The sequence below is a fragment of the Streptomyces odontotermitis genome (genome assembly GCF_050510915.1).
In the GTDB taxonomy this organism is placed as follows: Bacteria; Actinomycetota; Actinomycetes; order Streptomycetales; family Streptomycetaceae; genus Streptomyces.
On sequence record NZ_JBNJLS010000007.1, the window covers coordinates 168,576 to 279,063 of the forward strand.

A 110,488-nucleotide genomic window follows, 5' to 3' on the forward strand; every position below is an offset into this window, starting at 1 on the left:
GGCCTCGCCCAGGCGTACGTGACCGGTGAGATCGACGTGGCCGGGGACCTCGCCGACGGCCTGCGCACCCTGTGGGCCGCCACCCGGGACCGGCGGCTGCACCCGCCCCGGCTCGGCCCCGCCGACCTGGCCCGCGCCGCCGCGACGGCCGCACGGCTCGGCGCCCTCGGCCCCCGACCCGCCGCGCCCGCGGCACAGGCGCGGCTCCGCGGCGGCCTGCACAGCAAGGCCCGGGACCGGGCCGCCATCAGCCACCACTACGACCTGTCCAACGCGTTCTACCAGCTGCTGCTCGACGAGACCATGGCGTACTCGTGCGGCTACTGGGCCGACGACGACCAGGGTGGCGGTGCCGAGACCGCGCTCACCCTGGCCGGTGCCCAGCGCGCCAAGCTGGAGCTGATCTGCCGCAAGCTCGGGCTGCGCGGCGGCGCCCGGCTGCTCGACATCGGCTGCGGCTGGGGCTCGCTGACCCTGTACGCGGCCGAACGGCACCAGGCGCGGGTCACCGCCGTCACCCTGGCCGCGGAGCAGGCGGCTTACGTCCGAGAACAGGTCGAACGGCGCGGGCTCGGGGACCGCGTGGAGGTGCTGTGCCGGGACTACCGCGACCTCTCCGGCGGCGGCTACGACGCCGTCGCCACGGTCGAGATGGGCGAGCACGTCGGGGACGCCGAGTACCCGGCGTTCACGGCGGCCCTGTACCGCCTGGCCGCCCCGCTCGGCCGGGTGCTGGTGCAGCAGATGTCGCGCGGCGCGCACGCGCCCGGCGGCGGCGCGTTCATCGAGGCGTACATCGCGCCCGACATGCACATGCGGCCGCTCGGCGAGACGGTCGGCCTGCTGGAGGCGGCGGGCCTGGAGGTGCGCTCCGCCGAGTCGCTGCGCGAGCACTACGTCCGCACGGTCGCGGCCTGGCAGCGCACCCTCGAAGAGCGGTGGCCGGAGGCCGTACGGCTCGTGGGGGAGGAGACCGCACGGGTGTGGCGGCTGTATCTGGCGGGCGGGGCCCTCGCGTTCGAGGAGCGGCGCATGGGGGTCGACCAGATCCTCTGCGTACGGCCGACGCCGGACGGGGCCGGCGGACTGACCGGCACACCGGCGTCCTGGTACGCGGGCGGAGGCGCGCGGTGAACGGCTTCGCCTGGAGCGCCTTCGCCGCCAACCTCGCCTGGGCGGCATCCACTTCACTCGCCGTCCTGCTCGCCACCTTCGCGATCGCCGTCCGCCGAGGCGTGCACCGCATCGTGGACATCGCCTGGGGGCTCGCCTTCACCGCCGTCGCCGTGGTGAGCTGCGCGGCATCGGCGGGCACCGGTGATCCGGGACGCCGTTACCTGGTCACCGCACTCACTGCGCTGTGGGGGCTGCGCCTTGCCGTGCACATCGCCCGGCGGGGCCGCGGGCACGGAGAGGACCCGCGCTACGAACGGCTGCTCGCCAAGGCGCCGGGCCACCGGAACCTGTACGCGCTGCGCATGGTCTACCTGGTGCAGGCGGCGCTGGTGTGGCTGGTGTCGCTGCCGGTGCAGACCGCGCAGTACGTGACGGGGCCCGCCACGGGGATCGCCGTGGCGGGCGCGGCCGTCGTGGTGGCCGGCGTGCTCTTCGAGGCGGTCGGGGACGCCCAGCTCGCCCGCTTCAAGGCGGACCCCGCCCACCGGGGCCGGATCATGGACCAGGGACTGTGGCGCTGGACCCGGCACCCCAACTACTTCGGGGACTTCTGCGTCTGGTGGGGCCTGTACCTGATCACCTGCGACTCCGGCCAGGCCGCCGCGGTCGCGGCCCTCTCGCCGCTCGTCATGAGCTACCTGCTCATCTGGGGCAGCGGAAAGCGGCTCCTGGAGCGGCACTTGGCCGAGCGCCCCGGGTACGCGGCGTACGCGGCCCGCACCAGCGGCTTCTTCCCGCTGCCTCCCCGGCGGGGCTGAGGGGGCGTGGGGTCACGAAGGGAAGTTCATCAGGGCCAGCGGGGCGGAGGTGGGCTCCTTGGAGCCGCCCGCGGGTTCGACCGTGATGCCCATGCCCGACGCGCCGTCGACGGCGCCCCGCAGAAGGACGCTCTGCTCCTTGCGGCCGGGGTCCATCAGACCGGCGGACCGCATCGTGCCGTCGTCGTTGAACCACAGCTGGTACACCTTCCCGGCGGGCGGACGCGCCATCCCGGAGGCGACGAACACGGCCTTGCCCTGGCTGCGCGAGACCACCACCGTGCCGGTGCCGCCGCCGCTGAGTGCCCCGGCGGCCGTCCTGGCGTCCGGCGCGGCCAGGACGGAGGAGATCTCCGCCGCCCGCTGCTGCGCCTGCCGGGACTGGTCCAGCGCGTCCTCGGCGCGCTGGTGCTGCCACACCGCGACGCCGCCGAGCCCCGCGGCCGCCGCGAGACAGGCGGCCAGCGCCCAGCGCGACAGCGACCGCGCGCGCCCGCGGATCCGGCCCTTGCGGACGGACGGCACGGGGGCGTCCGGGCCCTCCTGCCGGACCGTGGTGATCCTGCGCAGCACCTCGTGGCGCATCGCCGGACGGGGCGCCACGGAGACGGCGAGGCCCAGCAGGACCGCGGTGGCGCTCAGCTCGGCGGCCTCCTGCGTGCACGGCTCGCAGTCCGCGAGGTGCCGCTCGAACGCGTCGCGCTCCGCGTCGGACAGCGAGTGCAGGGCGTACGCCCCGGTCATCCGGTGCAGTTCGGCGGTGCTCACACCGTCACCCCCAGGCAGTCCCGCAGCCGGATGAGCCCGTCGCGCAGCCGCGTCTTGACCGTGCCCAGCGGCACCGTCAGGGCCTCGGCCACCTGACGGTAGGTCAGCCCGCGGTAGTAGGCGAGGTTCACGGCCTGGCGCTGGATCTCGGTGAGGGTGCGCAGACAGCGGCGCACCTGCTCGCGCTCCAGGCGCGCCTCGACCTGCTCGGTCACCTCGTCGTAGTCGGGCGTCCGGTCCAGCAGCGCGGCCTTGTGGTCGCGGGCGGTCGCGGCCTCCACCGAGCGCACCCGGTCCACCGCGCGGCGGTGGGCCAGCGTGAGGATCCAGTTGATGACCGTCCCGCGCTCGGCCCGGTACCGGGGAGCGGTGCGCCAGACCTCCACCAGCACCTCCTGCGCCACCTCCTCGGACTGGGCGTGGTCCCGCAGGACCGCGCGCACCACGCCGAGGACCGAGCCCGCGACGACGTCGTAGACCGAGGCGAACGCGTCCTCGTCGCCCAGGGCCACCCGGCCCACGAGCTCCTGAAGGTCGGGTTCCGCCGAGGGGTTTCTGCCGATGTGCACGGCTTCTCTCACAGGGTCCTCCGTGGTCGGGACATGTCCAGAGGTATTTCGTTCCCACGGTGATCGCGGATTGGTTCCGACCCGAGGAGATTTCGTGCTGATGAGGAACTGGCCCATACAGGTGAAGCACCAATCCGGCCAGGAGGCCAGGACGGATTCCCGAGTATGGACGACGACGCCACACACCGGCCGCTCCGCGGCATCGCACGACTGTTCCTGGGCGCCCTGAGCGGGCTCCTCGCCGGGTACGCGGCGCTCGCGGTCGCCGAGCTGGTCTCCGCCGCGGTGCGGCCGGAGTCCGGCCCCGTCATCGCGGTCGGCGGGGCGGCGATCGACCGTACGCCGCCCGGGGTGAAGGACTGGGCGATCCGTCAGTTCGGCACGAACGACAAGCTCGTGCTGCAGCTCGGCATCCTCGCCGTCCTCGGTGTCCTCGCGGTCCTCCTGGGCATGCTGGCCGCCCGGCACCGGCGCACCGGCTCGATCGGCGTGCTGGCCTTCGGAGTTGTCGGTGCACTGGCCGCGGTGAGCCGCCCCGACTCGACGAGCGCGGCCGACGCCCTGCCCTCCGTCGTCGGGGCCCTCGCGGGCGGCGGGCTGCTGTACTGGCTGACAGGGCGCCTTGGCCGGGGGGGCGCGCCCGAACGGGTCGTCGCGCCCCAGACGACGGACGCACCCGAACCTCCGGACGCCCCCGAGCCTGCCGACGCCCCCGAGCCTCCGGACGCACCCGCGCAACCCGGCTGGGACCGGCGCGCGTTCATCGTCGCGGCCACCGCCGCCGCGGCCGCGTCCACCGGCGCCGGGCTGGCAGGGCGGGCGATCAACCGTGCGCAGGGGCAGGACGCCGTCGCCTCACGCGAGAGCGTGTCGCTGCCCGCTCCGGCGTCCGAGGCCGCCCCGGTCCCGCGCGGCGCGGCCCTGCGGATCGACGGCATCAGCCCGTTCATGACGCCCAACGGCGACTTCTACCGCGTGGACACCGCCCTCAGGGTGCCCCGCGTCGACGCCACCACGTGGCGGCTGCGCATCCACGGCAAGGGCGTCGAACGCGAACTGACGCTCTCCTTCGACGACTTGCTGAAGATGCCGCTCATCGAACGGGACATCACACTGACCTGTGTCTCCAACGAGGTCGGCGGCCCCTACGTCGGCAACGCCCGCTGGCTCGGCGTCCGCCTGACCGACCTGCTGGCCCGCTGCGGGGTCCGGCCCCCCTCACAGGGCGGCCCCGCCGACCAGTTGGTGGCCCGCTCCGTGGACGGAATGACGCTCGGCAGCCCGGTGGAGGACGTGATGGACGGCCGGGACGCGCTGCTCGCCCTCGGCATGAACGGCTCGCCCCTGCCCTTCGAGCACGGCTTCCCGGTCCGCATGGTCGTCCCCGGCCTGTACGGCTACGTCTCCGCCTGCAAATGGATCCAGGACATCGAACTCACCACGTTCGACGACTTCGACTCCTACTGGGTCAAGCGGGACTGGGCCCGGCGCGCGCCGGTCAAGACCGAGTCGCGCATCGACACGCCCCGGCCGTTCGCCCGCCCGAAGGCCGGCCCGGTCATGGTCGCCGGTGTCGCCTGGGCACAGCACCGCGGCATCGACCGGGTCGAGATCCGCGTCGACGACGGTCCCTGGGAGGAGGCCCGCCTCGCCGCCGAGGACTCCCGGGACACCTGGCGCCAGTGGTCGTACGCGTGGCAGGCCACCCGAGGCGGTCACACCCTGACCGTACGGGCGACGGACCGCACCGGCGAGGTGCAGACGGCGCGGCGGACCGGGACCCTTCCCGACGGAGCGTCCGGCCGGCACTCCGTCGTGGTCACCGTCGACTGACGGCCCTGGCCCTCCGTCAGCTCTTGGGCATGAGCACGGTGTCGATGATGTAGACGTGGGCGTTCGCCGTCCTCACGTTGCCGCAGACCACGTTGGCCGAGTCGTTGACCTTGTACTTCTCCCCGCTCCCGGACGTGGTCAGGCTGCCGCCCGCCAGCGTCTTGAAGGTCCCGCCGGACAGCTTGTCCGGCGTGATCGTCTGCCCCACCACGTGGTAGGTGAGGATCTTGGTGAGCTGGGCCTTGTCGTTGAGGACCTTGTCCAGATCGGCCTTGGGGATCTTCGCGAACGCGTCGTTGGTGGGCGCGAAGACGGTGATGTCCTTCGCGTTGTTGAGGGTGTCGACGAGCCCGGCCTTCTTGACCGCGCTGACCAGGGTGGACAGGGCCGGGTTGTGCGACGCGGCGGTGGCCACGGGGTCCTTGGCCATGCCCGCGAACGAACCCGCACCGTCCTTCGGCACCGACGCACACGCCGAACCGAAGGGGCCGTCCATGTCCTTGGCGCCCTCGGCTGTCGCGACCGGGGCCATCGCCACCAGGGACAGCGGCAGAGCGAGTCCGGCGGCAGCCACCAGAATCCGGGTTCCTGCTCGATGAGTGGTCATGATCAACCCTCCTCAGGGGGTCGGCGCGTCTTGCGCGCGCTCCACATCGGGAATCCGTAGCCCCCGAGGAAGCGGATTGGCGATTTAAGCTCATTTGCGAGATTTGCCCCTGAGCTGTCCCGCACCGCCTGCGCCGCCCTCGCGGCGACGGGCCCCAGGAACTCGTTCGGGTGAGTCACCAATCCGCTTCCCGCCCCGCCCCGGATTCCCGGCGACAGAGGCAGCCCGCCTCCCCCCATCGATCGTCGAGGAACAGTCATGCAGACCAGAGTCCGTCGTGTCGCCGCCGCCGTCGCCACCGCCGCCTTCCTCCCGCTGGCGCTGACCGCCTGCTCCGACAGCGACTCCAAGGACAAGGCAGACACCACCCCGTCGGCCACGCCCTCCAAGCAGTCGGACAAGGCGTCCCCGCCGGATGACGCGGGGAACATGAGTGAGCCCTTCGGTTCGGCGTGTGCGTCGGTGCCGAAGGACGGTGCGGGTTCGTTCGCGGGCATGGCCAAGGACCCCGTGGCCACCGCCGCGTCGCACAACCCGGCCCTGTCCACCCTGGTCAGCGCGGTCAAGAAGGCCGGGCTCGTCGACACCCTCAACAACGCGAAGGACATCACCGTCTTCGCGCCCACCAACGACGCGTTCGCGAAGATCCCCAAGGCCGATCTGGACAAGGTCCTCAACGACAAGGCCCAGCTCACCAAGATCCTCACCTACCACGTCGTCGGCAAGAAGCTGGCGCCCGAGGACCTGGAGAGCGGATCGTTCGAGACGCTGGAGAAGTCCAAGGTCACCACCTCGGGCTCCGGGGAGTCGTACAAGGTCAACGAGATGGCCAACGTCGTCTGTGGCAACGTGAAGACGGCGAACGCCCACGTCTACATCATCGACACCGTGCTCATGCCCAAGAGCTGACGGAGGCACCATGAACAGCCAAGGCGCCCCCGAGGTGAGCGGCCGACCGTCCGGGCTGCGCTGCCTGGTCACCGGAGCCACCGGCTACATCGGGGGGCGCCTGGTGCCCGAACTCCTCGCCGCGGGCCACCGCGTCCGCTGTCTGGCCCGGAGCCCCGAGAAGCTGCGCGACTACCCCTGGGCGGACCGGGTCGAGTCCGTCCGGGGCGACGTCACGGCGGCCGGCGAGGTCGCCGAGGCGATGCGCGGGATCGACGTCGCGTACTACCTCGTGCACGCGCTGGGCACCGGGCCGGACTTCGAGGCGACCGACCGCAAGGCCGCCGAGATCTTCGGGCGGCAGGCCCGCGCCGCCGGAGTCCGCCGCATCGTCTACCTCGGCGGCCTGACCCCGGCCGACGTGCCCGAGCAGGACCTGTCGCCCCACCTCAGGTCGCGCGCCGAGGTGGGGCGGATCCTGCTCGGTTCCGGAGTGCCCACGACGGTGCTCCGGGCCGCCGTCATCCTCGGCTCCGGCTCCGCGTCGTTCGAGATGCTCCGCTATCTGACCGAGCGGCTGCCGGTCATGGTCACCCCGAGCTGGGTGCACACCCGCATCCAGCCCATCGCCGTACGGGACGTGCTGCGCATCCTCGTCGGCAGCGCCCGTATGCCGGCCGACGTCAACCGCACCTTCGACATCGGCGGACCGGACGTGCTCACGTACCGCGAGATGATGCTGCGGTACGCCAAGGCCGCCGACCTGCCGCGCCGGCTCATCCTCTCCGTGCCGATGCTGTCGCCCGGCCTCTCCAGCCACTGGGTCGGCCTCGTCACCCCGGTGCCGCGCTCCATCGCACGCCCGCTCACCGAGTCGCTGCGCCACGAAGTCGTCTGCCACGAACACGACATCACTCGCTACGTGCCCGATCCACCCGGCCACCCCTTCGGCTTCGAGAAGGCCGTACAACTGGCCCTGGAACGCGTCCGGGACGCCCAGGTCTCCACGCGCTGGTCCTCGGCCGCCGTGCCGGGCGCGCCCAGCGATCCGCTGCCCACCGACCCCGACTGGGCGGGCGGCAGCCTCTACTCCGACCGCCGGGAGCGGCTCGTGGACGCCACCCCGTCGGCCCTCTGGTCGGTGGTGGAGGGCATCGGAGGCGAGAACGGCTGGTACTCCTTCCCCCTCGCGTGGGGCATCCGCGGCTGGCTGGACCGGCTCGTCGGCGGCGTGGGCCTGCGCCGCGGACGCCGGGACGCCGCACGGCTGCGGACCGGCGACTCACTGGACTTCTGGCGGGTGGAGGCGATCGAACGCGGACGCCTGCTGCGGCTGCGCGCCGAAATGCGCCTGCCCGGCCTGGCCTGGCTGGAGCTCCACTGCGACACGGACGACGACGGCCGCACCCGCTACCGCCAGCGAGCCCTGTTCTGCCCGCACGGCCTCGCGGGCCATCTCTACTGGTGGAGCGTCGCCCCCTTCCACGCGATCGTCTTCGGCGGAATGGCCCGCAACATCGCGCATGCGGCGGCCCGCCAACAGGCCGCCGACCAGGCGTCGCGCGCCGGGTGACGCGCGCCGGGTGACGCGGCGTTCCACCCGGGCATGGAGTCGGCCACCATGAGCCGACCCACAACTGTGGTGCACCCGCACATGTGCCACTGACCTGCGGCTTCCTACGGTTTGGCGGCATCGAGTCGTCCCCGCCAACTGCCCGGAAGTGGTGCTCATGTCCGCCACCGAAACACCGCCGCGCCGCATCGCCCGCATCGTCGGCGCCAGCCTCATCGGTACCACCGTGGAGTGGTACGACTTCTTCCTCTACGGCTCCGCCGCCGCCCTCGTCTTCAACACCCTCTTCTTCCCCGCGAGCGACCCCCTCACGGGCACCCTGATCGCCTTCGTCACCTACGCCATCGGCTTCGCCGCCCGGCCGCTCGGCGGGCTGGTGTTCGGGCACTTCGGCGACCGGGTCGGGCGCAAGAAGCTGCTGGTGGTGAGCCTGTTGATGATGGGCGGCGCCACCTTCGCGATGGGGCTGCTGCCCACGTACGACTCGATCGGCGTCGGTGCGCCGGTCCTGCTGACCGTGCTCCGGCTGATCCAGGGCTTCGCCCTGGGCGGCGAGTGGGGCGGTGCCGTCCTCATCGTGTCCGAGCACGGGGGCGCCAAGCACCGTGGATTCTGGGCCTCTTGGCCGCAGGCCGGTGCCCCCGGCGGCAACCTGCTGGCCACCGGTGTGCTCGCGCTGCTCGCCGCCGTACAGAGCGACAAGACCTTCGAGGCGTGGGGGTGGCGCATTCCGTTCCTGCTGTCGGGGGTGCTCGTCGGCATCGGGCTGTGGATCCGCGTCTCCGTGTCCGAGTCGCCGGTCTTCCTGGAGGCGCAGGCGAAGGCCGAGCGGGAGGCGGAGGCCGGGGTGCGGCAGGAAGCGCCCGTCGTGCAGGTGTGGCGGCGCAGTTGGCGCGAGGTGCTCGCCGCCATCGGGACCCGGTTCGGGGAGAACATCTCCTACTACATCCTCACCTCCTTCCTCCTCGTGTACGTCACCACGCATCTGGATCTGCCGCGCGGCACCGCGCTCAACGCCGTACTCATCGGCTCCGCCGTGCACTTCGTGACCATCCCGCTGTGGGGCGCGCTCTCCGACCGGATCGGGCGCAGGCCCGTGTCGCTCATCGGCTCGGTGGGCATGGCCGGGTGGGCCTTCGCGTTCTTCGCGCTGCTCGACTCCAAGTCGTTCCCGGTGATCACGTTCTCGGTCACCGTGGGGCTGCTGCTGCACGGCGCCATGTACGGGCCGCAGGCCGCCTTCATCTCCGAGATGTTCGACACGAAGGTCCGCTACTCCGGGGCCTCGATGGGCTCCCAGCTCGCCTCGATCGTTGCCGGGGCGCTCGCGCCGATCATCGCCGTCGAACTCCTCAAGGACTACGACTCCTCGCTGCCCGTCGCCCTGTACGTGTCCCTGGCCGCGGTCGTCACCACCGTCACGGTCGTCGTCGCCAAGGAGACCCGGGGCCGCGACCTCGGCGACAGCGACAGCGATGGGGGCACGGACGTACCGGAGGCGGTCGCCGTTCCCGGGCAGGGCGCCGATCCCGTACGGAACTGACCGCCCCGCACCGGAGAAGATGTCCCCATGGCCCCCGCCGATGACAGACCCGCCCCCGCCGTCGCCGCCCTCCGCTCGCTGCTCGACCTGGTCGCGGCGGAGGCGCCCGCCGAGCGGTTCGCGCGCGTGGCCGCCGAGGCGCGGGCGGGCGGGGCGCCGCCCGCGGACCTCGCCGTCGTCGAGGAGGCGACCCGCGTCGCCCTGGAGCTCGGCCGCACGCTCGCCCAGCGGCGCCGCCGCGAGGCCGAGCTGTCCGCCCTGTTCGACACGGCGGGGGACCTGGCGGCGCTCAGCGATCTCGACGCCGTGCTGCGCGCCATCGTCCATCGCGCCCGCACGCTCCTGGGCACCGACGTCGCCTACCTCACCCTCAACGACCCGGTCGCCAAGGACACGTTCATGAGCGTCACCGACGGCTCGGTGTCCGCGCGCTTCCAGCAGCTGCGGCTCGGCATGGGCGAGGGGCTCGGCGGCCTCGTCGCACAGACCGCCCGGCCCTACGCCTCCGCCGACTACCGCACCGACACCCGCTTCAAGCACACCGGGACCATCGACGCGGGCGTGGGGGAGGAGGGGCTGCGGGCCATCCTCGGCGTGCCGCTGCGCGTGGGCACCCGCGTCATCGGGGTGCTGTTCGCCGCCGACCGCACCCACCGCGACTTCCCGCCCGACGCCATCGCCCTGCTCTCCTCGCTCGCCGACCACGCCGCCGTCGCCATCGACGGCGCCCGCCTCCTCGACGAGACCCGCGCCGCGCTCGTCGAGCGGGGCGCGGCCAACGACACGGCCCGCGCCCACAGTGAGGCCCTGCGCCGCGCCGCCGACGCCCACGACCGGCTCACCCAACTCGTGCTGCGCGGCGGGGGAGTCGAGGACGTGGCGCGCGAGATCGCCGCGCTGCTCGGCGGCGGCCTGGCCCTGCATGACGCCGACGGCACCGAACTCGCCCGTACCAGGAGCGACAGCAGTACGAGTACGGGTACCGCTGCCGCTCCTGGTACTGATGCTGCCGCCACCGGTACCGACACGGTGCCGCCCAGCGCCGAGGGCATCGCCGCCTCGCGCCGCAGCGGGCAGGCCGTGCAGGCCGGGGACACCTGGGTGTACGCGATCCTCGCGGGGCCCGAGCTCCTCGGCAGCCTCGTCCTGACCGGGCGGCCCGCACTCACCGCCGCCGACCGACGGCTCTTCGAACGGGCCGGTCTGGTCGCGGCGTTGCTCCTGCTGCTGCGCCGCTCCGTCGCCGAGGCCGAGGACCGGGTGCGGGGCGACCTCCTCGACGACCTGCTCACCCCCGCGCCGCCCGGCACCTCCCGCGACAGCGGCAGCCTCGCCCTGCGCGCCCGCCGGCTCGGCGTCCACCTCGGGCGGCCCCACCTCGTCCTCGCTCTCGACTGCGACCCCGACGTGCGGCCCCGACTCGCCGCCGAGACCGCCCGCCGCGCCCGCGCACTCGGCGGCCTGGCCGGCACCCGCGACAGCCGCGTCGTGCTGCTCGCCCCGGCCCCCGAGGACCCGGGTGCCCTCGCCCGCGAGCTCGCCCACGACCTGGGCCGCAGCGTCGGCTGCCCGGTGACCGTGGGTTCGGCGGGCCCCGCGACGGACGCCGCGGGGCTTTCGGCGACGCACCGCGAGGCCCACCGCTGTCTGGACGCCCTGCACGCACTAGGCCGCACCGGGGACGGCGCGGGCCCCGAGGACCTGGGCTTCCTCGGCGTGCTCCTGGGGGACCGCACCGACGTCACGAGCTATGTGCGGCGGGTGCTCGGCCCGGTCCTCGACTACGACAGCCGGCGCGGCACCGACCTCATCCGCACCCTGGACGCCTACTACGCGCACGGCGCCAGCCTCGCCCAGGCCAAGGACGTCCTGCACGTCCACGTGAACACGGTGGTGCAGCGCCTGGACCGGGTCGCGCAGCTCCTCGGCTGCGACTGGAACCGACCGGAGCGCGCCCTGGAGATCCAACTCGCCCTGCGCCTGCACCGGTTGGGCCGCTGGTGACCGTATGCGGCGACAGGCCGCTCACCGGGTCGCCCGCGAGGCGGCTCACGGGTCCGCTCAGACCGTGAAGCGGTCCGGGTCCGCCGCCGCCCAGTCCGCGGCCCACGACGCGGGCGGGTCGGCCAGCAGCTGCCCCGGCTCCAGCCACTCGTAGAGCTCCGCGTACGACAGGACCTGGCCGGCCGCGCCGGTGCGGCGCAGCAGCAGGTGCGGGCGCAGCCCCTGCGGCCCTTCGAGGCCCATGGCCGCCATGATCTGCTGCGCGCTGCGCACCGTCGCGGCCTGGTAGCGGCGCACGCGCAGCGACTTGTCGGCGACGTCGAGGGCGCGGGCGCGCCGCGGGTCCTGGGTGGCGACGCCCACGGGGCAGGTGTTGGTGTGGCAGGACTGGGCCTGCACACAGCCGACGGCGAACATCATCGCGCGGGCGGCGTTGGTGAAGTCCGCGCCCTGGGTGAGGCGTTTGACGATGTCGGAGCCGGTGGCGACCTTGCCGCTCGCGCCGATCCGGATCCGCCCGCGCAGTCCGGTGCCGACCAGCGCGTTGTGCACGGTCATGAGGCCCTCGGTGAGCGGCGTGCCCAGGATGTCGGCGAACTCGAGGGGCGCCGCCCCGGTGCCGCCCTCCGCGCCGTCCACCACGACGAAGTCGGGGGTGACACCCTCGTCGAGCATCGCCTTGCACAGCGCGAGGACCTGCAGGCGCGCGCCCACGCACAGCTTGATGCCGACCGGCCTGCCGCCCGCGAGCTCGCGCAGGCGGGCGAGGAACAGGACGAGTTCGCGCGGGGTGGAGAAGACCTGGTGGTACGGGGGTGAGATCACCGCGCGGCCCTCGGGCACCCCGCGGACGGCGGCGATCTCGGCGTTCACCTTCGGCCCCGGCAGGACCCCGCCGATGCCCGGCTTGGCGCCCTGTGACAGCTTCAGGGACACGCACTTGACCTGGGGGTGGGCGGCGACCTTCGCCTCGAACTGCGCGGCGTCGAAGCCGCCTTCGTCGGTGCGGCAGCCGAAGTAGCCCGTGCCGAGCTCCCAGATGAGGTCGCCGCCGTGGCGCAGGTGGTACTCGGAGAGCCCGCCCTCCCCGGTGTCGTGCGCGAAACCGCCGAGCGCCGCGCCCTTGTTGAGGGCCAGGATCGCGTGGGCGGACAGCGCGCCGAAGCTCATCGCGGAGACGTTCAGGAGCGCCATGTCGTAGGGGCGGTCGCAGTCGGGGCCACCGACCCGCACGGTGGGCGGGTCCTCGGGGACGGGTCGGGGCGCGATGGAGGGGACGAGGTACTCGTATCCCCGCTCGTACAGATCGCGCTCGCTGCCGAAGGGCTCCTCCGCCTCGATGCCCTTGGCCCGCTGGTAGACGGTGGAGCGGACGTCCCGGTCGTAGGGGCGGCCGTCGTGGTTGCGCTCGATGAAGTACTGCTGGAGCTCGGGGCGGATGTCCTCCAGGAGGAAGCGGGCGTGCCCCAGGAGCGGGTAGTTGCGCAGGATCGAGTGGCGGCGCTGGAGCACGTCCCAGCAGCCGAGCGCCGCCAGGGCCAGGGCGGGGGCGGCCGCGATCCACCACCACGGCGACACGGCCAGGGCGAGGACCAGGGCCGCCGCCGCGAGGGGCAGCACGGCGGCGAAGGCCGCGTACCGGGCGTAGCGCCCGACGGAGGCGCTGCTCAGGACTGGGGCCGCTTGCCGTGGTTGGCCGCGTGCTTGCGGCGGGCCTTCTTCTTGCGGCGACGCTTCGAGGACATGGACGCTTCTCCTCTCCCACCAGGACTTTCCGGGCGCTCTAAGGTTTCGACCGGATTTATCCCATTCATCCTGGCATGAGGTCGCGCGACCGGCATGGGGGAGCGGGCTCGCTCAGGGGCGTTCCGGCACCAGCAGGCTCGCCGCGAAGCCGATGAAGGCGACGCCGCAGACCTGCTCCATGCGGCGCCGGAACGCGGGGCGGCGGATCCGCTCGCCGAGCGCGGCCGCGGCGCCCGACACCACCCAGTACCAGAGGGCGAGTTCCGCCACGTCGATCACGGTCAGGAGCATGGTCGCGCCGAAGACCGGCTCGCCACGCGGGATGAACTGCGGGATCAGGCTCATGTAGAAGATGCCCGCCTTGGGGTTCAGCAGATTGGTGCCGAGCCCGGCCCGGAAGGCGGCCGCACGCCCCGGCGCCCCCTTGGCCGTCGCGGGCCCCTCCGCCGCCGGGGCAGCGGCCGTCGCCTTTGCCTCTGCCTGCGCGCTGTCGCCCATCGCCGCCGCGAACGCCTTCCGGCTCCGCGCCTGCCACAGGGCCGAGCCGCCCAGCCACAGCAGATACGCGGCCCCGGCGACGCGCAGCGCGTCGTACGCCAGGTGGGAGGCGGTGAGCAGCGCGGTGATGCCGACCGCGGCGGCCACGCCCCAGGCGAAGCAGCCCGCGATGATACCGAGCGCCGCCGCGTGCCCCGCGGCTCTGCCCTGAGCGATGGCCGTGCGCAGGACGAGCATCGTGTCGAGGCCCGGAGTGACGTTGATGAGCGCGGCGACTCCGGCGAAGGCGAGGGCTGAGGTGAGCATGCCGGGATGCTAATTCCGGGGACCGGCGGGCGACATCGAATAAGCGGCGCACAAAAGGGGGCGGAGCGGGAGCCACCGCCCGGGCGGTGGCGCAGATCACGAGGGTACGGAGGCGCTGTTCCGCATATCGTGCGAGCGGCGCGCGACGAACCGAACGAGGGGGACCTCAGCATGCGAACGACCGAGCCGAGAGACGGCGCGCTGACCACGGACGAACTGGTGGAGGGCTGGCGCAAGGCCGGGGTCGCCGAGGGCATGGACCTGATCGTGCACTCGTCCCTGTCGAGCCTCGGCCACGTCGAGGGCGGCGCCGCCGCGGTCGTCGACAGCCTGCGCACCGCGCTCGGCCCCACCGGCACCCTCGTCACGCCCGCCTTCACCTGGCAGGTCGCCGACCCCGACCCCGGGCACGCGGGCGTCCCGGACGCCGAAGTGCGCGAGCGGCGTGCGGCGGTGCCGCTGTTCCACCCGGACCTGGAGACCACCGGCATGGGCGCCGTGCCCGAGCTGGTGCGCGCCCTGCCGGAGAGCCTGCGCAGCTCCCACCCGCAGGCGTCCGTGGCCGCCGTGGGCGCCCGGGCCGCGGAGATCGTGGCCCGCCAGACCCTGGGCTTCGCCATCGGCCGCACCTCGCCCTTCGGCGCCCTGCACGACCTCGACGGCCACATCCTGCTGGTCGGCGTCGGCCACGACCGCAACACCTTCCTCCACTACGCCGAGACGCTCACGCCCCGCCCCCGCCTCAAGGTCCGCCGCTTCCCGCTGTCCGTGCACGGCGAGCGGGTCTGGACCGAGACCCTCGACGTCGGCAACGACAACGGCCGCCACTTCCCCGCGGTGGGCCGCGCCTTCGAGGAGTGGGCGGGGATCGCGGAGGTCATGGTCGGGGCCGCGTCGTGCCGGCTGCTCCCGGTGCGTCCCCTGGTGGAGTTCGCGGTGCGCCGCCTCACCGAACTCCTCGCGGCCGACGCGGAGTTGAGCTAGGACACCGGTCCCGCGCCGTCCTGGCGGACGGCGTCCAGTGACGGGGCGATGACCGTGAAGGCCCGGTCGAGGAGCTCGGCCGGATCCGCGTCGCCGTCGCTGCCGCTCCACCGCTGGAGCACGGCGTCGAAGGCGGACAGGGCCATTCCGGCGGCGAGTTGGGGGTAGAGGTCGGCCTCCGCGTCGAGGCCGAGGCGGCGTGCGAGCTCCGCCGTCAGGTCGTCGCGCCACTGTGCCTGGCGCTCCAGGAACCGGGCGCGCAGCGCGGGCGTGCGCAGGATCAGCTGGACCACGGGCAGTGCGCGCTCGGAGTGGTCGGCGGCGCAGGCGGCGAGCGGCACCTGGACGGCGTGGCGGAGCGCCGCCGAGGGCGGCTCGGCGGCGGGCCGTGCGGCCAGCTCGGCGGGGATCCCCGTGCCCAGTTCGGCCAGGAACTGGACGACCACCTCTTCCTTGGACGCGAAGTACCGGAAGAACGTCCGCTTGGAGACCCCGGCGGCGGCCACGATCTCGTCGACGGTGACGACGTCGAAGCCCTTGAGCGCCATCAACTGCAGGGCCGCTTCGGTCAGTTCGTCCGAGACGAGCTGGCGCTTGCGCTGGGCGAGACTGCTCTGGGAGCGGCCGGTTTCGGGTCGTGGGGTCACGCCGTCATCGTACACGTCATGCCGTCTTCGGCACTCGTGGCCCTTCTTGACACCAAGTGCCACCGAGGGCAATCTGTGCCGCATGACGCAGCAGCAGCGCTGGACAGCCGAACAGATCCCGGACCAGAGCGGCCGGACCTTCCTGGTCACCGGGGCGAGCAGTGGCCTCGGACTCGCCACCACCAGGGAGCTCGCCCGCGCGGGCGGACACGTGGTCCTCGCGGTGCGCGACGAGGCGAAGGGCCGCCGGGCCGTCGCGACCCTCGCCGCCGAGCAGCCGGAGGCGCGCCTCGACACCCGTCTCGACGTGCGCCGCCTGGACCTCGCCGACCTCGAATCGATACGTGACTTCGCCGCCCAACTCCACACCGAACACGGCACGTTGGACGTGCTCATCAACAACGCGGGCGTGCTGGCCCCGCCCCGCACGCTGAGCCCGCAGGGCCACGAGCTGCAGTTCGCGACCAACCACCTGGGCCACTTCGCGCTCACCGGGCTGCTGCTCGACCTGCTCGCCGCCGGGCGCGATCCGCGCGTGGTCACGATCAGTTCCGTCAACCACCGGCAGGCCGCCCTCCGCTTCGACGACCTCGACGGCGAGCGCCGCTACAAGCCCATGGCCGCGTACAACCAGTCCAAGCTCGCCAACGCCGTCTTCGGCCAGGAGCTGCACCGGCGTCTCACCGCCGCGGGCAGCCCCGTGCGCAGCGTGCTCGCCCACCCCGGCTACACCGCGAGCAACCTCCAGCTGAACGGCCCGACCGGCCCGTGGCGGGTGCTCCTCGGCCGCATCGGCAACCCCCTGTTCGCCCAGCGCCCGGAGCGCGGCGCCCTGCCCCAGCTCTACGCGGCGACCGAACCGGGCGTACAGGGCGGGGAGTTCATCGGGCCCGACGGCCCGGCGGAACTGCGCGGCGCCCCCACTCGGGTGCGCCTCGCCCCGGCGGCGGCCGACGCGGAGAACGGCCGCCGCCTGTGGGAGGTCTCGGAACGGCGCACCGGGGTGCGGTACGGGTTCCCGACCCCCGTGTGAGCCCGCGCGCGTGCGCGCTCTAGCCGAGCGGGGTGTCCTGCGGAGCCACGATCCCGAACGCGTCCGCGAGGACGCGGCGCACCTCGTCGCCGTCGGCCAGCTCCCGCTCCTTGCGCGCGCCGGTGTCCGTGTCGGTCTCCACCAGGCTCCGCCCGGCGAGCGCCAAGTGCCGGTCGGCGAGCAGCCGTTGGGCGTGGAGGGTGGTGGCGAAGGGGGAGCGGGGGTTGGTCGCGATGTGCCAGTTGATGACCTCGAAGTCGGGCGCGAGGAACGGCTCGACGGTGAAGGCGTACTGGTCCTGCCAGCCGGGCCCCTCGGCCTCGATCGCGTACGCCTGCAGCACCCACTGCGGCAACGGCCCGCCGTCCGGCCGCCGGACGAGCCGGTGGCGGCGCGCACCGACGCGCACCTCCGCGTCCGCGACCAGTGGCATGGCCTCCACGATCGAGCCGATCGAGCCGAAGCCCACATCGGCGACGTAGGGCTGCTCCTCCCCGGGCACGTCGACGAGGAGCAGCATGTGCGTGCGCGGCCGTACCACCCCGCGCGCCCCGACCAGGACGCGCGCGGTCAGCCGGGTCACGCCGAAGCCGAGGGCCTCAAGTGCCGTGGCGAACAAGGTGTTGTGCTCGTAGCAGTAGCCGCCGCGCGCGCTCCGTACGAGCTTGGCCGTCAGGTCCGGGACGCTCAGGGACGGCGCCCGGCCGCGGACCGGATCGAGGTTCTCGAACGGGATGGCGTGCAGGTGGGCGCCGTTGAGGTCGCGCAGGGCGGCGGCGTCCGCGCGGCGTCCGCCGGGGCGGCCGATCCTGGCCAGGTAGGAGTCCAGGGCGAACTCGGCGGTGCTGCTGGGGTCGTGAGGGGGCATGGGGACGACCGTACACAGGCGTAATGAGCCACTTTTTCGGGAACTTGGGAATGTACGCCGTGCGATATTGCGCACACCGTACGGCATCCGTACGGTGTTCGACACAGCACGCTCCGTGCACGCTCACCCCCGAGCGACAGCGCGCCCCCACGCCGCCGACCAAGGAGCAGCGATGACGACCTTCCGTGACCGCGACGCCGCCGACGCCCCGCGCCTGTCCGTCCTCAAGGGGGAGGGCCGCACGCCGGAGCGGGACGACGCCGCCCCGACCGCGCGCCCCTCGCGGTGGCTGCGCGCCGTGCCGGAGGGGAATGAGGAGCAGGTGGCGGCCCGTGAAGAGGTGCGAACCGGGCGCGTGTGCCTCACATTCGATTACTGAGGGGCCTGTGCAGGGCCGGGTGCTGACGGACCGCTGAAAGGAACTGAGACCGCCCTCCCGGTTGCCGGGTACGGTCCGGTTACCGCGCAGCCCCTGCCCGAAAGGAGCTCTCGATGAGTGCCCTCGCGCTGTCGGTGCTGCTCTCCCTCGTCTCCGCCGTGGCCTACGCGGCGGGCGCCCTCCTCCAGGAGCAGGTGGCCGCGGCCAGTGCCGACCACGCGTACGCCCCGGTCCGCCGCCCGCGCTGGTGGATCGCCGTGGCGCTCAACGGGATCGGCGCCCTGCTGCACGTGACCGCGCTCGCCTGCGGGCCCCTCAGCCTGGTCCAGCCGCTCGGCGCCCTCACCATCGTCTTCGCCCTGCCGCTCGCCGCGCTCTTCCTGCGCCGCCCGGCCGGGGCCACCGCCTGGCGCGGTGCCGTCATGGCCACGGTGGGCCTCGCCGGGCTGCTCGCGCTGACCGGCGCCGCCGACTCCTCCGCGCTGCGCGGCGCCGACCGGATCGTGGTCGCGCTGGCCGCCTTCGCCGTCGTCACGGCCCTCACGGTGTGCGCCCGCGCCGCGCACCATCACCCCGTGGTGCGCGCCGCGCTCCTCGCGAGCGGCGCCGGGGTCGCCTTCGGCATGGCCTCCGTCTTCACCAAGAGCGTGGCCCTGGACTGGAGTTCAGCGGCGCTGCTCGGCCGGCTGCCCAGCCTCGCCGTCATCGCGGTGCTCGCCACCTGCGGGCTGCTCCTTTCGCAGGCGTCCTACCGCGGCGCCGGGCTCGCCGCGCCGCTCGCCGTGGTGACCGTCGTGAACCCGGTGGTCGCGGCCGTCGTCGGCCTCACCCTCTTCGGCGAGAGCTTCCGGTACGGGACGACGGGCACCCTCCTCGCCCTGGGCTGCGGCGTCGTCGCGGCGGGCGGCCTGATCCTGTTGACCACGGAGCGCATCGGCCGCACCGAGCCCGTGCGCACCGAGCCGCGCCCGGCCGTACCCGTCGAGGGGCCGCACCTCTCCGCGCTGCCGCGCCAGTCGCCCGTCGTGCGCCGCCACCCCGGCGCGGCGAGGGTCCGCGAGGAGAGCGGCGGGGCCCGGCGCGGAGCCGCCGACAACCCCTTCGTGTCCCGCTGATCGCTCGCATAGGCTGCATGAATGAGCATTCTGGATGACGCCCGCGCGGGCATGAACCCCGAGATCCGACCCCAGGACGACCTGTTCGGTCATGTGAACGGCCACTGGCTGGACACCGCCGTGATCCCCGAGGACCGCTCCAGCTGGGGCCCCTTCGTGGAGCTCGCCGACACCGCCGAGCAGCAGGTCAAGGAGATCATCCAGGAGCTGGCCGCGGACGCCTCGGGCCCGGACTCCGAGGACGCGCGCAAGATCGCCGCCCTGTACGCCTCCTTCATGGACGAGGAGCGCATCGCCGACCTCGGCCTCGCCCCGGTGGCGCCGCTCATCGAGGAGGTCGCCGGGCTGCGCGACCTGAAGGACCTGGCCGCCTTCCTCGGCCGGTTCGAGCGCGTCGGCGGCTCCGGCCTCTTCGGTACGTACATCGACACCGACGACCGCGACTCCGACCGCTACCTCTTCAACATCCTCCAGGGCGGCCTCGGCCTGCCCGACGAGTCGTACTACCGGGACGAGAAGTTCGCCGAGATCCGCGAGGCGTACGTCGGCTACCTCACCCAGCTCCTCACCCTCGCCGAGCACGCGGAGCCCGAGGCGGCCGCCCGCACGGTCCTCGCCCTCGACACGAAGCTCGCGTCCGGGCACTGGGAGCGCGCCGAGACCCGCGACGTGCAGAAGACCTACAACCTCACCACGCTCGACGAACTCACCGCCCTCGCCCCCGAGTTCGACTGGCACGGCTACGTCGAGGGCCTCGGCGGCACGGACGCGACGATCGCCGAGACCTGCGTCCGCCAGCCCTCCTACCTCGCCCACCTCTCGACGGTCCTCGCCGAGACCCCCGTCGAGCAGTGGCGGGACTGGACGCTCACCCGCGTCCTGCGGGCCTGCGCGCCCTACCTCACCGACGCGTTCGTGCAGAACAACTTCGAGTTCTACGGGCGCACCCTGAACGGCACGCCGGAGCTGCGCGCCCGCTGGAAGCGCGGGGTCCAGTTCGTCGAGGGCGCCATCGGCGAGGCCGTCGGCAAGGTGTACGTGGCCCGGCACTTCCCGCCGAGCTCCAAGGCGCTGATGGACGACCTGGTCGCCAACCTCCTGGAGGCGTACCGCCAGTCCATCGCCCGGCTCGACTGGATGACCGACGAGACGAAGGAGCGGGCGTACGAGAAGCTCGCCACCTTCCGCCCCAAGATCGGCTACCCCGACACCTTCCGGGACTACTCGGCCCTCCAGGTCGGCGCCGACGACCTGCTCGGCAACGCCCAGGCCGCGGCCGCCTTCGAGTCCGACCGGCAGCTCGCCAAGATCGGCGCCCCGGTCGACCGCGACGAGTGGTTCATGCTGCCGCAGACCGTCAACGCCTACTACAACCCGGGCACCAACGAGATCTGCTTCCCCGCGGGCATCCTGCAGAAGCCGTTCTTCGCGCCCGACGCCGACGCGGCCGAGAACTACGGCGGCATCGGCGCCGTCATCGGCCACGAGATCGGCCACGGCTTCGACGACCAGGGCGCGCAGTACGACGGCGCGGGCAACCTCAACGACTGGTGGACCGCCGCCGACAAGACCGCCTTCGAGGCCAAGTCCAAGGCCCTGGTCAAGCAGTACGACGCCTTCTCGCCGCGCAACCTCCCCGGCGAGTTCGTCAACGGCTCCCTCACTGTCGGCGAGAACATCGGCGACCTCGGCGGCCTGACCATCGGCCACACCGCCTACCTGATCTCCCTCGACGGCGCCCCGCTGCCCGAGAGCGACGGACTCACCGGCTCCCAGCGGCTCTTCCTCAACTGGGCCTACGTCTGGCGCACCAAGCGCCGCAAGGAGCAGGAGCAGCAGTACCTGACCATCGACCCGCACTCGCCGCCGGAGTTCCGCGCCAACATCGTGCGCAACCTCGACGAGTTCCACGAGGCGTTCGGCACCGCCGAGGGCGACGGGCTGTGGCTCGACCCGACGGAGCGCGTCCGCATCTGGTGAAGACGTGAGGGCCAACGGCCCGGTGTGAAAACTGAGTTGGCCCGCGCGGCACCCACGGATACCGTGATCGCCGCGCGGGCCACCGCGCTTTTCCCTACGCGCGAGGGGGCGGGGTACGCGACGTGAAGACGCATCGGCTCGGTGACACCACCGTGGAGGTCACCGAACTCGGCTTCGGCGGCGGCCCCTTGGGCGGGCTCTTCGCACCCCTGGACGACGCCACGGCGGCCGGGGCGCTCGCCGCCGCCTGGGACAGCGGCATCCGCACGTACGACACCTCACCGCACTACGGCATCGGCCACTCCGAGCGCCGCACCGGCGAGCTCCTGCGCACCAAGCGGCGCGCGGAGTTCACCCTCTCCACCAAGGTGGGCCGCCTGCTCGTCCCGCAGGACCCGCGGGGCCGCACCGACGAGGGCTTCGAGGTGCCCGCCACGCACCGCCGCGTCTGGGACTTCACCCGGGACGGCATCCGGCGCAGCGTCGAGGACTCGCTCACACGCATGGGCGTGGACCGCATCGACGTGCTCTACCTGCACGACGCGGAGCGGCACTTCGACGCCGCCCTGCGCGAGGGCTACCCCGCCCTCGCCGAGCTGCGCGCCGAGGGCCTGGTCGGGGCGGTCGGCGCCGGGATGTACGACACGGCGATGCTGACCACGCTCGTCCGGGAGACCGACGCCGACGTCGTGATGCTCTCCGGCCACTACACGCTGCTCGAACACGACGCCCTGGACACGCTGTTGCCCGCCTGCGCGGAGCGGGGCGTCTCCCTCGTCGCCGCCTCCGTCTTCAACTCCGGCCTCCTCGCCACGCCCCGGCCCGCCGAGGGCGCCTACTTCGACTACGTGCCCGCCTCGGCACAGCGGCTGCGCCGCGCGCACCGCGTCGCGGACGTGTGCGAGGCGCACGGGGTGACGCTGCCGCAGGCCGCGATGGCCTTTCCGCTGCGGCACCCCGTGGTCGCGGGCATCGTCGTCGGCATGCGCTCGGCGGACGAAGTCCTCGCGAACGTCGCCGCGTTCGAGGCGCACATCCCGGAGGGGCTCTGGGGAGATCTGCTGAGCGAGGGCCTCATCGACGAGCGGGCGGCGGCGGTCGGAGCCTGAGACGGGGGTGTACGGGGTCCGGCCTCACCGGGTCCATGCCGTACGGGGCTACGCCTTCCTCAGTTCGCTCACGAGCTCGAACGACCGCACCCGGTCGGCGACTTCGTAGACCGGCGTGACCATCATCAGCTCGTCGGCGCCCGTCGCCTCCGCGATCCGGTGCAGCGCAGCCTCCACCGACTCCGGTGTGCCCTTGGCCTGTTGGGCCCCGTACGCGGCGAGCGCCGCCTCGTCCTCGGGGCTGAAGACGTGCTCGGCCGCCGCGGCCGGGCTGGGGAAGGGCAGCTCGCCCTGCCGCTTGAGCAGCCCTGCCTTCACCACCTCCATGGGCCGGGACAGCTCGACGGCCCGCTCCTCGGTGTCCGCGCACACCGTCTCGACGCAGACGAGGACGCGGGGCTCCGCACCCCACCGCGACGGACGGAACGCGTCGCGGTAACGCCCCACCACCTCAAGGGTGTTGTCGGGCCGGATGTGATGGGCCACCGCGACCGGCAGGCCGAGCTCGCCCGCCAGCGTGCCGCCCGCGGCGCTCGACGCGAGCAGCCAGGGCTCGGGCAGCTCGCCGAAGCCGACCTCGACGAGGAAGTCCAGCGTGGCCGCGACGTCGCGGCGGTACTCCTCGTCCGTGGCGGGATCCGCGCCCCGGCGCAGCGCCCGCACCGTCTCCGCGTGGAAGGTGCCGGGCCCGCGCCCGATGCCGAGGTCGACACGGCCCGGGTGGAGGGCGGCGAGCGTCGTGAACTGCTCGGCCACCATCAGCGGGGCGTGGTTGGGCGCGAGCACCCCGCCCGAGCCGACCCGCAGTCCGGTCGTGGCGGAGCCGATGTGCGCGCTCAGGACGGCGGGCGGGAAGGCCCCGATGGAGGGGGAGCGGTGGTGCTCGGCGAACCACAGGCGGTGATAGCCGAGCCGGTCGAGCGCGAGGGCGGTCTCCTCGGCGTTGCGGAGGGCGGCGGAGGTCGGTGTCCCGGCCTCGACCATGGCGACTTCCAGGGCGGAGAGAGGCAGTTCGATCACCTGTCCACCATAAGCGGCCGTGCAGGAGCGGCCGTGACATTTGTACGGGCGAGACGGAGACATGCGGATCTGCCGGACCCGGGCCCGCCCCCCGACGATGAAGGGAGCGGCGACAAGGCCGAGGCGGACAGCGGAACCCGGAGGTGCGAGGCTCATGGAGACAGTGGTCACGGGGGACAGGACGGTGCCGGAGAGCGGCACGTACGACATCGACGCTGCGGCGTCGACGGTGCGGTTCCGGATGAGCGCGTTCTTCGGACTCCTCCCCGTGCGGGGCGACTTCGCCGTCGCGGGCGGCCGGATCACGGTCTCCGACTCGCTCCCGGCCTCGACGGTGGACGTCTCGCTCCGCGCGGACACCTTCGCGTCGGGGGTGGCGCGCCGCGACGCACACGTGAAGTCCGCGGACTACCTGGACGCGGCGACGTACCCCGACATCACCTTCACCAGCGGCGGCCTGAGCGTGCCGCCGGCCGGACTGGCCACGCTGCCCGGCGAGTTGACGGTGCGCGGCGTGACCCGCCCCGTCACGGTGACCGTCGACGCGGTGGACGTGACGGACGGACGCCTGACGGTCCGCGCCTCGGCCACCGTCGACCGCTACGCGTTCGGCGTGACCGCGGCGAAGGGCATGACCGGCCGCCGCCTGAAGATGCTCATCGCGGTGCGGGCGGATCTGCGCCCGGCCGGACGCGACCGTGCGCACACGGTCTAGTCGTTCGGCACCTCGGGCTCGGGCAGCCCTTGCCATGCCTGGACCGCCAGCAGCGCCACCGTGTCCTGCGACGTCCCCGGCTCCACGGCGATCTGGACCACGAGTCCGTCCGGCATCAGCGCGATCCGCGATTCCGTCCACGGCTCCTCGCTCCACTCGTCCGGCATGGCGACCCCCTCTCCACGGCGTCCGCATCGCTGGCGCGGTCGGCCGGCAGGCATCGGGTTCCCCACGGGGGAGGGGGTCATGCGTGGGCTCAGGGTGCGGAGCACCCCCCTGTGTGCGCGAAGATGCCGGGATGGACTACGAGTACTGGACCGAGATCCACGCGCGCGGCGGCATTCCCGCCGTGAAGAGCGCCCTGGAGGAGCTGACCGAGGCGGACGGTGCCGATCCGCAGCGCGTGGACGCCGCCGTCGAGGCGGCCCTGCAGGTCATCGCGGACGACACCGCCCGCCTCCAGGCGCGGGCCGACCAGGCGGAGGAGCGCCTGCGGCAGCTGCGCGAGGAGGCGGCGGAGGTGGAGCGCCAGGTCGAGGCGGGCCCTTCGCGGGAGGGCTAACTGCCCGGCGTGGCCTGGTCGTTGGTCGTCACCCGGACGTAGTCGACGACGAGCTGCTGCGGGAAGCTCGTGCTGCCGTCCGGGTCGCCGGGCCAGTAGCCGCCCACGGCGAGGTTGAGGATCAGGAAGAACGGCTTGTTGAACACCCACTGCTTGCCGTTGACGTCGGCCGGGGTGCGGGTCTGGTAGACGTTCCCGTCCACGGACCACTTCACGGAGTCGGGGCTCCAGTCCACCGCGAAGGTGTGGAAGTCGTCGGCGAACTGCTGTCCGTTCGGGAGGGTGTAGGCGGCGCCGACGCCGCCTGAGCCGGAGTAGCCGGGGCCGTGCAGCGTGCCGTGCACCGTGCTCGGCTCGAAGCCGACGTTCTCCATGATGTCGACCTCGCCGCAGGCGGGCCAGCCCGCGCTGCCGATGTCGTCGCCGAGCATCCAGAAGGCGGGCCACATGCCCTGGCCGCGCGGTACCTTCATGCGCGCCTCGACATGGCCGTACGCGCGCGTGAACTTGCCCGCCGTGTTCAGGCGGGCCGAGGTGTACTCGCACCGCCCGTACCAGCACTGGTAGTTGCCCGGGTTCTCCTTGCGCGCCGTGATCACCAGGTTGCCCTGGCCGTCGAGGGCGGCGTTGTTGTTGCCCGGCGTGTAGTACTGCCGCTCGTGGTTGTTGACGTTGTCGCCGGTCTCGATCTGCCACTTGGAGCCGTCGACGGCGGCTCCGGCGGGCCCGTCGAAGTTGTCCGTGAAGGCGTCGGCCTTGGCGGCGGCGGGGACGGCGGCCGGGGCGGGGGCCGCGGTCGCGCCGCCGGGTATCGCGGTGAGGACGCCGGCGCAGGCGGCGAGGGCGAGCGCGCAGCGGGCCGCGCGGGAAGCGGAGGGCATGGTCATCACGTCACTTCGTGTGGGGGGCGTACGGTCGTGCGCATGACAATGTGGCGTCGAGACGTGAACGCTGAGAGCGCTCAACTCCCGCGCTTTCTTCAGTACTTGATTTAAGAGAGAGGGTGTGGCGCCGTCAAGGAGTTGGTGCGGACCAGGCGGGCCGCACGGCGATGTGACGGGAGAGCGGCCCGCGGACAAACGGGACATGAGCGGCTGTCGGCGCGACATCGCCGCAGGTGAGTGCGCCTTACATGCACCAGGGTCGTCTCCTCCCCCAGGAGGAGACGCCGCCTGTGGCCGTACATCAAACGCGGGCCCGGAGTCCAGCTTGGAGGCTGACTTTCTCCCCCGGAACAGTGGCGATTATGTAAGGGATTCTTGTTCGACCGCCCGCCGCGCACAGCCTGCGCCGGGCGGTCACGCCTGCCTGCCAATTCCCGACGGGGGTCCCTTTCGCCGTGGCTACGTTCCTCTACAAACTCGGCCGCCTCGCCTTCCGGCGACGCTGGTACGTCGCGCTGATATGGGTGGCGCTGCTCGTCGGGGTCGGCGCCGCCTCCTCGATGGCGCCCAAGCCGCCCGCCGACAGCTTCTCCATGCCCGGCACGGAGTCGCAGAAGGCGTTCGACCTGCTGGAGAAGAAGTTCCCCGCCGCCAGCGCCGACGGCGCCAGCGCGCGCGTCGTCATCCGCGCCCCCGAGGGCGAGAAGCTGACGGCCGCCGCCCAGAAGGCGGAGGTCGAGAAGCTGGTCGGCGCCCTCGGCAAGGGCCCGCAGGTCGCCTCGGTCGCGGACCCCTACAAGGCGGGCGCCGTCTCCAAGGACGGCTCCACGGCGTACGCGGCGGTGACCTACAAGGTCCCCGGCACGGAGCTGACCGACAAGGCGCACGACGCGCAGACCAAGGCCATCGGCGACACCCGCAAGGCGGGCTTCACCGTCGAGGCCGGTGGTGACGCCGTCGAGGCCGAGCAGGAGATGGGCGGCAGCGCCGAACTCATCGGCATCGCCGTCTCCGCGGTCGTCCTCCTCATCACCTTCGGCTCCCTGGTCGCCGCGGGCATGCCGCTGCTGACCGCCGTCATCGGCGTCGGCATCGGAGTCTCCGGCATCGCCGCCCTCGGCAGCACCTTGGAGCTCTCCAGCACGACCTCCACTCTCGCGACGATGATCGGCCTCGCCGTCGGCATCGACTACGCCCTCTTCATCGTCTCCCGCTACCGCGCGGAGATCGCCGAGGGCCGCGAACCGGAGGACGCCGCGGGCCGGGCCACCGGAACCGCGGGCTCCGCCGTGGTCTTCGCCGGTCTCACCGTGATCGTGGCCCTCTCCGGCCTCGCCATCGTCAACATCCCGATCCTCACCAAGATGGGCCTGGCCGCCGCCGGCACGGTCGCCGTCGCCGTCCTCATCGCGCTCACGATGATCCCCGCGCTGCTCGGCTTCGCGCGCCGCGTGGTGCTGCGCCGCAAGGACCGCAAGAAGACCGCGGCCGACTTCGCCGCGGCCGCGCAGGGCAAGCCCAAGCTCGGCACCCGCTGGGCCCGCTTCGTGCTGCGCCGCCCGCTGCCCGTCCTGCTCGTCGCGGTGTTCGGCCTCGGCGCCGTCGCCGTGCCCGCCACCAGCCTGGAGCTCGGCCTGCCCGACGAGGGCACCTCGGCGCCGGACAGCACGCAGCGCAAGGCGTACGACATGCTGTCCCAGTCGTTCGGCAAGGGCTTCAACGGCCCGCTCACCATCACAGTGGACGGCAAGGACGCCAAGGGCGCGGCCGACACCGTCGGCAAGGAGCTCAAGAAGGTCGACGGCGTCGTCGCCGTCGCCCCGCCGCAGACCAACAAGCCCGGCGACACCGCCATCTTCAGCGTCACCCCGAGCACTGGCCCGAGCGACCACAAGACCGAGGAACTGGTCAAGGAGATCCGCTCGACCGTCGGCGGCCTGGAGTCGAAGACCGGCGCCGAGATCCTGGTCACCGGCCAGACGGCCATGACCATCGACTTCTCGCAGACCCTGAACGACGCGCTCATCCCGTATCTGCTGCTCGTCGTGGGCCTGGCCTTCCTGCTCCTGATGCTGGTGTTCCGCTCGGTCCTGGTGCCCCTCAAGGCGGCGCTCGGCTTCCTGCTCTCGGTGGCCGCCGCGCTCGGCGCCGTCGTCGCGGTCTTCCAGTGGGGCTGGCTCGCCGACGTGTTCGGCGTGGAGCAGCCCGGCCCGATCATGAGCATGATGCCGATCTTCATGATCGGTGTGGTCTTCGGCCTGGCCATGGACTACGAGGTGTTCCTCGTGACGCGGATGCGCGAGGCGTACGTCCACGGGGCGCGCCCCGGCGAGGCCGTCGTCACCGGCTTCACGCACGGCGGCCGTGTCGTGGCCGCCGCCGCGATCATCATGACCAGCGTCTTCTCCGGCTTCATCATGGAGAACAACGACATGGTCAAGATGATGGGCTTCGGCCTCGCGATCGCCGTCCTCTTCGACGCCTTCGTGGTCCGCATGGCCATCGTCCCCGCGGTCCTCGCGCTGCTCGGCAAGAGCGCCTGGTGGCTGCCGCGCTGGCTGGACAAGGTCCTGCCGAACGTGGACGTCGAGGGCGAGAAGCTGCACCAGCAGCTCGGCGACAACGCGCGGCCCGGCAACGGCCCCGGCGAGGTGCCGGACGCCGACGGGGAGCGCGAGCTGCAGCCCGTCCGCTGACCCTGCATTGAATGAACGTCGGCCCGGTGACCTCAAGCTCAAGAGGTCACCGGGCCGACGTCGTTGCGGTCCGTTCATCCGTGGTTCTGTCCGCAATCGGTCAGCCCACGGATTTCGTACGCGCCGCGGGGCCAGACTGCCGCTGTCCGCCGGCCCCCGCGGCCACGCCTCGAGGCAGGGAGTTCCCCGTGATCACCGAAGTGAGTGCCGGGCTCGACCGGGACGTGTTCATGCCCGCCCGGTCCACCGCCGACGACGGCTTCGACCTCGAGGTGCAGCGTGCGGCGGGCCCGCTCGCGATGGCCGCCGTCACCGAGGTCTGCGACCGGTGCTGCGGCGCGCAGGGCCTCGAGGGCCACTGCTGCTGAGCGCCCCCGCGGGAAGCGGGCGGCTCCGCGCTACGCCTTCTGCGCGCCGTCGTAGACCTGCCAGGCCGCGTCCCGGAAGTACGCCCAGTACGCCGCGCCCCAGGAGCCGAAGTAGCTCGCGGTCTGCATCGCCTCGCCGTTGCTCTGGTAGTTCACGACGAACGGCCCGCCGCTCGCCCCGCCCGAGAGCCCGTTGCACGGGTTGATGCTGACCCCGCCCTGCTGTGCGTCGGACGGCATGCCCTCGCACCACACCGCGTAGTCCTTGTCGCCGGGGATGCCCAGGGCGTGCGCGTAGTTGTTGGTCGGCTGGTTGAAGCCGATGCCCGAGCTGCCGACCGTGTCCTGGACGTGCCCGCCGCCGTTGCCGCCCGTGCTCAGGACGATGAACGCGTTGTCGCCGCCGGGGCTCTTGTCGTCGACGCGCCAGCCCATGGAGCGCCAGTTCCACCAGCCCTGCGGGGCGTTGCCGCGGTCGTAGCCGGGCGCGAAGCGGAAGTTGGTGTACGTCTGGCCGGTGTCGATGTCCATGACGCAGTGCCGGGCCGTGGCGATGACGTCACGGTTGTTGCTGGTGACCACGTTGGCGGAGCAGATGTAGTCGCCCTTGCCGGGCACGGTGAACACCAGGCGGCCGAGGGTGCCCCACACGCTGGCCTGTGCGCCGACGGCGTTCTTCGGGGTGGTCGCCGGGAGGCGTCTGGGCTTGCCGGCCGGCTCCTTGGCGGCGGCGGAGGGGGCCGGTGCCGTGGCTAAGCCGGCCTTCGCGGACTTCGCCGCCTTCTTGGCCAGCTCGGTGGCGGGCTTGGCGTGCGCGAGGCGGCTCGGCGTCCAGTAGGCGTCGAGCTTCTCGGACGGGGTGTGGTTGGTGGCGGTGTCGACCACGTCGCTGCGCGGGGGCTGAACCGGACCGGGCTCGGCCGTCGCCTGGCCGACGGCGGCCAGGGCGAGCCCGGCCGCGCCCATGAGGGCAAGTGCTGTACGACGCACGGGAGTTCCCCTTCGTGGAGAGTGGGAGAAACAGGATCCCCGTGAGCATCAGGAGTGGCAATCAATGCGAGGTGAACGCCGGAGCGGCCAGACGTTGATCCCCGATCCCCCGATCCCCCGATCCCCCGATTCCCGGATTCCGCGATCCGCGATTCTCCGGCTTCCCCGATTCCGGGATTCTCCGACTTCGACGATTCCGGGATCCCGCGATGTCCCGTGCCGCTCACGCCTCCGGCAGCACCGCGTCCTTCGCCTTGTCCCCGGCGGGCAGCTGGTCCGCGTAGCCGCCCTCGGTCCACACCAGCTTCTTGAACTGCTCCGGCGTCAGCTGCCCCGGCCACGGCCGGCCGCCCGGACAGAACACGGTCGTGCAGCCGTAGCAGTAGCGCGCGGGCCGCCACACCCGCTCGGCGCGCTCCTCGCCCGCCCGCGCCGCCGCCCGGTCCCTGCCGCCGTCGCGCACCACCATGAGGGTCAGGGCGAAGGCGACGACGGCCAGGACGAGTCCGCCGACGATGTACAGCGGCTTGTCCTGCTCCTTGCCCATGTAGGCGAGGCCGCCGCCGATCATGAGGCTGATGACCGTGCCCTCGATGAAGTGCAGACAGCCGTCGCCGCCGGTGTCCGGAGCCATTTCCAGACGGGAGTTGAGCTTCTCGCGCAGCGCGCCCTTCCCGCCGCGCGCCTCCTCGACCGGCCGTGTCTCCTGACCCCCGCATCCGGGACATACGAGGTCAACCGGGCTGTCCGTCGCTTCCGTCGCCATGGTCGCGGACCCTATCGGACGCTTGTACGGGGCCAGTTGGGCACCCCCGCCCCACCCGGCCCGAATGGCCGATCCCTGAGGGCGTCCCTCCATATCGGTTGCGTGGCGCGGTCCGGGCCCGGAACTCTCGTGTCACGCTCGGCCCGTCCGCGCGACGCACCGCTGCGCACAACTCGTCCGTCCTGGAGGCACGTTGACCACGCCCGCCCCGTCCGGCCGTCCCGTCGAGTCCGATGATCCGTGTGCCGACACGTCCAGAGCCGGGCTCTCCCGGCGCCGGCTCCTCCAGGCCGGGGCCACGGTCGGCGCCGCGGCCGGGGTGACGGCCGCCACCGGCCCGCTCGCGGCCGCCGCGGCCGCCGCCGCGTCCGCGACTCCCGAGGCCCCCGCCCTGCCGCGCACCGCACAGGCGAGCGGCACGACCACCACCACGATCACGGTCACCGCCGCCACCAACGGCGCCGCCACCCTCGCGCCCACGCCCGACGGGCCCCTCGTCGCCGAGGTGCAGAACGTGCTGTGGTCCGTGCCCCGCGAGGGCGGCCGCGCCACCGCCCTCACCCCGCCCGGCCTCGAACCCACCCGCCCCGTGCTCTCCCGGGACGGGCGGCAACTCGCCGTCTGCGCCTACCGGGGCGGCGGCTTCCACCTCTGGACGCTCGCGCCCGACGGCACCGACCTCGTGCAGCGCACCGACGGGCCCTGGGACGACCGGGCTCCCGCCTGGTCACCGGACGGGCGCCGCCTCGCCTTCGCCTCCGAGCGCAGCGGGGATCCGGTCGGCGGCAGCCCGTACCGGATCTGGGTGCTCACCCTCGAAACCGGTCAACTCGCCCCGCTGACCGGCCTCGACGGGCAGGACGGGCCCCACCAGTCCGGCCCCTGGGAGGACTTCGACCCGGTGTGGTCCGCCGACGGGCGGCGCGTGCTCTTCGTGCGGGGCGCCGTCGTGAAGGGGCCGAACGGGCCCGCCCTCAAGGCCCGCACCCTCGCCTCCGTGGCCGCCGACGGCACCGGCCCGGTGCGCACCGAGTACCAGGAGAGCGCCGAGGCCGAGGTGATGACGCCCGCCGTCTCGCCGGACGGCCGCATCGCGCACCTGCGCACCACGCCGCAGCCCGCAGGGAGCTGCACGCTCGTCGTGGCCGGGAAGGCCGTCGCGGTCGGCGGCGACGTGGCGCCGGTGCCGCCGCGCTGGGTGGGGCGGGAGGAGCTTCTCCTCACCGTGGACGGCCAGTTCACCCTCGTACGGGCCGATGATCCCGGCGCCGCGCGGCGCATCCCCTTCAGCGCCGAGCTGCCCGTCACCCGGCCCCGGTACCGGATCAAGGAGTACGACCTCGACGGACACGCCGCGCGGCCGGTGCGCGGGGTGCACCTGCCCGCCCTCTCGCCGGACGGCCGCCGCGTCGCGTTCGCCGCCCTCAACTCCCTCTGGATCGCCGACGCCGACGGCAAGCGGCGGCCGCGCGCCCTCGTGCGCGCCCGCGCAAGCCGCTACCTCCTCGCGCCCGTCTGGACCCCCGACGGCACCGCCCTCCTGTACGCCGACGACCGCGACGGACTCCTCGCGATCCGCCGCCACGACCTCGACTCCGGCAAGGACACCGTGCTCGCGAGCGGCGGCCGGGTCTTCCCCGCGCTCTCCCCGGACGGGCGCCGCCTCGCCTGCCTCGACCTGGCCGGGAACCTCCTGGTGCGCGAGCTGGCCACCGGAGAGGAACGCACGCTCGCCGCGCCGCTGGGCGGCGGTGGCGTCCCGGGCCCGCCCAGCTGGTCGGCGGACGGCAGGCACCTCGCGCTCTGCGACCGCAACCGGCTCAACATGCGCTTCCGCGAGGGCTACAACCTCGTCCGCGTCGTCGACGCCGCCACCGGCACTGCGCGCCTGCACGCCCCCGCCCCGCACCTCTCGCTCGCCGACCGCTACGCCTCCGGTCCCGTATGGTCGCCCGACGGCCGCACCATGGCGTTCGTCTCCGAGTCGGCGCTGTGGCTGCTCCCCGTCCGCGCGGACGGCACCCCCGACGGCGAGCCGCGGATGCTCGCCGACGAGCCCGCCGACCACCCCTCCTGGTCGGGCGACTCCCGCACACTGCTCTACCAGTCGGCGGGCCGCCTGCGCCGCGTCGACGCCGAGGGCGGCGCACCCCGCACCGTCCCCGTGCGCCTCAGCTACCGCAGGCCCCGCACCGAGGAGACGGTCGTGCACGCGGGGCGGCTGTGGGACGGGACCGGGGAGCGGGTCCGCGAGGACGTGGACGTCGTCGTGCGGGACGGGCGCATCGCCGAGGTGGCCCCGCACCGCGCGGGACGCCCGGCGGCCCGCCGCGTCGACGCCTCCGGGCTGACCGTCCTGCCGGGCCTGTGGGACGCCCACACCCACCCCTGGCAGACCACCTACGGAGGGCGCCAGACCGCGACCCAGCTCGCCTACGGCATCACCACCGCCGTCTCGCTCGGCGGCTTCTCCTACGAACAGGCGCGCCTGCGCGAGGCGATCACCGCCGGAGCGCTCGCGGGCCCGCGCCTGCTGTCCACCGGCGAACTCCTCGACGGCGCCCGCGTCGCGTACAGCATGGGCCGCGCCCACCGCACCGAGGAGGGACTGCGCCGCTCCCTGGCCCGGGGTGCCGCGCTGGACTGGGACTTCGTCAAGACGTATGTGCGCGCGCCGGGTTGGGTGATGAAGGCGGCGGCCGACTTCGCGCACGAGCGGCTCGGCGTGCGCTCGGGCAGCCATCTGTGCACCCCCGGATCCCAGCTCGGCCAGGATCTGACGACCCATCTGCAGGCCACCCAGCGGCTGGAGTTCGGGCACGCCATCACCGCGAGCGGCCACGCGCAGCAGGACGTCGAGGAGATCTACACCGGCGGCAACGGCTTCCACCTCATCGCCACGCCCTTCGGCGCCCTCAGCCTCCTCGGCGCCGACCCCGCGCTCGCCCGGGACCCGCGCGTGACCCGGCTGCTGCCGCCCTGGGACGTCCAGTCCATCGAGCAGCGCGCGGGGACCCCGCCGACGCGCGACGAACTCGCCTGGCTGGACCGGGAGACCGCGATCTACCGGCGGATCCTGGCCGGGGGCGGCCTCATCGCCCTCGGCACGGACGCGCCCCTCGTCCCGCTCGGCCTCCACCTCCACCTGGCCCTGCGCGCCCTGCACCGCGCCGGACTCACCCCGGCCCAGACCCTGCGCACCGCCACGGCGCTGCCCGCCCGGGTGTTCGGCGCGGACCGCGACCTCGGCACGGTCGAGGAGGGCAGGCTCGCCGACCTCACCCTCGTCGACGGCGACCCCTTCACGGACTTCGACGCCCTGATCCGCACGGTGTCGGTGGTGCGGGGCGGCCAGGTCTTCCGACAGGACGACCTGGTGGGGGAGTTCCCCGAGTCCCCCGCCGCGCGCAAGGAAGCGGCGGCCGGAGGAGGGGCGGACGCGCGGCACTGGGCGGCCGTCGGCCGCCAGCTGCGCCGGGACAGCTGCTGCGACGGGGCGGTGGACTGACGGGCGGAGAGGGAGAACTCGGCGGGCTTACAAGAACTCGACGGGCTTACGCGCGGTCGCCCGGCGGCCGCCGACGCCGTTCAAGGACCTTCAGGGCCCGCTCGCCCCACCGGAGGTTCTCCCGCTCGAAGTCGATGCCGCGCAGCAGCGTGAGATAGGGGCCGATGCGCCGGGCGCTCTCGAAGAACTCGTCTTCGGAGCGCCCGCGCAGCATCCGGCCGCGCAGCCGCTCGTAGTGGTCCAGCTTGGCGGCCGCCCACTCCATCCGCTCGGTCACCGCCGCCCGCACGGCGTCCAGGTCGCCCACGTCGGCGCAGCGCACCTTGACCAGCAGCTCGTCGCGGACGGCGGTGGGCCGGGCGGACGGCTCGGCCGTGTACGCGCGCAGCGCCGCGCGGCCGGAATCGGTGAGGGAGAAGACGCGCTTGTTGGGGCGGCCCTCCTGCTCCACGGCGCGCGCGGCGACCAGGCCCTCGCCCTCCATGCGGTCCAGCTCCCGGTAGAGCTGCTGGGGCGTGGCCGTCCAGAAGTTGGCGACCGAGGCGTCGAACTGCTTGGCCAGGTCGTAGCCGGACGCCTCGCCGTCCAGGAGGGCCGCCATCACCGCGTTGCGCAGAGCCATTGCGCCATTAGACCAGCTCGGCCTAGGGTCCGGAGCACTGACCTAGTCAATTTGTTGTCTATGAAGTCTCTGAGAGGCGGGCCCATGCACTCCTTCCGCAAGGCGGTCGAGGCCAACGACCTGGACGCCGTGGAGGCGCTCCTTGCCGACGACGTCGTCTTCACCAGCCCGGTCGTCTTCAAGCCGTACCAGGGCAAGGCGATCACGGCCGCGGTCCTGCGGGCCGTCGTGCGCGTCTTCGAGGACTTCCACTACGTACGCGAGATCGGGAACCCGGACGGTCGCGACCACGCCTTCGTGTTCGCCGCGACCGTCGCGGGCAAGCAGATCCAGGGCTGCGACTTCCTGCACTTCGACGACGAGGGGAAGATCGACGACTTCACCGTCATGGTCCGCCCGCTCTCGGCGGCCCAGGCCCTCGCGCAGGAGATGGGCGCCCAGTTCGAGCGGATCGCGCAGGAGGCGGCCGGGAAGTAGCGGATGCCCGCGGCCGACTTCACCGCCGCCCGGCGCGCCCGCCTCTCGGCCCGCTTCCCCGGCGAGCGGCTCATCGTCCCCGCGGGCGAGCTGCGCGTGCGCACGGGGAGCTCTGGGCCGGCCGCCGCCCCGACCTGGCCGAGGCCGGGCGCATGACCGGGATCCGCTGTGCCCCGCTGCGCACCCTGCCCCTGTCCGGCCGCTTCTCTCCCGTCCAGCGCCAGGTGTACGAGCTCGTGCTCGCCGCCCAGGACGCGGGCATCGCGGCCCTGAAGCCGGGCGCCCGCTTCCGCGACCTCCACCGCTCCGCGATGCGTGTCATCGCCGAAGGGCTCGTGGAATGGGCGGTGTTGAGCGGCGCCGACGGCGACCTCCACCGCCGCTGCACCCGGCTGATGTCGGACGCCCTGCCGCGCGCGGCGGACGACGTCGAGGCGTGGATGGGGGCGCTGCTCGACGGCGTGTGACCGGGCCGTCCGAGGACCCACGTGCCCAAGTGCCCGTCCGGGCGAGCGTGTTGGAGGTCTTGGCAAGCCAAGTGCAATGTGAAATATTACTGACGTGCTCACGAGAGATTCCTCGGACGTGATCGTCGTCGGCGCCGGAGTGATCGGCGCCGCCTGTGCCTACTACGCGGCCAAGGCGGGCCTGTCCGTCACCGTGATCGACCGCGGCCCCGTCGCGGGCGGCACCACCGGCTCCGGCGAGGGCAACCTCCTGGTCTCCGACAAGCAGCCCGGTGCCGAGCTCGAACTCGCCCTGCTCTCCTGCCGGTTGTGGCGCGAGCTCGCCACCGTCCTGCCGCCGCGCATCGAGTACGAGGAGAAGGGCGGCCTCGTCGTCGCGGCCGACTACGGCAGCATGAGCGCCCTCTGCGACTTCGCCGCCGCCCAGCGCGCGGCGGGCGTCACCGCCGTCGAGGTGCCCGCCGACCGGCTCCGCGAGGCCGAGCCCCACCTCGCGCCCGACCTCGCGGGCGGCTTCCACTACCCGCAGGACGCCCAGGTCCAGCCCGCCCTCGCCGCCGCGCACCTGCTGCGCGCCGCCGGGCCGAGGGTGCGGCTGCGCCTGGGCAAGGAGGTCACCGGGCTGCTCACCGGGCCCGACGGGCGCATACGCGGGGTGCGCACCCCCGTCGGGGAGGTGCACGCGCCCGCCGTCGTCAACGCCGCGGGCACCTGGGGCGGCGAGCTCGCCCAACGCGCCGGCGTGGCCCTGCCGGTGCGGCCCCGCCGCGGCTTCGTCCTGGTCACCGAGCCGCTGCCCCGGCTCGTCCGGCACAAGGTCTACGCCGCCGACTATGTGAGCGACGTCGCCAGCGACTCCGCGGCGCTGCAGACCTCCGCCGTCGTCGAGGGCACCCCCGCGGGCCCCGTCCTCATCGGTGCGAGCCGTGAGCGCGTCGGCTTCGACCGCACGCTCTCCACGGCCGCGCTCAGCCGCCTCGCCGCGCAGGCCACCCGGCTCTTCCCCGCCCTCGTCCGGGTGCGGGCGCTGCGCACGTACGCCGGATTCCGCCCCTACCTGCCCGACCACCTGCCCGCGATCGGCCCCGACCCGCGTCTGCCCGGACTGCTGCACGCCTGTGGGCACGAGGGTGCGGGCATCGGGCTCGCCCCGGCGACCGGGCTGCTCATCGCGCGCTGGCTCACCGGGGCCGAACCGCCCCTGGACGCGGGCCCGTTCCGGCCTGAACGCTTCACCTCGGCCGCCTGAGAGCGGTGGCCGACCCCCCCACTGACTTCCCCCCGAGTGAAAGGAGGCCCCGCGGTGGCTGCCCGCACCCCCTCGGAGCCCTGCGGCGAACCCGTCCCGTTCACCTTCGACGGCCGCACCCTGACCGCCAGGCCCGGACAGTCGGTGGCCGCCGCGCTGTGGGCGGCGGGCATCCTCGCCTGGCGCACCACCCGCCACGGCGGCCACCCGCGCGGCGCCTTCTGCGGCATCGGCCACTGCCACGACTGCCTGGCCACCATCGACGGCCGCCCCAACCTGCGGGCCTGCCTGGTCCCCGTCCGGTCCGGCACCGTGGTCACCACCCAGGAAGGGCACGGTCATGGCACGCCCGGCGCGTGACGGGGGAGGGGGCATCGCCGACAGCCGCCCCGGCAGCCGTCCCGACAGCCGCGCCGACGGCCTGGCCGATGACCTCGCCGTCGACCTCGCGGTCATCGGCGCGGGCGCCGCCGGGCTCGCCGGGGCCGCCACTGCCGCCGAACTCGGCCTCACCGTCGCCCTGTTGGACTCCTCGCCCCGGCTCGGCGGCCAGTTCTACCGGCACCCGGACCCCGCCCTCGGACCGCCACGGCACAACTGGCCCGCCTTCGACGACCTGCTGCGGCGCGTACGGGACGCCGACGGCCTCCGGCACCTCGCCGGGCACCAGGTGTGGACCGTCACCCGGGACGCCGAGGACCGGCAGCGGAGCGTGCGCCGCCAGTGGAGCGTGCACGCGCTCGCCGGGACCGACGGCGACCCGGCGGCGGAGCGGCCGGTGCGGGTCAGGGCCCGCGCGGTGCTGCTCGCGACCGGGACGTACGAACGCCAACTCCCCTTCCCCGGCTGGACGCTGCCCGGCGTCGTGGGCGCCGGGGGAGCGCAGGCCATGCTCAAGTCCCACCTCGTCCTGCCCGGCAAGCGCGTCGTCGTGGCGGGCAGCGGGCCGCTCCTGCTGGCCGTGGCGGCCTCGCTCGCCGCCGCCGGGGCCCGCGTGCCGGCCCTCGTCGAGGCCACGGGCTACGAGCGCTACGCCCGCCACCCCCGCACCCTCGCCGCCAACCCCGACAAGCTCACCGAGTCCGCCGGCCATGCCGCCGCGCTGCTGCGCCACCGCATCCGCCCGTACCCGCGCAGCGCCGTCACCCAGGTGCACGGCACCGACCGCGTGGAGGCCGTCACCGTCAGCCGCCTCGACCGCGACTGGCGGCCCCGGCCCGGCACCCAACACCGCATCGCCTGCGACGCGTTGGCCGTCGGGTTCGGACTCGTCCCGCAGATCGAGCTCGCCACCCAGCTCGGCTGCGCCACCCGCCGCACCCCGGACGGCACCCACGCCCTGCTCCTGGACGCCCGCCAGCAGACCTCCGTGCCCGGCCTGTGGGCGGCGGGCGAGACCGGCGGCGTCGGCGGGGTCCGACTGGCCCGTACCGAAGGGGAGTTGGCGGCCCACGCCATCGCCGCCCGGCTGCGCGGCCGCCCCGCCCTCGCCACGGGCCCCCGGGTGCGCACGCTGCTGGCCCGCCGCACCCACATGCGGGCCTTCGCCGAGACCATGACCGCAGCCCACGCGCCCGGCCCCGGCTGGACCGACTGGCTCGACGACGCCACGGACGTCTGCCGCTGCGAAGAGGTCACCGCGGGCGGCGTCCGCGAAGCCGTCGCCGACCTCGGCGCCCGCGACGCGCGCACCGTGAAGCTGCTGACCCGGGCGGGCATGGGCTGGTGCCAGGGCCGTCTGTGCGGGGCGGCCGTCGCCTGCCTCAGCGCCCGGCAGGAGGTGGCTCCCTCCTCGCCCGAGCGCCGCCCCTTCGCCGTGCCCGTCCCGCTGGCGGCCCTCGCCGAGCTCCCGCAAGAGGCAGAGGGGGGAGGGGCGTTGAACGAAGAGAAAGGAGGGGGTTGAGCGAAGAGAGGCACCGTAAGCAGTAGTCCGCACCGACCTCCGCCCCCCCGCCACAGAAGGTCACCGCCCCCATCACAGAAGGACGGCCCCGCACATGAACGCTCCCCTCTGGACCGCCGACCGACCCTGGCGCGGCATCATGGTCGCCACCGCCCTGCCGCTGCGCGCGGACCTCTCGGTCGACCACGACGCCTACGCCACCCATGTGCGGTGGCTGCTCGACCACGGCTGCGACGGCGTCGTGCCCAACGGCTCGCTCGGCGAGTACCAGACGCTCACCGAGGCCGAACGCGCCCAAGTCGTGCGCACCGCCGTCGCCGCCGCCGGGGACGGCGCCCGGGTGATGCCGGGCGTCGCCGCGTACGGCAGCGCCGAGTCCCGCCGCTGGACCGAACAGGCGGCCGAGGCGGGCTGCGGCAGTGTCCTGCTGCTGCCGCCCAACGCCTACCGTGCCGACGAGGCGGCCGTCCGCGCCCACTACGCCGAGGTGGCCGCGGCCGGACTGCCCGTCGTCGCGTACAACAACCCCATCGACACGAAGGTCGACCTCACGCCCGCGCTCCTGGCCGGGCTCCACGACGAGGGCAGCATCGTGGCGGTCAAGGAGTTCAGCGGCGACGTGCGACGTGCGTACGAGCTGGCCGAACTCGCCCCGGAGCTGGACCTGTTGATCGGCGCCGACGACGTGCTCCTGGAGCTCGCCGTGGCGGGCGCCGTCGGCTGGGTCGCCGGCTACCCGAACGCCTTCCCCGACTCCTGCGCCGCCCTCTTCCGCGCCGCCGTCGCCGGGGACCTGGCCACCGCGCTGCCCCTGTACCGGGCCCTGCACCCGCTGCTGCGCTGGGACTCCAAGACCGAGTTCGTCCAGGCCATCAAGTTGTCCATGGACCTGACCGGCCGCCACGGCGGCCCCGTGCGGCCGCCCCGCACCCCGCTCGCGGCGGCCGCGGCGGACGCGGTGCGGGAGGCGACGGAGAAGGGCATCGCCGAGGGCCACCGCTGAGCGAGGACCGATCAGAGCGGACCGAGCACAGCGAACCGAGCACAGCGAACCGGGACAGACCGGATAGAGCGGACCGGACAGAGCTGACCGGACAGAAGGGACCCCCATGCGCACCCGCCACGTCTTCCACGCCGTCGACTCCCACACCGAGGGCATGCCCACGCGCGTCATCACCGGCGGCGTCGGCGTCATACCCGGCGCCACCATGGCCGAGCGCCGCGAGCACTTCATCGGCCGACTCGACCATCTCCGCACCCTGTTGATGTACGAGCCGCGCGGCCACGCCGCCATGAGCGGCGCCATCCTCCAGCCTCCGACCCGCCCGGACGCCGACTACGGCGTGCTCTACATCGAGGTCTCCGGGCTGCTCCCGATGTGCGGGCACGGCACGATCGGCGTGGCCACCGTCCTCGTCGAGACCGGCATGGTGCCCGTCGTCGAGCCGGTCACCACCGTGCGCCTCGACACCCCGGCGGGACTGGTCAGCGTCGACGTCCACGTGACGGACGGGGCGGCGAAGGCGGTGACCTTCACGAACGTGCCCGCGTTCTGCGTCGCCCTCGACCGCAAGATCGACGTGCCGGGCCTCGGCACCGTCACCTACGACCTGGCCTTCGGCGGCAACTTCTACGCCTTCGTCGAACTCGCCGCCCTGGGGCTGCCGTTCGACCGCGCCCACAAGGAGGAACTGCTCGCCGCGGGGCTCGCGGTCATGGACGCCGTGAACGCCGACCCCGACCACCGCCCCGTCCACCCCGAACAGCCCGCCATCGCCGGACTCAAACACGTCTACCTCGCGGCACCCGGCTCCGACGCCCACCGCTCCCGGCACGCGATGGCCATCCACCCCGGCTGGTTCGACCGCTCGCCCTGTGGCACCGGCACCAGCGCCCGCATGGCACAGCTGCACGCGCGCGGCCAACTGCCCCTGGACCGCGACTTCGTCAACGAGTCCTTCATCGGTACGGAGTTCACCGGCCGCCTCGTCGAGGAGACCACGGTCGGCGGCACTCCGGCGGTCGTCCCCACCATCACGGGCCGCGCCTGGATCACCGGCACCGCCCAGTACTTCCTCGACCCCGAAGACCCGTTCCCGCAAGGCTTCCTGGTCTAGGCTTCCCGGTCGGACAACGTGACATTGTACGGTGGGGCCCGGCGGCGGCACCATCGAAAGGGAACGTCATGGGCTACCTGAAGCGCAACCTGGGCATGCCCCGCGAACGGCTCCGCGACCAGGTCGCCCACGCGCTGCGTGCCGCCCTCATCTCCGGTGAACTCCGGCCGGGGCAGGTCTACTCGGCGCCCGGCCTCGCGGAGGACTTCGGCATCTCCGCGACGCCGGTGCGCGAGGCGATGCTGGACCTGGCCCGCGAGGGCCTCGTGGAACCCGTACGCAACAAGGGATTTCGCGTCACGGAGGTCGACGAGGGTGACCTCGACCAGTACACCGAGATCCGGCTGCTCATCGAAGTGCCCATGATCGGGCGGATCACGCGCGGTGCCGCCCGCGAGGACCTGGAGGCGCTGCGCCCGGTCGCCGAGGAGATCGTGCGCGCCGCCCGCGAGCACGACCTCATCGGCTACCTGGACGCGGACCGGCAGTTCCACCTCTCGCTGCTCGCGCTCGGCGGCAACGCCCGCCTCGTCGAGACGGTCGGCGACCTGCGCAAGCGCTCCCGCCTGTACGGCCTGACGGGCCTCGACGAACGCGACCAGCTCCTCCCGTCGGCCGAGGAGCACGTCGAACTCCTCGACCTGATGCTGGCAGGGGACGCGGAAGGTGCGGAGAAGTGCATCACCCGGCACCTGGGGCATGTGCGGTCGCTGTGGGCGGAGCCGGGCGATGAGTGAGGCGGGCAGGGCCGGTGAGGGCAGTGAGGCTGCTGAGGCCGGTGAGGCCACGGTCACCGAGGCGGGCGGGACACACACGCCCTGGCTCGACGCCCCGCTCGTGACGGCACGCCTCACGCTGCGCCCCGTCGAGGAGCCGGACGTCCCGGTGCTGATGCCCCTGTGGTCCCACCCCGACGTCCGCCGCTACCTCGGCGGCCCGGTCCCGCGCGAGGTGATCGAGGCCCGCCGCGCGCGGGCCGCGGGCGCACCCGGCGTGTTCAGCGTGGTCCGCACGGCGGACGGCGCGCCCCTCGGCCTGGTCACGGTGAGGCCGGACGGCCACGGCGGCCGTACGGAGGTCGGGTATCTCTTCCTGCCGGACCACTGGGGCCGGGGCTACGCCCGCGAGGCGGTGGCCGCCGCGGTGGACTGGGCGCTGACCGAGGGCCCGCCCCCGAACGTCCCCGGCGAGGTGGTCGCGGTCACCCAGGCGGCCAACGCGCGCTCGCGCACGTTGCTGGAGGTGCTGGGCGCCCAACTGGCGGAACGGTTCGTGGAGTTCGGGGCGCCGCAGGTGATGTACGTGTTCAAGGAGCCGGTGTCGCCTGCCGGTTGAACCCTCCTGCTCCACCCTTTACGGCGGTCTCCCCTTACGGCGGTCTCCCCTTCGCGCGAGGCGTGTGCTGGACTGTCCCGACATCATCCGTACCCGGCGATGGCGGTGAACGCGGTGGCTCTTGAGGGCGAGTACGACCCGAGCCCGGCGCAGTGGATTCGTGAACAGGTCGAGCTGTACGAGAGTTCGGGCGGCACGCAAGGGACGACGCTCTGGGACACGGGCCTGCCCGTCGTCATCGTCACGATGCGCGGCGCGAAGAGCGGCAGGATCCGCAAGATCCCGCTGATGCGGGTGGAGCACGAGGGGCGGTACGCGGCGGTGGCCTCCAAGGGCGGCTTCCCGCACCACCCGGTCTGGTACTTCAACCTCAAGGCCGGCCCGCGGGTGGACCTCCAGGACGGCCCCGAGCGGCGGGGCATGACGGCCCGTGAGATCACCGGGGACGAGCGGGCCGAGTGGTGGGCGCGCGCGGTCGCCGCGTATCCGCCGTACGCCGAGTACCAGGAGAAGACCGACCGCGTGATCCCCGTCTTCGTCCTGGAACCCGAGCAGCCGGCCTGACCGCCACCGGCGCGGTCTCGTGAGACGGGACGGCGCCCCTGCCTCAGCCGTCCCCGCGGACGAGGGCGTGCACATGCATGTCGTGCCAGCCGTCCGCATGGCGCGCCGCGCCCCGCCGAACGCCCTCCTCGGTGAAGCCCGCCTTGACCGCGACCCGGCACGAGGCCGGGTTCGCCGTCGAGTGCTCGATCTCCAACCGGTGGAACCCGGCGGTGTGCAGCGCCCAGTCGCACAGCGCCCGCACCGCGCGGGGACACACGCCACGGCCCCGCGCGGCCGGCGCCGTCCAGTACGCGACCTCGGCGACGCCGTCCGGCAGGGCGAACGACTTGAGGGAGGCCCGGCCCAGGAGCGTGCCGTGCCCGGCGTCGACGACGGCCCAGCTGGCGCCCGTCTCGTCCGGCCAGTGCCGCTGCCACTGAGCGATCCAGTCGCGCGCCTCGGCCACGGAGTCGGCACGCCGCACGTGCCAGCGCTGGATCTCGGGATCCTCGAAGACCGCGCACACGTCCTCGGCGTCGGAGACCCGCCAGGGCCGCAGGGAGAGCTCCGCGTCGACGGGCAGCAGGGGCTGGGGTGTTGAGGCGAGGGATCCGGCGGGTATCGCGGGGGTGGCGAGGGTCGGCATGGGGGCACTTTAGGCCGGGGTCGGCGGCTCTTGCCGCGTCGGGGGCCGCGGCACTTCGGCGCGCGCCCGGCTTCGCTCGAGCAGGGGAGGCCACATGCGTCCCCGAGGGGCGGGCCCTGCGGCGGGAGTGCGGGACAGGTGGAGTGGGGTGCAGGCGTGGTGCGACAGGGGGCGCGTGCGGGGTGTCGCTCGCACGAGGGGGCGCCGCGGACGTGGGGGGGGGCGCGGACGTGGTCCGCGGGCACGACCCAGGGCCTGTCCGGCGGATCCTGCCGCGGTCGCCTCGGCGTGGCCGTCGTTGAGCGACGCACGGCTCGGCTCGCATTCCTGTTCCTGCGACCGGTCCCGCCGGACAGGCCCTGGTGGGGACGGGGGTTCAGTCCTGTCCAACGCCGCGTCGGCCGGGATCGTTCCGCTCCCCGATGTGACCTACCTCCACCCCGGCGGGGGCTGTCGGCAGGCCCGGCGCCCGCGCATAATCATGCGGCCTGATCCGCCGGACAGACCCAGGCTCCCCAACGGCCCCCCGGCCGACAGAGAGAGGACCCCCGCCTTGCCCGTATCCGCGCACCCCGAGCCCTCCCTGACCGACGTCCCCGCGGCAGCGGCCGGCACCTGGACGCTCGGTGATCTCACCGTCAACCGCGTCGGGTTCGGCGCCATGCGGCTGACCGGGAGCGCGGCCTTCGACCTCGGTGTGCCGAGCGACCGCGAGCGCTCCCTGGCCGTGCTGCGCCGTCTCGTCGAGCTCGGCGTGAACCACATCGACACGGCGGCCTTCTACTTCTCCCGGCTGCGCTCCGCCAACGAGCTCATCAACACCGCGCTCGCCCCCTACCCGAAGGACCTCGTCGTCGTGACGAAGGTGGGGCCGGGCCGGGACCCGTCGGGGGAGTGGTTCGCGGCCCGGCCGGACCAGCTGCGCGGGCAGGTCGAGGAGAATCTGCGGCAGCTCGGCCGCGACCACCTCGACGTGGTGAATCTGCGCCGGATGAGCCAGGAGTCGATCGCCGAGCACTTCGGCGCGCTTGCCGAGCTGCGGGACGCGGGGCTCATCCGGCACCTGGGCGTCGCCAACGTCACGGCGGCCCACCTGGCCGAGGCCCGGGCCATCGCACCGGTCGTCTGCGTGCAGAACCAGTACGGCCTGGACAGCCGTGAGCACGATGCCGTGCTGCGCCTGTGCGGCGCGGAGGGCATCGCTTTCGTTCCCTACTACTCCATCGCCGGGCCGGGGAAGGAAGCGGGCGCCGACGCCCGGGGCGGCGAGCAGGACCGCGTGCTCGCCGTCGCCGCCGCGCGCGGGATCTCGCCGACCCAGGTCCGCCTCGCCTGGACCCTCCGGCAGGGCCCGCACGTCCTGGCCATCCCGGGCACCGGCAACCCCGCCCACCTGGAGGAGAACGTGGCCGCCGGTGCCGTGCGCCTGACGGACGAGGAGCTGCGGGCCCTGACCGGCTGAACACCCGTGCGGGAGTGGTCAGTTCACAGCGGCCGTCGCGAAGGCGAGCGAGCGGGTGAAGATCTCCTCCACCTGGGGCTCGGGCAGCCGGTGCCAGCCGTGGTCGGCGCCCGGCACCGGCCACAGCTCGGCCCGCGCCCCGGCCTTGTCGAGCGCGGCGGCGAGGGCCTCGCTGTGGCTGAGGTGCACCATCGTGTCCGCCTCGCCGTGGACGAGCAGGAACGGCGGGGCATCCGCGGAGACCTGGGCGAGCGGGCTGGCCGCGCGGGCGAGGTCCGGGACCGCCGCGGGCGCCGCGCCGAGCAACTGGGCCTCGGGAAGAAGGGCGTTGTGGGGGTCGAAGCCGCCGCGCGCGGTGGTGAGGTCACTGGGCCCGTACCAGACGACGGCTCCGCGTACGTGCGGGGCGACGCCGGCCTCCTCCGCTCCGCCCGCTCCCTCGGCGCGGGGCCCGGTCAGGGCGAGCAGCGAGGCGAGGTGGCCGCCCGCGGACTCGCCCCACACCACGGTGCGCGCCGTGTCGAGCCCGAGTTCGGCGGCGCGCAGCGTCAGCCAGCGCAGGGCCGTGCGCAGGTCGTCGAGCGGGGCGGGGAAGACGGCCTCGCCGGTGAGCCGGTAGTCGACGCTCGCCACGGCGAAGCCCGCCGCCGCGATCCGCGCGAACGGCCCCGGCGTCCAGCCGCGCGTGCGCAGCCCCATGTCCTCGCGCCGCCCGCGCCGCCAGGCGCCCCCGTGCACGTAGAGGACGAGGGGCGGCCGCTCACCGGGGCCGGACTCCGGCAGCCACAGGTCGAGTTCGAGTGGCCGGGCGCCCTCGATCTCCCCGTACGGGATGCCGCGCAGCAGACGGACGCCGTCCCCGGCCGGGGCGGCGGGCGGCAGCGGGGCGACGTCCGGGTGCGGGACCGGGAGCAGTTCCCATACGGGGCGTTCGGTGGCTGTCATCGGAGCGGGGTCCTCCACTCGTGGTCGGGCAGGAAGGTGACGTCGAACTGCCGGGCGGCGTCGCCGAATCGCTGGGCTTCGGGGACGACAGGCCGCTGCGGCAGGCCGAGTTGCTCGGTGGGCGCACCCAGTGTCTCGAAGAACCTCTCGAAGGTGCCGCCGGGTCCCGCGCCGCCCGGTCCCGCGGCGACGCCGACGATCTGGGTGTGGTGCCGCTCCATGCGGTAGGCGTGGCGGCAGTTCTTGGGCACGAAGCCGAAGTCGCCGGGCGTGAGCAGCTTCTCCTGCTGCTCGCCCCCGGCGTCCTCGACGAACAGGCGGACGGCGCCCTGGGTGACGTAGAAGACCTCGTGGGTGTCGGTGTGGAGATGGGCGGGGATGAGGTCGCCCCGGGGCCCTTCCACGGTGAAGAAGTTGAAGCTGTTCTCGGTCTGCTCGCCGCCCGCGTAGATGGTGATCAGGTCGCCGAACAGATGGGCGCGGTCGCCCTCACCCTTCTCGACGAAGTAGGGCTTGCCCGGTTCGGGGGGTATGCGCGACGCCCGCCGGTGGCGGGTGGCGTACTCGATGGTCATGCGGTGACTCCCTGGTCCGGCCCCGGAGTTGGGCCCCGGGATCCCTGAATGTCAGGTAGCCTGACATCTATGTCCGTGCCCCGCAACCTGCCCCAACTCCTCGGCGACGCCCGCCGCTGGTTCGACGAGAGCCTCCTCGCGGCCATGGCTGCGGCGGGGGCGACGCCGGTGTCCCCGACCCAGGTCCAGCTCTTCGCGGTCCTCGACGAGCGCGGCACGACGGTCGCGGAACTGGCCCGCCGCATGGGCGTCACCCGCCAGACCGCCCACCAGGCGGTGCACGGCCTGGTGGACGCGGGCCTGCTCGAACAGATCCCGGACCCCGCCTCCGCCCGGCAGCGCCTGATCCGCCGCACTCCGGAGGGCGAACGGGCCCACCACCAGGCCGAGTCGACGCTCAGGGAGCTGGAGGAGCAACTCGCCGACCGCATCGGCCACGACACGGTGGCGGCACTGCGGGCGGCCCTGGAATCCCTCACGCAGGAGGTACGAGGCGCGTGCTGAAACGCGGTGAACGAGTCGTCGGTACGGTCGTCGGCTCGGCGGTCGGGGACGCGCTGGGCGCTCCCTTCGAGTTCGGTCCGGAGGGCGCGTACTCCGCCCGCTTCCCGCGTACGTCCGAGGGCGGCGAGATGTGCGGAGGCGGCGGCTGGGACCCGGGCGAGGCCACGGACGACACGCAGATGGCCGTGCTGGTCGGCGAGTCCCTGCTGGAGCGGGGCGGCCTCGACCTGCCCGACATCTTCGCGCGCTTCCAGCGGTGGGCGGCGAGCGAGCCCAAGGACATCGGGCTGCAGACCGAGTCCGTCCTGACCAGCGGCGACCCCTGGGACCGGGCCGCTGCGCTGCACTTCCAGATCAGCCAACGGGCGGCAGGCAACGGCTCGTTGATGCGGGCGTCGACGTCCGCCGTCCACTTCGCCAACACGGGCCGGACGGCCACGATGGACGCCGCCCGGCGCATCGCCGCGCTCACCCACGGCGACCGCGCCGCCTGGGAGGGCACCGCCCTGTTTCACGAACTCGTCCGAGTGGCCCTGGAGGGCACCGACCCGCTGCACGCGCTGCCGGACGCCCTCGCACACGTCCACCCCGACCACCGCGAGCGCTACGCCACGGTCCTGGCCCCCGGCTGGCACCCCGACGACGCCACCGAGTTCAACGGCGCCGTCTGGCCGTGCCTGGGCACGGCGGTGTGGGCGCTGCGCACCACCGGGGACTACGCGGACGCGGTGCGCGCGGCGATCGACGCCGGGGGCGACACGGACACCGTCGCGGCGGTCACCGGGGGGCTGGCCGGTGCCTGGTACGGCGCCGACGCGATCCCGGTCCGCTGGACGGAGGCGTTGCACGTGCCGCTGCCCGGGTTCGGTGAACGGGTGCTGCGGGTGGGCGAGTTGCGGGAGCTGGCCGACCGTCTCGGGGGATGAGTCCGTACCGCGCTGGTTGTACGGCCCCGCCCTGATGCCTCAGAGGTTTACCCCCGAGTGGATCTCAGGTCGGAGGACAGCCAGGAGGAGGGGCATCTAGGTTCGACGCGTCCGACCGCCTATCTGAAGGAGTGTCGTCACATGTCACCTGTCGCCCTGGAAGCCGCCGAAGCCACCGAAGCCGTCGAAGGCATCGAAGGCATCGAAGGCATCGAGGATGTCTTCGACCTGGACGTGGAGATAGAGCTGAGCTCCGCCGAACCCGACGCGGCCTTTCCGACCATCGGCTGTACGGGCAGCTGCCAGACGGTCATCAATCCCCTTACCTGCGTCAGCTGTTGAGGCCCGACAGCCGTTGAGACCGCGAACCGTTGATGACGCCGGTGTCGGCTGATCCGGCACCGTCTCGGGGGGCCCGCGCCGCCGGGCCCTTCGAGGCGGTGCACGCGGCCCTGTTGCGCTCCCCGCTCCGTCCCCTCGAACCGCCACGCTGGCTGACGGCGGCCACGTCCCCCGTCGAACTGCTCGAAGGCGCGGCCTCGGACGCGCTGTTCATGGACGCCCTGCGCGTCGCCAGCCCCTCCCTCGCGCGTCTCGTCGGCCTCGGCCTGACACCCGGGAAGCTCGCCGCGCGCCCGGCGGGCCAGGTGCGCAAGGCAGCCGTGTCGGTGGCGCGTTACGAGTGCCGACTGCGCACCCGCAGCACCCCCTTCGGGCTGTTCGCGGGCGTGGCCCCGGTGCGGGCCGGCGCTTCGGCGAAGGTGCAGTGGCGCTCGGAGCCGGTCAGCCGCACCCAGGCCGACCTGGACTGGCTGGCCGGTCTCGTACGTCGCTGGGAGAGCGAACCGGAGATCCTCGCCCATCTCGTGCTGCGCAGACACGCGGGCCTGGTGACGCGCGGGCGGCGCCTCGCGGTGCTCGCACCCTCGCATGTGGCCCCGGAACAGGGCGGTCGCCCTCGCGACGACGTGTCGATCCGCTGCACGGCGGCCGTCCGGGCCGCGCTGGACAGCGTGGGCGACGGCGAGGGCGAGGGCGTGGGCGTGGTCGCGGGCGATGTCGTGCGCGACCTGGAGCGGCGCTTCCCCGGCGCCCCCGCGGGTGCGGCGCTGCGGGTGGTGCGGACCCTGGTGGAACAGGAGTTCCTGCTGTCGGAGCTGCGCCCCGCGCTGGACGGCTCCGATGCCTCGGCGTGGACCGTCGAGGTACTCGACCGCCTCGTACGGCGCGGCTGCGCGGCGGCCCGGGCGCCGCTGGCCGCCCTCCGGCGGTTCGACGCCGCCCGGGCGCGCCATGACGCGACGCCGCTGGGGGAGCGGCGCGACAGCATGAAGCAACTGGCTGCTGGTGCGGCTGAGTTGGGCGGCAATGGGGAGGGCGCCGTCCATGTCGACCTCTCGCTCGGCGCGGACGTCCGCCTGCCCGTCGACGTCTTCGACGAGGCGGCGCGCGCCGCCGGCGTGCTGTGGCGTATGGCCCCGCCCCTGCCGGGCGCGTCACAACTGGCCGCCTACCACGCGGAGTTCCTGGAGCGATACGGCGTCGACCGCGTCGTACCGCTGCCCGAGCTCCTCGACGACGTACGAGGGCTCGGCGCGCCCGCCGGGTACACCTGGCCCCGGCACTCGGCCCACCGTTCCCCCTTGGCAGCCCCCGCCGCTCCCGAGAGGCCCGCGTTCGCGGCTCCGTCGCCGTACGGCCGTCTCCTGAGCCGCGGCGTGGCGGAGGCGCTCCGTGACGGTGCGCGCGAAGTGGTCCTGGACGACGAGACGGTGGCACGGCTCGCGCCCGACCCCGTCGACCTTCAACAGGTCCCGGAATCCTGCGAGTTCTACTTTCAACTGCTCGCCCGCTCCGAGGCCGCGCTGTCCGGCGGGGAGTTCCTGCTCGCGGCCGGGCCCTGGCCGGGGCCGTTGGAGGCGGGGGCGAGCATGGGCCGGTTCGCGGGGCTCCTGGGCTCGCTCCCGGACGAGGCCGTCGCCGCGTGCCTGCCGGACGCCGACACCACCGGCAGCCACGGCGAGCTGCCCCTCACCCTCGCCTACCAACCCCGCCTGAGCCGGGCCCGCAACGTCGCCAACTGCCCTGCCACCGCCCCGTATCGGCTCTCCTTGGGCGTGCCACCCGTGGCGGGAGAACGCGAGGTCGGCCTCGACGACCTGGCCGTCGGCGCCGAGCCCGACCGCCTGTACGTGGTGCATCTGCCGACGGGCCGCCGGGTGCGCCCGCGCGCCCACCACGCGCTCGACGCACAGGGACAGGCCCCCAACGCGGCGCGGCTCCTCCTGGACATCGGCCGATTCGGGCAGCGCTTCCCGCGCCCGTGGGAGTGGGGCCCGCTCGGCGATCTGCCGTACCTGCCACGAGTGCGGTACGGCAGGTCGGTCCTCGCCGCGGCGCGCTGGCGCCTGGACGAGCTGGGCGAGCGGGCGACGAGCGGCGCCACGGAGCCGGGCAGGGACGGGAGCAGAGGGCAGGGCCGGGACGCGGAGCAGGAGTGGCGGGAGGCCGTCGCGGCGTGGCGCCGCCGGTGGTCGGTCCCCCGGCACGTGGTCGTGGGCCAGTTCGACCGGCGGCTCCGGCTCGACCTGGAGTGCCGCTGGCACTTGGACGTGCTGCGCGACCTGGCCGCGAAGCAGCCCGACTTGGTGGCGGAGGAGGTGCCCGGCGGCGCCGAACAGGAGGACGGCTGGCTGCGGGACGGCACCGGCTCGCACCACGTGGCGGAACTCGTCGTACCGTTCCGCAGGGCGGAACTCGTGCGCGCCCGCTCCGCCCCTGACGTGCCGACCGCCCCGGCGCCGCACCATGCCCTGGCGCCCCACGGTGCTCCGGGAGCCCACGGCCCGGTGCCCCACCTCGCTCCGGCGGCCCGCGGAGCTCTGGCGGCTCACGACGCTCCAGTGGCCCACCACGCCCCGGTGCCCCACCACGCCCCCCACCAGCGGCTCAGCCTGCCCGGCGAGGAGTGGCTGTACGCCAAGCTCCATCTGCCCGCCCGCGCCATCGACTCCTTCCTGTGCGAGCGCCTCGCCCCCTTCCTCGGCGGCCTGGCAGACGCGGAACGCGGCGCCGTGGACCGCTGGTTCTTCATCCGCTACCACGACGGGGCCGACCATCTGCGACTCCGCTTCCACGGATCGCCCAACGCCCTTTGGGGCCGCTTCTTCCCGCGCCTGCGGGACGCCGTGCGGCGGTGGACGGACGAGGGGGTGACCGGCCGGTTCGTCCTCGACACGTACGACCCTGAGTGGGAGCGCTACGGCGGCCCGTGCGCACAGGAGGCGGCAGAACGCTACTTCTGCGCGGACAGCGAGGCTGCCCTGGTCCTGCTCGCGGCCGCCCGGAGCGGGAGGCCCGGCCTGGACACCACCGCGGTCGCGGCGATCGCCCTCGCGTCCCTGGCGCAGGGCATCGGGCGGCTGCCGCCCGGCGGCCAGGGGGAGACGGGGAGGTACGGCGGCGCCGGCACCGTGGCGGCGGCCTGGTTGTCCGGGATGGCCTCCGCACGCGACGTACCGGACGACTTCCGCGAACGTCGCGCCGACTGGCTGCGGTTGATAGACCCCGGGGGCGGCTGGCCGGGGCTGCGCCGGAACGCCGAGGGCCGCGCCGTCCTCGCGGCACTCACCGACCGCACCGCGGCCCTGCGTACGTACGTGGACCAACTCGGCCCCGTTGCCGCAGACGCTGCACACGCCGCAGACGCCGCGGCCGCTGCCACGCTCCACCAGGTCGTGCCGAGCCTCGCGCACCTGACCTGCAACCGGCTCCTCGGCACCGACCGGGACGCCGAACGCCGGGCCCTCGCGGTGGCGCGCGCCTGCGTGGTGGCCCATGCCGACCGCCAACGGCACGGGAAGAAGGACATGTCCGAGAAGGAGAAGAGGTGTTGAGGAGTTGAGGTCCACGAGCACGGTGGAATCGGCGATCGAGGAGGTGGCCCGCACGCTCGCCGACCCCCGGCACGTGGCGCACCGCGGCGTCGACGCCACAGGAGCCCCCGCGGCCCGGGCCGACAGCCTGGAGGGGAACGCCGGGGTGGCGCTGTTCTTCGCGGAGCTCGCCCGACGTGACCGGGCCTGGCTGCGCACGGCCCACGCCCACGTCTCGGTGGCGGCGCAGGCACTCACGGACACATCCCCCTCGGTGGGCCTGCACATGGGGCCCGCCGCCGTGCTGGCCGCCGTCCAGGCGTGCGCCCCGCACGGCGGGCACTATCCGACGCTGCGCCGCCGGCTCGTGACGTACCTGGCTGACGAGCAGCGGGGCCGGGTCGCGGCGGAGCGGGCGGCGGGGGCGGCGCGCGGCGGAGGGGTGCGCTGGGCCGGGTACGACGCCATCGCCGGACTGTCGGGGACCGGCCGGCTGCTGCTCAGCGCCTGCCTCGAGGGCGGGGCCGAAGAGCGCGCGGCGAGCGGCCCCGCGCTGCGCGACACCCTCACGTACCTCACCGGGCTGTCCCGGCCGGTCTCCGCGCACGGCAGAGAGGTGCCGGGCTGGTGGGTGCCGGAGCCGCTCCTGGTGATGGACTTCGACCGGGAGCGGTACCCGCGTGGCGAGTTCAACGTCGGTATGGCGCACGGGATCTCCGGCCCACTGACCCTGCTCGGGCTGTGCGCGCAGCACGGCATACGGGTCCCCGGCCAGGACGACGCGCTCCAGCGCATCGGAGGCTGGCTCGCGAACCGTACGCGGACCGACCCCGCCGGGCCGCACTGGCCCGCACGCATCGCCTTTGACGAGGAGGTGGGCCATGACCGTGGTGACGACGGCGGGCGCGGTCACGGTGATGGTGGCGCAGGCATGGGTTGGGGCGAAGGCGTTGGAGGCCGCGGAGGGAGAGGTGAGGGCAGGGTCAGGAGTGGTGGTGACGAAGGGGGAGGTGGAGGCCGTGGCGACGGCGGAGGCAACGGCCGTGGGCCTGACGCCGGCGAAGGCAGCGGCGACCGCGGCCGCGACGGCGCAGGCGTCGAGCGGCCGAGCTGGTGCTACGGCACCCCGGGCATCGCCGCCGCCCTGTACCTGGCGGGCCAGGTCAGTGACGAACCCGGCTGGCAGCTCCTGGCCCGCACCGCGCTGCACGCCCTGCCGCACCGGCACGACCTGAGCGACCCCCGCCACCCTCACCGCCCTCACCGCCCTCATCACCCCAGCCATCCCCTCCACCCCACAGGCGACCCGCTGCCGAGCCCCATCGTCTGTCACGGCCAGGCGGGCCTGCTCCAGGCGGCCTGGCGCCTCGGCCGGGCAACCGGGGATGCCTCCCTGCTCGGTCAGGCGGCCACGGCGGGCCGACGCATCCTCGAACTCGCGGACCCGGACGCGCCGTTCGGCTTTCCCTCCGCGCCGCAGCCCGTCCCCGGCATCCTTCAGGGCGCCGCCGGGATCGGCGCGGCCCTGCTGTCCCTCGTCCCGAACACGTCGGACCCGTACTGGGACCGTGTACTGCTGCTGTCCTGACGGCTCCCGGCCCCGGCCCCCGGCTCTCCAACCCCCGGCCCCCGACCCCCGGTCCCGCCACGCGCCGTCCCGCACCCCCCTGCCCCGCCCCGCGCAGGCGTCTCACTCGGAGCTCACCTCAAGAAGCTGCTCCATGCGCGCCTCGTCCAGGTCGAGCGCGTGCTGGGCGTGGGTGAGGGCGCGGGAGCTGTACGTGCCGCGGGAGCGGGCGGACAGGAGCGTCTCGCGTTCGGCGGTGAGCACGGCGAGGCGGAGCTGGATGTACTGGGCGCGTTGAAGATCCGCGGCCTCGACCCGCGCGGCCTCCTCAACTGCAGCCGCCTCCGCCTCAGCCGCCTCCACCTCCGCCTTGGCCTTCGCCTCCACCGCAGTCTCTCCCACCGCAGCCGCGGCCTCTCCCCCCACCATCCCCTCCTCCGCACCAGCTGCAGCCCCTCCCCCCTCGGGCGACCGCGACCGCCCCCGCACGCTGTCCGCGCGGACCCGGTCCACGACCTCGGGCGCGACCGCGCCGGGCCCCCTCCCGTCGGTGTCGACCCCGTCGAGCACGGCGGCCGCCGCGTCGCCGAGTTCGGTGAGGAGGCCGACGTAGTCCGCGCGCAGCACCTCGGGGTCGTCGCCGGGGACCCGTACGCCGCGGATGACGGCGGGCAGCGTAAGCCCCTGGAGAAACAGGGTCGTTGCCGCGACGACGAAGGCGACGAGGATCAGCTGGGGGCGGTACGGGGTGTCGTCGGGGAGGGTCTGCGCCGCCGCCACGGTGATCGCGCCGCGCATCCCGGACCAGGCGAGGACGACGCCGCCGCGCCAGCCCAGGGTCTCCTTGAGGACGAAGTCCACGTGGGCGGAGACCCGGGTGACCCGGCGCCTGATGCGCTGCAGCTGCCGCTCGCTGAACCGGCCGTCGTCGCGCTCCGCGGAGTCGGTGGCGTCCAACCGGGCCTGCATGCGCTCCAGATGGGGCTTGGCCTCGGCGGCGCGCCGCTCGTCCTTGCGCAGGGCGGCGACGAGCGGCGCCACGAACACCATCCGCGCCACGATGACGAACACGGCGGCGGCGAGGCCCACGCCGAGGGCCCGCCAGGCGCTCAGGCCGTGGTCGTGGACGTCGTCGATGAGGGCCTTGAGGCCGAGGCCCATGAGCAGGAAGACGGTGCTCTCCAGGAGGAACGCGACGGTGCGCCAGTTGGTGGCCTCGGCGAGGCGGTCCTGCGCGCGCAGGAAGCGCGGGCTCTGATGACCCGTCACCAGCCCGGCCACGACCACCGCGAGGACCCCGGACGCGTCGAACTCCTCGGCGGGCACGTACGCGACGAAGGGGATCACGAAGGAGATCGCGGTGTTGAGGACGGTGTCCTTGAGGAGCGCGCGGACCCGCACGTTCACGACGCCCACGACCAGGCCCGCCGCGACGGCCACCACCACTGAGAACACGAAGTCCCCGGCCACTCCCCACACCGAGACGCTGCCCGCGATCGCGGCGATCGCCGAGCGCAGCAGGACAAGGGCCGAGGCGTCGTTGACGAGGCCCTCGCCCTCCAGGACGGTCAGCAGCCGCGACGGAAGCCCGAGCCGCTTGCCCACGGAGGTCGCGGCCACCGCGTCGGTCGGGCTCACCACCGCGCCGAGCGCGAACGCGGCGGGCCAGCCCACCTCGGGCAGCAGCCAGTGGAAGAGCCACCCGGCGCCCAGGGTGGTCACCACGACGAGGAGCACCGCGAGCCCGCTGATCGTCTTGAAGTTCCGGCGGAAGTCGAGCGCGGGCATGGTGACGGCCGACGAGTACAGCAGCGGCGGCAGCACCCCGGCCAGGATCCACTCGGGCTCCACGTCCGGATGCGGCACCCCGGGCACGAAGCTGAGCCCGATGCCGACGACCACCAGGCTCAGCGGGGCGGCGAGGCCGAGCCGCTCGGAGAAGGCGGCCACGGCCACGATGCTGACGACGCCGACGATCGCGATCAGGGTCAGTTCCATGTGACGCATTGTCAGCAACCGCGGGGGCGAACGGCGGAGCACCAGGGGAGTGTCGGCGGTTCTAGAACGATCTTCTAGAAAAGTCCTCCAAAAAGTCCTCTGGAGGGCCCCCTTCATGGTCCACACTCATGGCCATGGCACGTCATGGACATGAGTCGTCGAGCTTACGGAGCGCACGGTGAGGCGAGGAAAGAAGCGGACGTCGGAGCCGTCCGTGTACGGTCCCGTCCACCGGCCGGTGCGCGGCAACCCGTACGCGGACCCCCAGCGGTCGCGCGGCAGGCCCGCGGTCGTGGCCGGTGCGGTGCTCGCCGCTCTGCTGCTGATCGGCGGGGGAGTGTTCCTGGTCACGAGGGGCGAAGACGGCGGCGGCGACCAAGCCGAAGCGACGCGCACGCCCTCGCCGCGCGCCAGCGCCGAAGGCGACGCCAAGCCCGCACGCCCCGAGCCGAGCGCGAGCGCTCCCGACCACTGGGCCAAGGACGTCAACGCGGACCGCAAGCCCGGTGAGGCCAAGGTGTGGCGGGCCCTGAACACGGGGGCCGTGCCGGGCAACGGGGCTTCGCTGCACGACGTGTGGACCGTCGGCGACACCGTGGTGCAGGCCGGGTACAAGGACATCACCGCCTACCGGGCCTCCGACGGCTCGACCGCGTGGTCCGTCGAGATGCCCAACAAGATCTGCGACACCCCGGTCAACCCCACGCCGGACGGCAAGATCGTGGTCGCGTACCAGAACGGCAAGAACGACCGCGCCCGGTGCGGCCAGCTGCAGATGATCGACCTGCGCACCGGCGACAAGGGCTGGCACAAGGAGCTGACGGAGCACAGCACCCTCGACAGCACCATCATCGTGCACCTCGCCATCTCCAAGGACACCGTGCTGGTCGGCCAGAACATGGTGGCGTACGCCTACCGCGTCAGCGACGGCAAGCGCCTGTTCACGTCGAAGAAGGAGTTCAAGGGGTCCTGCTACCCCAATGACGTGGCCGGCGGCACCCGGCTCCTGGAGATCGACAACTGCGGGATCAGCGCCCCGAAGCCGTACGACCAGCTCAAGGAGATCGACCCGAGGACCGGCCACGTGAAGTGGCGCTACGTGGGCAAGAAGGGCTGGTACATCGAGAAGGTCTACTCCGTCGACCCGATCGTGATCACCGTCAAGAACCGCGAGGACATGGACCGTTGGTCCGTCGTCGCGGTCGACGGCCGCGGCAAGGAGCGGTCCACGCTGAAGTTCGGCTCCTACCCCTTCGAGCGGTGCGACGGCAGCGGGGACTCCGGTGAAGGCGCGCAGAACTGCGCGGGGGCGGCCGTCGGCACGGACCGGTTCTACCTGGCGACCAAGCCGAAGGGCGGCCTCCTCGGGGCCAACAAGGTCGTCGCCTTCGACCTGGACTCCGGCAAGGTGAAGTGGGCCTCCGGGAGCGGGAGTTACCAGCTGATGCCCCTGCGCGCGGAGGGGGCGGGCAAGAAGGCGAAGGTCGTCACGTACGCGCGGGCGGCCACCGGCAAGGCCGGGCGCACCGTCCGCTTCGGCCCCCGGGGCGGTGAGCCCGAGGTGCTGCTCAAGCATCCGGCGTCGGCCGCGAAGGTGGAGTCAGGGATGTACGCGTCGACGACCCTCTACCGCGACGGCCGCTTCTTCGTGGCACCGTCCCGCCTCGACGGCGACTCCTACGACGACGACGCGGAGCGGTCCCGGCTGCTCTCGATCGGGCGGTGATCCCCCTGTGACGCCCTCCCCATTACTTCGATGATGGTGATACTTTGACTGGCATCGAACTAATGGGGGAGGAATCATGGTTGAGGCCAGAGCGGTGCGGTTCGACAGGATCGGCGGGCCCGAGGTCCTTGAAGTGCGCGACGTCGAGGTCGGTGAGCCCGGCCCCGGGGAGATTCGGATCCGCGTGGACGCCATCGGCCTGAACCGGGCCGAGGTGATGTTCCGCGAGGGCACGTACTACCTGCGGCCGGAGTTCCCCTCGGGGCTCGGCTACGAGGCGGCGGGCACCGTCGAGGCGGTCGGCCCGGGCGTCACCGGGTTCGCGGTGGGCGACCCCGTCGGCGTGGTGCCCGCGTTCCGGCAGACCGACTACGGCACGTACGGCGACCGCGTCCTGGTTCCGGCGGCCGCCACCGTGCCGCGTCCCGCCGGGGTCGCGCCCGAGCAGGCCGCGGCGGTGTGGATGGCCTACCAGACCGCGTACGGGGCGCTGGTGGAGGACCAGCGCAACCGCCCCGGCGACCACGTCCTGATCACCGCCGCCTCCAGCAGCGTCGGCCTGGCCGCGATCCAGACCGCCCACCGCATCGGCGCGATCCCCATTGCCACGACCCGCACCCCGGAGAAGAAGCAGCGCCTCCTGGACGCCGGAGCCACCCACGTCGTCGTCACCGACGAGGAGGACCTCGTCGTGCGCGTCAAGGACATCACCGACGGGGCGGGCGTGCGCACCGCCCTCGACCCCGTCGCGGGCCCCGGCGTCGAGACCATCGCCCAAGCCATCGCCCCCGGGGGCCAGTTGATCGTCTACGGCGCCCTCGACCCGCGCCCGACCCCGCTGCCGGGCGCCCGCAGCTACCCGGCGCTCACCACCCGCACGTACACGATGCACGAGGTCACCCAGGACCCCCAACGCCTCGCCCGCGGCGTCGCGTTCATCAACGCGGGCCTCGCCGACGGCTCGTTCACCCCGGTCGTCGACCGCGCCTTCGACCTGGAGGACATCGTGGCGGCGCACCGCTACCTGGAGTCCAACGCGCAGGTGGGCAAGGTCGTGGTGACGGTGCGGCACTGAGGGGGCCACCGGGGCGGTACGTACTCGCCGCGCGCACGCACGCTCCGCGCGGCGAAAACCCGGGTGCCCGCCCCCGGGCCCCGTCCGTACCATGACCCGCCATGACCACCCCCGCACACCCGTCCATCACCCCCTTCCGCGTCGACATCCCCCAGGAGGACCTCGACGACCTCCACGCCCGACTCGACCGGACCCGCTGGCCCGACGAACTGCCGGGCGTGGGCTGGGCGTACGGCATCCCGCGCGGCTATCTGCGCGAGCTCGCGGACCACTGGCGCCACGCCTACGACTGGCGGGCCGCGGAGGCCAGGCTGAACGAGTGGCCGCAGTTCACCACCACGATCGACGGAGCGCACCTGCACTTCGCGCACCTCCGCTCCCCGGAGCCGGACGCCGTCCCGCTGCTCATGACGCACGGCTGGCCCGGCTCCGTCGTGGAGTTCACGGACGTCGCGGGACCGCTCACCGATCCCCGCGCCCACGGCGGCGACCCCGCCCACGCCTTCCACCTGGTGCTGCCGAGCATCCCGGGCTTCGGCCTGTCCGGGCCCACCCGCGAGACCGGCTGGGAGTTCGTGCGGGTCGCCGCCGCGTTCGCCGAGCTGATGGAGCGCCTCGGCTATGAGCGGTACGGGGTGCAGGGCGGCGACTGGGGAGCGGCCGTCTCCCGGGAGCTCGGCCGGACCCGGCCCGACCGCGTCATCGGCGTCCACCTCAACCTGCTGCCGAACTCGGGCGCCACCCACGAACCCACCCCCGACGAGCTCGCCGCGCTCGACCCCGACGAGCGCGCGCGGACGCTGGCCTCCTGGCGCCGCTTCCGTGACTGGACCCGGGACCGGCAGGGCTACGCCGACCTTCAGTCCACCCGCCCGCAGACCCTCGCCTACGCCCTCACCGACTCACCCGTCGGCCAACTCGCCTGGATCGCCGAGAAGTTCAAGGAGTGGACCGACGCGACGGACCGCCCCGAGGACGCCGTCGACCGCGACCAGCTGCTCACCAACGTGATGCTGTACTGGCTGACCGGCACGGCGGGCTCGTCCGCGCGGATCTACTACGAGCGGGCCCACGCCGGGCACTGGGGCACGTCCCCGGAGCCCTCGACGACGCCCACCGCGCTCGCCGACTTCCCCCGCGACAACTTCATCCCGCTGCGCCACATCGCCGAGCGGACGAACAACATCGTGCAGTGGACCTCGTACGACCGTGGCGGTCACTTCGCGGCGATGGAGCAGCCGGAGCTGCTGGTCGACGACATCAGGCGGTTCTTCTTCGGGACGCTGGCCCGTTGACTCGTCAGTACGCGACTGCTTGAGTGCGCCGACTCCTTCAGTACGCCGACTCCTTCAGGACTCCGGCCCGGTGAGCTGGAGGCCGTTCTCCCAGATCGTGTTGAGCGTCGTGACGAGCTTCTCGAAGGGGATGCGCTGGCCGAGCACGAAGACCAGATAGGCCATGCGGCTCACCATCACCGACAGGGCGTGCGCGGTGATCAGCGGGTCGAGGCTCGCGTCGGCCTGCCCGTTCTCCTGGAGCGTGCGGATCAGCTTCGCGTTGCGGCGCGCGAACGCGTTGCCGCGCTCGATGCGCAGCGCCTTGAACTGCTCGTCCACCTGGGCGACTTGCTCGAAGAGCGCCATCAGGCGGGCGTTCTTCTTGTACGCGCGCAGATACTCGCGGTTCGCCGCGTCGATGAGCCGGCGCGGGTCGGTGATCCCGGTGCGCTCGCGCACGTGCGGGTGGAGCATCTCCTCCTGCACCTGCTCCACGAGCGCCTGGAAGATCTCTTCCTTGCTGTTGAAATACGTGTAGAAGGAGCCGGACGCGACGTGCGCGGCCTGGGAGATGTCCGTGATCCGGGCGTCGAGGTAGCCGTCGCGCTCGAAGACCTCGCGGGCGGCGGCGACCAGCGCGTTGCGGGTCCTGACGCCGCGCGCGCTGCGGGGTGTGATCGGTTGCTTCTGGCCGCCCTCGGCGGCCGGGGCCTGGGCAGCCACTGCGGTCCTTCGTTCTCTCGTCGGAGGCGGGGGATGCTATCAGCCGAGGCCGGCGAGGAACTCCAGCAGCGCGGCGTTCACGTCCCCGGGCCGCTGCTGCTGGACCCAGTGCCCGGCTCCGTCCACGACGACGCGGCCGCGCAGATCGGTGAGGACCTCCGTCAGCCTGTCGTCCGGCATGAAGCGGACGACCGGGTCCTCGGAGCCGGTGAGGAACAGTGAGGGGCAGTCGATGGTCCGGCCGGCCAGCTGCGGCGTCAGCTCCCAGGTGCGGTCCAGGTTCCGGTAGTAGTTGAGGCCGCCGGTGAAGCCGGTCTTCTCGAACACATCGACGTAGTGGGCGAGTTCAGCCTCGCTCATCCAGTGCGGCGGCGCCAACTCCTCGTCCGCCCGCTCGGCCCACGCGGCCGACCAGATCTCGCGGGCCACCAGCGTCCTGCGCACGTTCCGCGCGAGCGCACGGTCGGCGACGCCCGGCTCCTGGAACCACACCATGTAGAAGTCGTCGCCGAGCCGCTCCCGCAGCACCGGCAGCGGGGCCACCGGCGAACGAGGCCGCACCGGCACGCTCATGCCCACCACGGCCCGCACCCGGCTCGGGTGCAGCCACGCCATGTGCCACACCACGTTCGCGCCCCAGTCGTGCCCCACGAACACCGCGTCGTCCGCGCCCACGTCGTCCAGGAGCCCGGCCAGGTCGGCGCACAGGGTCGGCATGTCGTACGCGTCGACGGCTTCGGGGCGTGCGCTGCCGCCGTAGCCCCGCATGTCGGGCGCGAGCACGCGGTACCCGGCGTCGGCGAGCGCCCCGATCTGGTGCCGCCACGAGAAGGCCAGCTCGGGGAAGCCGTGGCAGAGCACGACCAGGGGGCCGTCCTGCGGGCCGTGCTCGAAGACGCGCAGGGTGATGCCGTCGGTGGTCACGTCCCGTGCCGCCACCTGGCCCCACGCGGCCGTCGGCGCATCCGTGCTCATGGGGGGACCCCTCTCGCTGAACTTGACGTTGGATTCGACTTCTCGACTATACGGTCGACGAACGCACCGCTCCAGCATTGAACCTGAAACCGGATTCAAGTACGTTCCCGGTGACGAGCGACGAGCGACGAGCCGAGGGGTGGGCGGATGACCGGGAGCCGCGGGCGCACGGCGGTCCTCTTCGACTTCGGCGGCGTCCTGACCACCAGCGTGGTCGCCGCCTTCGAAGAGCTCAGCACAGAACTGTGCGGCGACCCGCGGCTGCTGCTCGGGCTGCTGTCGAAGGACGAGGAGAGCAGCGCGCTGCTGGTGGCGCACGAGGAAGGGCGCATCGGGGAGCGGGAGTTCGAGGACGGCTTCGCCGCCCGGCTGCGGGCGCACGGCGTCCCGGCGGTCGGCGAAGGACTGGTCGGGCGGCTGCAGTCCCGGCTCGCACCCGACCCGGACACGGTCGCGCTCGTGGGCCGGCTGCGCGCCGCAGGACACCGCGTCGGTCTGCTCTCCAACTCCCTCGGCGACGACTGCTACGCGGGCTTCGACCTGCCCGCCCTGTTCGACGCCGTGACCGTCTCCCGGGACATCGGTGTCCGCAAGCCCTCGCGCCGCGCCTACGCCCTGGCCTGCACACGCCTGGGCGCGCCGCCCGAGGAGACCGTCATGGTGGACGACCTGGAGCAGAACATCACGGCGGCGGCCCGCATCGGCCTCGCCGGCGTCGTCCACCGCTCCGCCGCCGCCACGGCCGAGCGGCTGCACGAGCTGCTCACCCCCACGACCGCGCGCTGAATCCGAGACGTGCGCTGAATCCGAGCCGTGCGCCCCGCGCCCGCGGCACCCAACCGTTGGAGGAACCGTGTTCGACCTGTCCGACCGGGCCAAGGAGTACCAGGACAAGCTGCGCGCGTTCATGGACGCGCACATCTACCCGGCCGAGGCCGTCTACGAGGTGCAGATGACCGAGTCGGGGGACCCGCACTTCCACCCGCCGGTCGTGGAGGAGCTGAAGACCGAGGCGAAGAAGCAGGGCCTGTGGAACCTCTTCCACCCGCACCCCGAGTGGGGCCCCGGGCTCACCAACCTCGAATACGCGCCGCTCGCCGAGATCATGGGCCGCAGTGCCCACCTCGCGCCCGAGGCCACCAACTGCAACGCCCCCGACACCGGCAACATGGAAGTCCTCACGCTCTTCGGCACCGAGGAGCACAAGGAGAAGTGGCTGAAGCCGCTGCTCGCCGGGGAGATCGCCTCCGCGTTCGCGATGACCGAGCCCGCCGTCGCCAGCTCCGACGCCCGCAACATCGAGATGCGCATGGTCCGCGACGGCGACGAGTACGTCCTCAACGGCCGCAAGTGGTGGACCTCCAACGCCCTGCACAAGAACTGCAAGGTCCTCATCGTCATGGGCAAGACCGACCCGGACGGGCCGAGCCACCGCCAGCAGAGCATGATGGTCGTCCCCCTCGACACCCCGGGCGTCACCGTCCTGCGCGGCCTGCCCGTCTTCGGCTACCAGGACCGCGAAGGCCACGCCGAGGTGCTCTTCGAAGACGTACGGGTGCCGCGCACCGCCCTGCTCGCGGGCGAGGGCGACGGGTTCATGATCAGCCAGGCGCGGCTCGGGCCCGGCCGCATCCACCACTGCATGCGCACCATCGGCATGGCCGAGCGAGCCCTGGACCTGATGATCGACCGGGCGCAGTCGCGCACCACGTTCGGCGCCCCGCTCGCCGACCGCGCCAACATCCAGGACTGGATCGCGGAGGCCCGCATCGAGATCGACATGGCGCGCCTGCTCACGCTCAAGGCCGCGTACCTGATGGACACCGTCGGCAACAAGGAAGCCCGCACCGAGATCGCCGCGATCAAGGTCGCCGCCCCCGAGGCCGCCCTGAAGGTCATCGACCGGGCCATCCAGGTGCACGGCGGCGCGGGCGTCTCCGACGACTTCCCGCTCGCCAGCATGTACGCGCACCTGCGTACGCTGCGTCTTGCCGACGGGCCGGACGAGGTGCACAAGCGCACCATCGCGCTGCGCGAGCTGCGGCGCCGCGAGGCCCAGCGAGGAGAGCGAGGACAGTGATGACACCGACCGGGAGCCCCGGACCGTCAGGAGACCTCGGGTCGGCGGGGAGCCTCGAAGGGAAGGTCGCTCTGGTCACCGGCGCCTCCCGGGGCATCGGCCTCGCGGTCGCCGCCGCGCTCCGCGACCAGGGCGCGCGCGTCGTCATCACCTCGCGCAGCGAGGAGCGCGCCAAGGAGGCAGCGGCCGAACTCGGCGGCGCCATCGAGGGGTTCGGCGCCCACGCCACCGACGAGGAGGCCGCCCGCGCCTGCGTCGAGCACACCGTGCGCACATACGGACGCCTCGACGTCCTCGTCAACAACGCCGGCACGAACCCCGCGTACGGCCCCGTCATCGACCAGGACCACGCCCGCTTCGCCAAGACCATGGACGTCAACCTGTGGGCGCCGGTCCTGTGGACGTCGCTCGCCGTCAAGGCGTGGATGGGCGAGCACGGCGGCTCCGTCGTCAACACCGCCTCGATCGGCGGCTATTCGGTCGCCGCCGACGTCGGCGTCTACCACGTGTCCAAGGCCGCGCTCATCCACCTCACCAAGCAGCTCGCCCTCGAACTCGCCCCGGCGGTACGGGTCAACGCCATCGCCCCCGGCGTCGTCCGCACCCGCCTCGCCGAGGCCCTGTGGCAGGGCGAGCGCGAGACGAAGGTGGCGGCCGCGACGCCGCTGGGCCGCATCGGCGAGCCCGAGGACATCGCCGCCGCGGTCGTGTTCCTCGCGGGCGACGCGGCGCGCTGGATCACGGGGGAGACGCTGGTGGTGGACGGCGGACAGCTGCTGGGACCGGGCGCCGTGTGACCGAGGCGCCGTTCAGGGCCCAGCTCTCCGGGGGTGCGTCGCCGCCGCTCGGGGACTGCGCGGGCTCCGGCCCGTCCGAACTGCCCGACGGCGCGCGGTAGTCACAGGGGCGCGGCCGCCTGGCAAGGTGGGGCCGAGGCGAGCACGGGCCCGGCCACACCTGGCCGGCGGCGGCGACGACGAGGAGGCACCTCATGGACATCCCCGGCCCCGACCCCAGGCCGGACGGCGGCGCGGGTGCCGTCGCCGCGGCGGGCGGACTGCACCAGTACCAGTTGAGCCTGCATGCCGAGTACGGACCCGTCGTACGCTTCCAGCTCCCCGGAGCGGAGACGGCCGTGTCCGTCGCCGACCCCGTGCTCCTCGAAGCCACCGCGCACCTCGACGAACGCCCGCAGAAACTCTTCGCATTCCTGTCCCCGCTGTGCGAGGCGGGCAACCTCCAGGTGCTCCCGGCCGCCGAACACGCGCCGTGGCGGCGGCTGTTGCTGTCGGTCCTGGCCGGACGCCCCTCCCACGAGCGGCACTTCGCGGAGTTCGCCGCGCTCACCCAGGAGCTCGCGGACCGCTGGGCCGAGCGCGGCGGCCAGGAACCCGTGGCGCTGCAGAAGGACCTCACCGCGCTGTCCCTGCGCATGATCTGCGCGTACGCCCTCGGCGGCGCGGCCCCCGAACCGGACGCCGTCGTGGCCGCGTTCGAGGAAGTCCTCACCGCCTACCTCGGGCGCCTCTACGAAGTGCCGCCCCCGGATCCGGGGGAGGAACCCCCCGAGCGCGCCCAGGAGGCCCTCCGCTTTCTGCGGGCGACTGTCGACGACGTGATCGCCGCCCACCGCTCCGACGGCCGCACCGACCGAAGCGACCTGATCGGGGCGCTCGTCGAGGCCGGTGAGAGCCCCGCCCGCATCCGTGACACCGTCATGGTGACGCTGCTGGCGGCCCACCACACCACCGGCGTCGCCGTGTCCTGGACGCTGCACCTGCTGGGCCGCCACCCCGAGGTCGCCGAGCGCGTCACCGCCGAACTCGACGAGGTCCTCGGCGACCGCACCGCCCCCGACTTCGCGGACCTGCGCCGCCTGCCGTATCTCGACATGGTCCTCAAGGAGTCGATGCGCCTCTACCCGCCCGGCCCCTACGGCGCGCGCGAGACCACCGAGGCGATGAGGCTCGGCGACTACGAGATCCCGGCAGGGGCGACCGTCTTCTACCCGTTCTGGGCGGTCCACCTGAACCCCGAGCACTGGCCGGACCCGGAGAGGTTCGACCCCGAGCGGTTCACGCCGGAGGAGACGGCCAAGCGGCCGAGGCTGGCCCACATCCCGTACGGGATCGGGTCGCGCGGCTGCGAGGGTGCCGCGCTCGCGACGGTCGAGGCCCAACTCGTCCTCGCCGTCCTGCTGAAGCGCTTCCGCTTCCGGCCGGTGCCGGGCCACGAGGTGACGCCGATCGAGCGGTTCGTGCTGTGGGCCGAGGACGACATCCGCATGACCCCCGTACTTCGACCGCTATCGTAGTAGGACTGTTCATCCGTCCCTGCTCCGAGGAGTCCGCCGTGGCCCGTCCCCGCAGTGCGCCGCGCACCGTGGCGCACCCCGCGCCGGAGGAGTTCTCGCTGCAGCGGGTCCTGGAGGCGCTCACCGATCCGGTACGCAGGGCGGTGGTGGCCCAACTGGCCCGTACCGAGGCCGATGTGAGCTGCGGGTCCTTCGACGTGCCGGTGTCGGCGTCCACCGCCACGCACCACTTCAACACCCTGCGCGAGGCGGGCGTCATCCGGCAGTACTACGTCGGCACCACCAAGATGAACGCGCTGCGCCTGGACGACATGGAGGCCCGCTTCCCCGGTCTGCTGCGGGCCCTCATCGACGCCGAGCAGGCGGAGGCGTCGGAGGTGAGCGGGCGGGCGGCCGGGCTCAGCCGCGGCTGAGCAGGTCCCGGTACCACTCGATCGTCATGTCGAGGGTCTCGCCCAGCGGCGTGGGCCGGACGCCGAAGGTCTCCTCGAAGGCGGAGGAGTCCATGATCTGCGGCTCCAGGTGCTGGTAGAAGAGCTCCGCGTACGAGTCGATGAAGACCTGGTCGAAGGGCCCGAAGGGGCGCGGCTCGTCGACGACGACCGTCTTCAGCGGCTGCCCGACCCGCTCCTCGATCATCTGCAGGACCTCGCGCGTGGTGACGGCGGGGGCGGTCGGCAGGTGCCAGACGCGGCCGTCGCCCTCCGGGTGCTCGCCCAGCGTCGCGAGCCCGGCCGCCACGTCCCGGATGCTGGTGTAGCTGTGCGGCAGGTCGATGTTCCCGAGCGCCAGGACGTCCCCGCCGGTGAGGGCGCCGGGGAAAGTGGCGCCGCCGAGCGTCGAGTTGAGCACGCCGGGCCCCACGAAGTCCGCCGAGCGCCCCAGGACGACGCGGGCCCGGCCCTCGCGGTGCGCGGCCAGGTAGATCTCGTCGAGCCGGGCGCGCATCAGGCCCTTGCGCGAGGTGGCCCGCCACGGGGTCTCCTCCGTCATGACCTCGCCGTGCGTCTCCCCGTACGGGTAGAGCGTGTCGAGCACGACGAGCCGCGCGCCCGTGGCCTCGACGGCGCCGAGCACGGTCGTCTGTATCGAGGGCATGACCTCGATCTGGAGGTGGTAGGCGACGTTCACGCAGTGATGGACGACCGCGGCGCCCTCGATGGCCGCCAGGGCGCCGGCGAGCGTGCCGACATCGCCCTGGCGCCGCTCCACCCCCTCGATCTCCGGGCCGGTGCCGGAGCGGTCGATCAGCCGGACGGGGTGGCCGCGGTGGGCGAGTTCGGTGGCGAGCGCGGTGCCGGCGGGGCCGGCGCCCAGGACGACGTGGAGGTCGGTGCGGAGGTCCGTGTGGGGGTCGGTGCGGGTGGTCATGAGAAGCTCCCTCGCGATGCGGACTAGCAACTGTTAGAGACTGTAACGCTCGCGAATAGTGATCGCAATAGGGAGTTCCTGTACCGTCGATCGTGTACGGAGCCGCAGCGCAGGAAGAGGGCGCTGAAGACGGAGGGTGCTGGAGACAGAGGGCGCCGCAAGGCGGCGCAGGAGGACAGGGAAGGAGAAGGGCAATGGCCGACGCGGCATCGAGCCCCCGGGCCCGCTACCGGGAGCGGACCCGCGGGGAGATCAAGGCCATCGCGCTCCGGCAGCTGGCCGAGGGCGGCGCGCCCGCCGTGGCGCTCACGCGCATCGCGAAGGAGGTCGGGCTCTCGGGCCCCGCCCTGTACCGCTACTTCGCCAGCCGGGACGATCTGCTCAACTCCCTGATCAGGGACGCCTACGACGAGGCCGCGCGGGCCACGGAGGGGATCGCCGCCGCCCTTCCCGCCAGCCCCCGCGCGGCCCTGCACGCGCTCGCCGACGCCTACCTCGACTGGGCGGCGGAGGAGCCGCACCGCTATCTGCTGATCCAGGGCAGCCCGCTCCCCGGCTACCAGGCCCCGCCCGACACCCTGGTCCGCGCCCGCGCGGTGCTCGGCCCCTTCGTGAAGGTCTTCGCGACGGGCCGCCCCGCGGCGTCGGTGCGGCCGGTGGTGGCCGAGACGGAGACCTGGGTGCGCGACGACGAGGCCGCCGCCGACTGGCTGCGGGAGTGCGCGGGGCTCACCGCCACCGACCCCCGCGCGGGCACGGCCCTGGCCGGGACGCTGCTCAGCTGGTCACAGCTCCACGGGACGGTGAGCCTGGAGGTGTCGGGCCAGTACGCGGGCATGGGGCACCGGGCCAGGACGCTGGTGACGGCGCAGATGGACGTGCTGGCGGACTCCTTCGCGCTGGAGTAGCGGCACCTTCGCGCGCGGGTCTTCGCGGGGCAGCGGTGGCTCAGCCCCTGCTGAACGGCAGCTTCGCCGTGAGCCAGGTGACCAGGGCGCCCGGGTTGCGGCTCTGGGTCCACAGGCGGCCGGGGCCGGTGAACTCGAAGACGAGGCCCTCGCCGGACTTGAGTGTCTGCATCAGCCCGCGCGTCACCTTGCGGGTCGTGTACGAGACGCCGTCGTCGAAGGCGACCAGGTGGCCGGAGTCCAGGACCAGCTGCTCGCCGGACGCCAACTCGACCTGGTCCAGGGCGCCGTAGCACGCGGCGACCACCTGGCCGCGACCCTCGGCGCGGACCAGGAAGCCGCCCTCGCCGCCGGTCAGGTTCTTGAAGCCGCCCCACTTCGTGTCGAGGTCGATGCCCTCCGACGAGCAGAGCCACGCGCCGCGCGCCAGGTTCATGCCGCCGTCGACCTCGACGGCGGTCACGTCCCCGGGCAGCTGCGCGGCGACATCGACCCAGCCGCCCTCGGCACCCGCCGTGAACCGCGTGACGAACAGCGACTCACCGCCCAGGACGCTGCGCTTGAGGCCCTTGATGAGGCCGCCCTCGGCCTTCGCCTCGACGGAGATCCCCGCGGAGTGGGCCATCATCGCCCCGGACTCGGCGCGGACGGTCTCACCGGCCGCCAGGTGCGCCCGGGCCACCGCGAACGAGGGGTTGTGCCGTACGTCGATCTTCATGCGTGCCTTCTCGAGCCGGAGCGGTCAACAGCACGTCCACGCTAGAAGCGGCCCCTGCGCACCGGCTTCCGCCTAAAGTCTGCGGCGCCATCACCTTCGGCTATGCCCTTCGGTCATGCCGGGCCACCGGACAGCGACACCTCCAGCTCCCCCCGCACCCCCGCCCACTCCGCGTCGAGGATCGAGTACGCGGCGCTGTCCCGCACGGCCCCGTCGTACCCGGCGGCCTCCGCACGCAGCACCCCGTCCAGGCGGGCGCCGAGCGCGGCGATGGCCCGGCGGGAGCGCTCGTTGCGGGCGTCCGTGCGGAACCGCACCCGGTGCACCCGCCACCGCTCGAACGCGACCGTCAGCATCAGCAGTTTCGCCTCCCGGTTGATCCCGGTCCGCTGTGCCTCCAGGGCGAGCCAGGTGGCGCCGATCTCGACGGCGTCGGGCTCGGTCGTGGGGCGCCGCCGGTACCGCTCCTGCCGGCGCCAGTACTCGAAGCCGCAGAACCGCGTCGAGCCGACCACCCGCCCCGTGCGCCGGTCCACCGTCGCGTACGGCACCGTCTCGGGCGCTCCGCCCGGGCCCGTGCGGAGGGCACGTGCGACATACGCCTGCGCCTCCGCCTCGTCGGCGGGGACGTCGGTCAGCGCGTACCGCTCCCGCCCCTCACGGGCCGCCGCGACGAGGCCCGGCACATGGGCGACGGTCAGCGGTTCGAGCCGCACCCGTCGCCCCTCCAGCGGACCTGTCGCGAAGAACCTCCCGCCGGATTCCTCGCCGGATTCCTCGCCGGACCCCGCTGCCGACGCCTCGAAAGAGCCGTGCACCCCGTCTCACCCCGTGTTTCGCGTCGTCCCTCGCTTGCGGCGCCATGCTCGGGCGCGGGCCCGCCGCGCGGCAAGGCAGTTCCACGGAGCGGACAGTCCAGGTCCGAAGTCGGTTCGTCCATGTACCGGGACGCGGACGGGGGACCGTCCTGCTCCGTACGGCCGGATCTCGCATGCGTACGCTCGCCCCCGCCGCGGTGGCCGCCCCTGTCCCCCCTGCCCCGGCCTCAACTCCCCGCGATCCCACAGGTGTTCCGGGCCCGGCCCCGGGCCGCCCTGGCCGTGCCCTGCGCAGCCCCGCCCAACTCGCCCGCGCGGCAGTCCAGTCCGGGCCGAGCGCGCCACCCTCGGCCGCATCGCGGGCCCGGCGCCTCCGTGAACGAAATGCACGCAACGGTGACCGCCGTCACACTGGGCGCCATAGTCAGCGGCACGTCCCCGCCGAGGCGAAGGAGCCCCGTCATGTCCGTCGGCCCCGCTGACCCAGCCGTGCTAGCCGTGCTAGCCGTGCCAGCCGTGCCCGCAGAGCTCCGACGCAGACGTCGTCTGCGGGCCGCCCTGCTGGCCGCCGTGCTCGCCGCCGTGCTCGCCGGGCTGACCGGCGCGGCGGGCACGGCTCCCGCGGGCGCCGCCCCGGCCGGGCCGAAGCCGGAGCCGGAGCAGGGATCGGCGGGCGTCGTCGTCGACCGCCCGGTGCGCACGACAGGCTGCCGCACCGCCTCCCCCTACACCCCCGGCACGTCGACGGTGGCACACCTCAACTCCGGTGGCAGCAAACGCAGTTACCTCATCCACGTGCCCGCCGACTACAACCCCCGCCGTGCCACACCCGTGGTCCTCTCCTTCCACGGGCACAAGCGCACCTCCGCCTACCAGGAGCGGCTCACCGGGATGTCCGGGCTGCCCGCCATCGCGGTCTACCCGCAGGGCGTGACCGGCACGGACAGCGAGTCCGCGTGGCAGGGCGCGCCCTACTCGGCGCCGGTCGACGACGTGCTGTTCACGAGTGACCTGATCTCCCTGCTGCAGCGCCAACTCTGCGTCGACGCGCGGCGCGTGTACGTCACGGGCAAGTCGAACGGCGGCGGGTTCGTCGGTGTCCTCGCCTGCCGCATGCCCGGACGCATCGCGGCGTTCGCCCCCGTCTCGGGCGCCTTCTACCCGCAGGGCGGCGCCTGCGAGCCCGACCGCCCGGCACCGGTCATCGAGTTCCACGGCACGGCGGACACGACCATCCCGTACGAGGGTGTGCCCGCCAAGGGCCTGCCCCCGCTGCCGAGTTGGCTCGCGGACTGGGCCCGCCGCGACGGCTGCCGCCCCGCCCCCACGTCCCGCGACCTCGGCGACGGCGTGACCCGGCAGCGCTGGCACGGCTGCGACGGCCGGTCCGACCTCGTCCACTACCGGATGGGCGGACTCGGCCACGACTGGCCGAGCACGGTGCCGAACGAGGACTCCGACACCCCGGCGGCCCTCGACGCGACGCCGCTGATCTGGCGCTTCTTCCGGGAGCACCGGCTGAGCGCGTAGGCGTCGTCCAGCCGCGTCCAGCCCATCGCCTGCACTCCCGTCGCCTTCACTCGCCCGCCGAGGTCAGGGCGCTGTCCCGCAGTGCCGCGACGAGTCGCTCGACGGCCTGTGGGGCTGCTCCCTCCCGGCGTACGAGAAAGGCGGTCGACGGCGGTCCGTCCCAGGGCCGGAAGGCCACGCGGCGCGCCGGGGGCAGCCCGCCCACCGGGTCGAAGACGGTCCACGAGGGGGCCCCGGCCGCCGCGTCGGCCGCCAGCTCGGCGAGGGTGTCCTGCAGCGTCGTGAACGCGGGCCCCGGCAGCGGCTCGACGCCCGCCGCAAGGAGCGCGCCCGTCACCAGGTCGTGAAAGGCGGGGTTGTGGGCCCGGGGCGCGAGCCGCACCGGCAGCCCCGCGAGGTCGGCGGGCCGCACCCGGTCGAGCGCGGCCGCCGGGTGCGCGACGGGCACCGCGACGACGAGCGGGTCCTGCCAGAGGGCGTCGGCCGCAAGCCCCGTGCGCGGCTGCTCCCCTCGTACGAGCGCCGCGTCCAGCTTCCCGCCGTGCACGGCCGCCAGGCGCCGCTCGCGGGTGTCCTGCACGAGCCGTACGCGGAGGCCGGGCGTGCGCTCGGCGAGGTCGTCGAGCGCGCGGTGGACGCGGTCGGCGAAGGCGCGGCTGCTGCCGACGCGCAGCGTCTCCTCGGCCCGCACCGAGGCGAGGTCCTCGGCGACCCGGGTGACGCGCTCGGCGGCGGCGAGCGCGGCCCGTGCCTCCGGCAGCAGCCGCCGCCCCGCCGCGGTGAGCGTCACCCGCCGGGTGCTCCGATCGAAGAGCAGCACCCCCAACTCCCGCTCCAGCCGCGCCACTTGATGGCTGACGGCGGCCTGCACGATGAACAGCCGCTGCGCCGCCCGCCCGAACCCGCCGTCGTCCACGACGTGCACGAAACACTCCAACTGCCGAAGCTCCACGACTTCTGATCACCTCCGGTGATGCCTGGGAACATCAACTGCTTCTTGGTCGCGGGGTGTTCCCGCGGTCGACTGGTGCTTCAGCCCGATGCGCGCCGAGCGTGTACCCCGAGGCACGCCGAGCCTGTATGACGCGCAGAACACCTGGAGCACGCCATGAACACGAAGCAGTCATCACCACAGGACCAGAAGGGCCGCGCCGCCGCCCTCGTCGTCCAGGGGCGCGACGCGGAGACCGTGCCGCTCCCCGGCGGCGGCCTCTTCCAGCTCCTGGAGGACAGCCGCGAGACCGGCGGCCTCCTGGGCGCCAACCGCCTCACCCTGCCGGCCGGAGCGGACGGCACCCGCCCGCACCACCACCGCCTGTCGACCGAACTCTTCTACGTGCTCACCGGCACGATGGAGTTCCTCCTGGACGGCAGCCTGACCCCCGTCGCGGCGGGCGGACTCGTCGTCGTCCCACCCGGGACCGTGCACGCCTTCGGTGCCGCCCCCGGCACCCCGGCAGAGTTCTTCGCCGTCCTCACCCCGGGCATCGAACGCTTCGCCTACTTCCGCCAGTTGGGCCGCATCGCGCGCGGCGAGGCGGACTGGTCCAGCATGGACGGCTTGCACGACACGTTCGACGTGCACTTCGACGGGGCGGCTGAGTGGCGGTGACGGGGGCGTCGCTACGGTGGCGCGATGTCTGACATGTACGAGATCACGACGGCTCCGTACGCATCGGCTGGATGCGCTTCTGCGAGAGCGGCGTGCCCGAGCCGTTGATGGTGTCTCAGGGCCGTCCCGTCCGGCCCTGACACCACATCTCGATCGCCGTGAAGTCCGCGTCGGTGAGCCCCCGTCGGGGATCCACGCGCCGCAGCAGCGCGCGCCCCGGGTGGTGGGCCGCGATCCACTCCCGGTCGGCGTCCGCGATCTCGTCGTCGGCCCAGACGAGGTCACGCCCGCCGGCCCACTCGACGATGGCCCGGGTCTTCCAGTGCAGGCCGCTCGGTCCGTCCGGTCCGTCCGGCCAGTCGAGCACGGGCAGTTCCGGGAGTCCCAGCCGGGGCCCCACGGCCTTGTTGGCCTCGTCGAGCCAGGTCGTCGCCCAGACCAGGTCGCAGGGGAGGGCGAGGAGCCGGGGGCCGAGGGCGGGGTCGATCCGGGGGAGGAGGGGGCGCCGCGCTGAACCGATCATGGTCGCAGCCTAGGTCAGCGCGAGCGCGACCAGCAGTGCTCCAGATCTCCTCGTAGGCGGAGAGGAAGAACATCGAGGCCGAACCGGTCGGCGACCGCCGACAGGAACCCGGCCGTGAGCGCGAGCCGGGCGAAGACGGTCACGCCGGGCCAGGCGCGCTCCCCGAGCGCGGGTGCGTGGGGGTGGCAGTCGAAGGCTTCACGTGACGTGGTGTCATACCTCGTACGTGATCCCGTACTTGGCGGCGATCGGATTCAGCCGCGCCGCGTCCAGCGCCCCACCGCTGCTCACCTGGGCCCGCGCCTCGATCAGGTCCTCGACGAAGTACTCCCAGCCGCCGGGCGCGGAGATCTGGAGCACCTTCGGCGGGCGCGTGGAGCCGGGGCGCAGGGCGTGCGGGACGCCGTGCGGCAGCAGCACGAACTGGCCCGCGGCGGCGGTGTGCGCGGTGCCGTCGAACTCCACGGTCAGCTCGCCGTCGAGCACGTAGATCGCCTCGTCCGCCTGATGGTGCACATGCTGGGGGATGGGCTGGGCCACGACCACCTCGAGGAGCGAGAAGCGGCCTTCGGTGTCGGTCGTGCGGGCCTTGACCGAGAAGGCGGGCGGCACCGGGATGCGGCCGGGGCGCGCGGCACCCGGGGCGAGGACGAGGGGGCGCCCGCTCCTCTTCGTTCGCGACGCGTCGGTGGGTGGCGTCGCGGGTGTGGCGGGTGCCGACAGTTGCAGCGCGTGCAGCGGCTCCGGCCCGTGCGGACGCAGCGTGCGACGGGACGCCTCCCGGGGGAGCAGCGCGGTCATTCCGGCGGTGAGCAGGTGCGTGGCGCCGTCCGCGTCGAGGTTCAGCTCCCCGGCGATGACATAGACGAACTCATCTGCTCCGTCGTGGAGTTGGAGCGCTGCGACGTCCATGGCGTGGCGCTCATAGTGCTCATGGTGGTCATAGTGCTCGTGGTGCTCGTGGAGCGAGAAGCGGCCCTGCGTATCGGCGGTGGTCGCCTTGACCGTGAGGGAGGTCGTGAGGGAGGACGGGAGCGGGCCGGAGTCGGGGCCCGACTCCGGGCGGGACGCACCGGGGGCCAGCAGAATGAAGCGGTCCGTGGACAAGAGGTATCCTTCCGGAAGCAGATGTGGAAGCGGAATCCGATTCCGGAAAAGACTATGGAGAGGGCCGAACCCGTATGTCAACCCCGTCCCGTCGCCCCCGCGCCGACGCCGGCCGCAACCGCGCCCGCGTCCTGGAAGCGGCGAGCGCACTCTTCGCCGAACGCGGCGACGAGGTGCAGATGGCCGAGGTGGCCAAGAGCGCGGGAGTCGGCGTCGGCACCGTCTACCGGCACTTCCCCACCCGCCAGGCCCTCATCGAGGCGGTCGCCGAGGCCCGCTTCACCGAGATCCTGGCGTTCGCGCGCGCGGAGTGCCTGTCCGCGCCCGACGCCCGGGAGGGAGTGAAGCGGTTCTTGTCGCACATCGGGCAGGTGCACGAGGACGGCCGCGCGCTCTCCCGGTCCATCGAGGCGGCCCTGGGCAACACGGCGCCGAGCGGGCAAGTCGGTTCCGAGCTGCGGGAGTTGGGTGCCGAACTGCTGGAGCGGGGGAGAGGTGACGGCACCGTGCGCCCCGACGTGACCGTCGAGGACCTCTACATGATCGTGGGCGCCCTGGCGGCGGTCGCGCGTGCGGACTGGGGCGACTGGAAGCGGTTCGTCGACTTCCAGATGGCGGGCCTCGACCCCGGGGCGGGCAGGCCGTAAATCGGTTGCGTCCGGCGCGTCCTGAGTTCTTTACTCGTGGAAACAGCCGAGCGACCGAGGAGTCCGCATGCGCCGAGCGTTCATGTCCCACCCGAAGGGAATGGCCATCCACCCAAAGGACATGACGCCCCGTGCACTTCACGCACTCCTCCACCCCGCGCACCCTGAACCTGGGGATCCTGGCGCACGTCGACGCCGGTAAGACCAGCCTGACCGAGCGGCTGCTGCACTCCGCCGGAGTCATCGACGAGATCGGCAGCGTCGACGACGGCAGCACCCAGACCGACTCCCTGGCGCTGGAGCGGCAGCGCGGCATCACCATCAAGTCCGCTGTCGTCTCCTTCGTGCTGGACGGCATGACGGTCAACCTCATCGACACCCCCGGCCACCCGGACTTCATCGCCGAGGTGGAGCGGGTCCTCGGCGTGCTCGACGGCGCCGTGCTCGTCGTCTCGGCCGTCGAGGGCGTCCAGGCGCAGACCCGCGTCCTGATGCGCACGCTGCGGCGGCTCCGCATTCCCACGTTGCTGTTCGTGAACAAGATCGATCGCCGCGGAGCGCAGTACGGGACGCTGCTGGACGAGATCGCGCGCAAGCTGACGCCCGCGGCCGTCCCCATGGGCGGTGTGACCGCGCCCGGGACGCGCGGTGCCGCCACCCTCCCGCACACCGCCGCCGATCCGGCCTTCACCACGCGCCTGACCGAGGTGCTCGCCGACCGCGACGACGAACTGCTCGCCGCCTACGTCGAGGACGCCGCCACCCTCTCGTACGAGCGGCTGCGTGCCGCCCTCGCGGTGCAGAGCGCGCGGGCGCAGGCGCACCCGGTGTACTTCGGCTCGGCCATCACCGGCGCGGGCGTGGCCCAACTCGTCGCGGGGGTCAGGGAGTTCCTGCCGGGGGCCGAGGGTGACCCGGACGGCCCGGTCGCGGGCACGGTGTTCAAGGTCGAACGCGGCCCCGCGGGCGAGAAGATCGCCTACGCCCGGCTGTTCTCCGGCTCGGTCGCGGTGCGCGACGTGCTGCCCTTCGGGCCGGTCGGCGAGGACGGGCATGCAGGGACGCGCGAAGCCGCAGGGACGCAGGAGGCTGCCGGGACGTGCGACCCCACAGGTATGTGCGAGGGCGCAGGTATGCACGAGCGCACAGGTATGCGCGAGGACAAGGTCACGGGCATCGACGTCTTCGCCGACGGCACGCGCGAGCGGCGCGACGTCGTCAGGGCCGGACAGATCGGGGCGCTCCGGGGACTGGGCGGCGTGCGGATCGGCGACGTCATCGGTGAGGCGGCGGGGCGCGCGGGGGCACGGATGGCCGGACCGCAGTTCGCGCCGCCGACCCTGGAGACGGTCGTCGTGCGGCGGAGCCCCGCCGACAGGGGCGCGCTGCACCTCGCCCTCACCCAGCTCGCCGAGCAGGACCCGCTGATCGGCCTGCGCCAGGACGACGTGCGCGACGAAGTGTCCGTCTCGCTCTACGGAGAGGTGCAGAAGGAGGTCGTCCAGGCCACCCTCGCCGAGGAGTTCGGCGTGGCGGTGACCTTCCGCGAGACGACGACGATCTGTGTCGAGCGGCCCCGGGGCACGGGCGCGGGATACGAGAAGGATCTCGAACCGTTCCTCGGGACGGTCGGTCTGCGCGTCGATCCGGCACCGCACGGCAGCGGCGTGCGGTTCCGCCTGGAGGTCGAACTCGGCTCCATGCCCTACGCGTTCTTCAAGGCGGTCGAGGACACGGTCAGGGAGACCCTGGCCCAGGGGCTGCATGGCTGGCAGGTCACCGACTGCACCGTGACGATGACGCACTCGGGGTACTGGCCCCGGCAGAGCCACTCCCACGCCGTCTTCGACAAGAGCATGTCGAGCACGGCCCGCGACTTCCGGCAGCTGACCCCGCTGGTCCTGATGAGCGCGCTGAAGGAGGCGGGGACCACGGTGTACGAGCCGATGCACCGCTTCGGCGTCGAGGCGCCGGCCGACGCGTTCAGCCCGGTGATGTCGGCCGTGGTGCGCCTCGGCGGGGTGCCGCGCGGCCAGGAACTGCGCGGTGCGGTCTGCCTGTTGGAGGGCGACATCCCGGCGGCGCGGGTGCACGCCCTGGAGCAGCAGCTGCCGGGCCTGACCCGGGGCGAGGGCCTGTGGGAGAGCGCCTTCGACCACCATCGGCCGGTGCGCGGCCCGGCGCCGCGCCGCCCGCGCACGGATCACGATCCGCTGAACCGGAAGGAGTATCTGCTGCGGGTGGCGCGGCGGGTGCGCTGACGCCGCTCAGGGTGCGGCGGCGCCCCGCACGGGGCCTCGAACGACGGCTCGCAGGGCCTCAGTTGAGGGTGTCGGGGTCCGGGCCCGTGCGCAGGCCGCGGTCGAGCGCGGCGATGGCGGCCATCTCGTCGTCCGCGAGCGTGAAGTCGAAGACGTCGATGTTCTCCCGGATGCGGGCCGGGGTGACGGACTTCGGGATCACGACGGTGCCGAGCTGGAGGTGCCAGCGCAGCACCACCTGGGCGGGCGACTTCTGGTGCCGCTCGGCGATCCGGGCGATCGCGTCCTCGCCGAGCAGCGCACCCTGCGCGAGCGGGCTCCACGCCTCGGTGGCGATGCCCAACTCGGCGTGCAGGGAGCGGAGTTCGCTCTGCTGGAGGCCCGGGTGCAGCTCGATCTGGTTGACGGCAGGGACCAGCGCGCTCTCGTCGACCAGGCGGCGCAGGTGTGCGGGCTGGAAGTTGGAGACACCGGCGGCCCGGACGCGCCCGTCGGCGGCCAGCTTCTCCAGGGCCCGCCACGTGTCGAGGTAGAGGTCGCGGGCAGGGGTCGGCCAGTGGATCAGGTACAGGTCCACGTAGTCGAGGCCGAGCTTGGCCAGGCTGGCGTCGAAGGCGGCGAGGGTGGCGTCGTAGCCCTGGTCGGTGTTCCACACCTTCGTGGTGATGAACAGGTCCTCGCGGGCGAGCCCGGAGTCGGCGACGGCGCGGCCCACGCCCGCCTCGTTGCCGTAGATGGCGGCGGTGTCCAGGGAGCGGTAGCCGGCCTCCAGGGCGGAGGTGACGGCGGCGGTGGTCTCGTCGTCGGGAACCTGAAAGACGCCGAAGCCGAGCTGGGGGATCTCGACGCCGTTGTTGAGCGTGACGGTGGGGACGGCCGGGGCCGGGGAGGTGGAGGGGGTCATGTCGTGCGTGTTCCTTGCGTCGATGCGTGCGGCACACCCCTGTTGCAGGGGAGCCTTACGAGCGTCAACAATAATTGCGCACGCGGTATAAACGCAAGCGGGGGTATCGGGGGGAGCGCGGGCGCGGACCCTCCGGGGCAGGGGCAGGGGCAGGGGCAGAAGAAGGAGTAGGGGCGGGAGCAGGGATGGAGGGCGGGAAGGGGGTCCTAGTCCTTCCGCCCCGTCGCCGCCACGGTCACCCCGAGCCCGATCATCGCGAGCCCGCCCGCTCCGCCGACCGCCGCGAGCCGTCGCGGCGAGCGCGCGAACCAGGTGCGTGCGCCGGCCGCCGCCAGGCCCCACACGCTGTCCGAGGCGATCGCGATGAGGTTGAAGACCAGGCCGAGCAGCAGCATCTGCGCCGCGACGTGCCCCTGCTCGCGGTCGACGAACTGCGGCAGTACGGCGGCGAAGAACACGATCGTCTTCGGGTTGGCCACGCCGACCGCGAACCCCTCCCAGAGGGTGCGCAGGCCGCCCCGCGCCTCGCCCCCGTCGGCGGCGAACGCCTCCCGCAGCGCGCCGCGCCGCCGGAGCGCCCTGACGCCCAGGTACACCAGGTACGCGGCGCCCACGAGCTTCAGCGCGGTGAAGACGAGCACCGAGCGCTCCACCACGGTGCCGACGCCGAGTGCCACCGCCACCACGAGGACGTACGCGCCGAGCGTGTTGCCCGCCACGGTGGTGAGGGCGGCCCGGCGGCCCTGCGCGAGGGCGCGGCCGATCACGAACAGGACGCTGGGGCCGGGAACGACGATCAGGAGGAACGACATGGCGGCGAAGGCGAGCAGCCGGTCGGCAGTCATCATGCGCGCCATGCAAGCACGCGGCCGGAGCGGGCCGACACTGCTTTTCGCCGCCGTCGGGCCGCGTCAGATGCCGTGGCCGCGTCGGGTGGCGGTGGCGGGGGTCCCGGTCTCGACGGGCTGCCAGGAGAGCCGGTCCCGCTCCGCCCCCTCGGCCCCCTCCGCTCGTACGCGACCGAAGGCCACGTCCGCGAAGTGGATGCCGAAACCGATCGTGTCCGGCTCCTGGAGCTCGGCGACGAGCCGGCGGCGGAAGTCCGCGGACTGCGCGGAGTCGTGGTCGGGGGCGGCGGACCACTCGGGGTGGCCGACCTGGATCGGCGAGTGCAGGGCGTCACCGAAGGCGATCAGGCGCCGCCCGCCCGAGGCGATGACGTAGGCCGCGTGCCCGGGGGTGTGGCCGGGCACGAACTCCACGCGTACGTCGGGGAATATCTCCTCGCCGTCCGTGACGGTCCTGACCTGCGGCGCCATCGCGTCGAGCAGGTCCTTTCCGGTGCCGTGCGACTCCAGGACGTCGCGTTGCGTCCACTCCGGTTCGGTCACCAGGTAGTCGGCGCGTGTGAACACGGGGCGGTCGCTGCCGGGGGCGGGGTGCCAGGCCCAGCCGATGTGGTCGATGTGCAGATGCGTGAAGGCGACCGCCTCGACGTCCTCCGGTGCGCGGCCGAGGAGGGCGAGGTTGTCGACGAGCGCCCCGCCGTGGATGGCGCCGTGCGCGTTGCCGGGCTCGGCCGGGAAGGACTGCGGCCCGAACCCGGCGTCGATCAGGAGTGCCCGGTCGCCACGCTCCACCAGGAGCCCGCCGACACCGGCCACGAGGTTGCCGGTGTCATCGAGGTACTCGGGGTGGTCCCGCCACACCTCGTCGGTGGTGGCCGGGAGCCAGCCGCGCGGCGAGAGCTGCACGGCGCCGTCCGGCACGTACGTCACGGTGGTCTCGCCGAGCGTCAGCGAGCGCATCGTGCCGGGGCGCCGGAGGCGGTCGGCGTGCTGCGGGGCGGAGCTGGGGGAGTTGAGCGCACTCATGGGGTTCGGTCCTCTCGAAGTGGGACGCGATGCCGTACGGCAGGGCGAAGCGCCGTACGTCGCAGGGGTGTTGGCCCGTGGCGGCTGCACCACCATATGCATCAAGCTCGAATCATTCAAGCTTGCAATATGTGAGCTCGATGCATTTGTTAGGCTGGGCCCATGACGAACCGGGAGTCGCGGCGGCGGGAGTCGTCGGCGGTCGCCGAGCGGGAACTGTGCGGCCTGGTCAACGGGATGGCGCACCAGATCGCGGAGCACGTGCGCGTGCGCGCCGCGACGCTCGGGCTCACCGCGCCCCAGGCGACCGCGCTGCGCGAGCTCACCGGCCCCATGACCATGCGCGAGCTCGCGGAGCGCATGAGCTGCGAGCCGTCGAACGCGACGTTCGTCGTGGACAAGCTGGAGAAGCAGTCGCTGATCGAGCGTCACCCGCACCCCACCGACCGGCGCGCCAAGCAGCTGATCCTCACCGACGAGGGCGCGGAGCTCCGCGAGCGCCTCCTCGGCTTCCTGACCCAGGACTCCCCGCTTGCCGGGCTCACCCAGGACGAACAGCGCACGCTCCAGGGGCTGTTGGAGCGCGCGGTCGTCCGACCCTGAGGCGGGCCCTAGTCCTGGCTGTTCCGCCCGAGTTCCGCGAGCCGGGTCAGGGCGGGCAGTGCGTCCTTGAGTGCGCGGCGCTCCTCGGGCGTCAACTGATCCACGAGCGGGGCGAGATGGCGCGTGCGGTCCGCGTGCCGGGACCGGCCGATCCGCCGTCCCGCCTCGGTGATGTGGACGAGGACGGCGCGCCCGTCGCTCGGGTCGGGGCGGCGCTCCAGGAGTCCCTCGCGCTCCAGCCGCGTGACCAGCTGGGTGATGCCGGGCTGACTGACCTGCTCGGTCCTGGTCAGCTCCGTCAGCCGCAGCGGGCGCCCGGCGAACGCGAGGGTGTCGAGGACCGACAGCGTCGTGAACGGGTGCTTCTCCAGGACGGGCAGCCGGATGTAGAAGCGGTTGAAGTTCTCGACGGCGGCGGTGAAGGCGTTGAGGTCCAGATCAGGGTCGAGGCCCTGCTCCTGCTCCTGGCCCTGGCCCTGGCTCTGGCTCTGGCTCTGGCTCTGGCCCAGATTCTGGTCCTCGGCGCCCGTGGGTGCGTTGGGTTCGTTCACGCCGAAAATGTAGCGCGCGAATTTATATAAGTTGCTTATGCTGTTCTCGCGGGGGACGAACCGTCGACGCGAGGAGACAGACCCATGACTGTGCGCATTGGCATCAACGGCTTCGGGCGGATCGGCCGCAACGTCCTGCGGGCGGCGGCCGCCCGGGGCGCGGACCTGGAGATCGTCGCGGTCAACGACCTCGGGGACGTGGCGACGATGGCCCATCTCCTCGCCTACGACTCGGTCCTGGGCCGCTTCCCGGGCGAGGTGGTGGCCGGTCCCGACGGGATCCGCGTCGGGGAGGTCACCGTCCGGGTCCTCGCCGAGCGCGACCCGGGCGCGCTGCCGTGGGGCGACCTGGGCGTGGACGTCGTCATCGAGTCCACCGGCATCTTCACGGACGCCGCGCGGGCCCGCGCCCACGTCGACCGGGGCGGCGCGAAGAAAGTCATCATCGCCGCCCCGGCCAGCGGCGAGGACGTCACGGTCGTGCTCGGCGTGAACGAGGACGCGTACGACCCGGAGCGGCACACGATCATCTCCAACGCCTCCTGCACGACCAACTGCCTGGGCGTCCTGGCCAAGGTGCTGCACGAGGCCGTCGGCATCGACTCCGGCATGATGACCACCGTCCACGCCTACACCCAGGACCAGAACCTCCAGGACGCCCCGCACAAGGACCTGCGCCGCGCCCGCGCCGCCGCCCTCAACATCGCGCCCACCTCCAGCGGCGCCGCCAAGGCCATCGGCCTGGTCCTGCCCGAACTCCAGGGCCGCCTCGACGCGTTCGCGCTCCGCGTGCCCGTGCCCACCGGCTCGGTCACCGACCTGACGGTCACGACGAGCCGCCGTACCACCGTCGAGGAGGTCAAGGAGGCGTACGCGAAGGCCGCCGCGGGTCCGTACCAGGGGCTCCTCTCCTACACCGAGGCGCCCCTGGTCAGCACGGACATCGCGGGCGACCCCGCATCGTGCGTCTTCGACGCCGAACTCACCCGCGTCCTCGGCCCGCAGGTCAAGGTCGTCGGCTGGTACGACAACGAGTGGGGCTACTCGAACCGGCTCATCGACCTGGCCCTGATGGTCGGCGCGTCGCTGTAGCCGGTTCACCGCGTCAGCCGAACTTCACGGAGCTGATCTTGTTGTCGAAGCCGACGGCGGCCAGATCGGGGACGTCGCCGCCCACGACCTTGGACTCGCCGGTGCAGTGGGGCCCGGACCAGATCTTCAGGGAGCCGTCGGCGGTGAGCGACGAGGTCACCTTCGGGCGGGCGAGGTTCTGGCAGCCCGGACCGGCGACGCCCTGGGAGGGGCCGTTGTCGGAGAAGTTGGCGTCATCGAAGAGGACGGCGCTGGTGGCCGGGGTGCCGCCGCCCTGTTGCCCGCCCCCGGTCGTGCCGCCGCCCTGCTGCCCGCCCCCGGTCGTGCCGCCGCCCTGCTGCCCCGACTTCTTGCCGTCGGGCGTGACGCCGAACCATGTGCCGCCCACGCCCTGGCCGTTGGTGTCGCCGGGCTTGAGGTCCTTGCTGAAGCGGTAGACGGGCCAGCCGCCGACGGTGACCTGGTGGGTGCCGTCCGCGCGGGTGATCACGCCGACGTCCTGGGGCCTGACGCCGTCGACGAAGATCTTGCCGCCCGGGTTCACCAGGACCGGGGGCCAGGTGGTGGCGCAGGCGCCGTTGCAGTTGGACCTGGAGGGGGAGGCGGTGTCCTTGTCGAAGCGGTAGAGCGTGAAACCGGAGCCGTTGACCACGACGGGGTCGAGGTCGCCGGCCCGGCCCGCGGAGAGCTGGACCCAGGAGCGCTGGACCGGCTGGGCGGCGGGCTTGCCGGGGGCGTTGGCCCAGTCGCCGGTCTTCTTCGGGGCGTCGTTCTGCCGCGCGGTGCCGGACTTCAGACTCAGGTCCATCGAGCCGTTCTTGCCCTGCCCGCCCGGAGCCGGGGACGAGGTGGACGGTGACGACGGTGCGGAGTCGGCCTTGTCGTCGGACCCGCCGCTGCCGCACGCGGACAGTGCCAGGACACCCGCCGCCGCGGCGGCGGCCAGCAGGGTGGTGGTCGAACGAGAGGTGCTGCGCATCGCAATCTCCTTGAGTCGTAAGCCGGTTGGGAGCTTTCGAAGCCGGAGTACGAGGGGAGGGCGCCGGGATCCTCAGGCCGTTCGAGACCGAGACCAAACCGAGACATTGTCTAATGAGTGATGAAGTCCGGGAGTTGACCTCTTGGGTGCGGAGGCGTCCCGGAGCCGGGTGGGCGGAAACGCAGGTGCGGCCAGGTCACCCCGTGAACCATGCTGGGGCGATGGATCAAGTGCGGGAGATCGTGGCCCTGGTGGAGCGCGCGCTGGGGCCCACGGCCATCGGCACGTATCTCCACGGATCCGCCGTCCTGGGCGCCGGACTCAGACCGGCCAGCGACATCGACGTCCTGACGGTCACGCGGCGACCCCTCGCCGGCCAGGAGCGGAAGGCGCTGCTCGACGGGCTGCTGCCCCTCTCCGGCGCGGGCGCGCAGGGCGGCCTCCGCCCCGTCGAACTCATCGTCGTCGTCCAGTCCGACGTCCGCCCCTGGCGCTACCCGCCGACCGCCGACTTCCTCTACGGGGAGTGGCTGCGCGCGCAGTACGAGGCGGGCGAGGTCCCGCGCAGGGAGCCGATGCCGGACCTGGCCCTGCTGCTCACGACGGTGCTCTCCGGCGGCCACGCGCTCAGCGGCCCGCCCCCGGTCCACGTCCTGGACCCCGTGCCGCACGAGGACGTGGTACAGGCCGCCGTGGCGGGCATCCCGGACCTGCTCGGCGACGTCGACGACGACACCCGCAACGTCGTACTCACCCTCGCGCGCATCTGGACCACCCTCGCCACCGGCGAGATCCGGACGAAGGACGCCGCGGCCGACTGGGCCCTCGCCCACCTGCCCCCGGAACACCGCCCCGTCCTGGAGCACGCCAGGGACCTCTACCTCAACTACCGCTACAGCGAAGAGAGGTGGAGCACGGAACAGCGGGAACAGGTCGGCCCGCACGTGGACGCGGTGCTCGCGGAGATCGTCAGGACTTCAAGAGGAACCGATACGTCCCCTTGAGTTCCTGACCTCAACGCCTCACCGCGTCGCAGTCACCGTCAATGTCTGCGCCGACGACGACCGCACGGGTCCCGTCTCGGCCGTCACCGTGCCGCGGTCCGACGTGAGCCCGAGTGCCAGGCCGCTGTAGCGGTTCACCAGGCGGTACCGGCCCGTCGCGTGGCCCTTCGCGTCGGTGGTGGGGATGACGAACCACTGCTGTCCCACCGTCGGGCCGCCCGACGGTGCCGCCGTGAGCGCCGTCTTCGCGCCCCAGGCCCGGCCCGCCTTCGACCGGCCGTCGACCCCGAGGAGCTTTCCGCTCACGGCGTCGGCGATCCGGTACGAGCCGTCGCCGTTGGGTTTGAAGGACCAGGACCTGGCGAGGGTCCGTCCGGCGCCGCTGCCGATCCGGTACGTCTTTGCCGGGTCGAAAGCGGGCTTCGCGCCCCCGCCCGTGGCCCCCGCCTTGTCGATCGTGATGTTCGCGTACTCGCCGTCCCCGTGGGCGCACTCGATCGAGCAGTACGAACGGAACGTCTTGCCGACGATCGTGGAGTTCGTCTTGTTCGCGCCGTCCAGGAACCAGCGGTACCAGGAGTTCGAGGTGTAGCTGCCCGTGTCACCCGCCAGGCGCCACTTCTGCGTGGAGAGGTCGTCCGTCACGTAGTACTGCTGCGGCGCCTTGCCGTTCACGGTCTCCGGTGCGCCGATGTACTGGCCGAGGTAGGCGTCGTAGGCGATGTTCATGACGAACAGCGGTGACTTCGGGGGGAGTTCGCCCGCCGCGATCTGCTGGGCGACACTGCCCGGGTTCGCGGGGTCGTAGTCGCCCTCGACCGGGGTGTAGCCCGTGTCGCCCGGCTCGTTCGCCGGGACCATGTTGCTCTCCTTGCCGCCCACACCGGGCTGCGACCAGGCGCCGTCGTACCACTTCTCCCACGAGTCCGGCGCCATCTTCTTCGCGATCGGCGCGCGGGCCACATGGGCGAGGCTGTCCTCCCAGTTGCCGCCCTTCGCCACGATCCGCGAGCCGTAGTACACGTAGAAGTAGCCGGAGGCCGCGTCGACGAAGAGCCGCTGGTCGCCGTCCCCGTACGAGTACGTCTCGTGCGGGAACTGCCCGGTGTCGCCGCGCTTCGTGCTGTACGGGGACGTGATCACGTGGTCCTTGACGGTCCACGTCCTGCCCTGGTCCGTGGAGACCGCGTAGTCGATCGCGTCGTAGTGGATGCCGTCGCCGAAGGGCTGCGGCGTGAACTCGTTGTGGACCAGGCCGTACCAGTCACCGGAGTCCGGATCGACCCAGACCCCGGACAGGTCGCAGTAGTTCTTCTGCGCGTAGCCCGAACCGGCGGGCGCCGCCGTCGCCTTGAGACCGGTGGGGCTGTTGTTGCAGCGCCACGTCGTGTCGTTGTTGCGGTCCTTGTCGTTCGCGGGGTTCACCGCGTCACTGATCGCGCTCGACCGCTTGGCGTCGTCGAAGTCCTTGCCGGTGAAGAAGTCCCAGTAGCGCGGGTCGTCCTTGCCGTAGAGCGCGGCGGACTGCTGGAAGTAGAACGTGCCGTCCTTGTCGGTGTACGGGCTCGCCGGGGTGTCGGTGGGGTGGGCGTAGCTGCCCGTCGAGCCGACCGAGACGGTGTATCCGGGGGCGGCCCCGCCCGCGCGGTCGGCCTGCGGCGTGGAGGCGGGCGCGGCCTGGGCCAGCGCTCCGCCGGTCAGGGCCAGTGCCACGGCGGCGAGGGACGGGACGACTCTTCGGAAGCGGGCCACGGCAGCTCCAGGGTCGGACGGGTGGGGGGAGTGGAGGGCAGTTCCCGCCGCCCCGACGGCACGGGACGACAGGAACCGCCGCGCAGCAGCGTGCCCCCGCCCGCCCCGCGCCGACATGGACTTCCGCGCGGGCCCGATGGACTTTTGGGGCCCCGCCGTGCGCGTGCCGTCGACCGGGCGGGCGTCCCGCGGCCATCATGCTGTCCGCGCCCGCCGCACCTTCCCCGTCTTCCCCCGCGGCGGGCCGCGAGTTCCGTCCGCTCCTCCGCACGCAGCGAGACCCCCACACGTAGCGCGAATCAGAGGAGAACCCCCATGTCAGTACGTAGCTCCCGCAGATCCCTGCTCCGTCACGGCTTCGCGGTCGCGGCCGCCGGTCTCCTTGCGGTGACCTCCCCGGCCGCGGCCTCCGCGTCCGTCGGCGGCGGCAACGTGTCCGTCAGCTGGTCCATCGGCAACACCCCGGCCGCGGGCCTGAGCAACATCACCTTCCCCCTGACCGTCAACAAGGCCACGGCCCACCAGAGCGGCATCTACTTCGCCCAGCAGTTCGGCTTCACCGGCGCGCCCGACGTCGGCTACACCGGCCTCCAGCCCCGCCCGGACAGCGGCGGCCACGAGCGCCTGTCCGCCCGCTTCTCCAGCTTCGTCGCGGGCTCCACCACCACCGACCCGCTCTGCCACGAGGGCGCCGACGGCGGCCCCGGCGTCACCTGTGCCGTCGACTTCGACGCGGTCTACGGCCACCGCTACGACCTCCGCGTCCAGCGCAGCGGCAGCGACACCTGGACCGGCACGGCACGCGACACGGTCACCGGCAAGGAGACCCACCTGGGTACGTGGACGCTCCCCTCGGGCAGCGGAAACCTCCGCGGCTCCCAGGGAGGCTTCGTCGAGTACTACGCGGGGATCCCCAGCTGCGCACAGATGCCCAGGTCGGACGCCGTCTTCGGCGGACCCACAAGCACCGACGCGGGCGGGCTCGGCGGCACCTCGCGGGCCAACTACGAGTACAGCGACTGCGTGGGCGAGTCCAACTACCACGCGGAGAACGACGGTTCGGGCACGCACGTGACCCGCGGCTTCGTCTCCTGACCCGCGCGACCGCCCACCCGGCCCGGGCGGGCGGTCCCGCCCGGGTCATCCGTACGGGGCAGCGCCGCGCGCCGGGGCACCCCGCCGTCCCTACGGTGGGGGTGTGGATGCCCCCGAAACCGCAACTGCGAGCGCCCCGCCGGCCCCGGCCGCCGCGCCCTCCGGCGCCGCCTACCGCAACCTGGTGGTGGCGACGATCGGCTTCGCGCTCACGTTCTGGGCCTGGGACCTGATCGCCCCGCTGGCCACGGACTACAAGGACCGGCTCGGGCTCAGCTCCTTCCAGCAGTCGCTGCTGGTCGCCGTGCCCGTGATCGTCGGCTCCCTGGGCCGGGTCCCGGTGGGCGCGCTCACCGACCGCTACGGCGCCCGGCTGATGTTCCCGGTCGTGGCGGCGCTCACCATCGTCCCCGTCCTGCTGCTGATCCCGGTCAAGAACAGCTACCCGCTGATGCTGGTCGTCGGGTTCTTCCTGGGGCTCGGCGGCACCACGTTCGCGATCGGCATCCCGCTGGTCAACTCCTGGTTCCCGCCCGCCAAGCGCGGCCTCGCCCTCGGCGTCTTCGGCATGGGCATGGGCGGCGTCGCGCTCTCCGGCTACTTCACGCCGCGCATCGCCAAGCACGGCGACAACCTCCCGTTCCTGGTGGTGGCCGTCGCGCTCGCCGCGTTCGCCGTGCTCGGCGCCCTCCTCATCACCGACCGCCCCGACCGGCCGGTGCCCACCGCCTCGCTCGGCACCCGGCTCGGCCAGGCCGGGCGGCTGCGCGTGACGTGGGAGCTGTCCGTCCTGTATGCGATCGGCTTCGGCGGGATCGTCGCGTTCGGCGTCTATCTGCCCACCTACCTCAAGACCTGGTACGCGCTCTCGCCCACCGACGCCGGCACCAAGGCGGCCGGGTTCGCCCTGGTCACCGTGGTGTTCCGGCCCATCGGCGGCTGGCTCTCGGACCGCATCCACCCCGCCCTCGTGACAGCGGCCGCCCTCGCCGTGGTCGCCCTGCTCGCCATCGTCCAGGCATTCGACCCGGGCCTGAACCCGGTCGGCACGATCTCGCTCCTGGTCATGGCCGCCGGGCTCGGCACCGCGAGCGGCAGCGTCTTCGCGCTGGTCTCCCAGGTCACCCCGCAGCGCCAGGTCGGCAGCGTCACCGGCATCGTGGGCGCGGTGGGCGGCCTCGGCGGCTTCGTCCCGCCGCTGGTCATGGGCGCGATCTACAGCGCCAAGGACTCGTACTCGATCGGCTTCATGCTCCTGTCCGACCTCGCGCTGGCCGGCTGCGTGTACGCGTACGGGCGGATGCGCAACGTCCGTGCGGACAGCGACGGCTGACCTTCTTCACCGACCCGTCCGGCGGCGCGCCCGCGCTCACCGGACCTGATGCACCCAGGCGTTGAGGAGCAGCACGGCGAGGACCGCGAGCACCAGGGAGACCGGCACCGGCCACCAGCGGCGCCGACTCCCGTATGCTGCAAGCCCGTTGACCCGGTCGACGGCGACGAGTCCGCGCAGGATCCCGAGCGCCGCCACCACCACGGGCACCGCGACCAGGGCGTGCACGATCCACGCGCCCACGAGCGTGGGTCCTCCCCACGAGTGCTGGTAGTCGTGCGCGTCCACCAGGGGATACAGCAGCCCGTTCACCGTGGCCTGGCCCGCGAGCAGTGCGAGGGTCCAGGCGAAGAGGCCCAGTAGGATCCCGCAGCCGACGCGCACCGCGAGACCTCTGCGGGGCGCGCCCGCCGGTCCGTGCCCGGATCCCAGCCTCCGGACGGACGCGGGAAGGAGCGCAAGTCCCTTCCCCGCCTCCCGCCATGCGGGCCTGCCCATGAGCCGGGAAGCGACGGAGGGAGTGGTGGTGCGGTGCGCCTCGCGGCGCTGTGCGGTAGCCATGCCCCACAGCGAACCAGCGTGGCTCCCTTGATCCCAGGGGGGTAGCCATCGGATCGCGTACGGGTTTTCCCCCAGGCGTTCCCGAGGCGTTCCCGAGGCGCTCCCGAGGCGTTCCCGAGGCGTTCCCAAGGCATCCCCAGGTACCCCCCCCCTGTGCCGGGCTGGCCTCCGCCCGGTTTCAGGAAGTGAACGAGTGGCGCGACGGGAGAGCGGTCTCCCTTTCGGCGCCGCTCAGTGAGAGGTGTCTGAGCATGACGCGCCGTCAAAAGGCGTAGCAGTGCGTTCACTTCGTATTGACACGGTCGTGCCAGGGCCGGAACACTCCGAGTTGGGAGAGCGCTCTCCAGCAACCCCCCTCAGTCCGTTCCGACTTGCCAGGAGACTTCCATGGCACGGAGACCGAAGACCTTCTCAGGGTTCCTGATCACCGGCGCGCTGCTGGTCACCTCGCTCGGTGTGGGCGGGATGGCGATGAGCGCCAACGCCGCGCCCGGCAGCGTGAGTTCGGCGCCGAACGGTACGGCGCACACAACGCACCAGGGCCACACCATGGCGCCCTCCACGGTCGCCGCCGCGGACGACGCCGACGGCGACGGCTACGTTCCGGCGCCCGATCCGGTCACCGGCGTCGAGCCGTCCGTCAAGGAGCCGCCCCACCGCTACTTCCACGAGTTCCAGGCCAACTGCGCGGTGACGCACACGAAGCCGGACGACCCCATCGTCTATCCCGGGCAGCCGGGCAAGTCCCACGACCACACCTTCATGGGCAACACGACCACCGACGCCCACAGCACCGTGGACTCCCTCGACAAGGGCTCCACCACCTGCAAGGCCCCCGGTGACAAGTCGGGTTACTGGATGCCCACGATGTTCAAGGGCGACAAGCCCGTGCTCCCGGTCGGCGTCCAGACCATCTACTACAAGGCCGGCGTCACCGACTACACGAGTGTGCGGCCCTTCCCGAAGGGGCTCCGGTTCGTCGTCGGGAGCCCCCTGCAGTCCGCGCAGGAGTTCCGCGACCACCCGGGCTTCGTCGAGGGGTGGGAGTGCGGCACGAGCTACTTCAACGTGGAGTTCCCCAAGGACTGTCCCACCACGCCGGACACCCAGGTCAACATCCGCTTCCAGGCGCCCAGTTGCTGGGACGGGAAGAATCTCGACACCCCCGACCACAAGAGCCACATGGCCTACCCCGTCGTGAAGCAGGGCACGAACGACAACATCTGCCCCGCCGACCACCCGGTCGCCCTGCCGATGGTCGAGTTCAAGATGGCCTTCCCCGTCAACGGCGACCTCTCCCAGGTCAGACTGGCCAGCGGCCCCAGCTACTCGTTCCACTACGACTTCTTCAACGCGTGGGACGACGCGACGCTCAAGGCGCTGGTGGACCACTGCGTCGTCGGCGGACTGCAGTGCAACGCGCGCGGTTACGACGAGACGCACCCCGAGGCGGGCGCGGCACTCGACGAGAACTACGAGCTGCCGCGCTCGTCCGCGCCTCGGTAGCCGTCAGCCGTCAGCCGTCGGCTGGCAGCCCCGCACATCCCCACCCGTACAACTCACTCCCGTACGCCCAAAGGACCCCCCATCGCCATGACCAGACCCCGTACCACCCCATGCCGTACCACCCCACGCCGCATCGCCGCCCCCCTCGCCGCGGGCCTCCTCGCAGCCGGAGCGCTGTCCGTGCCCGCGGCCCAGGCGCACGCCGCGGGGAGCGTCGTCGAAGTCACCGGTTCGCAAGGCGACTGGCAGCTGTCAGTCGACGGGAAGCCGTACGAGATCAAGGGGCTGACCTGGGGCCCGTCCGTCGCCGACGCCGAGAAGTACCTGCCCGACCTCCGGTCCATGGGCGTGAACACCATCCGGACGTGGGGCACCGACGGCACCAGCAAGCCGCTGTTCGACGCTGCGGCCGCCCACGGCGTCAAGGTCATCGCGGGCTTCTGGCTGCAGCCCGGCGGCGGGCCCGGCAGCGGCGGCTGCGTCAACTACCTGACCGACACCGACTACAAGAACAAGATGCTCGACGAGTTCCCCAAGTGGGTGCAGACGTACAAGGGCAACCCCGGCGTCCTCATGTGGAACGTCGGCAACGAGTCCGTGCTCGGGCTGCAGAACTGCTACACGGGCGCCGAGTTGGAGAAGCAGCGCGATGCCTACACCACCTTCGTCAACGACATCGCGAAGAAGATCCACAGCGTCGACCCCGACCACCCCGTCACGTCCACCGACGCGTGGACCGGCGCCTGGCCCTACTACAAGAAGAACGCGCCCGACCTCGACCTGTACGCCGTGAACTCCTACAAGGCGGTGTGCGACATCAAGTCGACCTGGGAGCAAGGGGGTTACACCAAGCCGTACATCGTCACGGAGACCGGCCCCGCGGGGGAGTGGGAGGTCGACGACGACGCCAACGGCGTGCCCCAGGAACCCACCGACCGCGCCAAGGCCGAGGGCTACGCCAAGGCGTGGAACTGCGTCACCGGCCACAAGGGCGTCGCCCTCGGCGCGACGATGTTCCACTACGGCACCGAGGGCGACTTCGGGGGCGTCTGGTTCAACCTGCTGCCCGCGGGCCAGAAGCGCCTGTCGTACTACGCCGTGAAGAAGGCGTACGGCGCCGACACCGCGCACGACAACACCCCGCCGGTCATCACGGAGTTGGGCGTCGACGGCGACGCGGGGCAGGTGCCCGCGGGCCGTGACCTCACCCTCACGGCCAAGGTCACCGACCCGGACGGCGACGTGCTCTCGTACGAGGTCCTCGGCAACTCCATGTACATCGACAAGGCGAAGGAGCTGAAGCCCCTGCCCTTCACCGACCAGGGCTCCGGCCGCCTCAAGGTGACCGCGCCAGACCGCACCGGGGTGTGGAAGATCTACGTCAAGGTGACGGACGGCAAGGGCAACGTGGGCGTGGAGACCCGGTCGGTGCGCGTGGTGGCGCCGCCCGTCGACGGCACCGACCTCGCGCTCGGCAAGACCGCGACGGCCTCCTCCTCCCAGGCGGGCGGCGGCGACTGCCCGTGCACCGCGGCCGGCGCCGTCGACGGCAAGCCGACCACCCGGTGGGCCAGCGACTGGAGCGACCCGCAGTGGCTCCAGGTCGACCTCGGCTCCCGCCAGTCGTTCCGGCACGTCCAGCTCAACTGGGAGACCTCGTACGCGAAGGCGTACACGATCCAGACCTCCGACGACGGGCAGACCTGGCGCACCGTCCACGAGGTGACCGACGGCAACGGCGGCATCGACGACTTCGACGCGAACGGCACCGGCCGCTACGTCCGCGTCCACGGCACCGCGCGCGGCACCGGATGGGGCTACTCCCTCTACGAGTTCGGCGTCTACGGCTGACCGTCCGTCCACAACTGGCCTTGCCGCGACCGTTCCTGACGGCGGCACCCTCAGCGACCGGGGGTGCCGCCCGCGCCGTCCCGCAGCCCGCCCCGACCCACGGAGGTCCCGAACCCCCATGACCCTGACCGGACGTGAACGCACCCACCCGGACACCCTCATCGACCAGCTGCCGCCCGGCTTCCGCTTCGGCGCCGCCACCTCGGCCTTCCAGATCGAGGGGGCGGCGGCCGAGGACGGGCGCACGGACTCCATCTGGGACACCTTCTGCCGGGTGCCCGGCGCGGTCGAGGGCGGCGACACCGCCGACGTGGCGTGCGACCACTACCACCGGATGCCCGCGGACGTACGCCTCCTCGCGGACCTGGGCCTGGACACGTACCGCTTCTCCGTGGCCTGGCCGCGCGTCCAGCCCGGCGGCCGCGGCCCCGCGGGCGCCGCCGGTCTCGACTTCTACGACCGGCTCGTCGACGAGACGCTCGGCCGCGGCGTCACCCCCTGGCTCACCCTCTACCACTGGGATCTGCCGCAGGAGCTGGAGGACGCCGGGGGCTGGCCGGCCCGCGACACCGCCTGCCGCTTCGCGGACTACGCGGAGCTGGTGCACGCACGCCTCGGCGACCGCGTCACGCACTGGACGACCCTCAACGAACCCTTCTGCTCCGCGGTGCTCGGCTACGTGGAGGGCGTCCACGCGCCGGGCCGCCGCTCGCTCGCCGACGGCGTGCGCGCGGTGCACCATCTGCACCTGGCGCACGGTCTCGCGGTGCGGCGGCTGCGGGCCGCCGCCCGGCGCCCCCTGGACATCGCCGTCACGCACCTGCTCGGCACCAGCCGTCCGGCAACCGACTCGGAGGCGGACCGGGAGGCCGCGCGCCGGGCCGACGCCTTCGGCTTCCGCTGCTACCTGGACCCCGTGCTGCGCGGCCGCTACCCGGCAGACCTGCTGCGCGACCTGGCCGCCCGGGGCATCGAGATCCCCGTGCGGGACGGCGATCTCGACGTCATCGCCGAGCCCATCGACACACTGGGCGTCAACTACTACCGCTCGATGCGCTTCTCGGGCGTCGACGCGTACGGGGCGGCCGTCGGCGCTGACGGCGCGCCGGTGACCCGGGGGCTGCCGCACGGCGGGCTGCCCGTGACGGGCATCGGCTGGGAGGTCATGCCGCACGACCTCACCGAGCTCCTGCTGCGCATCGCCCGTGAGTATCCGGGCGTCCCGACCGTCGTCACCGAGAGCGGCGCCGCCTACGAGGACCGGCCGGACGAGGACGGCTTCGTCGACGACCGGGAGCGCACCGTCTATCTGGCCGCGCACCTGGCGGCGGTCGCCGAGGCATGGGCTCAAGGGGCGGATGTGCGCGGCTACTTCGCCTGGTCGCTCCTCGACAACTTCGAGTGGGCCTACGGCCGCGGCCAGCGCTTCGGCCTGGTCCGGGTCGACTACGCCACCCAGGCGCGCACGCCCAAGCGCAGCGCGCTGTGGCTGCGCGACACGGCGCTGCGGGTGCGCGGGGCGGGTGGCGCGGGCGGCGTCAGGTGACGGCGCGGCCGTCCAGGGCCGTGCGCCACGGGGGCACCCGGGTCTCGGGGGCGGGGGAGGGGCGGTGGCCGCCGCGGGCGAAGAAGCCGGCGAGCGGCAGCATGGCCGCGCCGACGGTGACCGCGTCCGGGCCCAGCGTGCCGAGGGCCAGGGTGACGCGCGCGGCCGGGTAGGTCAGGGCGTACTTCGTGATGTGGGTGCGCACCGAGGCGAGGAAGCGCTCGCCGAGCTGGAGCCCGGCCCAGCCGCCGACGAGGATGCGCTCCGGCTGGAACAGGTTGATGAGGTCGGCGAGCCCGGCGCCGAGGTACTCGGCGGTCTCCTCCAGGACGGTGAGCGCCGTGGGGTCCGCCGCGCGCGCGTCCTGCGGGTAGGCGGCGGCCAGCATCGCCGTGAGCGCGCCCTCCTCGCCGGCGCCCGGTGGCAGTCCGCCGCCCGCCTCCTGCCACCGTTCGAGGAGCGCCTCGGCGCCCGCGTACGCCTCCAGGCAGCCCAGCGCCCCGCAGCGGCAGGCCCGCCCGCGCACCCGGACGGTGAGGTGCCCCCACTCGACGGCCCGCCCGCGCGCCACGTCCCCCGCCACCACGCACGCGCCGACCCCGGACCCGAACAGCACGACGACGGCGCTGCGCACCCCGCGCCCGGCGCCGAACCACATCTCTGCCTGGCCGAGCGTCTTGGCGCCGTTGTCGATGAAGTACGGGATGTGGGCGGGGAGTTGGACGGTCTCGCGCAGAAGGGACTCCAGCGGGACGGCGTCCCAGCCGATGGTCTGGCCGTGCACGACGGCGCCGCTGCTGCCGCCGTTGCCCTTGCTGCCGCCGCCGCTGCTTCCGTTGCTGCCGTCGCTGTCGCTCTCGGTGTCGCGCGCGACGATGCCGGGGACGCCGACGCCCACGCCGAGCAGCCGCTCGGGCCCGGCCCCGGCCGTCGCGAGGACCTCGGTGATGCCCTCGCCGATGTAGCGGGCGATGTCGGCGGCGGCGTGGCCCGCGCGGACCAACGGGCGCTCTGTGCGGGCGAGTTCGGTCAGGGAGAGGTCGAGGAGCTCGACGCGGACGCGGGTCTCGCCGACGTCGACGCCGATCAGCTGCCCGTATCCGGGGGAGATGCGCAGCAGCGTGCGCGGGCGACCGCCGACGGAGCCGACGCTGCCCGCCTCCTCGACGAGGCCGTCGGCGGCGAGTTCGGCGGCGACGTTGCTGATGGATCCTGAACTCAGCCCCAGGGCCGGGCCCAGTTCCTGGCGGCTCATCGGGCCGTTGAAATACAACTGTTGCAACAGCGCGGCGCGATTCTCCCGCCGCAGGTCGTGCACCGTGCGCCCGTTCCGCCGCCCGGTCATATGGCTCCTCCCCGCCCGCTGCCTGGCATCAACTCCTGCGTGATGCCTTGACGTTACCCTTCCTTGCGGTTTAACTCACGTCCTAAATTAAGTCATGAGAGCGTTCAGAAGGTGAAGGCGCCTCAGTGCGCCGCAGGGTGTGGGCCCGCGCTCTCATGACCCCCGCCGGACAAGGGACTTCAGGAGCCATGAGCAGAATCCGCGTCGCGGCCGCAGGTGCCGCTGCCCTCTCGCTCGTCCTTGCCGCGACCGCCTGCGGCGGCGGGTCAACGGCGAGTGGCGGCGGTTCCAACGACTCGCCCAAGACCCTGACGTACTGGGCCTCGAACCAGGGGCCGAACCTCGCGGCGGACAAGAAGATCCTCCGCCCCGAGCTCGACAAGTTCGAGAAGCAGACCGGGATCAAGGTCAAGCTGGAGGTCGTCCCCTGGTCGGAGCTGCTCAACCGCATCATGACGGCGGCCACTTCGGGCCAGGGCCCGGACGTCCTGAACATCGGCAACACCTGGAGCGCCTCGCTCCAGGCGACCGGGGCCCTCATGCCCTGGGACGCGAAGAGCCTCGCCAAGATCGGCGGCAAGGACCGCTTCGTGCCCGCCACGCTCGCCTCGGCCGGGGCCGAGGGCAAGGACCCGGCCGCGGTGCCGCTGTACTCCCTGGCCTACGCGCTCTACTACAACAAGAAGATGTTCAAGGACGCGGGCATCACCGAGCCGCCCGCGACCTGGGACGAGCTCGTCGCCGACGGCAAGAAGATCTCCAAGGGCGGCAAGTGGGCGCTCGGCGCCGAGGGTTCGAACCTGTCCAACAACATCCACCAGGTCTTCGTCCTCGCCAAGCAGCACGGCGCCGACTGGTTCACCGCCGACGGCAAGCCGGACTTCACCTCGGACGGCGCGGTCGCCGCGGTCAAGCAGTACGTCGACTTCATGGGCAAGAACAAGATCGTCGCCCCGGGCAACGCCGAGTACGCGCAGAACCAGTCCCTGAGCGACTTCTCCAAGGGCAAGACGGCCATGGTGCTGTGGCAGGCGGCCGCCACCACCTTCCAGTCGCAGGGCATGAAGGACGGCAACTGGGGCGTCGCCCCGGTGCCCGTCGCCTCCGGCACCCCCGGCGCCGGACGCAGCACCAACTCCATGGTCGCCGGCATCAACATCGCCGTGTTCAAGAACACCGACAACGTCGACGGCGCCACGAAGTTCGTGAAGTTCATGACCAGCGACGCCGAGCAGAAGATCCTCTGCAAGGCGTACGGGTCCGTGCCGCCGGTCACCGCCGCGCAGTCCGACCCCGCCTTCGCCCGCCCCGAACTGAAAGTGCTGCGCGACACCCTCGCCAAGAGCGCCGCACCCCTGCCGCAGGTCGCCGCCGAGTCGCAGTTCGAGACCGCCGTGGGCACCGCCGTGAAGAACCTCTTCGCGAAGGCGGCCGACGGCCAGGAGGTGTCCACCGGCGCCGTCAAGGCCGAACTCGCCGAGGCCGAGCAGCAGATGGCCAAGCAGTGAGTGACGCGCCGATGACCCCGACGCTGGAGCGCGACGGTGCGGCGCCCGAGGCACCGGCCCTGCAGGACGTCCTCGGGGCGGGGCGCGGCCCGCGCCGCCCCGGGAGACTGCGCCGCCTCTCGCTGCCGTATCTGCTGCTCCTGCCCGCGCTGCTGCTCGAACTCCTCGTCCACCTGGTGCCGATCGTCGTCGGCATCTTCATGAGCTTCAAAGAGCTCACCCAGTTCTTCATCCGCGACTGGGGCGCCGCGCCCTGGTCCGGCCTCGACAACTACCGCATGAGCGTGGACTTCTCGTCGCCGGTCGGCGAGGCGCTGCTCACGTCCTTCCTCGTCACCTGCGTCTTCACCGTCCTGTCGGTCGGCCTGTGCTGGCTGATCGGCACCGCGGCGGCGGTCTTCATGCAGGAGACGTTCCGCGGCCGCGGCCTGCTGCGGGCGATCTTCCTGATCCCGTACGCGCTGCCGGTCTACGCCGCGGTGATCACCTGGGTGTTCATGTTCCAGCACGACAACGGCCTCATCAACCACGTCCTGCACGACCAGCTGGGCCTCACCGACCGGCCCACGTTCTGGCTGATCGGCGACAACAGCTTCGTCGCGCTGCTCACCGTCTCCGTGTGGAAGGGGTGGCCGTTCGCCTTCCTCATCGTCATGGCGGGCCTGCAGAACATCCCGAGGGAGATGTACGAGGCCGCGGCGCTCGACGGCGCGGGCGTCTGGCAGCAGGTGCGCCGCATCACGCTGCCGTCGCTGCGCCCCGTCAACCAGGTCCTGGTCCTGGTGCTGTTCCTGTGGACCTTCAACGACTTCAACACGCCGTTCATCCTGTTCGGCAAGTCGGCGCCCGAGGCGGCCGACCTCATCTCGATCCACATCTACCAGTCGTCGTTCGTCACCTGGAACTTCGGCACCGGCTCCGCCATGTCCGTGCTGCTCCTGCTCTTCCTGCTCCTGGTCACGGGCGCCTACCTGCTGGTCACGTCGCGAGGGTCGCGAGGAAGGAAGGCCACCGATGGCTAGCACGAGCCGTGCCCCGTCGCCCGGCGCGAGCCGCTCCCCGATGGCGGCGCCCCGCTCCTTCCTCTGGTCGCGGCGGATCTTCCTCACCCTGCTCACCGGCTTCGTGCTACTGCCGGTGTTCGTGATGGTGTCGAGCTCGCTGAAGCCGCTGGAGGACGTCACGGACCGCTTCCGGTGGGTGCCGAGCGGGCTGACCGTGCGCCCCTACCTCGACATCTGGAAGACCGTCCCGCTCGCCAAGTACTTCGTGAACTCGCTGATCGTGGCGGGCGCGGCGACCGTCTGCTCGGTCGTCATCGCGGTGTTCGCGGCCTACGCGGTGAGCCGCTACCGCTTCCGCGGCAAGCGCGTCTTCACCGTCACCGTCCTGTCCACGCAGATGTTCCCCGGCATCCTCTTCCTGCTGCCGCTCTTCCTGCTCTACGTGAACATCGGCAACGCCACCGGCATCGCCCTGTTCGGCTCCCGTGCCGGGCTCATCCTCACCTACCTCACCTTCTCGCTGCCGTTCTCCATCTGGATGCTCATCGGCTACTTCGACTCGGTGCCGCGCGACCTCGACGAGGCGGCGCTGGTCGACGGCTGCGGGCCGCTCGGCGCGCTGTTCCGCGTCGTCGTCCCGGCGGCGATCCCCGGCATCGTGGCCGTCGCCGTCTACGCCTTCATGACGGCCTGGGGCGAGGTCCTCTTCGCCTCGGTCATGACCAATGACACGACCCGCACGGTCGCCATCGGCCTCCAGGGCTACTCCACGCAGAACGACGTCTACTGGAACCAGATCATGGCGGCGTCGCTCGTCGTCAGCGTGCCCGTGGTCGCCGGATTCCTGCTGCTCCAGCGCTACCTCGTCGCGAGCCTGACGGCAGGCGCCGTGAAGTGAGCCGCACGGCCCGCACGGCCCGCACCCACCGCCCGCCCCGCAGCCCCGACTCCCCCCTCCCCGAAGGGACATCTGTGACCGACGCCGACGCCGACGCCATCGACCTCGCCGCCCTCCCGCACGACTTCCTGTGGGGCACGGCCACCTCCGCCTACCAGATCGAGGGAGCCGTCGCCGAGGACGGCCGCTCGCCCTCCATCTGGGACACCTTCTCGCACACCCCCGGAAAGATCGCGGGCCACGACCACGGCGACGACGCCTGCGACCACTACCACCGCTGGCGCGAGGACATCGGCCTGATGCGCCGACTGGGCGCCAACGCCTACCGGTTGTCCGTCGCCTGGCCGCGCGTCGTGCCCGGCGGCGACGGCGAGGTCAACGCCAAGGGCCTCGCCTTCTACGACCAGTTGATCGACGCGCTGCTCGCCGCGGGCATCACCCCGTCCGTCACCCTCTACCACTGGGACCTGCCCCAGGTCCTCCAGGACCGCGGCGGCTGGCCCGTCCGGGACACGGCCGAGCACTTCGCCGCGTACGCCGCCGTCGTCGCCGAGCGCCTGGGCGACCGCGTCACCCACTGGGCCACGCTCAACGAACCCCTGTGCTCCGCCTGGATCGGCCACCTCGAAGGCCGGATGGCGCCCGGCCTCACCGATCTCACCGCCGCCGTACGCGCCTCGTACCACCTGCTGCTCGGCCACGGCCTCGCCGCCCAGGCCGTCCGCGCGGCCGCGCCCGGCGCCGAGGTGGGCATCGTCAACAACCTCTCCACCATCCGGCCCGCCACCGACCGCCCCGAGGACGTCGCCGCCGCCCGCCGCGCGGACGGCCACACCAACCGCTGGTGGCTCGACCCCGTCCACGGCCGCGGCTTCCCCGCCGACATGCAGGACGTCTACGGCGTCGAACTTCCGGAGCGACAAGGCGACATGGAGACAATCGCCGCACCCCTCGACTGGCTCGGCCTCAACTACTACTTCCCGGCCACGGTCGCCGACGACCCCGACGGACCCGCGCCCCACACCCGCGACGTCCGCGTCCCCGACGTCCCCCGCACCGCCATGGACTGGGAGATCGACGCCACCGGCATCGAGACCCTCCTGCTCCGCCTCACCCACGACTACGGCGCCCGCAAGCTGTATGTCACCGAGAACGGCTCGGCCTACCCCGATCTCGTACGGGCCGACGGCACCGTCGACGACCCCGAACGCGCGGACTACCTCGAACGCCACCTCGCCGCCTGCGCCCGCGCGACCCGCCAAGGCGCCCCGCTCGCCGGGTACTTCGCCTGGTCGCTGCTCGACAACTTCGAGTGGGCCTACGGCTACGACAAGCGCTTCGGCCTCGTCCACGTGGACTACGCGACCCAGCGCCGCACCATCAAGGGCAGCGGCCACCGGTACGCGGACCTCGTGCGGCGGCACGGGGCGCTGGCGCGGCGGGCGGCGTAGGTCGTCTCCACCAAGTCCCGCCTGCCCGGCTGCTTTTGGCACGCACGCTCGCAGCGTTGCCGAATGTGCACTGGTCGCTCCTTCCCCAAGCTCTCTAATCTGAGGGGCCATGAAGCAGCCGGGCGTGGTGGGCGTCCTTTTCGGCATCGGCGTGGCGCTGCTGGCCACTGCTTGTGGCCGCGAATCCGCAGAGCCGACGAACTCGGCCCCGAGTAGCGGGGCGGGAGGAATGGTGTGCTTCTGGGCGGGCTCCGAACCTGCTCCGACACCCACGTCGACCTTGTGCCCCAAGCCCTCTTCGCCCAGTCCGCCGCCCACCGTGACCATGACTCCTGAGCGGAACCCCGAGGGTGGCTGGCGCAACCCCTCATGTGGAGGGCACGACTATGGAGTGACGCGCAAGGGGTCACCGTTGCGATGCGTCGACAGCATCGGCGGCCTCTGGGTCTGGAGGATCTCGCCCCGGAAGGGCGAGGCATGCGTGGACGAGGGTGAGTGGCAGGCAGAGCGGCACCCAGCGCTGACCTTGGTTTGCCGAGGTGGTGTCTGGCGGCAGGAAAAGCTCAAGGATTGGCGGAAGCCGCCCCCGAGCATCCCGCCTCACACTGGCATCGGCAAGGTGCCTTACCCGCCGCCCACCTAGATCACCCCGGTTGTGCTGTCTTGGTAGGCGGCTCCGTGCGACGGGCACCAGTGCATGGCCGCGCGTCACAGCAGCCGCCCGAGGCCCCTGCCGCGGGCTTCGGGGAGGACGGCGAAGCACTGGGGCATGGGTCGGGGGAAGCCGAGGGTGTCGGGGCGGATCTCCATGGGGCCGATGGCGCCGACGATGCGGCCGTCCAGGGCGGTGGTCAGGACGGGGCCGCAGCGGCCGGCCTGTGTCTGTGCGCGGAGGAAGGCCAGTCGGTGCACGAGTGCACCGGGCTGCCGGGGTCCGGGCAGAGGTGGGCGGTGAAGTCCCACAGCTGGAATCTGCCCCCGCCGCGAGGCGCTGCCTCGGGGCCGAGCGGGTGCACGACGCGGGCGACGGCCACGTCGTGCGCGGCGGCGAGCTTCCCGGCCGGCTCGGCGGCGTGGTCGAGGAGGCCGGGCTGGTGGCTGTACGCGAAGACCTTGACCGTGCCCCGGCCGCGCTGCGTCACGGTGGGGACGAGGGTGAAAGTTGCCCCCAACTGGGTGCCCAAGCATCGTTGCTGCTGGCTGCAGGCGTGCCACACCGAGTACAACTCCGGCGGTGAAGCGACTGACTGCCATCATCTCCACGACCGCTCTCGCCCTTGGCGCCACCCTGGCTGCGTCGACGGCTGCGGAAGCCGCACCGGCCGACTGCCCGTCCGGCTCCTTCTGTGTCTGGACCGAACCGGACTTCGGCGGTACGAGGATCGATTACGACGCGGATGACTCCGACTGGGACGAGGGTCTGCTCCACCAGGACTCCTCCTGGGTGAACCGCGCGGCCTCCGGGCCCGGAGTGAAGGACCACGTGATGATCTACGAGGGGCCCGACTTCACTGGCCGGGTGACCATGTGCCTCGCCCCCGGGCAGGAGGTCCCGCAGGACGCCGCCGCCAATGACATGGGGGCCTCTCACCGATGGGTCTCGTCCTGCGACATGGAGCCCGCAGGGGGTGGTGCGGTGGAGGGTTCCGCCACGACCAGCACGGGCATCGGCTGACGGCTGAAGGTTGAGGGCTGAGGTCCTGGACGGTCAGGGGACGTTGAGTTCTCCATGCTGCCGTGGCCCGCGCGCCCCTCAGGGCGTGCGGGTACGTCCCACGACGGCGGCGGCACCGGCGGCGATGTCCGCGACGATGCGCCCGGCGGGAGCGACGTCGCGGACAAGCCCGGCGCTCTGCCCCGCGTAGAGGGCGAGGGCTTCCACCTCACCGGTCATGCCGGGTACGGGGACCATGTCGGTGTAGCGCGACCAGCCGCGCCCGTCGGCGTCGCGGGCGAGCACGGCTCCTTCGCCGGGGCGGTGCGGCACGGCGGGGCGGCCCGCGGCCTCCCAGGCGCGGAGCGTGGAGTTGCGCAGCGCGCGGTGCGGGGCGTCGGGCCAGCCGCCGTCGAAGCACCGCGTGTGCACCGCGTCCTGGGGCGCCGCCTGGATCACGGCCTGCCGGTAGACGTCGTGCGTGGCGGCCTCGGCGGCGGTGAGGAAGCGGGTGCCCAGCCATGCGCCCTGGGCCCCGAGGGCCAGTGCGGCGGCGAGTCCGCGCCCGTCGGCGATGCCTCCGGCGGCGATGACGGGCACCGGGTGCACGGCGTCCACGACCGCGGGCACGAGCGCCATCGTGGAGGTCTCCCCGCGGACGTGCCCGCCCGCCTCGCACCCCTGGGCCACGATGACGTCGACGCCCGCGGCGGCGGCGCGTTCGGCCTCGGCGACGGAACCGACCGTGTGGACGTGCAGCGAACCGGCCGCGTGCACACGGCCGTTGACGTCCCCGGGGTCACCCCAGAACGTCGAGACGACCGGCACGCCCTCCGCCAGGCAGACATCCAGCAGCTCATCAACGGGGAAGTCCAGCACGAGATTCACGGCGAAGGGCCCCGGCGTCAGCCGCCGCACCTCCCGGATCCGGCGCACGGCCTCCTCGGCGGTGACCCAGGTCAGCGCGAGGGTGCCGAGCCCGCCCGCCCCGGCGACCGCGGCCACCAGCTCCGGGGTGACGGCGGACCCGATGGGCGCCTGCACCAGGGGTACTTGGATGCCCAGCTGCCGGCACAGAGGCGTGATCAAGGTCGTCATGCCGTCCTCCTCGTACGAGTCCCACACACTGCGGTTCGGATTCCGAAACAACCTGTGATGCTAATGTTTCGGAATCCGAAACACCAGGGGTGCGAGCCCACGGCAGCGCGGGAGGAGCACGATGGCCACACCGACACCAGGACGGCCGGTACGCGGCTCGACCACCGGACGCCCGCTCATGGCCGCGCTCGACCTGTTCGGCCGGCGCTGGAGCCTGCGCGTGGTGTGGGAACTGCGCGAGGGTGCCCTGGGCTTCCGCGCCCTGCGCCACCAGTGCGGCGACATGTCCTCCAGCGTGCTGCGCCAACGCCTCGTCGAACTGACCGAGGCACGCCTGGTGCACCAGACCCCCGACGGCCACTACACCCTCACCCCCCTGGGCCGCCAGGCCCGCGCGGCACTCGACCCTCTCGTCGACTGGTCCACGGCCTGGGCCGCGGAACTGGCCGAGCACGCCTCCGAGGATGCACCCGCCGGCGAGTGAAGTCCCCTTTCAGCGCTCCTTGTTGAGGGCGTCCACGGCGCCCCGCGCATCGCCGATCGTGGCGAAGTCCACGGCGATGAAGTTCACCGGGCGGCCGCGCTCCCGCGCGCAGCGGTGGGCGCGGTCCACGATGAAGGGGCGCTGGTTGACCACGGCGGCGTCCAGGCGGCTGCCGCCCTTGTCGGTGATGAAGTGGTTGAGCAGGAAGAGGCGTTTGCCGGTGCCGCCGCGGTGCGGGACGCAGGTCATCTGCTGGGGGGAGGCGTAGGAGAAGGGGGTCTCCATGCCGTAGCGGTAGAAGTTCCGGTACCAGGGTGCCGGGCCGTCGGCCTGTTCGGCGAGGACCACCAGGCGGCGGCCGGAGCTGATCATGTCGCCGAGCTTCGGCCAGGGGCGGTCGGGGTCGGCGTCCGGGGTGAACACGAGCCGCTCCAGGCCCGCTTGGCGGAACGCCGTGCGGGTCTGCTCGCCGTCGATGGCGTCCTGGACGATGAGCGTGACGACCTCGCCGGGGTGTGCGTCCAGCCAGGCGCCGATCGAGCGCAGGGTCTCCACGAGAGGGATCGCACCGGCCCTGCACACGGCGTGGCACAGCCACAGGCCGGGGCGCGGCGGGTTGGCCCGCTCGATGAGGAGGGAGATCTGTTCCTTCATGTCCGGGGGAAAGTCGGCCAGTTGGAGGCGTTCGGCCACCTCGTCGGGGGTCTCCCACGTCGTCGTGTCGATGAGGAGACCGCGGGCTCCGGCGTCCAGCTGGGCGGTGATGTCCGGGTCCTGGAGCGGTCCGATGAACCGGTCCGCCGTCGTCGACATCGCGTTGTGCGTGGCCAGATAGGCGACCTCGTCGTAGCGCTTGTCGCACAGCGACGCCGAGCCGAGACACAGTTCGCGGGCCTCCTTGCCCGCCACCATCGGCGCCAGCACCGTGCCCGCGAGCGCGGCCGCCACCAGGGCGCCGCCCGCGGCCCCGACCACCGCCCTGCGCCGCCGCGTCCGCGGCCGGAGCTCCGCGCGCCGGGCCACCGCCTTCTCGTACGCCCAAGAGGCCCCGACCAGGACGAGCCCGGCGAGCAGCGGCAGCGCCGCCGTGATCAGGCCCACCCTGAGGAGCGCGTCGGCGGCCCCGTGCTGCACGTCGTCGAGCAGACTCCGCAGCGACGGCGGCCAGTTCTCGGGCGGACGCACCATCAAGTCGCCCACCTGCCCGTCCGCCACGGCGAAAACCAGGGCGGCGAGCGCACCGCCGACCGCAAGGGCCGCCCCCACCCGGCGCAGTCGCACCGGCCACGAGGCGCCCCCGGTGAAGGCGAGGGCCGCGGCCGCCGCGAGCCCGAGCAGGACGGCACCGCCCTGCACCCATCCCAGGGTCAACCGGGTGAAGAACCGGGCCTGTTGGGCCGCCCCCAGGTCGACGCCCGCGGCCTCCAGGTCCGGCAGCACGTTCCAGTGCCCGTCGTCCGTGAGGTCCGAGAGGTCAGCGGCGGCCTCTCCCTTGCCGCCGAGCGCGTACGGGCCCACGGCCGCCAGGGCCGAGGCCGCGTCCCCGGTGCCGAGCGCCGCCTCCACCTGCGGGCGCAACTCCGCCCGCCGGTCCTCCGGTACGGGTCCCATGAGCCAGTCCGTCGCCCGGTGCGCGGTGTCGCGGTCCAGGCGCAGCTCCGGCAGGTTCGCGGGGCGGCGGCCCTGGGCGATGTCGCCGAGCGCCGCCGACAGGTCCCGGGTGAAGGCGGGGAAGTCGGCGGACTGCCGCCCCTGCGCCGAGGCCACCAGGTCGCCCAGGTAGATCCCGGCGAAGCTGCCGATGTTCGTCAGGACGGGACGCAGGTCGACCGTGAGGCTCAGCCGGGGCTCCTCGCCGCGCAGGTAGGCGACGGCGTGGCCGATCTGCTCGTCGACGAGGGTGCGCAGGGTGGCGGGCGGCAGCACGTTCTTGAGGTTCGCCGTCACCTGCGCCGCGGGCACCGGGAGCCGCCCCAGCAGGTCCCGGGTGACGCGCGCCGTCGCCGGGTCGACCAGGACCTCGTCGTAGAGCCGCTCGTAGGCGTCCTGCTCGTCCAGGACGTCCTGGTAGTAGGCCCGGTTGACGAGAGTTGCGCGCGCACAGCCCGCGAGGACGAGCACGAGGGCCGACAGGGCGAGGACCACCCAGGCCGTCGGCCGCAGCCAGGACACAGGCCGCCGCGCACGTGCCCGCAGCCGGGACGTGAGCCCTTGCCGCCGTGCGCGCAGCGAGGAGGCGGGTCCTTGCCCGGGCGTGCGCAGCGAAGGGGAGGATTCCTGCCCCTGCGTGCGGAGTGAGGAGGCGGGTCCTTGCCCCGGCCTGCGCAGCCAGGAGGCGGGTCCTTGCACCCGGGCCCGCAGCCAAGAGGCAGGACCCTGCCCCCGTGCCCGCAGCCACGAGGCAAGCCCCTGCCCCCGCGCCCGCACCCAAGACGCCGCCTCCCGCCCCCGCACACGCAGCCAGGACGCAGCCCGCCCCGTCGGCAGCCGCAACCACGGCAGCCGCCACCACGACGGCCGCCCCCACGCCCCCGGCCCGCCCGCGCCCTCCGCCTCGCCGCCGCTCGCGCGACGCACCCGACTGTCCCGGCTCACCCGACGATCATCCGGTGCGCGGGGACCCGCCGCCACATCGAGGTTGAACACCCAGGCCACGCACGCCCCGCCGCGCATCCGTACGCCGGATGGACCACCACGGGTGTAGCGGGCGGCGCGAGCAGGGGAGTTTGCCCGTGGTTACGACGCCCCCTCGGAGGACACATGCACGGGCCCCACCGCATCCTGACCGCGCTCGCCGCGGCCACCACGCTCCTGGCTCTCCAGGCCCCGGCCGTCCAAGCCGTCCAAGCCGTCCAGGCCGTCCAGGCCGCCCAAGCCACCGAGGCCCCTCGCCCCGCCCCGGCCGCGTCGAGCGACCCCGTCCTCGCCGCGAAGATGCTCGCGACACCCAACCTCCCCGGCGTCAACGACTGGTTCTGCAAGCCCTCGGCGGCCCACCCCCGCCCCGTCGTCCTGGTCCACGGCACGATCTCCACCGGTGCCGTCTGGGCCAAGCAGGCTCCCACCTACAAGGCCGCGGGATACTGCGTCTTCGCGCTCGACTACGGCCGCAACGACAGCATCCTCTCGCTCTGGACCGGAGGCGTCGGGCCCATCGCCAAGTCGGCGAAGCAGCTCAAGACCTTCGTTGACGGCGTCCTCGCCGCCACCGGGTCCGAGAAGGTCGACGTCGTCGGCTTCTCCCAGGGTGGCGTGATGCCGCGCCAGTACATGAAGTTCGAGGGCGGCGCCGCCAAGGTACACCGCCTGGTGGGCATCGCGCCGACCAACCACGGCACGCTCAGCAGCACCCTGCTCGACGGCCTCCTCGGCGAACAGCCGCAGCTCAGGAGCTTCCTGGACTGGGTGCTCAAGCTGGTGGGCGTGGGCGACATCCTGCGCGTGCCGTGCCCCGCCTGCGGCGACCAGGTCGCGGGCTCCGCGTTCCTGAAGCGGCTCAACGAGGGCTCCGAGACCCAGCCCGGCGTGAGCTACACGGTGCTCGCCACCAAGGTCGACAACATCCTCAACAACTACCGCGACGCGTTCCTCAAGGGCCCGGACGTCGACAACATCACCATCCAGGACGTCTGCCCCCACCACGCCACCCCGCACAGCGAGTTGGCCGAGGACCGCGTGGTCACCCGCCTCGCCCTCAACGCCCTCGACCCGTCCCACACCGAGCGCCCGCGCTGCTGAGCCGCGAGGGCGCCCCGCTCAGACGGTCCACGTCCCGTCCCGCATCAGATGACGGCCCCGCAGCTCGTGCTCCTCGTGCCATGCCTGCACGGCCTGCGGGACGACCCTGAAGTACGCGTACGACGTTCCGTGGGCGCGCGGATCCCATCCCGTGCGGTCCCTGAACGCCTCCGCTGCCGGGGTCGGCACCTCGGCGGACGGGAAGGTGTCCACGGTCCCGTCGATGAGGACGACGTCGCGGGTGTGACCGAGGGCGAGCCGGGTCCGGCCCCCGGACGCGAGGTTGCGGCCGGTCGGATTGGTCGGGCGGGTGGCGAGCCAGAGCGCGTCGTCGTGCCACACGAACCAGAGCGGCACCAGACACGGCACCCCCTCGGCGTCGGCCGAGGCGACCCAGATGTCCAACTCCTCACGCAGCCTCTTGAGGACGTCGTGCTTGCGTCGGTGTGGGTCGCGCGGCGGGGCGGGGTGCGTGGTCATGGTGGTGGACGCTAACGCGGCTGATCACCGTGCGCCTCGGGCGGAGGGCGTAGGTCGCAGGGACGAGGGGGCGAGGGGGCGAGGGGGCCAGGAAGTCTGTCGAGGTCGAGGCCCAGGTCGCGGCTGAGGTCGAGGTCCGGGGTTTCCTGGAGCCCGGAAAACCCGGTGGACAACGATCATGTGTCTGGCAGGCTCCGTCCATGATCCCGACAGACCCCAAGGCCGACCTCCGCCTCTACCTCCAGGACGCCCGCGACGCCCTGCTCTGGAAGCTGGAGGGGCTCTCCGAGTACGACATCCGCCGCCCCCTGACGCCGACCGGTACCAACCTGCTGGGCCTGGTCAAGCACGCGACCGGCGCCGAGGCGCTGTACTTCGGCGCGACCTTCGGGCGGCCCTTCGACGGGCCGCCGCTGTGGATCATCGGCGCCGCCGAGCCCAACGCGGACCTGTGGGCGACCCCCGACGAGTCGCGCGAGCAGATCGTCGAGGGATACCGCACGGCCTGGGCCCACGCGGACGCGACGATCGAGGCGCTCCCGCTCGACGCGGTGGGAAGGCTGCCGCTGGGGGAGGAGGGGCGCGAGGTGACGCTGCACCGCGTCCTCGTCCACATGATCGCCGAGACGGACCGGCACGCCGGGCACGCCGACGTGGTGCGTGAACTCATCGACAGGGCAACGGGGTTGAGGGTGAACGGCGACAACATGGCCACGGGCGACGCGGCGTGGTGGGCGGGCCACCGCGAGCGGGTGGAGCGGGCGGCGAAGGAGGCCGAGGAGGCCGAGGAGGCTGAGGTGGCCGGGCCGGCCGGGCGCGATGCGTGAGGGGCCCGGCCTCGCCCCGCGTCAGCGCGTCGTCGTCACGTACGCGAGCGCCTCCTCGTACGTCATTCCGAGCCCCTCCCGGTACGCCGCCTCGTAGGCGCCGTCGCCCAGGGCCGTGCGGGCGTCCTCCTCCAACGTGCGCCGCAGCGCCTTGAGTTGGGGGGAGTTCATCTGGGCCTTGCCGGTGAGCTGCCAGATGCGGTGGGTGACGGCGAGCAGGAGGGCGGCCTGTTCGGCGGCGCCCTGGACGAGGAGGGAGCCGGCCAGGGTGTCGAGGGCCATCGCCACGCCGTGCACGTTGTGCACGACGCTGTGCCCGGCGGCGGCCTCGCGGGCCCTGCGCTCGGCCTCCACCGCGTCGCCGAGTGCCAGGGTGCTCTGCGCCAGGAAGCCCTTCACGTAGGCGCTCACCCAGTGCTCCCCGGTGCGTTCGCAGTCCGGCAGGACCTGTTCGCAGACGGCCAGGACGCGCTCGTGCTCGCCCATCATCAGATACGCGAAGCCGAGGGCGGCCCGGCGCTGCAGCATCGCCGCCCCGCACCAGTCGGAGCGCACCGGCAGCCGCTGCCCCGCCATGAAGACCTCGACGGCCCGCTCCAGGCGTCCGCTCACGGCCAGTTCGCCCGCCTCCACGTACTTGGCGGCGTCGATCACCGTGGGGTCGCCGTCCTCGGCGGCCGCCTGGACGCACAGGCCCACCCACAGCGCCGCCGCCTCCCGGTCGCCCTGGAGGATGACGGTCGCGGCCAGGCTCCACAGAGCGAGGGTGCGCACCGGGCCCGGCTCGCCGTCGACGGTGAGCACGGGCTCCAGGATCGCGCGGGCGTCGCGCAGATAGCCGCAGTGCCGCCACAGGAAGCCGGTGTAGGCCGCGATGTCGAAGGCCGCCGGCGGGTCCGGCTCGGCGAGCGCGAAGTCGACGGCAGCGCGCATGTTGCTGTGCTCGGCCACCACCCGCTCGCACCACAGGACCTGGCTGCCGGTGTTCCACTCGGTGCACCCCCGCCGGGCCAGGTCCCGGTAGAAGTCCCGGTGCCGCAGACGGAGTCGGCGTTCCTCGCCGAGGGCGCGCAGCCAGTCGGCGCCGTACTCGCGGACCGTGTCGAGCATCCGGAAGCGGTTCCAGTCGCGCGCGTCGCGGCGTACGACGGACTTGTCGATGAGCTGGGCCAGCAGCGTCACGATCCGCTGCCGGGGCAGCGGGCCGCCCGTGCACACCCGCTCGGCGCCCTCCAGGTCGAAGCTGCCGGCGAAGACCGACAGGCGCGCCCACAGCAGCCGCTCCAGCGGCTCGCACAGCTCGTGGCTCCAGCCGATGGTGGTGCGCAGGGCCTGGTGGCGCGGCGGGGTGCAGTCGCCCGGCGAGGTGAGCAGGTCGAGGCGGGAGGGCAGCCGCTCGCCGAGCCGTTCGCGCAGGACCTCCACGGACAGGTCGGTGAGCTGGGCGGCGGCCAGTTCGATGGCGAGGGGGACGCCGTCGAGGCGGCGGCAGATGGCCCGTACGGCGGTCTTGTTGCGCGCGTCGAGGCGGAAGCCGGGCGTGGCGGCCGCGGCCCGCTCGGCGAACAGCCGTGCAGCCACGGCGTGTTCCCCGGTCACGGGCAGCGGGTCGACGTCGATGCGCTGCTCGCCGCCGACGCCGAGGGGCTGCCGGCTGGTGGCCAGGACGCGCAGCCCCGGCGCGTCGGCGAGCAGCTCGCGCAGCATGGCGACGCAGCCGGGCAGCACGTGTTCGCAGGAGTCGAGGACCAGGAGCAGCCTGCGCCCGTTGAGCCAGTCGGCGATCGTGGGCACGACGTCCTTGGTGGACTGGTCGGCCAGGCCCAGGGTCTCCATCACGGCGAGCCCGACGAGGCCGGGGTCGTGCAGCGGGGACAGCTCGGTGACCCAGACGCCGTCGGGGAACGCGGCCTGGGCCTGCCGGGCGGCGCGCAGCGCGAGGCGGGTCTTGCCGATGCCGCCCGCGCCGGTGAGGGTGAGCAGCCGGTCCTCGAAGACATCGGTGGCCGGGCGCGCCAACACGCCCCGCAGCAGCTGCAGTTCATGCCTCCGGCCGAGGAAACTTGTGCTCTCCGGCGGCAGGTTCCCCGGCCGTCGTCCTCCATGATGTGCGGTCCTGTTCGGCACAGCGTCCCCTCCCCGCCGCCAGGCTCCCGCCCGCGCTGCCCACCAGTCTGTCCGGGGTAACGACCGGACGCCAGTGAGGTCTTCACGACGTCAACAACAGTGCGGTCCCTGATCGAAGTTGACGGGTGTCAGGGCCGAGGCTCACCGGTCAGCTCGTGCGCGTCCAGGCGCAGCCGCCAGGTGTTGCGGCGGTGGACGGCCGCGAGCTCGGACTCCAGCGGGGACGGCGGGACCGCGAGGACCGGGCAGCCGGCGTGGGCCAGGCAGTAGCGGGTGACCGACGGGGTGAGCGCGCGGTGCAGGCGGCCGCGGCGGCCCGCGCCGACCACGAGGACGTCGGTGGCGCGGTCGGCGACCTCCACCAGGGCGGGGGCGGCGCGGCCGCGCGCCAGTGAGGCGTGCAGCGGGACGCCGGGCCCGTGCGGGCCGAAGACCGTCTCCACGACGGTGA

The 110,488-nt window shown here is 72.9% G+C and carries 104 protein-coding genes and 3 pseudogenes (2 of these 107 only partly in view); 64 read left to right on the forward strand and 43 right to left on the reverse strand.

All coding sequences use genetic code 11. The features are described from left to right. Together ACQB60_RS21675 and ACQB60_RS21680 are read left to right on the forward strand one after the other, a co-directional pair. Positions 1-1,134: the 3' portion of a class I SAM-dependent methyltransferase gene (locus ACQB60_RS21675; RefSeq protein ID WP_496927707.1), read on the forward strand. Its footprint begins 243 nt before the window's first position; the window shows 1,134 of its 1,377 coding nt (coding positions 244-1,377); the start codon falls outside the window, past its left edge; the stop codon is at positions 1,132-1,134. Next, a complete protein-coding gene (locus ACQB60_RS21680; protein ID WP_496927708.1) occupies positions 1,131-1,934 on the forward strand; it encodes a DUF1295 domain-containing protein in 804 nt (267 codons plus the stop codon). The genes ACQB60_RS21675 and ACQB60_RS21680 overlap by 4 nt, the downstream gene beginning before the upstream one ends. A 12-nt stretch (positions 1,935-1,946) precedes the next feature. Here the strand turns inward: ACQB60_RS21680 and ACQB60_RS21685 are convergent, their stop codons facing one another. Together ACQB60_RS21685 and ACQB60_RS21690 are read right to left on the reverse strand one after the other, a co-directional pair. Then, positions 1,947-2,702 (reverse strand): anti-sigma factor, encoded by a 756-nt coding sequence (locus ACQB60_RS21685; RefSeq protein ID WP_496927709.1) that lies wholly within the window; start codon positions 2,700-2,702, stop codon positions 1,947-1,949. Further along, positions 2,699-3,283 carry a sigma-70 family RNA polymerase sigma factor gene (locus tag ACQB60_RS21690; protein ID WP_496927710.1) on the reverse strand — a complete coding sequence of 195 codons (585 nt, stop codon included), beginning with the start codon at positions 3,281-3,283 and terminating at the stop codon, positions 2,699-2,701. Before ACQB60_RS21690 ends, ACQB60_RS21685 begins: the two co-directional genes overlap by 4 nt. Positions 3,284-3,436: 153 nt before the next feature. Between ACQB60_RS21690 and ACQB60_RS21695 the strand changes: the two genes are divergently transcribed. Further along, a complete protein-coding gene (locus ACQB60_RS21695) occupies positions 3,437-5,104 on the forward strand; it encodes a sulfite oxidase (protein ID WP_496927711.1) in 1,668 nt (555 codons plus the stop codon). Between the two features lie 16 nt (positions 5,105-5,120). On the opposite strand, the gene ACQB60_RS21700 is transcribed toward ACQB60_RS21695, so the two are convergent. Beyond that, complete coding sequence (locus ACQB60_RS21700) at positions 5,121-5,711, reverse strand: fasciclin domain-containing protein (RefSeq protein WP_496927712.1); 591 nt, start codon at positions 5,709-5,711, stop codon at positions 5,121-5,123. A 258-nt stretch (positions 5,712-5,969) separates the two neighbouring features. Between ACQB60_RS21700 and ACQB60_RS21705 the strand changes: the two genes are divergently transcribed. From ACQB60_RS21705 to ACQB60_RS21720, 4 genes are all read left to right on the forward strand, one after another. Next, positions 5,970-6,620 carry a fasciclin domain-containing protein gene (locus ACQB60_RS21705; RefSeq protein WP_496927713.1) on the forward strand — a complete coding sequence of 217 codons (651 nt, stop codon included), beginning with the start codon at positions 5,970-5,972 and terminating at the stop codon, positions 6,618-6,620. Between the two features lie 10 nt (positions 6,621-6,630). After that, entirely contained in the window at positions 6,631-8,172 is a 1,542-nt protein-coding gene (locus ACQB60_RS21710) for an SDR family oxidoreductase (protein WP_496927714.1), read from the forward strand. A 157-nt stretch (positions 8,173-8,329) separates the two neighbouring features. Further along, positions 8,330-9,715 (forward strand): MFS transporter, encoded by a 1,386-nt coding sequence (locus ACQB60_RS21715; protein ID WP_496927715.1) that lies wholly within the window; start codon positions 8,330-8,332, stop codon positions 9,713-9,715. A gap of 27 nt (positions 9,716-9,742) precedes the next feature. Further along, positions 9,743-11,719 (forward strand): helix-turn-helix domain-containing protein, encoded by a 1,977-nt coding sequence (locus tag ACQB60_RS21720; protein WP_496927716.1) that lies wholly within the window; start codon positions 9,743-9,745, stop codon positions 11,717-11,719. Between the two features lie 57 nt (positions 11,720-11,776). Here ACQB60_RS21720 and ACQB60_RS21725 read toward each other — a convergent pair whose 3' ends face one another. The 3 genes from ACQB60_RS21725 to ACQB60_RS21735 are packed head-to-tail and all read right to left on the reverse strand — an operon-like array spanning position 11,777 to position 14,269. Beyond that, entirely contained in the window at positions 11,777-13,339 is a 1,563-nt protein-coding gene (locus tag ACQB60_RS21725) for an FMN-binding glutamate synthase family protein (protein WP_496927717.1), read from the reverse strand. 47 nt (positions 13,340-13,386) lie between these two features. After that, positions 13,387-13,560, reverse strand: coding sequence for a hypothetical protein (locus tag ACQB60_RS21730; RefSeq protein ID WP_496927718.1), 174 nt, complete (start codon positions 13,558-13,560; stop codon positions 13,387-13,389). Between the two features lie 16 nt (positions 13,561-13,576). Then, complete coding sequence (locus ACQB60_RS21735; protein ID WP_496927719.1) at positions 13,577-14,269, reverse strand: LysE family translocator; 693 nt, start codon at positions 14,267-14,269, stop codon at positions 13,577-13,579. A 171-nt stretch (positions 14,270-14,440) separates the two neighbouring features. Here ACQB60_RS21735 and ACQB60_RS21740 point away from each other — a divergent pair, with 171 nt between their 5' ends. After that, entirely contained in the window at positions 14,441-15,253 is an 813-nt protein-coding gene (locus ACQB60_RS21740) for an AAC(3) family N-acetyltransferase (RefSeq protein ID WP_496927720.1), read from the forward strand. Here the strand turns inward: ACQB60_RS21740 and ACQB60_RS21745 are convergent. Next, a complete protein-coding gene (locus tag ACQB60_RS21745; RefSeq protein ID WP_496927721.1) occupies positions 15,250-15,900 on the reverse strand; it encodes an acyl-CoA-like ligand-binding transcription factor in 651 nt (216 codons plus the stop codon). The two genes, ACQB60_RS21740 and ACQB60_RS21745, sit on opposite strands and share 4 nt — an antisense overlap. An 82-nt stretch (positions 15,901-15,982) precedes the next feature. Between ACQB60_RS21745 and ACQB60_RS21750 the strand changes: the two genes are divergently transcribed. Continuing rightward, on the forward strand, positions 15,983-16,933 hold the full coding sequence (locus ACQB60_RS21750) for an oxidoreductase (protein ID WP_496927722.1): 951 nt from the start codon (positions 15,983-15,985) through the stop codon (positions 16,931-16,933). Positions 16,934-16,952: 19 nt separating this feature from the next. Here the strand turns inward: ACQB60_RS21750 and ACQB60_RS21755 are convergent, their stop codons facing one another. Then, on the reverse strand, positions 16,953-17,801 hold the full coding sequence (locus ACQB60_RS21755) for an arylamine N-acetyltransferase family protein (protein ID WP_496927723.1): 849 nt from the start codon (positions 17,799-17,801) through the stop codon (positions 16,953-16,955). A 172-nt stretch (positions 17,802-17,973) separates the two neighbouring features. Between ACQB60_RS21755 and ACQB60_RS21760 the strand changes: the two genes are divergently transcribed. The 4 genes from ACQB60_RS21760 to ACQB60_RS21775 all read left to right on the forward strand — a co-directional run bounded on the left by ACQB60_RS21760 (position 17,974) and on the right by ACQB60_RS21775 (position 22,384). Continuing rightward, a complete protein-coding gene (locus tag ACQB60_RS21760) occupies positions 17,974-18,180 on the forward strand; it encodes a hypothetical protein (protein ID WP_496927724.1) in 207 nt (68 codons plus the stop codon). Between the two features lie 113 nt (positions 18,181-18,293). Further along, positions 18,294-19,295: a DMT family transporter gene (locus tag ACQB60_RS21765; RefSeq protein ID WP_496927725.1), complete on the forward strand. Its 1,002-nt coding sequence runs from the start codon at positions 18,294-18,296 to the stop codon at positions 19,293-19,295. Positions 19,296-19,316: 21 nt separating this feature from the next. Next, positions 19,317-21,275, forward strand: a complete 1,959-nt coding sequence (locus ACQB60_RS21770) for a M13 family metallopeptidase (protein WP_496927726.1) — start codon at positions 19,317-19,319, stop codon at positions 21,273-21,275. Positions 21,276-21,397: 122 nt separating this feature from the next. Further along, the gene (locus tag ACQB60_RS21775; protein WP_496927727.1) at positions 21,398-22,384 is read left to right on the forward strand and encodes an aldo/keto reductase; all 987 of its coding nucleotides are present in this window, start codon (positions 21,398-21,400) and stop codon (positions 22,382-22,384) included. Positions 22,385-22,432: 48 nt separating this feature from the next. Here the strand turns inward: ACQB60_RS21775 and ACQB60_RS21780 are convergent, their stop codons facing one another. Beyond that, complete coding sequence (locus ACQB60_RS21780; protein ID WP_496927728.1) at positions 22,433-23,404, reverse strand: LLM class flavin-dependent oxidoreductase; 972 nt, start codon at positions 23,402-23,404, stop codon at positions 22,433-22,435. A 154-nt stretch (positions 23,405-23,558) separates the two neighbouring features. Between ACQB60_RS21780 and ACQB60_RS21785 the strand changes: the two genes are divergently transcribed. Further along, entirely contained in the window at positions 23,559-24,119 is a 561-nt protein-coding gene (locus tag ACQB60_RS21785) for a YceI family protein (protein ID WP_496927729.1), read from the forward strand. Here the strand turns inward: ACQB60_RS21785 and ACQB60_RS21790 are convergent. Continuing rightward, complete coding sequence (locus ACQB60_RS21790) at positions 24,116-24,286, reverse strand: hypothetical protein (RefSeq protein WP_496927730.1); 171 nt, start codon at positions 24,284-24,286, stop codon at positions 24,116-24,118. The two genes, ACQB60_RS21785 and ACQB60_RS21790, sit on opposite strands and share 4 nt — an antisense overlap. A gap of 113 nt (positions 24,287-24,399) precedes the next feature. Between ACQB60_RS21790 and ACQB60_RS21795 the strand changes: the two genes are divergently transcribed. Continuing rightward, positions 24,400-24,681 carry a hypothetical protein gene (locus ACQB60_RS21795; RefSeq protein ID WP_496927731.1) on the forward strand — a complete coding sequence of 94 codons (282 nt, stop codon included), beginning with the start codon at positions 24,400-24,402 and terminating at the stop codon, positions 24,679-24,681. Here ACQB60_RS21795 and ACQB60_RS21800 read toward each other — a convergent pair. Then, positions 24,678-25,568, reverse strand: coding sequence for a glycoside hydrolase family 16 protein (locus ACQB60_RS21800; RefSeq protein ID WP_496927732.1), 891 nt, complete (start codon positions 25,566-25,568; stop codon positions 24,678-24,680). The genes ACQB60_RS21795 and ACQB60_RS21800 overlap by 4 nt on opposite strands. A 452-nt stretch (positions 25,569-26,020) precedes the next feature. Between ACQB60_RS21800 and ACQB60_RS21805 the strand changes: the two genes are divergently transcribed. Together ACQB60_RS21805 and ACQB60_RS21810 are read left to right on the forward strand one after the other, a co-directional pair. Continuing rightward, positions 26,021-28,261: an MMPL family transporter gene (locus ACQB60_RS21805; RefSeq protein ID WP_496927733.1), complete on the forward strand. Its 2,241-nt coding sequence runs from the start codon at positions 26,021-26,023 to the stop codon at positions 28,259-28,261. 188 nt (positions 28,262-28,449) lie between these two features. Then, entirely contained in the window at positions 28,450-28,629 is a 180-nt protein-coding gene (locus ACQB60_RS21810; protein WP_496927734.1) for a hypothetical protein, read from the forward strand. 30 nt (positions 28,630-28,659) lie between these two features. Here the strand turns inward: ACQB60_RS21810 and ACQB60_RS21815 are convergent, their stop codons facing one another. Further along, entirely contained in the window at positions 28,660-29,619 is a 960-nt protein-coding gene (locus ACQB60_RS21815; protein WP_496927735.1) for a trypsin-like serine peptidase, read from the reverse strand. A gap of 223 nt (positions 29,620-29,842) precedes the next feature. Then, positions 29,843-30,385 (reverse strand): hypothetical protein, encoded by a 543-nt coding sequence (locus ACQB60_RS21820; RefSeq protein WP_496927736.1) that lies wholly within the window; start codon positions 30,383-30,385, stop codon positions 29,843-29,845. A gap of 193 nt (positions 30,386-30,578) precedes the next feature. Between ACQB60_RS21820 and ACQB60_RS21825 the strand changes: the two genes are divergently transcribed. Beyond that, entirely contained in the window at positions 30,579-33,893 is a 3,315-nt protein-coding gene (locus tag ACQB60_RS21825) for an amidohydrolase family protein (RefSeq protein ID WP_496927737.1), read from the forward strand. Positions 33,894-33,939: 46 nt separating this feature from the next. Here the strand turns inward: ACQB60_RS21825 and ACQB60_RS21830 are convergent, their stop codons facing one another. Beyond that, positions 33,940-34,515 carry a PadR family transcriptional regulator gene (locus tag ACQB60_RS21830; protein ID WP_496927738.1) on the reverse strand — a complete coding sequence of 192 codons (576 nt, stop codon included), beginning with the start codon at positions 34,513-34,515 and terminating at the stop codon, positions 33,940-33,942. 84 nt (positions 34,516-34,599) lie between these two features. Between ACQB60_RS21830 and ACQB60_RS21835 the strand changes: the two genes are divergently transcribed. The 11 genes and pseudogenes from ACQB60_RS21835 to ACQB60_RS21885 all read left to right on the forward strand — a co-directional run bounded on the left by ACQB60_RS21835 (position 34,600) and on the right by ACQB60_RS21885 (position 42,627). After that, positions 34,600-34,992: a nuclear transport factor 2 family protein gene (locus ACQB60_RS21835; protein WP_496927955.1), complete on the forward strand. Its 393-nt coding sequence runs from the start codon at positions 34,600-34,602 to the stop codon at positions 34,990-34,992. Between the two features lie 3 nt (positions 34,993-34,995). Next, entirely contained in the window at positions 34,996-35,148 is a 153-nt protein-coding gene (locus ACQB60_RS21840; protein WP_496927739.1) for a hypothetical protein, read from the forward strand. A gap of 23 nt (positions 35,149-35,171) precedes the next feature. Then, positions 35,172-35,381, forward strand: a pseudogene (locus ACQB60_RS21845) (M24 family metallopeptidase); the annotation flags it as partial. A 172-nt stretch (positions 35,382-35,553) separates the two neighbouring features. Continuing rightward, entirely contained in the window at positions 35,554-36,708 is a 1,155-nt protein-coding gene (locus ACQB60_RS21850) for an NAD(P)/FAD-dependent oxidoreductase (protein WP_496927740.1), read from the forward strand. 54 nt (positions 36,709-36,762) lie between these two features. After that, positions 36,763-37,068 (forward strand): (2Fe-2S)-binding protein, encoded by a 306-nt coding sequence (locus tag ACQB60_RS21855; protein ID WP_496927741.1) that lies wholly within the window; start codon positions 36,763-36,765, stop codon positions 37,066-37,068. Then, positions 37,049-38,611 (forward strand): FAD-dependent oxidoreductase, encoded by a 1,563-nt coding sequence (locus tag ACQB60_RS21860; protein ID WP_496927742.1) that lies wholly within the window; start codon positions 37,049-37,051, stop codon positions 38,609-38,611. The genes ACQB60_RS21855 and ACQB60_RS21860 overlap by 20 nt, the downstream gene beginning before the upstream one ends. Positions 38,612-38,705: 94 nt before the next feature. Then, positions 38,706-39,614, forward strand: a complete 909-nt coding sequence (locus ACQB60_RS21865; RefSeq protein WP_496927743.1) for a dihydrodipicolinate synthase family protein — start codon at positions 38,706-38,708, stop codon at positions 39,612-39,614. 106 nt (positions 39,615-39,720) lie between these two features. Beyond that, positions 39,721-40,728, forward strand: a complete 1,008-nt coding sequence (locus ACQB60_RS21870) for a proline racemase family protein (RefSeq protein ID WP_496927744.1) — start codon at positions 39,721-39,723, stop codon at positions 40,726-40,728. A 68-nt stretch (positions 40,729-40,796) separates the two neighbouring features. Beyond that, positions 40,797-41,465, forward strand: a complete 669-nt coding sequence (locus ACQB60_RS21875) for a GntR family transcriptional regulator (RefSeq protein WP_496927745.1) — start codon at positions 40,797-40,799, stop codon at positions 41,463-41,465. Next, complete coding sequence (locus tag ACQB60_RS21880; protein WP_496927746.1) at positions 41,458-42,063, forward strand: GNAT family N-acetyltransferase; 606 nt, start codon at positions 41,458-41,460, stop codon at positions 42,061-42,063. The genes ACQB60_RS21875 and ACQB60_RS21880 overlap by 8 nt, the downstream gene beginning before the upstream one ends. A 114-nt stretch (positions 42,064-42,177) precedes the next feature. Then, positions 42,178-42,627: a nitroreductase family deazaflavin-dependent oxidoreductase gene (locus tag ACQB60_RS21885; protein ID WP_496927956.1), complete on the forward strand. Its 450-nt coding sequence runs from the start codon at positions 42,178-42,180 to the stop codon at positions 42,625-42,627. 43 nt (positions 42,628-42,670) lie between these two features. Here the strand turns inward: ACQB60_RS21885 and ACQB60_RS21890 are convergent, their stop codons facing one another. Continuing rightward, positions 42,671-43,255, reverse strand: a complete 585-nt coding sequence (locus tag ACQB60_RS21890; protein WP_496927747.1) for a GNAT family N-acetyltransferase — start codon at positions 43,253-43,255, stop codon at positions 42,671-42,673. 553 nt (positions 43,256-43,808) lie between these two features. Here ACQB60_RS21890 and ACQB60_RS21895 point away from each other — a divergent pair. Further along, on the forward strand, positions 43,809-44,717 hold the full coding sequence (locus ACQB60_RS21895) for an aldo/keto reductase (protein WP_496927748.1): 909 nt from the start codon (positions 43,809-43,811) through the stop codon (positions 44,715-44,717). Between the two features lie 18 nt (positions 44,718-44,735). Here ACQB60_RS21895 and ACQB60_RS21900 read toward each other — a convergent pair whose 3' ends face one another. Continuing rightward, positions 44,736-45,662, reverse strand: coding sequence for an alpha/beta hydrolase fold domain-containing protein (locus ACQB60_RS21900; protein WP_496927749.1), 927 nt, complete (start codon positions 45,660-45,662; stop codon positions 44,736-44,738). Then, positions 45,659-46,237: a quercetin 2,3-dioxygenase gene (locus ACQB60_RS21905; protein WP_496927750.1), complete on the reverse strand. Its 579-nt coding sequence runs from the start codon at positions 46,235-46,237 to the stop codon at positions 45,659-45,661. Before ACQB60_RS21905 ends, ACQB60_RS21900 begins: the two co-directional genes overlap by 4 nt. 69 nt (positions 46,238-46,306) lie before the next feature. On the opposite strand from ACQB60_RS21905, the gene ACQB60_RS21910 reads away from it, so the two are divergent. The 5 genes from ACQB60_RS21910 to ACQB60_RS21930 all read left to right on the forward strand — a co-directional run bounded on the left by ACQB60_RS21910 (position 46,307) and on the right by ACQB60_RS21930 (position 53,130). Next, on the forward strand, positions 46,307-46,741 hold the full coding sequence (locus ACQB60_RS21910; protein ID WP_496927751.1) for a MarR family winged helix-turn-helix transcriptional regulator: 435 nt from the start codon (positions 46,307-46,309) through the stop codon (positions 46,739-46,741). Then, complete coding sequence (locus tag ACQB60_RS21915) at positions 46,738-47,667, forward strand: ADP-ribosylglycohydrolase family protein (protein WP_496927957.1); 930 nt, start codon at positions 46,738-46,740, stop codon at positions 47,665-47,667. The genes ACQB60_RS21910 and ACQB60_RS21915 overlap by 4 nt, the downstream gene beginning before the upstream one ends. Before the next feature lie 141 nt (positions 47,668-47,808). Beyond that, on the forward strand, positions 47,809-48,009 hold the full coding sequence (locus ACQB60_RS21920) for an FDLD family class I lanthipeptide (RefSeq protein WP_496927752.1): 201 nt from the start codon (positions 47,809-47,811) through the stop codon (positions 48,007-48,009). A gap of 41 nt (positions 48,010-48,050) precedes the next feature. Continuing rightward, the gene (locus ACQB60_RS21925) at positions 48,051-51,563 is read left to right on the forward strand and encodes a lantibiotic dehydratase (protein WP_496927753.1); all 3,513 of its coding nucleotides are present in this window, start codon (positions 48,051-48,053) and stop codon (positions 51,561-51,563) included. A gap of 4 nt (positions 51,564-51,567) precedes the next feature. Next, entirely contained in the window at positions 51,568-53,130 is a 1,563-nt protein-coding gene (locus tag ACQB60_RS21930) for a lanthionine synthetase C family protein (RefSeq protein ID WP_496927754.1), read from the forward strand. A gap of 102 nt (positions 53,131-53,232) precedes the next feature. Here ACQB60_RS21930 and ACQB60_RS21935 read toward each other — a convergent pair whose 3' ends face one another. After that, positions 53,233-55,107, reverse strand: a complete 1,875-nt coding sequence (locus ACQB60_RS21935) for a cation:proton antiporter (RefSeq protein ID WP_496927755.1) — start codon at positions 55,105-55,107, stop codon at positions 53,233-53,235. Between the two features lie 214 nt (positions 55,108-55,321). On the opposite strand from ACQB60_RS21935, the gene ACQB60_RS21940 reads away from it, so the two are divergent. From ACQB60_RS21940 to ACQB60_RS21950, 3 genes are all read left to right on the forward strand, one after another. Beyond that, positions 55,322-56,833 carry an outer membrane protein assembly factor BamB family protein gene (locus tag ACQB60_RS21940; RefSeq protein ID WP_496927756.1) on the forward strand — a complete coding sequence of 504 codons (1,512 nt, stop codon included), beginning with the start codon at positions 55,322-55,324 and terminating at the stop codon, positions 56,831-56,833. Between the two features lie 76 nt (positions 56,834-56,909). After that, complete coding sequence (locus tag ACQB60_RS21945; protein WP_496927757.1) at positions 56,910-57,908, forward strand: zinc-dependent alcohol dehydrogenase family protein; 999 nt, start codon at positions 56,910-56,912, stop codon at positions 57,906-57,908. Between the two features lie 101 nt (positions 57,909-58,009). Next, on the forward strand, positions 58,010-59,203 hold the full coding sequence (locus ACQB60_RS21950) for an epoxide hydrolase family protein (RefSeq protein ID WP_496927758.1): 1,194 nt from the start codon (positions 58,010-58,012) through the stop codon (positions 59,201-59,203). A 54-nt stretch (positions 59,204-59,257) separates the two neighbouring features. Here the strand turns inward: ACQB60_RS21950 and ACQB60_RS21955 are convergent, their stop codons facing one another. Together ACQB60_RS21955 and ACQB60_RS21960 are read right to left on the reverse strand one after the other, a co-directional pair. Next, on the reverse strand, positions 59,258-59,908 hold the full coding sequence (locus ACQB60_RS21955; RefSeq protein WP_496927759.1) for a TetR/AcrR family transcriptional regulator: 651 nt from the start codon (positions 59,906-59,908) through the stop codon (positions 59,258-59,260). 39 nt (positions 59,909-59,947) lie between these two features. Further along, a complete protein-coding gene (locus tag ACQB60_RS21960) occupies positions 59,948-60,883 on the reverse strand; it encodes an alpha/beta fold hydrolase (protein ID WP_496927760.1) in 936 nt (311 codons plus the stop codon). A 147-nt stretch (positions 60,884-61,030) separates the two neighbouring features. Between ACQB60_RS21960 and ACQB60_RS21965 the strand changes: the two genes are divergently transcribed. The 5 genes from ACQB60_RS21965 to ACQB60_RS21985 all read left to right on the forward strand — a co-directional run bounded on the left by ACQB60_RS21965 (position 61,031) and on the right by ACQB60_RS21985 (position 65,690). Beyond that, positions 61,031-61,669 carry an HAD family hydrolase gene (locus tag ACQB60_RS21965; protein WP_496927761.1) on the forward strand — a complete coding sequence of 213 codons (639 nt, stop codon included), beginning with the start codon at positions 61,031-61,033 and terminating at the stop codon, positions 61,667-61,669. A gap of 67 nt (positions 61,670-61,736) precedes the next feature. Then, positions 61,737-62,963 carry an acyl-CoA dehydrogenase family protein gene (locus ACQB60_RS21970; RefSeq protein WP_496927762.1) on the forward strand — a complete coding sequence of 409 codons (1,227 nt, stop codon included), beginning with the start codon at positions 61,737-61,739 and terminating at the stop codon, positions 62,961-62,963. Next, positions 62,963-63,760 carry an SDR family oxidoreductase gene (locus ACQB60_RS21975; protein ID WP_496927763.1) on the forward strand — a complete coding sequence of 266 codons (798 nt, stop codon included), beginning with the start codon at positions 62,963-62,965 and terminating at the stop codon, positions 63,758-63,760. Before ACQB60_RS21970 ends, ACQB60_RS21975 begins: the two co-directional genes overlap by 1 nt. Before the next feature lie 194 nt (positions 63,761-63,954). Continuing rightward, positions 63,955-65,277 (forward strand): cytochrome P450, encoded by a 1,323-nt coding sequence (locus ACQB60_RS21980; protein WP_496927764.1) that lies wholly within the window; start codon positions 63,955-63,957, stop codon positions 65,275-65,277. A gap of 38 nt (positions 65,278-65,315) precedes the next feature. Further along, complete coding sequence (locus tag ACQB60_RS21985) at positions 65,316-65,690, forward strand: ArsR/SmtB family transcription factor (RefSeq protein WP_496927765.1); 375 nt, start codon at positions 65,316-65,318, stop codon at positions 65,688-65,690. Here the strand turns inward: ACQB60_RS21985 and ACQB60_RS21990 are convergent. Continuing rightward, on the reverse strand, positions 65,677-66,648 hold the full coding sequence (locus tag ACQB60_RS21990) for an NAD-dependent epimerase/dehydratase family protein (protein ID WP_496927766.1): 972 nt from the start codon (positions 66,646-66,648) through the stop codon (positions 65,677-65,679). The two genes, ACQB60_RS21985 and ACQB60_RS21990, sit on opposite strands and share 14 nt — an antisense overlap. Positions 66,649-66,842: 194 nt before the next feature. Between ACQB60_RS21990 and ACQB60_RS21995 the strand changes: the two genes are divergently transcribed. After that, positions 66,843-67,556, forward strand: coding sequence for a TetR/AcrR family transcriptional regulator (locus tag ACQB60_RS21995; protein ID WP_496927767.1), 714 nt, complete (start codon positions 66,843-66,845; stop codon positions 67,554-67,556). A gap of 40 nt (positions 67,557-67,596) precedes the next feature. Here ACQB60_RS21995 and ACQB60_RS22000 read toward each other — a convergent pair whose 3' ends face one another. Together ACQB60_RS22000 and ACQB60_RS22005 are read right to left on the reverse strand one after the other, a co-directional pair. Further along, positions 67,597-68,274, reverse strand: a complete 678-nt coding sequence (locus tag ACQB60_RS22000; RefSeq protein ID WP_496927768.1) for a TIGR00266 family protein — start codon at positions 68,272-68,274, stop codon at positions 67,597-67,599. A 113-nt stretch (positions 68,275-68,387) separates the two neighbouring features. Continuing rightward, a complete protein-coding gene (locus ACQB60_RS22005) occupies positions 68,388-69,092 on the reverse strand; it encodes a GNAT family N-acetyltransferase (RefSeq protein ID WP_496927769.1) in 705 nt (234 codons plus the stop codon). 516 nt (positions 69,093-69,608) lie between these two features. Here ACQB60_RS22005 and ACQB60_RS22010 point away from each other — a divergent pair. Further along, the gene (locus ACQB60_RS22010) at positions 69,609-70,622 is read left to right on the forward strand and encodes a CE1 family esterase (protein ID WP_496927770.1); all 1,014 of its coding nucleotides are present in this window, start codon (positions 69,609-69,611) and stop codon (positions 70,620-70,622) included. Between the two features lie 46 nt (positions 70,623-70,668). Here the strand turns inward: ACQB60_RS22010 and ACQB60_RS22015 are convergent, their stop codons facing one another. Beyond that, complete coding sequence (locus ACQB60_RS22015) at positions 70,669-71,574, reverse strand: LysR family transcriptional regulator (RefSeq protein ID WP_496927771.1); 906 nt, start codon at positions 71,572-71,574, stop codon at positions 70,669-70,671. A gap of 156 nt (positions 71,575-71,730) precedes the next feature. On the opposite strand from ACQB60_RS22015, the gene ACQB60_RS22020 reads away from it, so the two are divergent. Next, positions 71,731-72,234 (forward strand): cupin domain-containing protein, encoded by a 504-nt coding sequence (locus ACQB60_RS22020; protein WP_496927772.1) that lies wholly within the window; start codon positions 71,731-71,733, stop codon positions 72,232-72,234. A 115-nt stretch (positions 72,235-72,349) separates the two neighbouring features. Here the strand turns inward: ACQB60_RS22020 and ACQB60_RS22025 are convergent, their stop codons facing one another. The 4 genes and pseudogenes from ACQB60_RS22025 to ACQB60_RS22040 form a co-directional block, all read right to left on the reverse strand. Further along, positions 72,350-72,757 (reverse strand): HAD domain-containing protein, encoded by a 408-nt coding sequence (locus ACQB60_RS22025; protein ID WP_496927773.1) that lies wholly within the window; start codon positions 72,755-72,757, stop codon positions 72,350-72,352. 14 nt (positions 72,758-72,771) lie between these two features. Then, positions 72,772-72,900: a hypothetical protein gene (locus ACQB60_RS22030; protein WP_496927774.1), complete on the reverse strand. Its 129-nt coding sequence runs from the start codon at positions 72,898-72,900 to the stop codon at positions 72,772-72,774. A 70-nt stretch (positions 72,901-72,970) separates the two neighbouring features. Then, complete coding sequence (locus ACQB60_RS22035) at positions 72,971-73,375, reverse strand: cupin domain-containing protein (RefSeq protein WP_496927958.1); 405 nt, start codon at positions 73,373-73,375, stop codon at positions 72,971-72,973. A gap of 120 nt (positions 73,376-73,495) precedes the next feature. Next, a pseudogene (locus ACQB60_RS22040) lies at positions 73,496-73,669 on the reverse strand (cupin domain-containing protein); the annotation flags it as partial. A 269-nt stretch (positions 73,670-73,938) separates the two neighbouring features. Between ACQB60_RS22040 and ACQB60_RS22045 the strand changes: the two are divergent. Together ACQB60_RS22045 and ACQB60_RS22050 are read left to right on the forward strand one after the other, a co-directional pair. Beyond that, positions 73,939-74,511 carry a TetR/AcrR family transcriptional regulator gene (locus ACQB60_RS22045; RefSeq protein WP_496927775.1) on the forward strand — a complete coding sequence of 191 codons (573 nt, stop codon included), beginning with the start codon at positions 73,939-73,941 and terminating at the stop codon, positions 74,509-74,511. Between the two features lie 131 nt (positions 74,512-74,642). Beyond that, positions 74,643-76,772, forward strand: a complete 2,130-nt coding sequence (locus ACQB60_RS22050) for a GTP-binding protein (protein ID WP_496927776.1) — start codon at positions 74,643-74,645, stop codon at positions 76,770-76,772. 58 nt (positions 76,773-76,830) lie between these two features. On the opposite strand, the gene ACQB60_RS22055 is transcribed toward ACQB60_RS22050, so the two are convergent. From ACQB60_RS22055 to ACQB60_RS22065, 3 genes are all read right to left on the reverse strand, one after another. Next, a complete protein-coding gene (locus ACQB60_RS22055) occupies positions 76,831-77,676 on the reverse strand; it encodes an aldo/keto reductase (protein WP_496927777.1) in 846 nt (281 codons plus the stop codon). Between the two features lie 206 nt (positions 77,677-77,882). Next, positions 77,883-78,524: a LysE family translocator gene (locus ACQB60_RS22060; RefSeq protein WP_496927778.1), complete on the reverse strand. Its 642-nt coding sequence runs from the start codon at positions 78,522-78,524 to the stop codon at positions 77,883-77,885. 63 nt (positions 78,525-78,587) lie between these two features. Next, the gene (locus ACQB60_RS22065; protein ID WP_496927779.1) at positions 78,588-79,550 is read right to left on the reverse strand and encodes an MBL fold metallo-hydrolase; all 963 of its coding nucleotides are present in this window, start codon (positions 79,548-79,550) and stop codon (positions 78,588-78,590) included. 162 nt (positions 79,551-79,712) lie between these two features. On the opposite strand from ACQB60_RS22065, the gene ACQB60_RS22070 reads away from it, so the two are divergent. Beyond that, on the forward strand, positions 79,713-80,153 hold the full coding sequence (locus ACQB60_RS22070) for a MarR family winged helix-turn-helix transcriptional regulator (RefSeq protein WP_496927780.1): 441 nt from the start codon (positions 79,713-79,715) through the stop codon (positions 80,151-80,153). Positions 80,154-80,161: 8 nt separating this feature from the next. Here the strand turns inward: ACQB60_RS22070 and ACQB60_RS22075 are convergent, their stop codons facing one another. Beyond that, the gene (locus ACQB60_RS22075) at positions 80,162-80,590 is read right to left on the reverse strand and encodes a MarR family winged helix-turn-helix transcriptional regulator (protein WP_496927959.1); all 429 of its coding nucleotides are present in this window, start codon (positions 80,588-80,590) and stop codon (positions 80,162-80,164) included. A 198-nt stretch (positions 80,591-80,788) separates the two neighbouring features. On the opposite strand from ACQB60_RS22075, the gene gap reads away from it, so the two are divergent. Then, positions 80,789-81,796 (forward strand): type I glyceraldehyde-3-phosphate dehydrogenase, encoded by a 1,008-nt coding sequence (gene gap, locus ACQB60_RS22080; protein ID WP_496927781.1) that lies wholly within the window; start codon positions 80,789-80,791, stop codon positions 81,794-81,796. 13 nt (positions 81,797-81,809) lie between these two features. Here gap and ACQB60_RS22085 read toward each other — a convergent pair whose 3' ends face one another. Beyond that, entirely contained in the window at positions 81,810-82,775 is a 966-nt protein-coding gene (locus tag ACQB60_RS22085; protein ID WP_496927782.1) for a COG4315 family predicted lipoprotein, read from the reverse strand. A gap of 221 nt (positions 82,776-82,996) precedes the next feature. On the opposite strand from ACQB60_RS22085, the gene ACQB60_RS22090 reads away from it, so the two are divergent. Continuing rightward, on the forward strand, positions 82,997-83,779 hold the full coding sequence (locus ACQB60_RS22090) for an aminoglycoside adenylyltransferase family protein (protein WP_496927783.1): 783 nt from the start codon (positions 82,997-82,999) through the stop codon (positions 83,777-83,779). A 57-nt stretch (positions 83,780-83,836) separates the two neighbouring features. Here ACQB60_RS22090 and ACQB60_RS22095 read toward each other — a convergent pair. Next, positions 83,837-85,531, reverse strand: a pseudogene (locus ACQB60_RS22095) (RICIN domain-containing protein); the annotation flags it as partial. A gap of 315 nt (positions 85,532-85,846) precedes the next feature. Between ACQB60_RS22095 and ACQB60_RS22100 the strand changes: the two are divergent. Beyond that, the gene (locus ACQB60_RS22100) at positions 85,847-86,626 is read left to right on the forward strand and encodes a hypothetical protein (protein ID WP_496927784.1); all 780 of its coding nucleotides are present in this window, start codon (positions 85,847-85,849) and stop codon (positions 86,624-86,626) included. Positions 86,627-86,729: 103 nt separating this feature from the next. Next, on the forward strand, positions 86,730-87,959 hold the full coding sequence (locus ACQB60_RS22105) for an MFS transporter (protein WP_496927785.1): 1,230 nt from the start codon (positions 86,730-86,732) through the stop codon (positions 87,957-87,959). Positions 87,960-87,995: 36 nt separating this feature from the next. Here ACQB60_RS22105 and ACQB60_RS22110 read toward each other — a convergent pair whose 3' ends face one another. Further along, positions 87,996-88,520, reverse strand: coding sequence for a hypothetical protein (locus ACQB60_RS22110; RefSeq protein WP_496927786.1), 525 nt, complete (start codon positions 88,518-88,520; stop codon positions 87,996-87,998). Between the two features lie 387 nt (positions 88,521-88,907). Between ACQB60_RS22110 and ACQB60_RS22115 the strand changes: the two genes are divergently transcribed. From ACQB60_RS22115 to ACQB60_RS22125, 3 genes are all read left to right on the forward strand, one after another. Then, positions 88,908-90,026, forward strand: a complete 1,119-nt coding sequence (locus ACQB60_RS22115; RefSeq protein WP_496927787.1) for a DUF1996 domain-containing protein — start codon at positions 88,908-88,910, stop codon at positions 90,024-90,026. 87 nt (positions 90,027-90,113) lie between these two features. Then, a complete protein-coding gene (locus ACQB60_RS22120) occupies positions 90,114-91,877 on the forward strand; it encodes a discoidin domain-containing protein (RefSeq protein ID WP_496927788.1) in 1,764 nt (587 codons plus the stop codon). A 118-nt stretch (positions 91,878-91,995) separates the two neighbouring features. Continuing rightward, positions 91,996-93,423, forward strand: coding sequence for a GH1 family beta-glucosidase (locus ACQB60_RS22125; protein WP_496927789.1), 1,428 nt, complete (start codon positions 91,996-91,998; stop codon positions 93,421-93,423). On the opposite strand, the gene ACQB60_RS22130 is transcribed toward ACQB60_RS22125, so the two are convergent. Beyond that, positions 93,416-94,768 (reverse strand): ROK family transcriptional regulator, encoded by a 1,353-nt coding sequence (locus tag ACQB60_RS22130; protein ID WP_496927790.1) that lies wholly within the window; start codon positions 94,766-94,768, stop codon positions 93,416-93,418. The genes ACQB60_RS22125 and ACQB60_RS22130 overlap by 8 nt on opposite strands. Positions 94,769-94,956: 188 nt before the next feature. Between ACQB60_RS22130 and ACQB60_RS22135 the strand changes: the two genes are divergently transcribed. The 4 genes from ACQB60_RS22135 (at position 94,957) to ACQB60_RS22150 (ending at position 99,629) form a co-directional block, all read left to right on the forward strand. Then, entirely contained in the window at positions 94,957-96,276 is a 1,320-nt protein-coding gene (locus ACQB60_RS22135) for an ABC transporter substrate-binding protein (RefSeq protein WP_496927791.1), read from the forward strand. 11 nt (positions 96,277-96,287) lie between these two features. Next, a complete protein-coding gene (locus tag ACQB60_RS22140; RefSeq protein ID WP_496927792.1) occupies positions 96,288-97,298 on the forward strand; it encodes a carbohydrate ABC transporter permease in 1,011 nt (336 codons plus the stop codon). Beyond that, the gene (locus ACQB60_RS22145; protein ID WP_496927793.1) at positions 97,291-98,178 is read left to right on the forward strand and encodes a carbohydrate ABC transporter permease; all 888 of its coding nucleotides are present in this window, start codon (positions 97,291-97,293) and stop codon (positions 98,176-98,178) included. Before ACQB60_RS22140 ends, ACQB60_RS22145 begins: the two co-directional genes overlap by 8 nt. A gap of 74 nt (positions 98,179-98,252) precedes the next feature. Further along, positions 98,253-99,629, forward strand: a complete 1,377-nt coding sequence (locus tag ACQB60_RS22150; protein WP_496927794.1) for a GH1 family beta-glucosidase — start codon at positions 98,253-98,255, stop codon at positions 99,627-99,629. A 708-nt stretch (positions 99,630-100,337) separates the two neighbouring features. Here ACQB60_RS22150 and ACQB60_RS22155 read toward each other — a convergent pair. Together ACQB60_RS22155 and ACQB60_RS22160 are read right to left on the reverse strand one after the other, a co-directional pair. After that, complete coding sequence (locus ACQB60_RS22155) at positions 100,338-100,439, reverse strand: GNAT family N-acetyltransferase (protein ID WP_496927795.1); 102 nt, start codon at positions 100,437-100,439, stop codon at positions 100,338-100,340. 41 nt (positions 100,440-100,480) lie between these two features. Beyond that, positions 100,481-100,771, reverse strand: coding sequence for a hypothetical protein (locus ACQB60_RS22160; protein ID WP_496927796.1), 291 nt, complete (start codon positions 100,769-100,771; stop codon positions 100,481-100,483). A 92-nt stretch (positions 100,772-100,863) separates the two neighbouring features. Here ACQB60_RS22160 and ACQB60_RS22165 point away from each other — a divergent pair, with 92 nt between their 5' ends. Next, on the forward strand, positions 100,864-101,304 hold the full coding sequence (locus ACQB60_RS22165; protein ID WP_496927797.1) for a peptidase inhibitor family I36 protein: 441 nt from the start codon (positions 100,864-100,866) through the stop codon (positions 101,302-101,304). 78 nt (positions 101,305-101,382) lie between these two features. Here ACQB60_RS22165 and ACQB60_RS22170 read toward each other — a convergent pair whose 3' ends face one another. Beyond that, entirely contained in the window at positions 101,383-102,381 is a 999-nt protein-coding gene (locus ACQB60_RS22170; RefSeq protein WP_496927798.1) for an NAD(P)H-dependent flavin oxidoreductase, read from the reverse strand. 121 nt (positions 102,382-102,502) lie between these two features. Between ACQB60_RS22170 and ACQB60_RS22175 the strand changes: the two genes are divergently transcribed. Next, positions 102,503-102,865 carry a winged helix-turn-helix transcriptional regulator gene (locus ACQB60_RS22175; protein WP_496927799.1) on the forward strand — a complete coding sequence of 121 codons (363 nt, stop codon included), beginning with the start codon at positions 102,503-102,505 and terminating at the stop codon, positions 102,863-102,865. Between the two features lie 9 nt (positions 102,866-102,874). On the opposite strand, the gene ACQB60_RS22180 is transcribed toward ACQB60_RS22175, so the two are convergent. Continuing rightward, positions 102,875-105,460: a phosphoinositide-specific phospholipase C-related protein gene (locus tag ACQB60_RS22180; RefSeq protein ID WP_496927800.1), complete on the reverse strand. Its 2,586-nt coding sequence runs from the start codon at positions 105,458-105,460 to the stop codon at positions 102,875-102,877. 165 nt (positions 105,461-105,625) lie between these two features. On the opposite strand from ACQB60_RS22180, the gene ACQB60_RS22185 reads away from it, so the two are divergent. Beyond that, on the forward strand, positions 105,626-106,603 hold the full coding sequence (locus tag ACQB60_RS22185; protein ID WP_496927801.1) for an esterase/lipase family protein: 978 nt from the start codon (positions 105,626-105,628) through the stop codon (positions 106,601-106,603). 18 nt (positions 106,604-106,621) lie between these two features. Here ACQB60_RS22185 and ACQB60_RS22190 read toward each other — a convergent pair whose 3' ends face one another. Beyond that, positions 106,622-107,083: a pyridoxamine 5'-phosphate oxidase family protein gene (locus tag ACQB60_RS22190; protein WP_496927802.1), complete on the reverse strand. Its 462-nt coding sequence runs from the start codon at positions 107,081-107,083 to the stop codon at positions 106,622-106,624. Positions 107,084-107,283: 200 nt separating this feature from the next. On the opposite strand from ACQB60_RS22190, the gene ACQB60_RS22195 reads away from it, so the two are divergent. Then, the gene (locus ACQB60_RS22195; RefSeq protein ID WP_496927803.1) at positions 107,284-107,910 is read left to right on the forward strand and encodes a DinB family protein; all 627 of its coding nucleotides are present in this window, start codon (positions 107,284-107,286) and stop codon (positions 107,908-107,910) included. 21 nt (positions 107,911-107,931) lie between these two features. Here ACQB60_RS22195 and ACQB60_RS22200 read toward each other — a convergent pair whose 3' ends face one another. Next, entirely contained in the window at positions 107,932-109,932 is a 2,001-nt protein-coding gene (locus ACQB60_RS22200; RefSeq protein WP_496927804.1) for an ATP-binding protein, read from the reverse strand. Positions 109,933-110,165: 233 nt separating this feature from the next. Then, positions 110,166-110,488, reverse strand: the 3' portion of a protein-coding gene (locus ACQB60_RS22205; protein ID WP_496927805.1) for a universal stress protein. The gene runs 229 nt beyond the window's last position; only the last 323 of its 552 coding nucleotides appear in the window; its start codon lies beyond the right edge, outside the window — the gene reads right to left on this strand; its stop codon occupies positions 110,166-110,168.

What these genes read in the sequence shown, in the direction of transcription:
- ACQB60_RS21695 (WP_496927711.1), top strand. Translation starts at nt 3,437, where the DNA reads ATGGACGACGACGCCACACACCGGCCGCTCCGCGGCATCGCACGACTG.
- ACQB60_RS21700 (WP_496927712.1), bottom strand. Translation starts at nt 5,711, where the DNA reads ATGACCACTCATCGAGCAGGAACCCGGATTCTGGTGGCTGCCGCCGGA.
- ACQB60_RS21705 (WP_496927713.1), top strand. Translation starts at nt 5,970, where the DNA reads ATGCAGACCAGAGTCCGTCGTGTCGCCGCCGCCGTCGCCACCGCCGCC.
- ACQB60_RS21710 (WP_496927714.1), top strand. Translation starts at nt 6,631, where the DNA reads ATGAACAGCCAAGGCGCCCCCGAGGTGAGCGGCCGACCGTCCGGGCTG.
- ACQB60_RS21715 (WP_496927715.1), top strand. Translation starts at nt 8,330, where the DNA reads ATGTCCGCCACCGAAACACCGCCGCGCCGCATCGCCCGCATCGTCGGC.
- ACQB60_RS21720 (WP_496927716.1), top strand. Translation starts at nt 9,743, where the DNA reads ATGGCCCCCGCCGATGACAGACCCGCCCCCGCCGTCGCCGCCCTCCGC.
- ACQB60_RS21730 (WP_496927718.1), bottom strand. Translation starts at nt 13,560, where the DNA reads ATGCCGGTCGCGCGACCTCATGCCAGGATGAATGGGATAAATCCGGTC.
- ACQB60_RS21735 (WP_496927719.1), bottom strand. Translation starts at nt 14,269, where the DNA reads ATGCTCACCTCAGCCCTCGCCTTCGCCGGAGTCGCCGCGCTCATCAAC.
- ACQB60_RS21740 (WP_496927720.1), top strand. Translation starts at nt 14,441, where the DNA reads ATGCGAACGACCGAGCCGAGAGACGGCGCGCTGACCACGGACGAACTG.
- ACQB60_RS21750 (WP_496927722.1), top strand. Translation starts at nt 15,983, where the DNA reads ATGACGCAGCAGCAGCGCTGGACAGCCGAACAGATCCCGGACCAGAGC.
- ACQB60_RS21755 (WP_496927723.1), bottom strand. Translation starts at nt 17,801, where the DNA reads ATGCCCCCTCACGACCCCAGCAGCACCGCCGAGTTCGCCCTGGACTCC.
- ACQB60_RS21760 (WP_496927724.1), top strand. Translation starts at nt 17,974, where the DNA reads ATGACGACCTTCCGTGACCGCGACGCCGCCGACGCCCCGCGCCTGTCC.
- ACQB60_RS21765 (WP_496927725.1), top strand. Translation starts at nt 18,294, where the DNA reads ATGAGTGCCCTCGCGCTGTCGGTGCTGCTCTCCCTCGTCTCCGCCGTG.
- ACQB60_RS21770 (WP_496927726.1), top strand. Translation starts at nt 19,317, where the DNA reads ATGAGCATTCTGGATGACGCCCGCGCGGGCATGAACCCCGAGATCCGA.
- ACQB60_RS21785 (WP_496927729.1), top strand. Translation starts at nt 23,559, where the DNA reads ATGGAGACAGTGGTCACGGGGGACAGGACGGTGCCGGAGAGCGGCACG.
- ACQB60_RS21790 (WP_496927730.1), bottom strand. Translation starts at nt 24,286, where the DNA reads ATGCCGGACGAGTGGAGCGAGGAGCCGTGGACGGAATCGCGGATCGCG.
- ACQB60_RS21800 (WP_496927732.1), bottom strand. Translation starts at nt 25,568, where the DNA reads ATGACCATGCCCTCCGCTTCCCGCGCGGCCCGCTGCGCGCTCGCCCTC.
- ACQB60_RS21820 (WP_496927736.1), bottom strand. Translation starts at nt 30,385, where the DNA reads ATGGCGACGGAAGCGACGGACAGCCCGGTTGACCTCGTATGTCCCGGA.
- ACQB60_RS21830 (WP_496927738.1), bottom strand. Translation starts at nt 34,515, where the DNA reads ATGGCTCTGCGCAACGCGGTGATGGCGGCCCTCCTGGACGGCGAGGCG.
- ACQB60_RS21835 (WP_496927955.1), top strand. Translation starts at nt 34,600, where the DNA reads ATGCACTCCTTCCGCAAGGCGGTCGAGGCCAACGACCTGGACGCCGTG.
- ACQB60_RS21840 (WP_496927739.1), top strand. Translation starts at nt 34,996, where the DNA reads ATGCCCGCGGCCGACTTCACCGCCGCCCGGCGCGCCCGCCTCTCGGCC.
- ACQB60_RS21860 (WP_496927742.1), top strand. Translation starts at nt 37,049, where the DNA reads ATGGCACGCCCGGCGCGTGACGGGGGAGGGGGCATCGCCGACAGCCGC.
- ACQB60_RS21865 (WP_496927743.1), top strand. Translation starts at nt 38,706, where the DNA reads ATGAACGCTCCCCTCTGGACCGCCGACCGACCCTGGCGCGGCATCATG.
- ACQB60_RS21870 (WP_496927744.1), top strand. Translation starts at nt 39,721, where the DNA reads ATGCGCACCCGCCACGTCTTCCACGCCGTCGACTCCCACACCGAGGGC.
- ACQB60_RS21875 (WP_496927745.1), top strand. Translation starts at nt 40,797, where the DNA reads ATGGGCTACCTGAAGCGCAACCTGGGCATGCCCCGCGAACGGCTCCGC.
- ACQB60_RS21880 (WP_496927746.1), top strand. Translation starts at nt 41,458, where the DNA reads ATGAGTGAGGCGGGCAGGGCCGGTGAGGGCAGTGAGGCTGCTGAGGCC.
- ACQB60_RS21890 (WP_496927747.1), bottom strand. Translation starts at nt 43,255, where the DNA reads ATGCCGACCCTCGCCACCCCCGCGATACCCGCCGGATCCCTCGCCTCA.
- ACQB60_RS21900 (WP_496927749.1), bottom strand. Translation starts at nt 45,662, where the DNA reads ATGACAGCCACCGAACGCCCCGTATGGGAACTGCTCCCGGTCCCGCAC.
- ACQB60_RS21905 (WP_496927750.1), bottom strand. Translation starts at nt 46,237, where the DNA reads ATGACCATCGAGTACGCCACCCGCCACCGGCGGGCGTCGCGCATACCC.
- ACQB60_RS21910 (WP_496927751.1), top strand. Translation starts at nt 46,307, where the DNA reads ATGTCCGTGCCCCGCAACCTGCCCCAACTCCTCGGCGACGCCCGCCGC.
- ACQB60_RS21920 (WP_496927752.1), top strand. Translation starts at nt 47,809, where the DNA reads ATGTCACCTGTCGCCCTGGAAGCCGCCGAAGCCACCGAAGCCGTCGAA.
- ACQB60_RS21935 (WP_496927755.1), bottom strand. Translation starts at nt 55,107, where the DNA reads ATGGAACTGACCCTGATCGCGATCGTCGGCGTCGTCAGCATCGTGGCC.
- ACQB60_RS21945 (WP_496927757.1), top strand. Translation starts at nt 56,910, where the DNA reads ATGGTTGAGGCCAGAGCGGTGCGGTTCGACAGGATCGGCGGGCCCGAG.
- ACQB60_RS21950 (WP_496927758.1), top strand. Translation starts at nt 58,010, where the DNA reads ATGACCACCCCCGCACACCCGTCCATCACCCCCTTCCGCGTCGACATC.
- ACQB60_RS21960 (WP_496927760.1), bottom strand. Translation starts at nt 60,883, where the DNA reads ATGAGCACGGATGCGCCGACGGCCGCGTGGGGCCAGGTGGCGGCACGG.
- ACQB60_RS21965 (WP_496927761.1), top strand. Translation starts at nt 61,031, where the DNA reads ATGACCGGGAGCCGCGGGCGCACGGCGGTCCTCTTCGACTTCGGCGGC.
- ACQB60_RS21975 (WP_496927763.1), top strand. Translation starts at nt 62,963, where the DNA reads ATGACACCGACCGGGAGCCCCGGACCGTCAGGAGACCTCGGGTCGGCG.
- ACQB60_RS21980 (WP_496927764.1), top strand. Translation starts at nt 63,955, where the DNA reads ATGGACATCCCCGGCCCCGACCCCAGGCCGGACGGCGGCGCGGGTGCC.
- ACQB60_RS21990 (WP_496927766.1), bottom strand. Translation starts at nt 66,648, where the DNA reads ATGACCACCCGCACCGACCCCCACACGGACCTCCGCACCGACCTCCAC.
- ACQB60_RS21995 (WP_496927767.1), top strand. Translation starts at nt 66,843, where the DNA reads ATGGCCGACGCGGCATCGAGCCCCCGGGCCCGCTACCGGGAGCGGACC.
- ACQB60_RS22000 (WP_496927768.1), bottom strand. Translation starts at nt 68,274, where the DNA reads ATGAAGATCGACGTACGGCACAACCCCTCGTTCGCGGTGGCCCGGGCG.
- ACQB60_RS22020 (WP_496927772.1), top strand. Translation starts at nt 71,731, where the DNA reads ATGAACACGAAGCAGTCATCACCACAGGACCAGAAGGGCCGCGCCGCC.
- ACQB60_RS22025 (WP_496927773.1), bottom strand. Translation starts at nt 72,757, where the DNA reads ATGATCGGTTCAGCGCGGCGCCCCCTCCTCCCCCGGATCGACCCCGCC.
- ACQB60_RS22045 (WP_496927775.1), top strand. Translation starts at nt 73,939, where the DNA reads ATGTCAACCCCGTCCCGTCGCCCCCGCGCCGACGCCGGCCGCAACCGC.
- ACQB60_RS22055 (WP_496927777.1), bottom strand. Translation starts at nt 77,676, where the DNA reads ATGACCCCCTCCACCTCCCCGGCCCCGGCCGTCCCCACCGTCACGCTC.
- ACQB60_RS22060 (WP_496927778.1), bottom strand. Translation starts at nt 78,524, where the DNA reads ATGATGACTGCCGACCGGCTGCTCGCCTTCGCCGCCATGTCGTTCCTC.
- ACQB60_RS22065 (WP_496927779.1), bottom strand. Translation starts at nt 79,550, where the DNA reads ATGAGTGCGCTCAACTCCCCCAGCTCCGCCCCGCAGCACGCCGACCGC.
- ACQB60_RS22070 (WP_496927780.1), top strand. Translation starts at nt 79,713, where the DNA reads ATGACGAACCGGGAGTCGCGGCGGCGGGAGTCGTCGGCGGTCGCCGAG.
- gap (WP_496927781.1), top strand. Translation starts at nt 80,789, where the DNA reads ATGACTGTGCGCATTGGCATCAACGGCTTCGGGCGGATCGGCCGCAAC.
- ACQB60_RS22085 (WP_496927782.1), bottom strand. Translation starts at nt 82,775, where the DNA reads ATGCGCAGCACCTCTCGTTCGACCACCACCCTGCTGGCCGCCGCCGCG.
- ACQB60_RS22090 (WP_496927783.1), top strand. Translation starts at nt 82,997, where the DNA reads ATGGATCAAGTGCGGGAGATCGTGGCCCTGGTGGAGCGCGCGCTGGGG.
- ACQB60_RS22100 (WP_496927784.1), top strand. Translation starts at nt 85,847, where the DNA reads ATGTCAGTACGTAGCTCCCGCAGATCCCTGCTCCGTCACGGCTTCGCG.
- ACQB60_RS22110 (WP_496927786.1), bottom strand. Translation starts at nt 88,520, where the DNA reads ATGGCTACCGCACAGCGCCGCGAGGCGCACCGCACCACCACTCCCTCC.
- ACQB60_RS22115 (WP_496927787.1), top strand. Translation starts at nt 88,908, where the DNA reads ATGGCACGGAGACCGAAGACCTTCTCAGGGTTCCTGATCACCGGCGCG.
- ACQB60_RS22120 (WP_496927788.1), top strand. Translation starts at nt 90,114, where the DNA reads ATGACCAGACCCCGTACCACCCCATGCCGTACCACCCCACGCCGCATC.
- ACQB60_RS22125 (WP_496927789.1), top strand. Translation starts at nt 91,996, where the DNA reads ATGACCCTGACCGGACGTGAACGCACCCACCCGGACACCCTCATCGAC.
- ACQB60_RS22130 (WP_496927790.1), bottom strand. Translation starts at nt 94,768, where the DNA reads ATGACCGGGCGGCGGAACGGGCGCACGGTGCACGACCTGCGGCGGGAG.
- ACQB60_RS22135 (WP_496927791.1), top strand. Translation starts at nt 94,957, where the DNA reads ATGAGCAGAATCCGCGTCGCGGCCGCAGGTGCCGCTGCCCTCTCGCTC.
- ACQB60_RS22140 (WP_496927792.1), top strand. Translation starts at nt 96,288, where the DNA reads ATGACCCCGACGCTGGAGCGCGACGGTGCGGCGCCCGAGGCACCGGCC.
- ACQB60_RS22145 (WP_496927793.1), top strand. Translation starts at nt 97,291, where the DNA reads ATGGCTAGCACGAGCCGTGCCCCGTCGCCCGGCGCGAGCCGCTCCCCG.
- ACQB60_RS22155 (WP_496927795.1), bottom strand. Translation starts at nt 100,439, where the DNA reads ATGGAGATCCGCCCCGACACCCTCGGCTTCCCCCGACCCATGCCCCAG.
- ACQB60_RS22170 (WP_496927798.1), bottom strand. Translation starts at nt 102,381, where the DNA reads ATGACGACCTTGATCACGCCTCTGTGCCGGCAGCTGGGCATCCAAGTA.
- ACQB60_RS22175 (WP_496927799.1), top strand. Translation starts at nt 102,503, where the DNA reads ATGGCCACACCGACACCAGGACGGCCGGTACGCGGCTCGACCACCGGA.
- ACQB60_RS22185 (WP_496927801.1), top strand. Translation starts at nt 105,626, where the DNA reads ATGCACGGGCCCCACCGCATCCTGACCGCGCTCGCCGCGGCCACCACG.
- ACQB60_RS22190 (WP_496927802.1), bottom strand. Translation starts at nt 107,083, where the DNA reads ATGACCACGCACCCCGCCCCGCCGCGCGACCCACACCGACGCAAGCAC.
- ACQB60_RS22195 (WP_496927803.1), top strand. Translation starts at nt 107,284, where the DNA reads ATGATCCCGACAGACCCCAAGGCCGACCTCCGCCTCTACCTCCAGGAC.